This window comes from Stenotrophomonas sp. YJH_SMC_53, assembly GCF_059369995.1.
Window position 1 is genome coordinate 222,634 of sequence record NZ_JCAFTF010000001.1, and the last position, 112,687, is coordinate 335,320.

Consider the following 112,687-nt stretch of genomic DNA (forward strand, 5'->3'; position numbering starts at 1 on the left):
GAGCTGGACTCGGCGATGCTGCCGCGCGTGCTGGACCAGGTCGATCTGGCCCTGATCAACACCAACTATGCGCTGGACGCCGGCCTCAACCCGACCAAGGATGCGCTGGCGATCGAGAGCAAGGATTCGCCGTACGTGAACTTCCTGGTCGCGCGCCCGGACAACAAGGACGACGCCCGTGTGCAGAAGCTGGCCAAGGCCCTGACCAGCCCGCAGGTGAAGGCCTTCATCGAGAGCAAGTACAAGGGCGCGGTGCTGCCGGCGTTCTGATTGCGGCTGATCTGTTGATTTGAATGGTGGGTGTCGACCTTGGTCGACACTGCCTGCCCTGTAGAGCCGAGCCCACGCTCGGCTCTGCTGTTTCCGGCATTTCACCAACGGCAGCCGAGCATCGCTCGGCTCTTCCGTGTCACTCCACGTGCCGCAGCAGGGCAGGGCATTGCAGTTTCAATCGACGTGGAAGGCGAGGGTGGCGGCAACTGCCTGCTGCCATCCCGCATACAGCTTCTCGCGCCGCGACACCTCCATCTGTGGCTCGAAGCGCCGGTCCAGGCCCCACTGTGCAGCGATCTGTTCGCGGCTGGACCAGAACCCGACGGCCAGGCCGGCCAGATAGGCCGCACCGAGCGCGGTGGTTTCGGTCAACCGCGGCCGCAGCAGCGGCACTCCGAGGATGTCTGCCTGGAAGCCGGCCAGGAAGTCGTTGCCGATCGCACCGCCATCAGCGCGCAGCTCGGTCAGTGCGATGCCCGCATCGGACTGCATGGCATCGAGCACGTCGCGCGTCTGGTAGGCCATCGCTTCCAGCGCGGCGCGCACGAAATGCGCCTTGCCCGTGCCACGGGTCAAGCCAAACATCGCACCGCGCACATCACTGCGCCAATAGGGCGCACCCAGGCCGACAAACGCCGGCACCAGATAGGCGCCGCCGCTGTCGGGCACCTGCGCGGCCAGTGCCTGGCTGTCGCTGGCGCGTTCGATCATGCGCAGTCCGTCGCGCAGCCACTGCACCACCGAGCCGGCGATGAAGATCGACCCTTCCAGCGCATACTCCACGCGCCCGTCCAGGCCCCAGGCAATGGTGGTCAGCAGGCCGTTGCGCGACCGCACCGCCTGCGCACCGGTATGCATCAACATGAAGCAACCGGTGCCATAGGTGTTCTTGACCATGCCCGGCTGGAAACAGGCCTGGCCGAACAGTGCCGCCTGCTGGTCACCGGCGATGCCGGCGATCGGGATCGGGTGGTCGAAGAAGAACTGCGGCCGGGTGTGTGCGTACACCGCACTGGAGTCGCGCACCTGCGGCAGCATCGCGCGCGGGATGTCGAGCAGGGCCAGCAGATCGTCATCCCAGTCCAGCGTGTGGATGTTGAACAACAGCGTGCGCGCCGCGTTGCTGTAGTCGGTCACATGCGCCTGGCCACCGCTGAGGTTCCACACCAACCAGGTGTCGATGGTGCCAAACAGCAGCTCGCCACGTTCGGCGCGCTGCTGCGCACCTTCCACGTGGTCGAGGATCCAGCGCACCTTGGTCGCAGAGAAATAGGCATCGATCAGCAGGCCGGTCCGCTCGCGGATCAGCGCTTCATGGCCTTCGGACTTCAGTCGTTCACAGATGGCGTGGCTCTGCCGCGATTGCCAGACGATGGCGTTGTGGATCGGCTGGCCGGTGGCACGGTCCCAGACCACGGTGGTTTCGCGCTGGTTGGTGATGCCCAGTGCGGCGATATGGCGCGGGTCGATCTGCCCGCGACTGAGCAGTTCGGTCAGCGTGGCATAGACGCTGGTGAGGATCTCGCGCGGGTCATGCTCGACCCATCCGGGTTGCGGGAAGATCTGCGCGAACTCGCGCTGCGCGCTGCCGATGATGTCGCCGGCACGGTCGAACAGGATCGCGCGCGAACTGGTGGTGCCCTGGTCGATGGCCAGCACGTAGCGGGGCGTCATGCAGCGTCTCCGGTAGAGCAGTCAGGGTAACTTACCTTTCTCTGTAGAGCCGAGCCATGCTCGGCTGCATTTGCACAACGCAGCCGAGCATGGCTCGGCTCTACAGAGAGGAGTGTTCGATCCACGCCTGCAGCCGTGTCACCTGCGCAGCGTCCAGCCGCAACCCCAGCTTGCTCCTTCGCCACAGCACGTCCTCGGCAGTGCGCGCCCACTCATGCTCGCGTAGAAAGGCCACTTCCCGGGCATGCAGGCCGCCGCCAAACGCCTCGCCAAGATCGTGCAGGCCCCGTACACCCTGCAGCAGTTCCGCGCTTCGACTGCCATAGGCCCCGGCCCAGCGTCGCGCGATACCTGCGGGCAACCAGGGTGCCGATACCTGCAGATGCGCGCCCGCCTGCGCGGCGTCGCCCCAGTCGCTGCCTGGCAGCGGGTCCCCGTGTGCTGTCCACGCCGCTCCCATCTGCGGCAGGGCGGGCCGCAGCAGCTCCAGCGCTTCCTCGGCCAGCACCCGGTAGGTGGTCAGCTTGCCGCCCAGCACATGCAGCGCCGGTGCCGGGTCCACCTGCAGCTGCAGGCGGTAATCGCGGCTGAGTCTTGCCGCGCGCGGATCGGGATCAGCCAGCAGCGGGCGGACACCGGCGAACTGCCAGACCACATCTTCCGGCGCGATGGGTTCATGCAGGTAGCGGTTGGCCGCTTCGCACAGGTACGCCACCTCTGAAGGCAGCACGCTGCAGCGCGCCGGGTCGCCGCGATAGTCGGTGTCGGTGGTGCCAACCAGCAGGTGGTCGTGGGCGAAGGGCAACAGGAACACCACGCGTCCATCGGGGTGCTGCAGCAGGCACGCGCTGTCATCGGGCCAGGGCCGGCGCAGGACGATGTGGCTGCCTTGTACCAGCCGCAGCGCGGGGCCGCCACTGCGTGCCTCCATCCGTTCCAGCAGGCCGCCGGCCCACGGCCCTGCCGCATTGGCGACGGCGCGCGCGGTCACCTGCTGCTGGCCATCAGCGGATTCCAGCACCGCCTGCCACCGGCCCGGCAAGGGCTGCAGGTCGATGCAGCGGCTGCGCACACGCACCTGTGCGCCCCGCTGCGCGGCATCCAGGGCGTTGAGCAGCACCAGTCGCGCGTCATCGACCTGCGCGTCGGCGTAGCTGAAGGCCTGCCGCAGATCCGGGGAAAGCCAGGGGCCGAGCGGATCGCGCTGAAGGTCCAGGGCGCGCGAGGCGGGAAATGCCGGGCTGCGACGGCCCAGGTGGTCATACAGCCACAGTCCCGCGCGTAGCATCCAGCGTGGGCGCAGATGGGGTTCCCACGGCAGCACAAAGCGCAATGGATGGACCAGATGGGGCGCCTGCCGGCGTACCACCTCGCGTTCGCCCAGCGCCTTGCGCACCAGCCCGAGCTCGCCCTGTTCCAGGTAGCGCAGGCCGCCGTGGATCAGCTTGCTGCTGGCGCTGGAGGTATGCGCGGCAAGGTCGTGCTGCTCGCACAGCAGCACGCGCAGGCCGCGGCCGCTGGCGTCACGGGCGATGCCGGCACCGTTGATGCCGCCACCGATCACCAGCAGGTCGACGTCGTCCATCGTGTCTCCGCGTCCTGTGTCTGTAGCCGAGCCGCGCCACCATTGACTGTGGGCGCCATTGAACGTAACGCATCGCAATGCGCGCGGAGCCCGCCGCTCGACTCGGGATAGGGGGCTTGGCTCGACTCTACAAAAAGGCAGTCGAGCATGGGCCCGACTCTACAGAACGCCGGTGACGGAAACGACGACGGGCCCCGAAGGGCCCGTCGCGTTGCATCAGTGAAGCAGGTGCAGCCTGGATCAGAAGCGGGCGCCGATGCCGAAGCCGACGGTCCACGGATCCATCTTGGCTTCGCCGATCTTCTCGCCGCCAACCTTGATGTCCGGGCGGGCGCGCATGTAGCGGGCGTCAGCACGGGCGAACCAGGTGGAGTTGATGTTCATGTCGACGCCGACGGTGCCGATCACGCCCTTGGCATCCTTGAAGCGGATGTCGGTGTCAGCGCCGTTGCCCAGCTTCTCGTTGCTGAAGCTCGACTGGTAGTAGCCGACGCCCACGAACGGACGGAACACGTTGTCAGCCTGGCCGAAGTGGTACTGGCCGCTCAGCGCGACCGGCTGCTGCTCGACCGAGCCCAGGCGGGCATTGTTCGGGCCCTTGAACTTGTTGTCGAACTTGTCAGCGGCGCCCCACAGTTCAACGGCCCAGTTGTCGTTGATGTAGTAGCTGAAGCTGACGGTCGGCGCCGGGCCACCATCGGTCTTCTTCACGCCGGAGATCGGGTCGTTCTTCGGTTCCAGCAGCGAGATGCCGCCAACAACGGCAAAATGCTTGCCCGACGCGGTGTCGGTGCTGCTGCTGTCCTGGGCGAAAGCGGCCGGCGCGAAGGCGGCGGAGGTCAGCAGGGCGAGACTCAGGATACGGATGGAGCGCATGGGGGTATCTCCTAATGTTTCTTGTTTTGGGCCCCCGGTTGCGGGGCGAGCACACCGTAGTCGCCCCAACATGAATCGAATCCGACGCACGTTAAAAAATAGTTTTCCTTGTTCAGCGACGGGTACGGAACGCCTGTATTCATGGGGTTTCTGGCGCTCGGGGACATTCATGCAGTTGGAGAAGATGTGAGCACAGCAACGTTGTGCATTGGCCTGCAAGCGCAGGTGAACGTGGAGTGCAGGGTGCTGCTGCTGGGCTCGATGCCGGGCGTGGCGTCCCTGCAGGAGCAACGCTATTACGCCCATCCGCGCAACCGCTTCTGGCCGCTGATGGCCGACATCTGTGGTTTCGACGCGGATCTGGCCTACGCCGCGCGGCTGCAGGCATTGAATGCCGCGGGCATCGGTCTGTGGGATGTGATCGGTCGCTGCGAGCGCCGAGGCAGCCTGGACGCGGACATCGTGCGTGGCACGGAAGTGGCCAATGCACTGCCGGAACTGATCGCCACGTTGCCTGAGCTGAAGCTGATCGGCTGCAATGGCGCTGCATCATGGCAGGCGTTCCAGCGCTGGGTGCTGCCGCAGCTGCTGGAGGCCCCGCCACAGGTGGTTGCATTGCCCTCGACCAGCCCGGCCAATGCGGCGTGGTCGTTGCCGCGCCTGCGCCAGGCCTGGCAGCCGGTTGCAGACGCACTGGCGACATGAAGCGGACATCGTCCGGACAATACGCTACCGACTGGTCGCGGCCGGGACCCGTGGGCAACAGCCTGTCCCGGCTGCGTGCGTACTGAAAACACCTGTAACGGTTGGCGCTGGACCCCGCTGGCCGCACAATAGACGTTTCCCTACACCAGATTGCCGGAGTTATCCCCATGGCCGAAATCAAGGAAGCACTTGTCCCCGATATCGGTGACTACAGCGATATCCCGGTAATCGAGGTGCTTGTCGCCGTCGGCGACACGGTCAAGAAGGACCAGGGCCTGGTGACGCTGGAAAGCGACAAGGCGACGATGGAAGTGCCGTCCTCGGTGGCAGGCGTGGTCAAGGAACTGAAGGTCAAGGTGGGCGACAGCCTGTCCGAAGGCAAGGTCGTGGCGCTGATCGAAGTGGCCGAAGGCGAAGCCGCCGCGCTGGCCGCCGCCGCACCGGCACCGGCCAAGTCCGCTGCCCCGGCTGCCGCCACCCAGAGCGCGCCGGCCCCGGCCGCCGCTGCGGCGGCCGCTCCGGCCACTCCGGCCGCCAGCGGTGGCGCAGTGGAAGCGCTGGTGCCGGACATCGGCGACTACGCCGGCATCCCGGTCATCGAAGTGCTGGTCGCCGTCGGCGACACGGTCAAGAAGGACCAGGGCCTGGTCACGCTGGAAAGCGACAAGGCCACCATGGAAGTGCCGTCCTCGGTGGCCGGTGTGGTCAAGGAGATCAAGGTCAAGGTCGGCGACAACCTGTCGCAGGGCGATGTGGTTGCGATCATCGAGGCCGAGGGCGCTGCCGCTCCGGCACCGACCAAGGCCGCCGCTGCCGCCGCGCCTGCAGCCGCTGAGACAGCCACCAAGGTCGAGCCGGTCGCCGTTCCGGCGCAGCCGGACAAGCTGGCGGCCCGCGAGATCGCCTCGGCCGGTACCCCGTCCAGCCCGCCGGTGCAGTTCAACGCCGATGGCGTGCTGCCGGCCAAGGTGCCGTATGCCACCCCGGCGGTGCGTGTGTTCGCCCGCGAACTGGGCGTGGACCTGCTGCAGATCAACGGCACCGAGAAGGGCGGCCGCATCACCAAGGCTGACGTGCAGAAGTTCGTCAAGGCCGCACTCAGTGGTGGTGTGCCAGCAGCTGCCGGTGGCGCCGTCGCCGCCGGTGGTGGCCTGAACCTGCTGCCGTGGCCGAAGGTCGACTTCAGCAAGTTCGGCGAGACCGAAGTCCAGCCGCTGTCGCGCATCAAGAAGATCTCCGGCGCGAACCTGGCCCGCAACTGGGCGATGATCCCGCACGTCACCCAGTTCGAACAGGCCGACATCACCGACCTGGAAGGCCTGCGCGTGGCGCTGAACAAGGAAAACGAGAAGGCCGGCATCAAGCTGACCATGCTTGCCTTCCTGATCAAGGCCAGCGCCGCGGCGCTGAAGAAGTTCCCGGAATTCAACGCCTCGCTCGACGCCAGCGGTGAGAACCTGACCCTGAAGAAGTACTTCCACATCGGCTTTGCCGCCGATACGCCGAACGGCCTGGTCGTGCCGGTCATCCGCGACGTGGACAAGAAGGGCGTGGTGCAGATCGCGCAGGAAACCGGCGAACTGGCCAAGAAGGCGCGCGACGGCAAGCTGGGCCCGGCCGACATGAGCGGCGGCTGCTTCTCGATCAGCTCGCTGGGCGGCATCGGTGGCACCGCGTTCACCCCGATCGTCAATGCACCGGAAGTGGCCATCCTGGGCGTGTCCAAGTCCTCCATCCAGCCGGTCTGGAATGGCAAGGAGTTCGCGCCGAAGTTGATGCTGCCGCTGTCGCTGAGCTACGACCACCGCGTCATCGACGGCGCCCTGGCCGCACGCTTCACCACGTACCTGTCGCAGGTGCTGGCCGACATGCGCCGCGTGCTGCTGTAAGGCATCGCTTTGCCCCCACCGTGCGGCCGCTGCCCCTGGCGCGGCCGCGTGAACAGATGCAGTGACAGCCCGCCGGCCATGCCGGCCGGGCACAAGGAAAACCACCATGGCCACGATTGAAGTCAAGGTTCCCGACATCGGCGATTACAGCGATGTTCCGGTGATCGAAGTGTTGGTCGCCGTCGGCGACACGGTGAAGAAGGATCAGGGCCTGGTGACCCTGGAGTCGGACAAGGCCACCCTGGAAGTGCCGTCCTCGGCGGCCGGCGTGGTCAAGGAGATCAAGGTCAAGCTGGGCGATACCCTGTCCGAAGGCGCCGTGGTCGTGGTGCTGGACGCTGAAGGCGCCGCCGAAGCCCCGGCCAAGGTCGCTGCGCCGGCTCCGGCTCCGGCCGCTCCGGCCAGCAAGCCGCCGGTGACCCCCTCGCACCGCGCCCCGGCCGAGCCGGTGGCACCGAAGCCGGCGCTGTCCAGTGGCAAGCCGGCCGACATCGAATGCGAAATGGTCGTGCTGGGCTCCGGCCCGGGCGGCTACACCGCCGCCTTCCGCGCCGCCGACGTCGGCCTGGATACGGTGCTGGTCGAGCGCTACGCCAGCCTCGGCGGCGTCTGCCTCAACGTCGGTTGCATTCCGTCCAAGGCGCTGCTGCACGCTGCCGCGGTGATCGACGAAGTGGCCCACGCCGGCGATTTCGGCGTCGAGTTCGGCAAGCCGACCATCACCCTGGACAAGCTGCGCCAGTACAAGGAAAAGGTCGTCAACCAGCTGACCAAGGGCCTGGCCGGCATGGCCAAGCAGCGCAAGGTCCGCAACGTGCAGGGTGTCGGCAGGTTCATCTCGGCCAACGAACTGGAGATCACCGCCGCAGACGGCAGCACCCAGCTGCTGCGCTTCCAGAAGTGCATCATTGCCGCTGGTTCGCAGGCGGTGAAGCTGCCGAACTTCCCGTGGGACGACAAGCGCGTGATGGATTCCACCGACGCGCTGGAGCTGGCCGAAGTGCCGGGCTCGCTGCTGGTCGTCGGCGGCGGCATCATCGGCCTGGAAATGGCCACTGTGTACAGCGCACTGGGCAGCAAGGTCACCGTGGTCGAGTTCATGGACCAGCTGATGCCGGGCGCCGACAAGGACCTGGTCAAGCCGTTGGCCGACCGCCTGAAGAAGCAGGGCATCGAAGTGCACCTGAAGACCAAGGCCTCGGGCGTCACCGCCGATGCCAAGGGCATCACCGTGACCTTCGAGGCGGCCGAGGAAGGCCAGGCACCGGCGCTGGCACAGGGCACTTTCGACCGTGTTCTGGTGGCCGTCGGGCGTTCGCCGAACGGCAAGAAGATCGATGCCGAGAAGGCCGGTGTGCAGGTCACCGAGCGTGGCTTCATCCCGGTTGATCGCCAGATGCGCACCAACGTGCCGCACATCTTTGCCATCGGCGACATCGTCGGCAACCCGATGCTGGCCCACAAGGCCACCCACGAAGGCAAGCTGGCCGCCGAAGTGGCCGCTGGTCACAAGAAGGAGTGGGTGGCCCGCGTGATTCCGTCGGTGGCCTACACCAACCCGGAAATCGCCTGGGTGGGCGTGACCGAGACCGAAGCCAAGGCCAAGGGCCTGAAGGTCGGCGTGGCCAAGTTCCCGTGGGCCGCCAGCGGCCGCGCGATCGGCATCGGTCGCACCGAGGGCTTCACCAAGCTGATCTTCGATGAGGAGACCCGCCGCATCATCGGCGGCGCGATCGTCGGCGTGCATGCCGGTGACCTGCTGGCCGAGATCGGCCTGGCCATCGAGATGGGTGCCGAAGCCGAAGACATCGGCCACACCATCCATGCGCACCCGACGCTGAGCGAATCGGTGGCGATGGCCTCGGAAATCTACGACGGCACGATCACCGATCTGTACATGCCGAAGAAGAAGTAAGGCGCCCGCGCCGTTCCGAACGAAAAGCCCCGGCATCTGCCGGGGTTTTTTGTTGAGCTTCGATCACTCTCATTGCGAGCGTTCGGGCCGCTGCGCGGGTGGCCGGCGTCTGGACAAATGTCCCCCGTCGTCCGCCTGCGGCGGTCGCCTCCTCCTTTACTTTGTCCAGACGCCGGCCACCCACGCAGCGGCTCGGCTTGCGGGTAGTCGAGAGCCACTGCCTGGGCCGCCTGGATGCCTGACACGCGGAGGGAGCGGGGGCTGGGTGCGAAGTATAGGAGGAGGTGACGGCTGCAGGCCGGCGCCGGGGGACATTCGCAGCCAGCCCCCGCTCCCTCCAGCGCTCGACCACGCCTGCGTCTACGGCAACTGTCACCGCGAAGGTCTGGGCCGCAGCGCAGGTGGCCGGCGTCTGGACAAATGTCCCCCGTCGTCCGCCTGCGGCGGTCGCCTCCTCCTTTACTTTGTCCAAACGCCTGCCACCCGCGCTGCGGCTCGGCTTGCGGATAGTAAGAGCCAGTGCCAAAGCCGCCCGGATGCCTGACACGCGGGGGGAGAGGGGCTTGCGTGCGAAGTAAAGGAGGAGGTGACGGCCGCAGGCCGGCGCCGGGGGACATTCGCACGCAAGCCCCTCTCCCCCCGCGCTCGACCAACCCGCTTCTGCTTGACCGTGCAATCAAAAAAGCGCGGCCCCGATGTTCCGGAGGCCGCGCCAGGAGAGAGAGTGCCGTGGAAGGGGCGGGTGTCAGAACACGAAGCTGACGCCGGCCACCGGGCCCTTGAATTCCTGCTTCAGGCCGATGGTGCCGTCGCTGCCCTTCTTGTCCGCATCGAGCTTGAACCAGTCGTAGCCGGCGAACACACCGAAGTTCTTGGTGAAGCGGTAATCGACGATGGCGTTGGCGCGGCTCAGATCGCCCTTGTAGTCATCGAAGCTGCCCCAGCGCGTGTTGAGGTACTGGCCCTGCAGGGTGATCATCCACTTCTCGGACGGGGTGAAGCTCAATCGCGCACCGACCACCGGCGCCACGCCGTCGGTCTTCTCGTTGAGGAACTGGCCTTCGTACACGGTGCCGAGGTCGGCGTAGGCCTTGGTGCTGACCTTGGCGTACTCGGCACCCAGCTGCAGGCCGAGGTCGAACGTATCGGTGTCCACCACCGAGTAGTCATAGACCAGGCTGGCCACCTGGTACTTCAGTTCGCCCTTGACGAAGCTGCCGGACGGCACGTTGACGTCACCGAAGGAGATGTCCTGGCCGAGGGTCTCGCGGCGGTCCTTGTCGTACTTGAAATAGTTGAACAGCAGGCGTTGGCGGTTGCTGATGCGGAACATGCCGTCAATGCGCGGCTCCCACTCCTTGCCACCCAGCTTGAAGTCCTCGGAAAAGCCGATGTCCTGCCCGGCGACATTGGTCTTGCCGCGGAGCGTGTTGTCCGAGTCGATGTTCATCGCACCCAGGCGCAGGGCAAAGCGGTCGTCGCCTTCGGCGGCGTGGGCAGCGGTGGCGAACGAGGCGCCGGCGGCGATCAGGGAGAGAGCGAGCAGGGTGGGTACGGGGCGCATCGAAGAGTCCTTGCAGTGGTTCATCAGAATGAAGACCACTGTGCCGGACAGGCCCGTCCACCATCCGTGAACGTATGGTCCACGGCATGTGCACGGTTCAGTGCTGTCGCGACGATGCAAAAAGATGGCCCCGGAGACGGGCTTCGGGGCCATCGTGGGACCTGCGGGGTGGAGCCGACGAGGATGCTGCAGGCAGGTCGAAAGATCGGACCCGCGCATCCGGCGAAAGTTCCTCGCCTGCGACCAAAGTTCAATACTGCGGTGCAGCATCATGCGGAAGTCATTGTCCCCCGGGTGGTACGCAAAAATGTAACCGTTACCGCAACTTGCGGCTTCCCGGGATGAACAGGCAGCGGTTGTCTCGCAAATTGTCCCATTGCTATAATTTGGCGGCTCGATGAGGCCCCCCTGCTGTAGCCGCCTCAGCCTTCCACTTGCAACCACGCGGGACGTCCTGTGCTGAACTCCGTTGATGCGGGTCGGCGACTGATGCTGCGCGCCGCGGTCTACCCGCTGGCCGCGGTCGCTGTCCTGGCCCTGGCCTTCCTGCTGGTCGGTCCGAAATATGCCCTCGGCGCGCTGGCGTCCGGTGTGGCCATTTCGGCCGGTGGCTGGGTGGCGGCAAGGATGGCGCTGGGGGGTGGGGCGGTGGCCGCAGGATCGGCGATGGCTCGCCTGATCATTGCGATCGTGGCCAAGTGGGTCGTGGTTTTCGGCGTCCTGCTGGTGGGGTTCCTGGTCTTCAAGCTGCCTGCATTGGCGCTGTTGGCCGGTATCGCCGTCGGCTTGATGTTCCAGGTCCTGGCGATGGCCAGGCGTTGACAGAATTCAATTAACTGAAGGTTCCGGACACATGGCGGGCGAGGCTCTAACCCCTACCAGCTACATCCAGCATCACCTGCACAACCTGACCGCGCCGGTCGGCAAGGGTGAGGGTATGTTCTGGCATATCCACGTCGATACCTTCCTCACCGCGGTCCTGATGGGCCTGGTGATCGTTGTCGCGTTCTGGCTGGGCACCCGCAAGGCCACCGCCGGCGTGCCTGGCAAGTGGCAGGCCTTCGTCGAGATCTGCCTGGAGTTCGTCGACCGCCAGGCCAAGGACACCTACCACGGCAAGAGCAAGCTGGTCACGCCGATCGCCATCACCATCTTCTTCTGGATTCTGCTGATGAATCTGCTGAAGATGATCCCGGCCGATTTCATCGCCAAGCCGCTGGAATGGGCGGGCGTGCACTACTGGAAGCCGGTCCCGACCGCTGACGTCAATGCCACCCTGGGCATGGCCATCAGCGTGTTCTTCCTGATGCTGTTCTTCGCACTGAAGTCGAAGGGCCTGGGCGGCTTCATCAAGGAATTCCTGACGGCGCCGTTCGGCAAGTGGATGATGCCGTTCAACCTGATCCTCAACATCGTCGAGTGGCTGAGCAAGCCGATCTCGCTGGCGATGCGACTGTTCGGCAACATGTTCGGCGGCGAAATCGTGTTCCTGCTGATCTGGGTGCTGGGTGGTGCCGGTTTCTTCGGTGCCATTGCCGGTGGTGTGTTCGGCCTCGGCTGGATGCTGTTCCACCTGCTGGTGATCCCGCTGCAGGCCTTCATCTTCATGATGCTGTCGATCGTGTACCTGAGCCTGTCGGAAGACGCTCACTGAGTTTCAAGCTTCAACGCGTTTCAACCTTCATCCGTTTCATCACCCTTAGCAACTTAAGTTCCTGGAGATAACCATGTACTTCGCCGTCCTGACCAACTTCGCGCAGATTCAGAGCTCCACCGCCCTTGCCGTCGGCATCATGATCGGCCTGGCCGCGCTGGGCGCCGGTCTGGGTCTGGCCATCATGGCTGGTAAGTTCCTGGAGTCGGCCGCCCGCCAGCCGGAACTGATCCCGGTCCTGCAGGTCCGCATGTTCATCACCGCCGGCCTGATCGACGCCGCGTTCATCATCTCGGTCGCCGTTGGCCTGCTGCTGGCCTTCGCCAACCCGCTGTCGGCTGCCTTCGCTGGCGCCGTCACCAAGGCTCTGGCCGGCTGATACAGCGGTTTGAGACGACCGGGTGCTGATGCACCCGGTTTCGGATGAAGGCCGGATGTGCCGCTTCGGCGGCGCGTCCACCCCGAAACCAGCGATCGAGCTAACCATGAATATCAATTTCACCCTTCTTGCGCAGGCGCTGGCCTTCGCTGGTCTGATCTGGATCATCGCGACCAAGATCTGGCCGCCGCTGATGAACGCGATCGAAGAGCGCCAGCAGAAGATTGCTGAAGGCCTCGCTGCTGCCGACCGCAGCCAGAAAGATCTGGCCCAGGCGCAGGAGAAGGTCAACGAAGCGCTGAAGGAAGCCCGCACCAAGGCCAACGAGATCATCGATCAGGCCCATGCGCGTGCCAACCAGATCGTTGATGCTGCCCGCAACGAAGCGATCACCGAAGCCACCCGTCAGAAGGAACTGGCCCAGGCTGAAATCGACGCCGCCGCCAACCGTGCCCGTGAAGATCTGCGCAAGCAGGTGTCCGCGCTGGCCGTGACCGGTGCCGAAAAGCTGCTCAAGCGCGAAATCGACGCCAACGCCCACAAGGCGCTGCTCGACGAGCTGGCCTCGGAGATCTAAGGATGAGCCAGGCCCTCACGCTTGCCCGCCCGTACGCCCGCGCCGCGTTCGCGACCGCGCGCGACGAAGGCGCGTTCGCGCCGTGGTCGGACGCCCTGGCGTTCTCCGCCCACGTCGCCGCCGACCCGCGCGTGGCGGCCCTGCTCGCCAACCCGGAGCTGGGTCGTGACGACGCCGTCGCCCTGCTGGCGCCGGTGTCCCACGGCGAGACCTACTCGCGCTTCCTGGCCATCCTGGCCGAATCGCATCGTCTGCCGCTGCTGCCGGAAATCTCCGGCATGTTCGACGCCCTGCGCGCCGAAGCCGAGCACGTGGTCAAGGCCACCGTCACCTCGGCTGCCGAGCTGTCGGCCGGCGAGCTGGACGCGATCAAGGTCGCGCTGCGCAAGCGCTTCAACCGCGAGGTCGACGTGACCACTGCGGTCGATGCTTCGCTGATCGGCGGCGCCGTGATCGACGCCGGCGACGTGGTCATCGATGGTTCGCTGAAGGGCAAGCTGGCCCGTCTGCAGACCGCGCTCGCTAACTGAATTCATTTAACGTCCGGCCCCGCTGCCGGCACTAGGACTTGACGATGGCAACCACGCTCAACCCCTCCGAAATCAGCGAACTGATCAAGAACCGCATCGAGAAGGTCAAGCTGGCCGCGGAATCGCGCAACGAAGGCACCGTGACCAGCGTGTCCGACGGCATCGTGCGCATCTTCGGTCTGGCCGACGTGATGCAGGGCGAAATGATCGAACTGCCGAACAACACCTTCGCCCTGGCCCTGAACCTGGAGCGCGACTCGGTCGGCGCCGTGGTCCTGGGTGACTACGAGCACCTGCGCGAAGGCGACGTCGCCAAGACCACCGGCCGCATCCTGGAAGTGCCGGTCGGTCCGGAACTGCTGGGCCGCGTCGTGAACGCGCTGGGCGAGCCGATCGACGGCAAGGGCCCGCTGGGCACCGACCTGACCGCTCCGGTGGAGCGCGTTGCTCCGGGCGTGATCTGGCGCAAGTCGGTCGACCAGCCGGTGCAGACCGGTTACAAGTCGGTCGACTCGATGATCCCGATCGGCCGTGGCCAGCGCGAGCTGATCATCGGTGACCGCCAGACCGGCAAGACCGCCATGGCGATCGATGCGGTGATCAACCAGAAGGGCACCGGCATCAAGTGCGTGTACGTTGCGATCGGCCAGAAGGCGTCGACCATCGCCAACATCGTGCGCAAGCTGGAAGAGAACGGCGCGCTGGCCCACACCATCGTGGTGGCCGCGACCGCTTCCGAATCGGCTGCCATGCAGTACATCAGCGCCTACTCGGGCTGCACCATGGGTGAGTACTTCATGGACCGCGGCGAAGACGCGCTGATCGTGTACGACGATCTGTCCAAGCAGGCCGTCGCCTACCGCCAGATCTCCCTGCTGCTGAAGCGTCCGCCGGGCCGCGAAGCCTACCCGGGTGACGTGTTCTACCTGCACTCGCGCCTGCTGGAACGCGCTGCCCGCGTGTCCGAGGAATACGTCGAGAAGTTCACCGAAGGCAAGGTCACCGGCAAGACCGGCTCGCTGACCGCGCTGCCGATCATCGAAACCCAGGCCGGCGACGTGTCCGCCTTCGTTCCGACCAACGTGATCTCGATCACCGACGGCCAGATCTTCCTGGAAACCGACCTGTTCAACGCCGGCATCCGCCCGGCCGTGAACGCCGGTATCTCGGTGTCGCGCGTCGGTGGCTCGGCCCAGACCAAGATCATCAAGAAGCTGTCGGGCGGTATCCGTATCTCGCTGGCCCAGTACCGTGAGCTGGCTGCGTTCGCGCAGTTCGCCTCGGACCTGGACGAAGCGACCCGCAAGCAGCTGGAGCGTGGCCAGCGCGTCACCGAGCTGATGAAGCAGAAGCAGTACGCGCCCATGTCGATCGCCAACCAGGCGCTGTCGATCTACGCCGTCAACGAGGGCTACCTCGATGACGTGCCGGTCAACAAGCTGCTGGCGTTCGAAGAAGGCCTGCACGCCCACTTCGCCAATACCCAGGGCGAGCTGATCAGCAAGGTCAACGCTACCGGCGGTTGGGACAACGACATCGAAGGTGCCTTCAAGAAGGGCATCGCCGAGTTCAAGACCACCGGCAGCTGGTAATCGCGGTCCTGTAGAGCGGAGCCCCAGGCTCCGCTGGACCAGATGACAAACGGTTGAACAACGCGGGGCATCAGCCCCGCGCCACGGGAAACAAGAGATGGCAAGCGGACGCGAAATCAAAACCAAGATCAAGAGCGTGCAGAACACCCGCAAGGTGACGCGCGCCCTGGAAATGGTCTCGGCCTCCAAGATCCGCAAGGCGCAGGATCGGATGAAGACCTCGCGTCCGTACGCGCAGGCGATGAAGCAGGTGATCGGTCACCTGGCCCAGGCCAGCACCGACTACCAGCATCCGTTCCTGGTCGAGCGTGAGCAGGTCAAGCGGGTCGGTTTCATCGTGATCTCCTCCGATCGCGGCCTGGCCGGCGGCCTGAACAACAACCTGTTCCGCAAGATGCTGGGCGAAGCCAAGGCATGGCAGGACAAGGGTGCCGAAGTGGACCTGGTGACCATCGGCCAGAAGGCTTCGACCTTCTTCCGCCGCGTGAAGGTCAACATGGTCGGCAGCGTGACCCACATCGGCGACGTGCCGAAGCTGGAATCGCTGATCGGTGTGATCAAGGTCATGCTCGACGCCTTCACCGAAGGCAAGATCGACCGCGTGTACCTGGTCTACAACCGCTTCGTGAACACCATGGTGCAGAAGGCCAGCTTCGATCAGCTGCTGCCGCTGCCGCCAGCCGAGAAGCAGGTCGCTCACCACGACTGGGACTACCTGTACGAACCCGATGCCGCGACCGTGCTCGAGCACGTGATGACGCGTTACATCGAGTCGCTGGTGTACCAGGCACTGCTGGAAAACGTCGCCTCCGAGCATGCCGCACGCATGGTCGCGATGAAGGCGGCGAGCGACAACGCCAACAAGCTGATCGGCACCCTGCAGCTCGTCTACAACAAGGCGCGCCAGGCAGCGATCACCCAGGAAATCTCCGAAATCGTCGGCGGCGCGGCAGCAGTCTGACCGCGTTCGTTCAAAGCACACATTAGAGGATGCAGCAATGAGTCAGGGCAAGATCGTTCAGATCATCGGCGCGGTCGTCGACGTCGAATTCCCGCGTGAATCGGTGCCGAAGGTGTACGACGCACTGAAGGTCGAAAACACCGAGATCACCCTCGAAGTCCAGCAGCAGCTGGGCGACGGCGTGGTGCGTACCATCGCCCTCGGTTCCACCGACGGCCTGAAGCGCAACCTGGTTGCCGTCAACACCGGCCGCGGCATCTCGGTGCCGGTCGGCGCCGGCACCCTGGGCCGCATCATGGACGTGCTGGGCCGTCCGATCGACGAAGCCGGCCCGGTCGCTGCCAGCGACAACTGGGAAATCCACCGCGCTGCGCCGTCGTATGAAGACCAGTCCCCGGCCACCGAGCTGCTGGAAACCGGCATCAAGGTCATCGACCTGATGTGCCCGTTCGCCAAGGGCGGCAAGGTCGGCCTGTTCGGCGGCGCCGGCGTCGGCAAGACCGTCAACATGATGGAGCTGATCAACAACATCGCCAAGGCGCACAGCGGCCTGTCCGTGTTCGCCGGCGTGGGTGAGCGTACCCGTGAGGGCAACGACTTCTACCACGAAATGAAGGACTCCAACGTCCTGGACAAGGTGGCGATGGTGTACGGCCAGATGAACGAGCCGCCGGGCAACCGCCTGCGCGTCGCGCTGACCGGCCTGACCATGGCCGAGTACTTCCGCGACGAGAAGGACGAAAACGGCAAGGGCAAGGACGTCCTGTTGTTCGTCGACAACATCTACCGCTACACCCTGGCCGGTACCGAAGTGTCGGCACTGCTGGGCCGTATGCCGTCCGCGGTGGGTTACCAGCCGACCCTGGCCGAGGAAATGGGCGTCCTGCAGGAGCGCATCACCTCGACCAAGAACGGCTCGATCACCTCGATCCAGGCCGTCTACGTTCCCGCGGACGACCTGACCGACCCGTCGCCGGCGACCACCTTCGCCCACCTGGACTCGACCGTCACCCTGTCGCGTTCGATCGCCTCGCTGGGTATCTACCCGGCCGTCGATCCGCTGGACTCCACCAGCCGCCAGATGGATCCGCTGGTCATCGGCCACGAGCACTACGACACCGCCCAGCGCGTCCAGCAGACCCTGCAGAAGTACAAGGAACTGAAGGACATCATCGCGATCCTGGGCATGGACGAACTGTCCGAAGAGGACAAGCAGGCCGTGTCGCGCGCCCGTAAGATCGAGCGCTTCTTCAGCCAGCCGTTCCACGTGGCCGAAGTGTTCACCGGTTCGCCGGGCAAGTACGTGCCGCTGAAGGACACCATCCGTGGCTTCAAGGCCATCGTCGATGGCGAGTACGACCACCTGCCGGAGCAGGCGTTCTACATGGTCGGCGGCATCGAAGAAGCGGTCGAGAAGGCCAAGAAGATGGCCGAGAAGGCCTGATCCGGGACGGGCGGGAGCGATCCTGCCCGACCTGACGCCGGCGCCGGGCAACCGCCCGCGCCGGTGGACCCCCACGGTGGCATTGCGCCGCCGCGAACAGCGAAGAGATTTGCATGAGCACGATCCGTTGCGACATCGTCAGCGCCGAGCAGGAAATCTTCCGTGGCGAAGCGACCCTGGTCGTGGCCACCGGTGAGCTGGGTGAACTGGGCATCGCGCCCAAGCACGCGCCGCTGATCACCCGCCTGAAGCCGGGCAAGGTGGTGGTCACCACGCCGAACGGCGAGCAGCTGGATTTCGCCATCTCCGGCGGTATCCTGGAAGTGCAGCCGCAGGTGGTGACCGTGCTGGCCGACACCGCGATCCGCGCGCAGGACATCGACGAAGCCTCGGTCCGCAAGGCCAAGGAAGAAGCCGAACGCATCCTGGCCAACCGCGGCGAAGCGATGGAAGTGGCCGAAGCCCAGCAGAAGCTGGCTGAAGCCGTCGTCCAGCTGCAGGCACTGGAACGCCTGCGCAAGAATCTCAAGCACTGAGGTTCGCGCTGCATCCACGAGAACGCCGGCCCTGTGCCGGCGTTTTTGTTTGGGGCGGGGCAGGGCCGATTGGGTAGAGCCGACGGGGTAGAGTCGACTGTCAGTCGACTACCGCGCGCAGCGCGGGATTTTCGCGACCTCACGGAAGAGCAGTCGACTGACAGTCGACTCTACCGTTCCGGTTCCCGCCCCCAATCCGGCATCCCGATTCCCGCCTCGTCTCAGCGATACACCACGTAGCGCATCAACAGGAACGACACGCATGCGAGCCCGCCTTCCACCAGCGGCTTGGCCAGCCACGTGAATTGCAGGCCCAGCGCCTGGTCGACCAGGCTGACCAGCAGCGTGCTCGTCGCCGTCAGCAGCAGCCACAGCCCGAAGAAACGTGCAAAGCGCTTCCATCCCAGCTTGCGGGTGCCGGCCTCGGCAAAGGTGTAGCGGCCGTTGAGCCAGAAGCCCAGCAGCATGCCGGCCAGGCGACCGGCGATGTTGGCCGGCGCGACCGGCATGCCCAGCGCGGTGGCGACCACGAACACCAGCCAATCGACCAGCAGCTGCACGAGCCCGATCACGAGGTAGGTGCTTCCCTGGCGGAGCAGGCTCATCGGCGTGGTGAAGGAGGAGGGATGCCCATGTTAACGGCCCACGCTCTAGAATCACCGGCAACGAACTACGGACTGCTGCTCCCATGACCCAAGCCCTGCACGTCATCATCCTCGCCGCCGGCGCCGGCAAGCGCATGAAGTCGGTGCTGCCGAAGGTGCTGCAGCCGATCGCCGGCCAGCCGATGCTGGCGCACGTGATCGATACGGCCCGCGAGCTGCAGCCGGAGGCCATCCACGTGGTTTACGGCCATGGTGGCGAGGCGGTGCGTCAGTACTTCGCCGGCCAGCCCGACCTGCAGTGGGCCGAACAGGTCCAGCAGCTCGGTACCGGCGACGCAGTGGCGCAGGCAATGCCGCAGGTTCCCGACGCTGCGCAGGTGCTGGTGTTGTACGGCGATGTGCCGCTGATCCGCGCGCAGACCCTGCGCGACCTGCTGGCGCAGCCGGGCCGGCTGGCAGTGCTGGTGGCCGATGTCGATGACCCGAGCGGTTACGGCCGGGTGCTGCGCGATGCAGAGGGCAAGGTGGGCTCCATCGTCGAGCAGAAGGACGCCACCGACGACCAGCTGCGCGTGCGCACGATCAACACCGGCATCATCGCCGCAGAGTCGACCGCGCTGCGCCGCTGGTTGTCGCAGCTGTCCAACAGCAATGCGCAGGGCGAGTACTACCTTACCGATGTGTTCGCGTTCGCCGCGCATGAGTACACCCCGGCCGAGATGGCCCTGGTCGCCGATGCACAGGAGGCCGAGGGGGCGAATGATCCATGGCAGCTGTCGCAGCTGGAGCGCGCCTGGCAGCGCCGTGCGGTGCGTGCACTGTGCGCTCAGGGCGCGCGCGTGCGTGACCCGGCACGACTGGATATCCGTGGCACCGTCACCGTGGGCAGCGATGTACTGATCGATGTCGACGTTGTTCTTGAAGGCAACGTCGTGCTCGGTGACGGCGTTACCGTAGGCCCGTTCAACCGGCTGAAGGACGTCAACCTGGGGCCCGGCACCGAAGTGCGCGCGCATTGCGACCTGGAAGGCGTGGTGACCGAAGGTGCCGCGCAGATCGGCCCGTTCGCACGCTTGCGGCCGGGTACCGTGCTGGCCGATGGCGTACACGTCGGCAACTTCGTCGAAACCAAGAAGGTCACCCTCGGCGTCGGCAGCAAGGCCAACCATCTCACCTACCTGGGTGACGCGGTGATCGGCAGCAGGGTGAACATCGGTGCCGGAACCATCACCTGCAACTACGATGGCGTGAACAAGTCGACCACCACCATCGGCGACAACGCCTTCATCGGCTCCAACAGCTCGCTGGTGGCGCCGATCACCATCGGCGAGGGCGCGACCATCGCTGCCGGGTCGGTCATCACCCGCACCGCGCCGGACGGCAAGCTGACGCTGGCACGTGCACGACAGGAAACCATCGATGGCTGGAAGCGCCCGGTCAAGAAGTCCTGAGCCACGGGTTCCGCGCACCGATGAGCTGGGTGTGCTGCCGGCGATCGAACAACGTGCCGGCGAACTGCTGAGGGGTCACGAGGCCTATCCGGTGTTTGCCAGCCACGGCCTGGACCTGCCGACGCTGCAGGAAGGCCTTGAGCGTGGGCAGCTGTGGGTGGTGGATGGCGCCGCCGGCGGTGTTGCCGGCTACCTGCTGGCCGGCGACCTGGCAGGCGAGTTCCATGTCCTGCAGATGGATGTGGATCCAGCGCACGCGCGTCGTGGCCATGGCCGTGCATTGCTGCGGCATGCCTTGGCGCAGGCCAGGGCCACTGGCTTTGCTGCAGCGGTGCTGACCACCTTGAGCGATGTGCCGTGGAATGCAGCCTTCTACGCCAGCGAAGGGTTCGAGGTCGTGCCCGAGGCGCAGTGGAGCGAGGGCCTGCGCGCGGTGATGGCCGAAGAGGCCGCGCTGGGATTTCCAATGCATCTGCGGGTGGCGATGCGGCAGGTCTGGTAGGTGCCGACCCTGGTCGGCACATCCACGCATGGCGTGGCTCTACTGACAGACCGAGCCAAGTCGGCAACTCACCCCACCGGCAACAGGATCGACACGCACAGCCCGCCATCACCGCGGTTCTGCAGCGACACCCGCCCACCGTGTGCCTCCACGATCTCGCGGGTCAGTGCCAGTCCCAACCCGGTACCGTTGCGCTTGGTCGAATAGAACGGCATCAGCGCGTTCTGCAGCACCTGCTCGTTCATGCCCTTGCCACGGTCCAGCACATCCAGGCGCAGCCATTGCGGCAACCGCGTCAGCTGCACCTGCACGTCATCATTGGGCGGATCGGCTTCGGCACAGGCTTCATGCGCGTTCTTCAGCAGGTTCAACAGCGCCTGCCCGAACTGCGCGATGTCGATCCGGCTGCTCAGTTCCTCGTCCGGTTCACGTTCCATGCCGAACGGAATCTGCTGGCGCAGGCTGGACAGGAAGGGCGCCCAGTGCACGGTCTGCAGTTGCGGTTGCGGCAGCTTGGCGAAGCGCGCATAGCCACGGATGAAGCCTTCCAGGTGGCGCGCGCGGTCTTCGATGGTGGTGAAGATCTCCGGCAGCCGATCGAAGCGCTCGCGCTGTACCAGCACGCCGCCGGAATGGGCCAGCGAGGCGATCGGCGCCAGCGAGTTGTTGAGCTCGTGGCTGATCACCCGGATCACCTTCTTCCACGTCTGCACTTCCTGGCGGCGCAGTTCGGCGGTGAGCAGGCGTACCAGCAGCAGGTCGTGCGGGCGGCCGTTGAGCTGGAAAGATCGGCGTGAGAGGTGATAGACCTGTTCGTCGTCCTCATCGCCGTCTTCGCCTTCCGCATGTACCGCGAACAGGCTGTCGCCGCCACGGGCGATGGCATCGCGCAGCTCCACCGGCACCTGCTCCAGCACCTCTTCCAGGCGCTGACCTTCCAGCTTCCAGCCGCCATGCAGCAGCTTGCGCGCGGCCAGGTTGGAGAACACCACGCGGGCGATGCCATCGCCGCCGGAAGCAATCAGCAGCATCGCCACCGGGGTGTTCTGTACCATGGTGTCCAGCAGCAGTTCGCGCTGCACCAGGCCTTGCCGCTGCTCGCGCAGCACGTCGCCCAGTTCGCGGTGCGCCTGCACCAGGTCACCCAGTTCGTCGTTGCCTGGCCAGTACACACCGAAGTTGTACTCACCGTCGCGGTAGCTGCTGGTGGTGCCGGCCAAGGCGCGCATCAATGAACGTACCGGCGCGGTTGCACGGCGCAGGGTCCACCACATCAGCGACAGCAGGATCAGCGCCGACACCGTGGTCACCACCCAGCCATGGTCCATCCAGTAGGCCAGCAGCCACGGCAACGCGGCGGCCAGCGCCAGCACCGGCAGCAGGCGCAGGAACAGGCGGAAGGTGAACGAGCGCCGTTTCATTCGCGTGGGATGCCGTGCCGGTCCATGCGCCGGTACAGTGCCTGGCGGCTCAGGCCGAGTTCGGCGGCGGCCTGGGCGATGACGCCGTGGTTGCGCGCCAGCACATCCTCGATGCGCGCACGGTCAGGATCATTGCCGGCACTGGCTGCCGGTCGCGGTGCAGGTGCGGCACGCGGCAGGTTCAGGTCGGCCACTTCGATGCGGTTGCCGGTCGCCAGCAGCTCGGCCCGCTGGATCACGTTGCGCAGTTCGCGCACGTTGCCGGGCCAGGGGTGCCGTTGCAAGGCCGCGGTGGCGGCGCTGGAAAGTGGCTTGCCGGCGGTCAGGAAGCGCTCGGCCAGGGGCACGATGTCGCCCGGGCGCTCGGCCAATGGTGGCAGTACCAGTTCCACCGTATTGAGGCGGTAGTACAGGTCTTCGCGGAAGGTGCCGTCGCGGATCATCGCCGGCAGGTCGGCATTGGTCGCGCTGACCACACGGACTTTGACCTGGCGCTCGCGATTGGAGCCAAGACGCTCGAAGCGCCCTGTTTCCAGCACACGCAGGAGCTTCATCTGGCCGCCCAGCGACAGGTTGCCGATCTCATCCAGGAACAGCGTGCCGCCGTCGGCGGCTTCGAACTTGCCCTCGCGTGCCTTGTTGGCGCCGGTATATGCGCCGGCTTCGGCACCGAACAGTTCGGCCTCGATCAGTTCCGAGGGCAGGGCGCCGCAGTTGACCGTGATGAACGGGCCCTTGGCCACCAGCGAGTTGGCCTGGATGATCTGCGCGATCTTCTCCTTGCCGGCACCATTGGGACCGGTGATCAGCACCGGCAGGTCGGAGCGCGCGACCTGGCAGGCCAGGGCAATGACGCGCTCGCTGGCCGGATCGGCGAAGACCGCACCACACAGCTCGTACTTCTCTTCCAGCGCATTGCGCTGGCGCAGCTCACGGCTGCGGCGGCGGTCCAGCTCGCGCCGCGCCTCGGACAGCTCGAGCAGGTTGTTGACCGTGGTCAGCAGCTTGCGGTCGTCCCAGGGCTTGGCCAGGTAGTCGGCGGCACCGGCCTTGACCAGGTCCACCGCGCTGCTCAGGTGGGTCCAGGCGGTGAGCAGGATCACCGGCAGGTCCGGGTGGCGTGCGCGGATCTGTGCGAACAGGTCTTCGCCCTCTTCGCCGGAGGTGGTGTCCTCGCTGAAATTCATGTCCTGGATCACCAGGTCGACCGGCTGCGACTCGAGCAGGGCCAGCCCTTCGGCCGGGCTCTGCGCCTGCAGGGTGTCGATGTCATGCAGGGAGAACAGCACGTCCAGCGCGGTGCCCACGCTGGCGTTGTCGTCGATGATCAGGATCGAAGGCATCAAGCAGTTCTGCAGAAAGGGATGGGCGGCGCCGATGGAGCCGTGTTCGTATCCATACGCCGGGAGAGCCCGGCGCCACCCATCAAGCATAGCCAAAGCCGTGGCGACGAGGGCGGGCTGGTCTCAGCGCCGCGCTGGTGGAGGCGGTGGTGCCGGCGGTGGCGGAGCGGCCAGCGCCAGCCGCCATGAGGCGGCGTCCACCGGGACGGTGAGCTCGCGTTTGTCGCGGCGCAGCAACAGGTACGCAGTCGGGGCACTGGAATGCCGCAGTGCATCGGCAAGATGCTCGATCCGCCGCACGGCCGTATCGTCCAAGCGCAGGATGCGGTCGCCGCTGCGCACGCCGAAGCGGGCTTCCGGACGCACGGCTTCCACCCGTACCTGGCCCTCGGTCGAACGGAGCGCCAGGCGGGCATCATCCTGGCGCCATTCCAGCGTCTGCGAGCTGCCACCGCCGGCCAGCGCCGGCAGTGGCAGCAGTGCCATCAACAGCATTCGGCAGGCACGCACCTCACGCGCCCCGCGTGGCAACTGCGGGCGGGACCGCCGCCGCGCGCCGGGCCGGTCCGAACACCGCGACCTGGCCCAGCCCCCACAGCAGCAGCGCGCCCAGCGGCAGGTAGTACAGGGGCATGCGCGGCAGCTCGTACAGGTTCATCAGTGCCAGGTTGATCGCGTAGGCGGCCAGCATTCCCAGCACGATGCCCAGCGTGGCCAGCAGGAAGTTCTCGGTCTGGAAGTAGCGCAGGATCTGGCCACGGGTGGCACCGAGCGCGCGGCGGATGCCGATCTGCTTGCTGCGCTGCTGTACCCAGAAGCTGGCCAGGCCGATGATGCCCAGTGCCGTGACCACCAGCAGCGAGATGCACACGGTGATCAGCAGGCCGACCATGGCCCTGTCGTTCTTGAAGTAGTCATTGCGCTGCGCCTCATAGGTCAGCTTTTCACGCACCAGCCGGTTGGGATCGTTACGTTCAAGCGCGGCGATCGCACCCTTTAGCACTTCCTCGCGCCGATCTGGGGAGGTACGCAGGACATACGGTCCCTGGGTGAAATCAGTCCGCACCGGCAGCACGATCGACAGCGTGGTGTTGTTGTTGTAGTCGGTGGGCGTTGCCAGTGCGGCGACGATGCCGACTACGTGCAGCGGCTGCTTGCCCATGTAGAACGTCTTGCCCAGTGCATTCTCGCCCGGGTACAGCTTGTCGGCGAGGGTGCGGCTGATGATCACCGAGGACGCCGTATTGGACGAAGCGTTCTTCTGTGCGTCCTCGAAGTTGCTGTACTCGCTTGACTGGAAGTCACGGCCGGCGGTCAGCTGCAGTCCGAGCGTGGGCAGTCCACCCTCGCCGAACATGTACATGGTGACGAAGGCGGTCGGACGCTCCTGTTCCTGTTTAAGCGAAACGCTGGTGTTGGAGGAGTTCGGGCGGAACGGCAACTGGTTGACCTTGGCTGCGGCAGTCACGCCGGGCACCGCACGCAGGGCAGACAGGTCTTCCAGGGTGCGGGACTGACCGTTGGTCTGCTTGCCGATGCCGCTGACCCGGACGAACACCAGTTCGTTCTCGGCCAGGCCGCTGCTCTGGCTGATCCGTTCAACGCGCTGGGTGACCAGGAACAGGGCATTGCAGACGATGGCGCAGGTCAGGGCGACTTCCAGCACGATCAGGGCGGCGGCCGTCTTGTGCCGGCGCAGGGTGCTGAGGATGGGGCGGATGTCCATGGGAGGTCCTCGTACTCGTGCTTACTGCGACTTGAGCTGGATGGCCGGGGTAACCTGCATCGCGCGCCAGGCGGGCAGGAAACCAGCGGCGAGGCTGGCGAACAGGGTCAGGCCAATGGCCAGCAGCAGCATGCTGCCGTCCAGGTGGGCCAGGTTCGCGTAGTCCACGGGTTGCTGGCGTACCGCATACAGGCCGAGCAGGGCCAGGCCGATGCCGAGCACGCCGCCGGCAACGCCGATCGCACCGGCTTCAACCAGGCATTGCAGGAAGATCTGCCCACGACTGGCACCGAGGGCGCGGCGCACACCGATCTCGCCACTGCGGCGCAGGAACTTCGCCAGCAGCAGCCCCACGGTGTTGACCAGGCAGACGCCGAGAAAGCCCAGTGCCAGCCACATCTGCAGGCGCACGTCGCTGGGCACGGCGTTCTTGAACGTCAACCACTCCATCACCGGGCGCAGACGCACGTTGGTGGGGCGCTCGAAACGGCCCGCCGCGCGCTGCTGGTCCGAGTAGTTGACCAGGTAGTTGCGGTAGTCCTCGACCTTGGCCGGGTCCAGCTCCACCCAGTACTGGATCCAGCTGCAGGGCGCGCTGATCGAGTTGCTGCTGCCATCCGGATTCTCGCCGAAGCAGTTCATGTTGCCGTTGCTGCCGAACTCCAGGTCCATCGCAGTGGAGAACGGCACCAGCAGGTCTTCATCCTTGCCGTAGTTGCCGGTGGTCAGATCGAAGAAGTGGGGTTCGGGATTCCACTTCTTCATCACGCCGATCACCCGCAGTGAATGGCCACTCAGGCGGATCTCGCGACCGGTGCTGTCAGCACCCTGGAACAGCTTGTCGTTGATCGCTTTCGACAGCACCACCACGCGGCTGCGATTGTCATCATCGCTGCTGCTCCAGGCACGCCCGTACTGCATCGGTACGTCGAACATCGGGAAGAAATCGGCCGACGTCCAGCGCGTATCCACCGAGAATGGCTTGAGCGTGCTGAGCTCCGGTTCCACCGTGCCTCCGCCCGCACTCATCATCGCCTGGCGGATGCCGCGCTTCTCGCGCAGCAGGGTCTCGGCGTCGCGCCGTGTCATCTGTTCCTCAGGCTCCTCACCCGGGGTATAGCCGCCGCGCGGGCGCGGATCGACCTGCACATAGAACAGCCGGTCACTCTTGCCGGGAATCGGGTCACCGGACAGCACATGGAACACGGTCAAGGTGGTCATCGAGGCACCGATGCCGAGCGCGATGGCCACCACCATCAGCGCGGTCAGGACCTTGTTGCGGCGGAAGCTGCGTACCGCCAGTCGGGCGTAGTAGGCGAACATGGCCGGGCCCTCACTCGTTGACGGCGACGATGTGGCGCGGCGTGGCCAGCACCGGCTCGCGCACCAGGTCGGTGACCTGGCCGTCGACGATGTGCACGTTGCGCTGCGCACGCGCGGCCAGTTCCGGGTCGTGGGTGACCATTACGATGGTGGTGCCGGCGGCATTGATCTCCTCCAGCAGTTCCATCACGCCACGCGCCATCTGCGTATCCAGGTTGCCGGTCGGTTCGTCGGCCAGCAGCAGGCGCGGGCTGCCGGCCAGTGCACGCGCGATCGCCGCACGCTGCTGCTGACCGCCGGACAGCTCATTCGGGTAGTGCTTCATGCGCGAGCCCAGGCCGACCTGGGTCAGCGCCTTCTCGATGCGTTCGCGGCGTTCGTTGGCGCTCATCTTCCGATAGCGCAGCGGCACGTCGACGTTGTCGAACAGGTTGAGGTCGGGGATCAGGTTGAAGCCCTGGAAGATGAAGCCGATCTTCTGGTTGCGCAGGCGGCTGCGCGCATCATCGCCCAGCGTGCTCACGTCCTGGCCGTCGAGCATGTAGGTGCCGCTGGTGAAGGTTTCCAGCAGGCCGGCGATGTTGAGGAAGGTGGTCTTGCCAGAGCCGGACGGACCGGTGACGGCGACGAACTCGCCTTCCTTGACCTGCAGTTCCAGGGAGCGCAGCGCGTGGGTTTCCACCTGTTCGGTGCGGAAGACCTTGGCGACCGAACGCATTTCGAGCATGTACATGGGGTGTCCTCTCTCCAGGATTCAGGTATCAGTTGACGGAGACGCGTTCGGCGTCCTTGAACAGGTCGCTGCCGGAGACCACGATGCGGTCGCCCGGCTGCACACCCGACTTGATTTCCACTTCGCCCAGGCTGCTGACGCCCAGTTCCACCGGGCGGCGCACGGCGGTGCGGCCATCCATCACGTAGGCCATGCCGTTGCCCTGTTCGACGAACGGGCCGCGCTCGACCTTCAGCGCGTTCTTGCGGGTATCGAGCAGCACGCGCACCGACATCCGCTGGCTCTGGCGCAGGCCTTCCGGCTGCGCGCTGGCGAAGCGCACGCGGGCGTTGACCTCGCCGTTGACGACTTCCGGTGATACCGCGCTGATCTCGCCCGGGAACGGCTGGCCGTTGCCGCCGGTCAGCTGGGCCGGCATGCCGATCGCCAGGTCGCGGGCGAAGCTCTCCGGCACCTTGATCTCGACCTCGAACTTGGACAGGTCGACCACGCCCAGCACCGGCGCGTTGGCGGCCAGGTTGGTGGACTGCACCGCCTGGACCTGGCCGACCTGGCCATCGAACGGGGCGCGCAGGGTCAGTGCATCGACCTGGCGCTGCACTTCGGCCACCACGGCCTTCTGGCGGTCGGCCAGCAGGCGCTTGTTGCGGGCATCCAGGTCGGCGCCCTGGCTCTGCAGGCGCGCGTCGGTGGTGGCGTTGGCCAGGGTGATGTCGGCCTTCTTCAGCGAGTCCTTCGCCTTGGCCAGGTCGATCTGCGGCACCGCACCGCCGTCGTAGCCGCGCTGGTAGCGCTGCAGGTCGCGGTCGGCGGCCTGGCGCTCGATCGTGGCCTGGTCGGTTTCCTTGCGTGACTTGGCACGGGCCAGGGTCGCGTCCAGCGCGGCGCGGCTGGCCTCGGCTTCCAGGCCGGCCAGCGTTGCCTGTTCCTGGGCCAGCTTGCTGCGCAGTTCCGGGCTGTCGATGATCGCCAGCTCCTGGCCCTTCTTGACCACGTCACCGGCGACGACCTTCAGGTCCACGGTACCGGCCGAGATCGCGTACAGGATCGGGCTGTTGGCGGCGATCACGCGGCCGTCGGCGGCGATGTCACGGACCAGGTCGCCCCGCTTCACCTCGGCGATGCGCACGCGGCTGCTGTCGAAGGAGCGGCTGGCATTGGACCAGGCATGGACCGCCCAGCCGATGCCGGCGAGCAGCGCAATGGCGCCCAGCGCCGGCCAGCGGTAGCGATGCCAGCTTGCGCGGGTGGTGCCGGCCGGGGCGGAGGAAACGATCTGGTCCTGTGCGGAAGTGTCGCGGATCATCGGGTGCGTGCCTGACGGTGGTAGCCAATACCAAGCACGTAACGTGCCAAATTTATTTCCTTTCAGGTCAATGGGTTGGGGATTTCGGGGGAGTGTCCGGGTGTCCGCGGACACCTTTCCGGACACTTTCATTAAGCGGACAGGAGGGGGAAGCCAGGCAGGCGGGCTAGAATGCGCCGATCGTCTCCAAGGAATCGCGTGACATGTGTGGAATCGTGGGTGCAATCGCCGATCGCGATGTGGTGCCGGTACTGATCGAAGGCCTGAAGCGGCTCGAGTACCGTGGTTACGACTCCTCGGGCATCGCAGTGATCGACCACGCCGAGCGCCCCGAAGTCCGTCGCGTCCGTCGTACCGGTCGAGTGTCGGAAATGGCCACGGCGGCCGAGGCCGAGGGCTTCAATGCGGTGCTGGGCATCGGCCACACCCGCTGGGCCACCCACGGCGGTGTCACCGAGGCCAATGCACATCCGCACATCAGCCACGGTGTGGCGCTGGTGCACAACGGCATCATCGAGAACCACGAAGAGCAGCGCGAGAAGCTGCGCGCGCTGGGCTACACGTTTGAATCGCAGACCGACACCGAGGTCATCGCGCACCTGATCCACCATCATCTGAAGGGCGGCGACGACCTGCTGGTGGCGCTGCAGCACACGGTGAAGGAGCTGACCGGTGCCTACGCGCTGGCCGTGGTCAGCCGCGCCGAGCCGGAGCGCTTCGTCTGCGCGCGCATGGGCTGCCCGCTGCTGGTCGGCCTGGGCGAGGGAGAGAACTTCGTCGCCTCCGACGTCTCGGCCGTGATCTCGGCCACGCGCAAGGTGATCTTCCTGGAAGAGGGCGACACCGCCGAGATCCGTCGCGACGGCGTGCGCATTTTCGATGAGCACGACCAGCCGGTCGAGCGCGACGTGCACCTGTCCGACGTGTCGCTGGCATCGCTGGAGCTGGGCCCGTACCGCCACTTCATGCAGAAGGAAATCCACGAGCAGCCGCGCGCGCTGGGCGACACCATCGAGGCGGCGATCGATGCCGGTGGTTTCCCGGCCGGGCTGTTCGGCAAGAACGCCGAAGCGGTGCTGTCGGGCATCGAAGGCGTGCAGATCATCGCATGCGGCACCAGCTACTACTCGGGCCTGACCGCGCGCTACTGGATCGAGGCCATCGCCGGCCTGCCGTGCAGCGTGGAAATCGCCAGCGAGTACCGCTATCGCGCGGCCTACGCGAACCCCAAGCATCTGATCGTGACCATCTCGCAGTCCGGCGAAACGCTGGATACGATGGAAGCGCTGAAGTACGCCAAATCGCTGGGCCACAAGCACACGCTGTCGATCTGCAACGTGCCGGAAAGTGCGATTCCGCGCGCCAGCGAACTGGTCTGCTACACCCGCGCCGGCGCCGAGATCGGCGTGGCCTCGACCAAGGCCTTCACCACCCAGCTGGCCGCACTGTTCCAGTTGACCATGGTGCTGGGCAAGCTGCATGGCCGCATCGACGCGGCGCAGGAAGCGGACTACCTGGAACAGCTGCGCTTCCTGCCGGGCAGCGTGCAGCACGCGCTGAACATGGAGCCACAGATCGCCGCCTGGGCCGAGCGTTTCGCGCGCAAGAGCAGCGCATTGTTCCTGGGCCGCGGCCTGCATTACCCGATCGCGCTGGAGGGCGCGCTCAAGCTCAAGGAAATCTCCTACATCCACGCCGAGGCCTATCCGGCGGGCGAGCTGAAGCATGGCCCGCTGGCGCTGGTGGACGAGGACATGCCGGTGGTGGTGATCGCCCCCAACGACAGCCTGCTGGAGAAGGTGAAGTCGAACATGCAGGAAGTGCGTGCGCGTGGTGGCGAGCTGTTCGTGTTCGCCGACCAGGACAGCAACTTCAACGCGTCCGAAGGCGTGCACGTGATCCGCACGCCGCGCCATGCTGGCGTGCTCAGCCCGATCGTGCACACCATCCCGGTGCAGCTGCTGGCCTACCACACCGCGCTGGCGCGCGGCACCGACGTGGATAAGCCGCGCAACCTGGCCAAGAGCGTGACGGTGGAGTAAGGCATTCCCGGAGCTGTGGGATGCTGCATGCGAAAGGGGCCTGCGAGGCCCCTTTCGTTTGTGCCGGACGCAGTGCGAAGTGGGACAGCCGCCGGGCGTTCGGTCCGTCGTCGGCAGCAGGTAGTCATTCTTTAATGCGCGAAGCCGCCTGTATTCAGCGGCGGTTTCAGCCGCGGTGCCATTCTCTGGATCGTCAGTTGGTTCCCACGACGAACTGTCCTATCGATGCCGGTAGTGACCGAGGGTCGCAGTCGTAGAATCGATCTGGCCGAGGTTCGGGTTGAGTCGTTGAACCCGCCTCGTTCGCGTTGCAGCACGTCGTCTGCCGAGCCATTCCAAGCGGCAGCCGGGTGCGCCAGACGTGCGCTGAAAGGTCTGTTCCCGGGGAGGGGGCGTATCGGAAGAGCACACTTTTTTGACTTCAGTGACCTGCACCAGGAAACAAGAATGAACGTCCGCGAACTCCTGCAATCCAAGAAAGAAGCTGTCATCACCATCGATGCCGAAGACACGATCGGTGCCGCCGCCCACAAGATGAGCGCGAACAGGATCGCTGCGCTGGTGGTGATGAAGGACGATGCCCCGGTCGGCATCATTTCCGAGAAGGACATCGTGCGCACCCTGGCCGACGACGGCCCGCAGGCCGGCCGCCGGGTGATTTCCAGCCTGCCGTCCACCGGTCTGGAGGGCATTGCGCCGGAAGCCACGCTGAAACAGGCCATGTCGTTGATGACGTACTCGCGGCGCCGTCACCTGATGGTCACTGAAGGCACTCGCCTGGTCGGCATCCTCAGCCTGGGCGATATCGTGAAGAACCTGCTGGGCGAGCTGGAACTGGAAAAGGCGGTGCTGCAGGACATCTACATGGCCGCCCACTGAGGGCCGCAGCGCTGGAAGCAGAGAAGCCGGGCATTGCCCGGCTTCTTCGTTCACGGCACCGGTGATATCAGAAAGTGACCTTCACCGAATCGGCGCTGTAGTTCGCCGGCCCGTGATAGACCACTTCGATGTTGTTGCCATCGGGGTCGAGCACGAAGGCGCCGTAGTAGCCCGGGTGGTAGGGGCGTTCGCCTGGCGCGCCATTGTCGGTACCGCCGGCGGCGATCGCGGCAGTGTGGAAGGCATCAACGGTGGCGCTGTCGCGGGCCTGGAAGGCGAGATGGTGGCGGCCGGTCAGCTGGCCGGCGGCGGCACGGCTGCTGGCACTGGAAATGAACAGCTCGTCGGCCCAGAAGAAGTCTGGCCCTTCGCCGCCCAGTGGGATGCCGACCGTATCGAACACTGCCTGGTAGAAGCGGCGGCTGGCGGCCAGGTCACGCACCACCAGCTGGATGTGGTCGATCAGGCGGCCACGGTGCAGTTCCATCGTTTCCATACGAACCTCACAGAAAAAGGGGACGGAGTTGGTAGCGCTGGGCCGTGCCCGGCGAGCGCGCAGCGCGGCTTGCTCAAGGCCGCCGGGCATGGCCCGGCGCTACCGGAATTGTGCCCCTTTCCGGGTCAGACGTTGGCGATGATCTCGACCCAGTAGCCGTCCGGGTCCTTGATGAAGGCCAGGTTCTTCATGCGGCCGTCGGTCAGTCGCTTCTGGAAGGTTACCCCGAGGTCCTCGAAGCGCTGGCAGGCCGCCTCGATGTCCGGCACCGACACGCAGATGTGGCCGAAGCCGCGCGGGTCGCTGTTGCCGTCGTGATAGACCGCACCGTCCTGGGTTTCGGTGCCGTGGTTATGGGTCAGTTCCAGCACGCCCGGCAGGCCGGCCATCCACACGCGGCGCTGGCTGTCGTCTTCCGGTACCACCACGCCGGCAGGGACGTAGGCCAGGAAGTACAGGCTGAACTGGGCCTCCGGGAAGTCGCGCTTGTCGATCAGCTGGTAGCCGAGCACGCGGGTGTAGAAGTCCAGCGAGGCGGTGATGTCCTTCACCCGCAGCATGGTGTGGTTGAACACGAAGCCGGTGGTTTCGGCCGGGGCCTGGGCGGCGACGCCGGGGACATCGCGCAGGGCGGGAATGGTCATGGGGGAGGTCCTTCAGACAGGGCCGTTGCCGGCCGGATGGGGGCATTCTACCGGCCAGCACCTGACGGTACCGCGACGTACAATGGCCGGATCGCACCGTTCCGTCCTGACAACGATTGCCCGCCATGTCGCAGCGTGAATGGGTGGCCGCCGCCATCCGCAAGATTGAAGCCGATTTCAACCGCTCCGCCGATACCCACCTGATCCCGCTGGCGCTGCCCGGGTTCGAGGGCATCGATGTGTACCTGAAGGATGAGTCGAGCCATCCCACCGGCAGCCTCAAGCACCGGCTGGCGCGCTCGCTGTTCCTGTATGCGCTGGCCAATGGCTGGCTGCGCGAAGGGCGACCGGTGATCGAAGCGTCCAGCGGCTCGACGGCGGTGTCCGAAGCCTATTTCGCGCGCCTGCTCGGCCTGCCGTTCATTGCAGTGATCCCGGCCACCACCTCGCCTGAAAAGATCGCCGCGATCGAGTTCCAAGGCGGCCGCTGCCACCTGGTCGAACGTGCCTGCGACCTCAACTGTGATTCGGAAAAGCTGGCCCGTGAAACCGGTGGCCACTTCATGGACCAGTTCACCTACGCTGAGCGCGCGACCGACTGGCGCGCCAACAACAACATCGCCGAGTCCATCTTCAAGCAGATGGCCGAAGAGCCCAGCCCGGTCCCGGAATGGATCGTGTGCAGCCCCGGCACCGGCGGTACCGCCGCCACCCTGGGCCGCTATGTCAGCTACCGCCGCCACGATACCCGCATCCTGTGCGCGGACCCGGAAGTGTCGGTGTTCTTCGACGGCTACCGGGCCGCCGTGGCCGGTGGACAGGACTGGCGCGACCTGACCTGCAGTGGTGGTTCGCGCGTGGAGGGCATCGGCCGGCCACGGGTGGAGCCGAGCTTCATCCCGACCAGCGTCGATGCGATGGTCAAGGTACCCGACGCGCTGAGCCTGGCCGCGATGCGCCATGTCAGCCGCCAGCTCGGCCGCCGCGTCGGTGGCTCCACCGGCACCAACTTCATCGGCGTGCTGCAGGCCGCGCAATGGATGCGCGAGGCGGGCCACCAGGGCAGCATCGTCAGCATCCTTTGCGACAGCGGCGAACGCTACGCGCAGAGCTATTACGACCCGGCGTGGTACCTGCGCCAGGGCATCGATGTCGACGGCGCCGATGCACAGCTGGCCGCGGCGGTGGCCGGGCAGGGGTTGCCCGAGCTGCCGTGGTGCAGCCTGGAAGCGCTGTAGCATGGACGACGCTCTCGCCGGGCCATGCCGGCGATGCCAGGGGGCACCGCAGAGGCGTGCGTCGATTGGTAGAGTCGACTGTTAGTCGACTGCTCTACGTTCAGGTCGCGAAAACGCTGCGCGCGAAAGTCGACTGACAGTCGACTCTACCGGCCGCCGGGGCGTCTCAATATCCCGCCGCGGTGAAGGCGTCGAGCACCGCGTCGCGCAGTGCATCGGGCAACGCCTCGATGTCCATCGCACGGTCATCCAGGTGCAGGGTGGGATCCAGGATGCTGGCGCGGCCCTGGGCCAATGCCTGCAACCACAGCAGCACGCAGATCACGAACTCGCGCTCATGGCCCAGCTGCAGCTGGCTGGCGCCGCGCTCGACTACTTCGAACGGGTACCACTCCTGGCTTTCATTGAACGTGCCGCCCTGCTGGAGCACCGCCTGCAACTGCTGCAGGTGGCGCGGGGCGTCGTCGCCGGCATCGCACAGCGCGGCGATCCAGGCCAGTTCGGCCGCGCTGGCAGACAGTGCCAGCGACCGCGCCGGTGAGGCGGATGCAACTGCAGCCAGACCTTCCATGTGGGGCCTCGTTCGGTACGTGCCGCTGCGGACTCCCCCGCACCCAGAGCTTCGGGGGGCGCGCGTAAGGCCGATGTGAATGCCGTGCCCCCTTGTCAGCGATGCCTGGCAGCGCCATATCTACCGGGCTGCCCGCCTGCCGGGCCCGTACTCTGGAGACCTGCCGTGACCGTTGCCAACCCCCTGCTCGATTTTTCCGGCCTGCCGCGCTTCGAGGCGATCCGCCCCGAGCACGTGGCGCCGGCGCTGGATGTGCTGCTGGCCGAGGCCGAAGCCGCCGTCAGCGCAGCCGAGCAGGTGCAGCCGGTCACCTGGCAGACCTTCGTGACCCCGCTGGACGATGCCACCGAGCGCCTGTGGCGCGCCTGGGGCCTGGTCGGCCACCTGCAGGGCGTGGTCAACACCCCGGAGCTGCGCGAGGCCTATAACAGCAACCTGCCGCGGGTGACCCGCTTCGCCAGTGCGCTGGGGCAGAACCTGGCGCTTTACCGCCAGTACCAGGCGCTGGCCGCCAGCCCGGAGACGGCGCATTTCGATGAAGCCCAGCGCAAGGTGCTGGACAACACCCTGCGCGACTTCCGCCTGGGCGGCGCCGAGCTGGCGCCCGAGGCGCAGCAGCGTTTTGCTGCGATCAAGGAAGAACTGTCGGCGCTGTCGGCGAAGTTCTCGCAGAACGTGCTCGACGCTACCGATGCCTGGTCGCTGATCATCGAAGACGAAGCGCGGCTGAAGGGCCTGCCTGATGATGTGAAGGCCACCGCGCATGCCGCAGCACAGAAGGACGGCAAGGCCGGCTGGAAACTGACCCTGCAGATGCCGTGCTACCTGCCGGTGCAGACCTGGGGCGAGGACCGCGACCTTCGCGAGATCCTGTACCGCGCCAGCGCCCAGCGTGCGTCCGAATTCGGCGATGACGCACTGGACAACAGCGGCAACATCGACCGCATCCTTGCCCTGCGCGCCGAACTGGCTGCGTTGCTCGGCTTCGATTCGTACGGCCATTACTCGGTGGCGACCAAGATGGCGCAGGACCCGGCCGAAGTGCTCGGTTTCCTGCGTGACCTGGCCGCGCGCGCCAAGCCGTTCGCCGCCAGGGACCGCGCCGAGCTGGAGCAGTTCGCGCGCGAACAGCTCGGCATCGACAGCCTGCAGGCCTGGGACCTGGCCTTCGCCGCCGACCGCCTGAAGCAGGCGCGTTACAGCTATTCCGAGCAGGAGGTGAAGCAGTATTTCACCGAGCCGAAGGTACTGGGCGGCCTGTTCTCGGTGATCGAGCAGCTGTACGGCCTGCGCGTGCAGGAGGACAGCGCGCCGGTGTGGCACGAGGATGTGCGCTTCTTCCGGTTGGTCGATGCGCAGGGTGCGCTGGTTGGCCAGTTCTACCTGGACCTGTACGCCCGCGAGGGCAAGCGCGGCGGGGCGTGGATGGATGATTGCCGCAACCGTCGCGTGCGCACCGACGGCAGCGTGCAGACGCCGCTGGTTTACCTGGTGTGCAACTTCGGCCGCGGTGCCAACGGCAAGCCGGCCACCTTCAGCCACAACGAAGTGACCACGCTGTTCCATGAGATGGGCCACGGCCTGCACCAGCTGCTGACCCGCATCGGCGAACTGGGCGTCGCCGGCATCAACGGCGTGGAATGGGATGCGGTGGAGCTGCCCAGCCAGTTCATGGAGAACTTCTGCTGGGAATGGGATCACCTGCAGGCGATGACCGCGCACGTGGACAGCGGCGAGCCGCTGCCGCGCGCGCTGTACGAGCGCATGCTGGCCGCGCGCAACTTCCACAGCGGCATGGCCACCGTCCGCCAGCTGGAGTTCGGCCTGTTCGACATGCTGCTGCACAGCCAGTTCGAACCAGCGCAGGACAGCGTGCTGGCACTGTTGGACCGCGTGCGCGCGGAAGTGGCGGTGAACCACCCGCCGGCCTGGAATCGCTTCCCGCACCAGTTCAGCCACATCTTTGCGGGCGGTTACGCCGCGGGTTATTACAGCTACAAGTGGGCCGAGGTACTCAGCGCCGACGCCTATGCCGCTTTCGAGGAAGCGCCGCAGGCACTGGCTGAAACCGGTGCACGCTTCCGTGATGAGATCCTGTCGCGCGGTGGCAGCCGCCCGGCGGCGGACAACTTCAAGGCCTTCCGCGGCCGTGCTCCGCAGATCGATGCGCTGCTTCGCCACTCGGGCATGGCGTAATCCATGGTGGTGGGTGCCAACCTTGGTTGGCACTTCACTGCCATCCACGCATGGCGTGGATCTACCGGAATGCCGGCCAGCGGCCGGCACTACCGGTGGCGGGTCATTCGGCGTAGATCATCTTCCGGGTCATGCCGCCGTCGACGATGAAATCCTGGCCGGTGCTGAAACCGGACAGTGATGACAGCAGGTATACGGCCAACGCACCGATGTCCTCCGGCTGGCCGACGCGGCCGACCGGGTGTTGCGCATGGTCGGTGGCCGAATACTCCGGTGCGTGTCGCCGTGAGGGTGCCTGCCACTCGCAGGTGCCGATCCAGCCGGGACTGATGCTGTTCACCCGCACCGCCGGGCCGCTGCTGATCGCCAGCGCATGGGTGAAGGCCACCAGCCCGCCCTTGGCTGCGGCATAGGCTTCGCTGTGTGCTTCGGATTGCCAGGCGCGGGTCGAGGCGATGTTGATGATCGCACCGGCGGCGCTGGAGGTCAGTGCCGGCAACGCATGCTTGCTGCACAGGAACGCGCCGTGCAGCGAAGACAGCCGGCGCTGCCACTCGTCCCAGTCCATGTCCTGCAGCAGCGTGCCGTGCGGGCTGGCAATCCCCGCGTTGTTGACCAGCCCGTCGATGCGGCCGAAACGCTGCAGGGCCACGGCGATGAAGGCGCGCACGCTGGCTTCGTCGGTGATATCCAGGCGCTGGAACACGGCATCCTCACCACGCTGCCATTCCGCCAGGCACGCCTCGCCGGCCTCCATGTCGAGGTCGCCGATCAGCACGCGGCCACCGGCGCCGAGCACGGCCTGCGCGATGCCACGGCCGATGCCGTTGGCACCGCCGGTGACCAGCACCACCTTGCCCGACAGCGGCGCGGCCGGCCAAGCGGCAATCGGCGGTACCGTGCTCACGACAGGTCTTCGCCACGCAGGCGGCGATGCCAGCCGTCCACGCCGATGCGGTCCAGGGTCTGGATGTTGCGCTCGACGATCACGTCCGGGTCCGGATAGACGTCCACCGCGCGCGCCACGCTGTCTTCGCGCAGCAGGTGCAGGGTGGGGAAGGGCGCGCGGTTGGTGTAGTTGCTGGCGTCGTCGGCAGCCACGCCCTCGAACTGGTAATCCGGATGGAAGCTGGCCACCTGCAGGATGCCCTGCAGGTCCAGCGCCTCGATCGCCGCGTCGGCGTTGTCGAGGAAGTCATTGTAGTCGAGGAAATCGGTCAGCACCTGCGGATGCACGATCAGCGTGGTATCGATCTGCTCGGCCGGCGTATCACGCAGCAGGACCAGTTCCTCGGCCAGCTGCTCAACCAGGGCTTCGGTCGTGGTCGCATCGCTGAGCACGATGCGGACCTGGTCCTTCACGTAGACCGCCTTGGCGAACGGGCACAGGTTCAGGCCGATGACGATGCGTTCCAGCCACAGGCGGGTGGCGGCGATCGGGTCCTCGGTGGGCAGGTGGGAATCGGTCATGGCGGGCACGTCGGCTGGCGGGGCCGCCATTGTAGGCGCGTCGCTGGCAACGCGCCGTCGTACCTGCCGCTGGCAGCGCCGGGCCATGCCCGGCAGATGCCTCAGTCGCGGAAGTTGTTGAACTGCAGCGGCAGTTCGAACTTGCCGGCCTTGAGCACGGCGATGGCGTCCTGCAGGTCGTCGCGCTTCTTGCCCTGCACGCGCAGCTTGTCGCCATTGATCTGGCTTTCAACCTTCAGCTTGGCTTCCTTCAGCGCAGCGGCGATCTTCTTGGCGATCTTCTGCTCGATGCCCTGCTTGACGGTGATTTTCTGCCGGGCCTGGGCCAGGTTGGTCTCGATGTCGCCGAACTCCAGGCTGAGCACGTCGATGCCGCGCGCGGCCAAGCGTGCACGCAGGATGTCGTTCATCTGCTTGAGCTGGAATTCGGTCGGCGCGAACTGGTTGATCACATCGCCATCGCGTTCGAACTTGGCATCCACGCCCTTGAAATCGAAGCGGGTGGCCAGTTCGCGGTTGGCCTGGTCGATGGCGTTGGTCAGTTCGTGGGTGTCGACTTCGGACACGACGTCGAAGGAAGGCATGGGCGATGCTCCGCAGGATTCAGTGCAGCCATTCTATCGCGAGGGCCCGCTTACCCGCCCTCTGTAGAGCCGAGCCCACGCTCGGCTGCTCTTCACAACGCAGCCGAGCGTGGGCTCGGCTCTACAGAAGGCGACGACCGGGCAATAATGGGCCATGAACGTGCAACGCTCCCCCTCTCGCGCGGTGGCCTGGATGGTCGCTGCGGTCGCCTGCTTCTCGCTGATGGATGCTGGCATGAAGCAGCTGTCGGCCAGCTACCCCACTCTGGAAGTAACCTTCCTGCGCGGCGCGGCCTCGTTGCCGTTCGTGCTGGTCTGGGTGCTGGCCAGCGCCGGGCCACGTTCGCTGGTGCCGCGCCGCTGGGGGCTGCACCTGCTGCGTGGTGCGCTGGGCATGGCGATGATCGGCTGCTTCGTGTTCGCCCTGCGCGACCTGCCGTTGTCCACTGCCTACACCATCTATTTCGTTGCCCCGCTGCTGATTGCCGCATTGTCGGTGCCGCTGCTGGGCGAGCGGGTCGGGCCACGGCGCTGGGTCGCCATCGGGATTGGCCTGGTCGGCGTGCTGGTGGTGCTGCGGCCGGGCGTCGATGGCTTCATCTCGGTGCCGGGGCTGATGGTGCTGGCCGCGGCCACCGCCTATGCCATTGCGGCGATCACGGTCAGCCTGCTGACCCGCACCGATACCTCGCAGTCGATGGTGGTCTGGTTCCTGGTGATCATGGCCATCGGTGCCGGCCTGCTGGCCCTTCCCGGCTGGGTGCCGCTGCAGCTGGCACATGCGCCGCTGATCGGTGGCATGGGCCTGGCCGGGGCGTTGGGCCAGATCGCCCTGACCAGGGCCTTCCAGCTGGGCGAGGCCTCGATGATCGCGCCGTTGGAGTACAGCGGGCTGGTCTGGGTGATCGGTTGGGACCTGGCCTTCTGGGGCCAGCTGCCCGATGGCTATACCTGGGTGGGCGCGGCGATCATCGTGGCTTCGGGGCTTTACCTGCTGCACCGCGAGCGGGTCAACCGGCAGGAGCCACCGAAGCCGCTGGATCATCCCTGAACCGGTTTGGCCGGGAAGCGGGGTCAGAGCCCCTGCGGGGATCCGACCCCGGAACCCGCGCCGGAGCAGGTACGTTAGAACCAAAAGGAATAACATTCTGGCCCATGGCGCGGGCGCGCGACCGCCTGCGCTGGTAGGCTGCACGCCCCCTTCCGTCACCCAGCCGGTGAGCCACGCCCGTGATCGAGTTCCAGCGCCTGCACAAATCCTATGCCGTTGCCGGCCGCGAGATCAGCGCGCTGCAGCCGTTGGACCTGACCATCGAGGCCGGTGAGGTTTTCGGCATCATCGGCCATTCCGGCGCCGGCAAGTCGACCCTGATCCGCATGATCAACCGCCTGGAAGAACCCAGCGGTGGCCGGCTGCTGATCGGTGGTGAGGATGTCACCGCGCTGGACGCGGACGGCCTGCGCGCGCTGCGCCGGCGCATCGGCATGATCTTCCAGCACTTCAACCTGCTGTCGTCGCGCACGGTGGCGGGCAATGTCGCCTTCCCGCTGGAACTGGCCGGCACGCCGAAGACGGAAATCGACGCGCGCGTGGCCGAGCTGCTGCAGACCGTGGGCCTGGAAGCGCATGCGCAGAAGTATCCGGCGCAGCTGTCCGGTGGCCAGAAGCAGCGCGTCGGTATCGCCCGCGCGCTGGCGACCCGTCCACAGATCCTGCTGTGCGACGAGGCCACCAGTGCGCTCGATCCGCAGACCACCGCTTCTGTGCTGTCGCTGCTGTCAAAGATCAATCGCGAGCTCGGCCTGACCATTGTGCTGATCACCCACGAGATGGACGTGATCCGCCGTGTCTGCGACCGCGTTGCGGTGCTCGATGCCGGCCAGATGGTCGAAACCGGTCCGGTCACCCGGGTGTTCCTGCACCCGCAGCATCCGACCACCCGCCGTTTCGTCAGTGAGTCGGAGCATGTGGACGAGGGGGCGCTGCACCGTGATTTCGATGCCGTTGGCGGCCGTATCGTGCGCCTGACCTTCCTCGGTGGCGACACCTACGAACCCCTGCTCGGCAGTGTCGCGCGGCAGACCGGGGTCGACTACAACATCCTGTCCGGCCGCATCGACCGGATCAAGGACACCCCGTATGGCCAGCTGGTGGTCGCCCTGGTGGGCGGTGACCAGTCCGCCGCGCAGGCCGCGTTCGTGGCCGCCGGCGTGCATGTTGAGGAACTGCGTCGATGATCATCGCTACTGCCGGCGGTTTCTTCCGCCACCTGGATGCGGGCAAGTGGGCCGACATCGGCCAGGCCACCATCGACACCCTGCTGATGCTGCTCGGTTCGCTGCCGCTGACCCTGGCCATCGGCCTGCCGCTGGGTGTGCTGCTGTACCTGTTCGGCGCACCGCAGATGAAGCGCCGGCCGTTCGCCTATGGCGTGCTGGCGCTGGTGGTGAACCTGCTGCGTTCAGTGCCTTTCATCATTCTGATGATCGTGCTGATTCCGGTCACCCTGTTCCTGATGGGGACGTCGCTGGGCGTGCGTGGTGCGATCGTGCCGCTGGTTATTGGTGCCGCACCGTTCTATGCGCGCCTGGTCGAGACCGCGTTGCGCGAGGTTGACCGCGGCGTGATCGAAGCTACCCAGGCAATGGGCGCCACCACCTGGCAGCTGGTTACCCGCGTGTTGCTGCCGGAAGCGCGCCCGGGCCTGATCGCTGGTGCGACGGTGACCACCGTCGCGCTGATCGGTTTCACCGCGATGGGCGGCGCCATCGGTTCCGGCGGCCTGGGCGATCTGGCGTTCCGCGACGGCTACCAGCGTTCGCACACCGACGTGGCCCTGGTCACCGTGGTCCTGCTGCTGGTCCTGGTGCAGCTGCTGCAGATGCTCGGCGACCGCCTGGTCGCGCATTACAACCGCAAGTAACCGAGTGCCGGGCGGCGCCCGGCATCGTTCGGGTAGTGCCGGCCGCTGGCCGGCAATCCCACGACCCGGTCAACGCGCGTTCGGTACTTCGTAGCCCAGCTTGCCGACCTGTTCCGGATGCTGCGGCACGCGCTTGAGCTTGTCGGTGTTCACGCCGTACTCGTCGCGCAGGCGCTCGGCCAGCTCCTTGTACAGCGCTTTGTCCATGTCCGGCGTGCGCGAGAAGATCCAGGCCATCTCGCGGCCCGGGTAGCCGATCAGTGCCCACGAATAATCCGGGGCGACGTCCAGCACCCGGGAGTGGGTCGGCACCACGCGGTAGAACCAGGTGCGCCAGCCGTGGTTGCCGCTGTCCGGGTCGACGCTGGCGCGTGCACGGATCTCCTGCAGGGGTTCGCCGAAGCCGTCGCGGTAGCGGTAGGTGATGCCGACCTTGTGCTCGTCGCGCAACTCGTACTCGTTGACGCTGGCGACGTGCCCGCGTTCGATGAAGTTCGGCACGCGGCCGATCACGTACCAGGTGCCCATGAAGCGCTTGAGGTCGATCGGGGCATCCGGATCGGCGCGCGGGACGCTGGCACGGGGTGATGGCGGCTCACCGACCGCCATGGCGGGGCCCGCCAGGGACAGGGCCAGCAACACGGCGCAGAGCGGGCGGATCGAAGTCATGCGGGAGCGGGCTCAGGAGGGCTTTGCCTGAGCATGGTCGACTGAGCGTGCGCGATCCGTCAATGGTGTCGCAATCTGTGAGAAGGGGCTTGCCCAAGCTGTGTTGCATTGTCTACCGGAGAAGGCCCATGAACACACGTTCCGTCCGTCACCCTGCAACTGAACGCATCATCGAACGCGCCGACCCGCGCCTGCTGCGTGGCGTGCGGCAACTGGCGCTGGCCGGACTGGCGCTGGTACTGGTCTGGCCAGCGGCACGTGGCAGCAGCGCGTGGTTGGGCTGGCTGCCGATGTGGCTGATCGGCATGCCGCTCGCGGCCTGGTGGGCGCTGCTGCGCTTCCCGCTGCCGCGCCTGTCGGGGCCGGCAAAGGTGCGGCGTACCGGTGGACAGGCGCGTCGCCGGCGCGGCCCGGCGGCCACGGCCTGACCTTCGACACGGGGGAGGCCGCGGCATTCCGTGCTAGCGTTCCACGGCTTATGACTGCCTGGAGCTGCAATGTCACGACTCGCTTCCGCCTGCCTGTTGGCCGGCATGATGACCGCTGCCTCGGTGGGGACCGCCGTGGCCGCTGAGGATACCGACCGCTACGCCTGGCTGGAGGACGTCACCGGCGACAAGCCGCTGTCCTGGGTCAAGGAACAGAATGCCAAGTCCGAGGCGCGCCTGGCGCAGACCCCGGCCTTCAAGCAGATGGAGACCCGCATCCGCGAGGTGCTCGACTCCGATGCCAAGATTCCGGGCGTGCAGAAGATCGGCGACTACTACTACAACTTCTGGAAGGACCAGCAGCACGAGCGCGGCCTGTGGCGGCGCACCACCCTGGCCGAGTACCGCAAGGCGTCGCCGCAGTGGGAGACCGTGCTCGACCTGGATGCACTGAACAAGGCCGAGGGTGAGAACTGGGTCTGGCACGGCGCCGATTGCCTGCGCCCGGATTACAGCCGTTGCCTGATCGCGCTGTCGCGCGGCGGCGCCGACGCCGACGTCACCCGCGAGTTCGACCTGGCCAACAAGACCTGGATCAAGGACGGCTTCTTCCGCCCGGAGTCGAAGGGGGGCCTCAACTGGGTCGATCGCGACACCGTGTTCGTCTACACCGATTTCGGTGCCGGCACGATGACCACGTCCGGCTATCCGCGCGTGGCCAAGCTGTGGAAGCGCGGCACGCCGATGGCCTCGGCCACGACGGTGTACGAAGGCAAGCCGGAAGACATGTACATCGCGGCGATGCACGATGACACCCCGGGCTTCGAGCGCAACCTGGTCAGCCGCACGCTGGCGTTCTACAACAACGAGCTCTACCTGCGTGGCGACGACGGCACGCTGACCAAGATCGACGCGCCGAACTCGGCCGAGAAGGGCCTGCACAAGCAGTGGCTGACCCTGGAACTGCGCGATCCGTGGACCGTGGGCGGCAAGACCTATGCGTCCGGTTCGCTGCTGGCGACGAAGCTGGACGACTTCCTGGCCGGCAAGCGCGACTTCGAGGTGCTGTTCACCCCGACCGCGACCACCTCGCTGGCCAGCGCCACCTGGACCAGGAGCCACCTGGTGCTGAACGTGCTGGACGACGTCAAGAACCGCCTGTCGGTGCTGACCCCGGGCGCCAACGGCTGGCAGACGAGCCGCTTCGTCGGCGCACCTGCCTTCGGCACGCTGGGCGTGGCTGCAGTGGACAGCAATGACAGCGACGCGGTGTGGCTGACCGCCACCGACTACCTGACCCCGACCACGCTGGCGCTGGCCGAGATCGGCCAGGCCCCGGAAACACTGAAGACCATGCCGGCCTTCTTCGACGCCAAGGGCAAGGTGATCGAGCAGCACTTCGCCACCAGCAAGGACGGCACCCGCGTGCCGTACTTCGTGGTGCACGACAGGGCGATGAAGCTCGATGGCTCCAATCCGACGCTGCTGTACGGCTACGGTGGCTTCGAGATCTCGCTGACCCCGAGCTATTCCGGTGGCATGGGCCGCGCCTGGCTGGAGAAGGGCGGCGTGTACGTGGTGGCCAACATCCGTGGTGGCGGCGAGTACGGCCCGCGCTGGCACCAGGCGGCGCTGAAGCAGAACCGCCACAAGGCCTACGAAGACATGGCCGCGGTGGCGCGGGACCTGGTCAAGCGCAAGATCACCAGCGCCAAGCACCTGGGCGTGCAGGGCGGCAGCAACGGTGGCCTGCTGACCGGCAACATGCTGACCCAGTACCCGGAGCTGTTCGGTGCGGTGGTGGTGCAGGTGCCGTTGCTGGACATGAAGCGCTACAGCCACCTGTTGGCGGGTGCCTCGTGGATGGCCGAGTACGGCAACCCGGATACCAGTGACTGGGAGTTCATCAAGACCTTCTCGCCGTACCACCTGTTCAACGCGAAGAAGAACTACCCGCCGGTGCTGTTCACCACCTCGACCCGCGACGACCGCGTGCACCCGGGCCATGCCCGCAAGATGGCGGCGAAGATGATCGACGCCGGCAAGGACGTGACCTACTACGAGAACATCGAAGGGGGTCACGGCGGCGCCGCCAACAACGCGCAGGCCGCACACATGTCGGCACTGGCCTACAGCTTCCTGTGGGAGCGGTTGGGCGGCAAGTAAGCAGAACGGAAAACGCCGCCCCAGGGCGGCGTTTTCCGTTATCGGGTAGCGCCGGGCCATGCCCGGCGAGCGCGTAGCGCGGCAAGATGCCGCCGGGCATGGCCCGGCGCTACCGGAAATGCTTCAATCCGCGCGCAATCCGCGCCACCGCGTCCTGCAATCGCGGTACCTCCTGGGTATAGGCCAGGCGCACGTGCTGGTTGGCACGATGGAAGCCGAAATCCAGGCCCGGGGTGAACGCCACGTGCTCGGTTTCGAGGAAATGCGCGCAGAATGCCTGCGCGTCGTCGGTGAACGCGCTGACGTCGGCGTACAGGTAGAACGCGCCCTGTGGCTCGACTTCGATACGGAAGCCCAGCTCACGCAGTGCCGGCAGCAGGAAGTCGCGACGCTGGCGGAACGCGTCGCGGCGCTGTTCGAAGATCGCCATCGATTCCTCGCTGAAACAGGCGAGGGCGGCATGCTGGGCGATGCTCGAGGCGCTGATGTACAGGTTCTGCGCCAGCTTCTCCAGATCCGGTACTGCTGACGGCGGCGCCACCAGCCAGCCCAGCCGCCAGCCGGTCATGCCGAAATACTTGGAGAAGCTGTTCAGCACGAACGCGCTGTCATCCACCTGCAGCACGCTGGGCGCATCCAGGCCATAGGTCAGGCCGTGGTAGATCTCATCCACCACCAGGTGACCACCGCGCGCGTGCAGGGTCTTCGACAGTGCCGCCAGCTCGGCGGCGGAAAGCACGGTGCCGGTCGGGTTGGCCGGCGAGGCGACCAGCGCGCCGACGCTGTCGGCATTCCAGTGCTGTTCCACCAGCGACGGGGTCAGCTGGTAGGTGGTCTCCGGCCCGACCGGTACCAGTTGCGCACCGCCTTCCACCAGGCGCAGGAAGTGGCGGTTGCACGGATAGCCGGGGTCGGCCAGCAGCCAGTGGCGGCCGGGATCGACCAGCAGGCTGCTGGCCAGCAGCAGCGCACCGGACCCACCCGGGGTGACCAGGATGCGTTCAGGATCGATGTCCAGACCGTAGTGGCTGCGATAGAAACCGCTGATCGCCTGGCGCAGGGCCGGCAGGCCACGTGCGGCGGTGTAGCGGGTGTGGCCGGCGGCCAGTGCGGCCTGGCCGGCCCGCACGACCGGTTCGGCCGTAGTGAAGTCCGGTTCGCCGATTTCCAGGTGGATCACATCGTGGCCGGCCTGTTCCAGTGCCTGCGCGCGGGCCAGCAGGGACATCACATGGAACGGGGCGATTTCATGGCTGCGCCGGCTGTAGCCCGGCGTGTGGGGCAGGGTACTCATGTGCCCATGGTACGCCGGCCGGCACGACCCATGACGATCCGCAGGGTTGCCGCATTGCGGGGATTGGGGTCAGATCGCTTTTCGGGAAAAGGGATCTGACCCCGCCGAAGACCATTGCATTGATGCGCCAGGAACCCTACTTCATGAAGTCCACCCTCTGCCTGTTGCTCGCCAGCCTGATGACCACGACTGCTACCGCCGCCACTCCGCCCGTTCCGCCGGACGCCGCCAGGCATCCGCACGTGGTCAAGGCGCCGTTCGGCGCGACCCGCAACGATGACTATTACTGGCTGCGCGACGACAAGCGCGAGAACAAGGACATGCTGGCCTACCTGCAGGCCGAGAATGCCTACGCCGACCAGCTGCTGGCACCGCTGAAGCCACTGGAAGACACCCTGTACAAGGAGATCGTCGGCCGCATCAAGCAGGACGATTCCAGCGTGCCGGCGCGCGAGCGTGGCTACTGGTACTACAGCCGTTTCGAGACCGGCCAGGACTACCCCATCCACGCACGCCGCAAGGGCAGCATGGAGGCCGCCGAGGAAATCCTGCTGGACGTCAATACGATGGCTGCCGGCAAGGGCTACTTCAGCGTCGGCTCGATGGAGGTCAGTCAGGACAACCAGTTGCTGGCCTGGGCCGATGATGATGTCGGCCGCCGCCAGTACACGATCCGCTTCAAGGATCTGACCACCGGCAAGGTGCTGCCCGATGTGATCACCGGCAGCTCCGGCGACCTGGTCTGGGCCGACGACAACCGCACCGTGCTGTATGTCGAGAACGATCCGGAAACGCTGCTCACCGTGCGCGTGAAGAAGCACGTGCTGGGCACTCCAGCCAGCGCCGACACCGTCGTCTACGAAGAGAAGGACGACAGCTTCTACATGGGCATCGGCCGCACCCGCGACGATCGCTTCATCACCATCGGCGTGCACAGCACCGTGTCCTCGGAAGAGCGCTACGCACCGGCCAGCGATCCGACCACCTTCACCGTGCTGGCCCCGCGCCAGCGTGACGTCGAGTACGACGCCGACCACTACGACGGCCGCTGGGTGATCCGCACCAACGACGGTGCGAAGAACTTCAAGCTGGTCACCGCACCGACCGATGCCACCTCGCGTGCGCAGTGGAAGGACTGGATTGCGCATGACGATGCGGTGTTCATCGAAGGCTTCGAGCTGTTCGACAGCTACACCGCCATCGCCGAACGTTCCGAGGGCCTGGAGCGCATCCGCCTGCTGTACAAGGACGGCCGCAGCGACTACGTGAAGGCCGACGAGCCGGCGTACTCGATGGGCCTGGGCGACAACACCGAAGCCGATACGCCGTGGCTGCGCTACGTCTACACCTCGATGACCACCCCGACCACCGTGTTCGAACTGAACACCGCCACCGGCGAGCGTCGCCAGCTGAAGGTACAGCCGGTGATCGGCTATGACGCGTCGAAGTACGAAACCGACCGCGTCTGGATCACCGCGCGCGATGGCGTGAAGGTGCCGGTGTCGCTGGTCTACCGCAAGGGCTACCAGAAGGATGGAAAGGGCGCACTGTTCCAGTACGCCTATGGCAGCTACGGGATGTCGATGGACCCGTACTTCAACCAGACCGCGGTGAGCCTGCTCGACCGCGGCGTGGTGTATGCCATTGCCCATATCCGCGGTGGCCAGGAAATGGGCCGCGACTGGTACGAGAACGGCAAGCTGCTGCACAAGCAGAACACCTTCAACGACTTCATCGACGTCACCCGCGGCCTGGTCGCACAGGGCTGGGCGGCGAAGGATCGCGTCGCTGCGTCCGGCGGCAGCGCCGGTGGCCTGCTGATGGGCGCGGTGGCCAACCAGGCCCCGCAGGATTACCGGGTGATGGTGGCGCAGGTCCCGTTCGTCGACGTGGTCACCACCATGCTCGACCCGACCATTCCGCTGACCACCAACGAATACGATGAGTGGGGCAACCCGGAGCAGAAGCCGTATTACGACTACATGCTGTCCTACTCGCCCTACGACAATGTGAAGCAGCAGGCGTACCCGGCGCTGTTCGTGGGTACCGGCCTGTGGGATTCGCAGGTGCAGTACTGGGAGCCGGCCAAGTGGGTGGCCAAGCTGCGTGATCACAACACCGGCCCCTACCCGATCCTGTTCCGCACCAACATGGAAGCCGGCCACGGCGGCAAGTCGGGGCGCTTCCAGCGCTACCGCGAGCTGTCCGAGTCGTACGCGTTCGTGCTGCAGCAGCTGGGCATCGCCCAGCCGTAACGGCGAAGGGGTGCCGGGCGTTGCCGGGCACCCCGAACCGTTATCCTTGCGGCCATGAGCCTGCCCGAGCCCTCCGCATCCCGCGATACCGCCACGCCGCCGCGCGTGGTGCGTTTCCGCTGGGCGTGGTGGCTGCTGGCCTACGTCAGCCTGGGCACCGGCATCGTCGGCATCTTCGTGCCGGGCCTTCCGACCACCGTATTCATCCTGATCTCGGCGTGGGCTGCATCACGTGGGTCCGAACGCCTGCACACCTGGCTGCTGCAGCACCCGCGCTTCGGCCCGGCCATCGCCAACTGGCAGGCACACGGGGCGGTCAGCCGCTATGGCAAGTGGATGGCCACGATCACCATGGCGGTGTGCGCCGCCATCATGCTGTGGTGCGTGCCGATCGCCTGGGTAAAGTGGTTCTCGATCGGTAGCATGACCGTGGTCGCAATCTGGCTGTGGACGCGGCCGCTGCCACCAAAGCAATGATCGCCCGCCGGGCATGGCCCGGCGCTACCTGCGGCGCCCGGTTACGGTAGCGCCGGGCCATGCCCGGCGGATGCGTGGCGTGCCGCCCTGCACCAACCGCTCAGCCGCCAATGGCTATACTCGGGGCATGAAGATCCCCCATCGAAACGCCATCCTGATTCCGCTGGCAGCGGCCTCGCTGCTGCTCCTCGCCGCCTGCGGCAACAAGGGCCCGCTGGTACTGCCGCAGAAGCCGGTGCCGGTGGAAGAAGCCGTCGAACCCGCAGCCGAGCCCGCCACCGAGGCGACCCCGGCGGAGGCCCAGGGCGCCGTTGCCCCCGCCACGACCGTCGACCCGGCTGCAACGACCACCCAGCCGGCACCCGCGCCAGCGAAGAAGGCGGGCAGCGGGAATGAGTAAGGCCGGTTCCAAGGCCTTGCGCTTCAGCAAGATGCACGGCGCGGGCAATGATTTCGTAGTGATCGACCTGCGTGACGGTACTGCGCCGCCCACGCCTGAACTGGCCGCGCGCCTGGCCGACCGCCACACCGGCGTCGGCTGCGATCAGATCCTGACCATCGAGGCGCCACGTGCGGAAGGCTCGGTGGCCTCGTACCGCATCTGGAACGCCGACGGTTCCAATTCCGAGCAGTGCGGCAATGGCGCGCGCTGCATCGCGGCCTGGCTGGTGCGCGAGGGCAGCGCGCAGGGCGATGCATTCGTCATCGACAGCCCGCTGGCCAGCCATGAGGTGAAGGTGCTGGGCGAAGGGCAGTTTGCGGTGACGATGGGCGTGCCTGCCTTCGAGCCGGCCAACGTGCCGCTGATGGGCTTCGCCCACCCGCGCGAGGAATACCTGCTGCCGCTGCAGGGCGAGAGCGTCCGCTTTGCTGCGGTGTCGATGGGCAACCCGCATGCGGTGATCGAAGTGGGCTTGATCGATGCCGCTCCGGTTGAACGCGTGGGTTCGCTGCTGCAGCAGCACGCGTCGTTCCCGCGCTCGGTGAACGTGGGCTTCGCCCAGGTGATGAGCCCGGCCCACGCCCGCCTGCGCGTGTTCGAGCGCGGTGTCGGCGAGACCCTGGCCTGCGGCAGCGGCGCCTGCGCCGCCGCCGTGACCCTGATGCAGCGCGGCCGCCTGCAGCGCGATGCGCGCATCAGCCTGCCCGGTGGCGACCTGCGCATCCAGTGGCCGGGCGATGGCCAGCCGGTGGTGATGGCGGGCCCGACCGCATTCGTCTTCGAAGGGGAGTGGATGGCATGACCGAAACCGTCGACAAGCTCGGGGCCCATGAAGTCGCCGCCTGGTTGCGGCGACATCCCGGCTTCCTCAAGCAGTTCCCGGACCTGGCCCTGACCCTGGTGGTGCCGCGCGATGACGGCCCGACCGCATCGCTGGCCAGCTACCAGCTGGAAGTGCTGCGCGAGAAGAACCGCGAGCTGGCACGACGGTTGGCCGATCTGGGCGCCACCGCCCAGGTCAATGAACGCCTTGCGGTGCGCACGCACCAGCTGACCCTGGCACTGATGAAGCAGGACAACGCGGCCGATACCCTGCGCGCGATGGCCGCATCGCTGCAGGAAGACTTCGCCGGCGACCTGGTGCGGCTGGTGGTGCATGCGCCGGTGGCCGGGCTGGAACAGGCCGACTGGCTGCAGGTGATTGCTGCCGATGATCCGCAACTGGGCCCGTTCCGCGATTGCCTGAACGACGGCGAGCCGATCTGCGGACGCCTGCAGCCGGACAAGAATGCCGTCCTGTACGGCGTGCGCAGCGAGGAAGTGCAGACCACCGCGCTGCTGCCGTTGCCGGGCGTCGGCCTGATCGCAGTCGGCAGCCACGACCCGAACCGCTTCTACCCGGGCATGGGCACGCTGTTCCTGCGCATGATGGGCGACGCCCTGGCCACTGGCCTGAAGCGCTTCCACGACTAAGCAGGACCGGACGACGATGAGCGCGGTACAGGCCTTCCTGCAGCATCTGCAGGTGGAGCGGCGGATGTCGGCGCATACGCTTGACGCCTACCGCCGCGACCTGGACGCGCTGTCGGCCTGGGCCGAGCCGCGTTGCGTGGCGGTGGAGGCGCTTGATGCCGATGCCTTGCGCCAGTTCGTTGCCGATGAACATCGCCGGGGACTGTCGGCCAAGAGCCTGCAGCGCCGCTTGTCGGCCTGCCGAAGCTTCTATGCCTGGCTGCTCAAGCACGGGCGCATCGAGGTTAGCCCGGCAGCGACGCTGAAGGCGCCGCGCGCGCCGCGCCGGTTGCCACAGGTCCTCGACGCCGATGAGGCCGTGCAGCTGGTCGAGCTGGAGCCGGAAGGCGAGCTGGGCCGCCGTGACCGCGCGCTGCTGGAGCTGTTCTATTCGTCGGGCCTGCGCCTGAGCGAAGTCTGTGCGCTGACCTGGCGCGACCTGGATTTCGACAGCGGGCTGGTCAACGTGCTGGGCAAGGGCAACCGCCAGCGCCGCGTGCCGTTCGGGCGGCCGGCACGCGAAGCGCTGCAGGCGTGGCGCGCGGAAAGTGGCGGTGGACCGGCCTCGCCGGTATTTCCCGGCCGCAACGGGCCGATCAGCCAACGCGCGGTGCAGATACGCATCCGCCATCTGGCGCAGCGCCAGGGCCTGTTCAAGCAGGTGCATCCGCACATGCTGCGGCACAGTTTCGCCAGCCACATCCTGGAATCCTCCGGCGACCTGCGTGGCGTGCAGGAACTGCTCGGCCATGCCGACATCGCCACCACGCAGATCTATACCCACCTCGATTTCCAGCACCTGGCCAAGGTCTATGACGCCGCGCATCCGCGCGCGAAGCGTCGACGCAGCACCGAGGGCAGCGGAGAAAGCTGAACGTTGCCCCTGCGTCAGCCGGTCGCGGGTGGCTTGAAGGGCGCAGCGCAGTCCCCACCTCTGGTTCTGTCACCCCGGAGGCATCATGGACCCCAGTCAGAACCCCAACGTTTTCCACGCCACCACCATCGTCTGCGTCCGTCGCGGCGAGCACGTGGCCATTGCCGGCGACGGCCAGGTCACGCTGGGCCACACCGTGATGAAGGGCAACGCGCGCAAGGTGCGCCGCCTTGGCCGCGACGGCCAGGTGCTGGCCGGCTTCGCCGGTGCCGCCGCCGATGCCTTCACCTTGTTCGAGCTGTTCGAGGCCAAGCTGGAAAAGCACGGCCAGCTGCAGCGCGCCGCGGTCGAGCTGGCCAAGGATTGGCGCACCGAGCGCCGCCTGGGCAAGCTCGAAGCCCTGCTGGCAGTGGCTGACAAGGAAACCTCGCTGATCATCAGCGGCACCGGTGATGTGATCGAGCCGGAGGACGGCATCATCGCCATCGGCTCCGGTGGTTCGTACGCCCTTTCGGCTGCGCGGGCGCTGATGGCGCACACCGAGCTGGATGCACGCACCATCGCCAGTGAAGCGATCGGCATTGCCGGCGACATCTGCATCTACACCAACCGCAACGTGGTGGTCGAGGAGCTTTGACCGCTCTTCTGTAGTGCCGAGCCATGCTCGGCAGGGCTGCCCGTCAGCCGAGCATGGCTCGGCTCTACATGCATCTGAATTCGTGAGCACAACCATGCCGAAGATCGAAGTTTCCTCCGCCACCATGACCCCGCGCGAGATCGTGCAGGAACTGGACAGGCACATCGTGGGCCAGCACGACGCCAAGCGCGCCGTGGCCATCGCCCTGCGCAACCGCTGGCGTCGCATGCAGCTGCCGGCGGAGCTGCGCAATGAAGTGATGCCGAAGAACATCCTGATGATCGGCCCGACCGGTGTCGGCAAGACCGAGATCGCGCGCCGCCTGGCCACGCTGGCCAACGCACCGTTCGTGAAGGTCGAAGCCACCCGCTTCACCGAAGTGGGCTACGTCGGCAAGGACGTCGAGCAGATCATCCGTGACCTGGCCGACACCGCGGTCAAGCTCTATCGCGAACAGGCCAAGGTGCGCGTGCGTACCCAGGCCGAAGAACGCGCCGAAGACCGCATCCTCGATGCGCTGCTGCCGCGTCGTAGCGGCGGCATCGGTTTCGATCCTGAAGTCGCCCGCAACGAACCGTCGGCGCAGGACAACGAGACCCGCATCAAGTTCCGCAAGATGCTGCGCAACGGTGAGCTGGACGAGCGTGAGATCGAGCTTGACCTGGCGGCCAATGTCAGCATGGACATCATGACCCCGCCGGGCATGGAGGAAATGGGCCAGCAGCTGAAGTCGATGTTCGCCAACCTCGGCGGCGGCGCGAAGGCGCACAAGCGCACGCTTACCATCAAGGCCGCGCGCCCGCTGCTGATCGAGGAAGAAGCGGGCAAGCTGGTCAACGAGGATGACATCCGTACCGCCGCAATCGAGGCGTGCGAGCAGCACGGCATCGTCTTCATCGATGAGATCGACAAGGTCGCCAAGCGTGGTGACAACGTGGGCGGTGGCGACGTGTCCCGCGAAGGCGTGCAGCGCGACCTGCTGCCGCTGGTGGAAGGCTCCAACGTGTCCACCAAGTACGGCACGATCAAGACCGACCACATCCTGTTCATCGCGTCGGGCGCGTTCCACCTGGCCAAGCCCAGCGACCTGATTCCGGAGCTGCAGGGCCGTTTCCCGATCCGCGTGGAACTGGGTGCGCTGAGCAAGAATGACTTCGTGCGCATCCTGACCGAGCCGAAGGCCGCGCTGACCAAGCAGTACGAAGCGCTGCTGGCCACTGAAGGTGTCAAGGTCAGCTTCACCGCCGATGCCATCGACCGCCTGGCCGAGATCGCCTTCCAGGTGAACGAGCGCCAGGAGAACATCGGTGCCCGACGCCTGCATACAGTGCTGGAACGCCTGCTGGATTCGCTCAGCTACGAGGCACCGGACCGCGATGGCGAAACCCTGGCCATCGATAGCGCCTACGTCGATGCACACCTGGGCGAGCTGGTGCAGGACCCGGACCTGAGCCGCTACATCCTGTAACGCCCGATCCGGTCGGATCCCTCGCCACGGCGAGGGCCCTGACGCCATCCGCTGCAACAGAAAAGGCCGCCGAAAGGCGGCTTTTTGCGTTGGCGCTTAGCGCGATTGCCGCGTGCGGTAGGCCTGCAGCACCTGGTCGATCACCGCACTGGTGCGGGCGGCGCTGATGCCGTCCGAGGGCGAGTGCCCGTTGCCGCGCAGTTCATCCACGAGAGAGGCGATCAACGGTTGCTGGATCGACGACGGGTTGGGAATGTCGAAGGTCTGCACACCCGCTTCGTTTTCCAGCACCACCGGAACATCCTCGAAGGTCGCAAAGCGCAGCTGGCCGCGGTCGCCGGTGATCTCGACCTCATCCTGGCGGCGGAACGCGCAGAAGCTCCATTGCGCGATGCCGTGCGCGCCCGCTCCAGTGCGGAAGCACATCGAAACGCTGTCCTCGGCGGCATAAGCGCCGGTCAACGAACTGGCCAGGCCGCGCACATCGCTCAGCGGACCCAATAGATGATCGAGCAGGTCCAGGGTGTGCGAGCCCAGATCGACGAACAGCCCGCCGCCGGAGATTGCGGGATTGGTCCGCCAGAAGTCCGGCGATGCGGCATTCACCGAATGCGGCCGATGCAGGGTGGCGCGAACGCTGCGCGGTGTACCGATCGCGCCGCTGTCCAGCAGCTGCTTCACCTGCGCGAATCGGGGCAGGGCGCGGCGGTAGTAGGCGACGAACACGGGCACGCCACGGCGTGCACTGGCTTCCAGGATGCGCTCGCATTCGGCGAGGTCCAGGGCCATGGGTTTCTCGATATAGACCGGCTTGCCCGCCGCAATCGCCTGCAATGCGTACTGCATGTGCGTGGAGGGCGGTGTTGCAACGTACACCGCGTTCACGTCCGGATCGCCGATCAGCGCGTCGGCATCCGTGTACCAGCGGGGCACCGCGTGGCGCCGCGCATAGTCTTCGGCCAATGCGGCATTGCGGCGCATGACCGCCGCCACCCGTGAGCCGGGTGTGCTGGCCAGGGCGGGGCCGCTCTTCTTCTCGGTGACGCTGCCGCAGCCGATGAAGCCCCACACCACGTTGTCCAGGATCATGGGTCTGTCCTCACAGTGGGGCTGCGGTGGCGGCAGTGAACCCGCTCATGCCTCGGGCAGCGGCTCGGGCACGGTGCCGGGAACGAACACGCCGTCCTTTACGTAGGCGGCCAGGGTCATGTCCAGTGCGAGCATGCCATCGCGCTTGAGGTCCATCAGTTCCGGTTCGACCATCGCACCGTGCAGTACGCCCAGCACGGTGGCGTGCAGCATGCGTGCGGCGATCTTCGGGTCTGCACCCTCGCGCAGCTGGCCCAGGTCCTTTGCCCGGCGCAGGGCACGTTCCATCCGCTCCAGTCCATCGCGGAAACCGGCCTGCTGCAGTTCGGTCAGCACCTTGGTGTCGGCCGAGGCATCGCTGCGCAGCATGATCTCCATGGTCTTGCGCAGTCGCTCGTCCTCGGACAGTTCGATGAACGAGTGGATCATCACCGCGCGCAGGTCGTGCACCGGCGTGTCGCGCTGGTCGGTCGAGGTGCGCTCCAGCTCCTGCATGAAAGGCAGATGCACGCGTTCGACGATCGCGGCCAGCACCTCGCTCTTGTTCTTGAAGTGCCAGTAGACCGCGCCGCGGGTATAGCCGGCGCGGGCACCGATCATCTCCAGCGTGGTACGGGCCACGCCGTGTTCATGGAAGCAGGCTTCGGCGGCGTCAAGGATGCCTTCCCGGGTTGCCTGGGTGTCCTCTTTGGTCTTGCGGGCCATGGATGGGTACGAGTGCGGGTGAAACGTGGCTGAATTGTACCGGTTTACAAACAAACAAGCATGTATGTATATTTCGCTCCCATCATTCCCGTCGTGTGCGTGGCAGGCCGGTCCGGTTACCACTCCCCGCTGGTGAGCGTTGCCTGCTGGCGCTTTCGGCCTGTATCAGCGCGATTTGAGATTCCTTCCCCTAAGAGCCTTTCCGTCATGTTGCTGAGCCGAATCCGACCCTTTGCACTGTCGCTGGCGATCGCCGCGACCGTGGCTGCCTGCGGCGGCCAACCCCAGGCCCCCGAGCAGGGCCCGGGTGACGTCACTGTGGTCACGCTGAAGTCCGAGACCGTGGGCCTGACCCGCGAACTGCCGGGCCGTACCAACGCCTACCTGGTCGCCGAAGTGCGCCCGCAGGTCAATGGCATCGTTGCCAAGCGCCTGTTCACCGAAGGTGGCATGGTCAAGGCCGGCGAGCCGCTGTACCAGATCGAGGACGCCAGCTACCGCGCCCAGGCCAACAGTGCCCGCGCCCAGCTGGCCCGCGCCGAGGCCACCGCCAACGCCGCCCGGCTGAGCGCCAAGCGCATCACCGAGCTGGCCAAGGTCGATGCGGTCAGCCAGCAGGACCTGGAAAATGCCGTGGCCGCGCAGAAGCAGGCCGAGGCGGATGTCGGCGCCGCGAAGGCATCGCTGGATGCGGCCAACGTCACCCTGGGCTACGCCCGCATCACCGCGCCGATCAGCGGCCGCATCGGCAAGTCCAGCGTCACCCAGGGTGCGCTGGTCAGCGCCGGCCAGGCCAATGCACTGGCCACCGTGCAGCAGCTGGACCCGATCTATGTCGACCTGACCCAGTCTTCGGCCGAGCTGCTGCAGCTGCGCCGCGAACTGGCCGCCGGCCGCCTGCAGGACAACCAGACCCTGCCGGTCAGCATCCTGATGGAAGACGGCAGCACCTTCGAGCACAAGGGTACGCTGGAGTTCTCCGAAGTCAGCGTCGATCCGACCACCGGCAGCTTCGGCCTGCGCGTGAAGGTGGACAACCCGGACGGCCTGCTGATGCCGGGCATGTACGTGCGTGCGGTGATCGGCGGCGGCGTGCGCAGTGATGCAGTGCTGGTGCCGATGCAGGGCATCGCCCGCGATCCGAAGGGCGACACCACGGCGATGGTGGTCGGCAAGGACAACAAGGTCGAAGTGCGCCCGGTCAAGGTCAGTCGCACGGTCGGCGACAAGTGGCTGGTCGAGGACGGCCTGAAGGCCGGTGACAAGGTCATCGTCGAAGGCCTGCAGAAGATCGGCCCCGGCATGCCAGTCAAGGCCACCGAAAAGGGCGACGCACCGGCCAAGCCGGCGGCCGATGCCCAGCCTGCCGCCCCGGCCGGCGACGCGAAGTAAGCGGAGAACCCCATGGCACGCTTTTTCATCGATCGACCCATCTTCGCGTGGGTGATCGCCATCATCATCATGCTCGCCGGCGGCCTGGCCCTGTTCAAGCTGCCGGTCTCGATGTACCCCAACGTCGCACCGCCGGCGGTGGAAATCAGCGCCACTTACCCGGGTGCATCGGCCAAGGTGGTCGAAGACTCGGTGACGCAGATCATCGAGCAGAACATGAAGGGCCTTGATGGCCTGATCTACTTCTCCTCCAACAGCTCGTCCAACGGCCAGGCCACCATCACCCTGACCTTCGAGAGCGGCACCAACCCGGACATCGCCCAGGTGCAGGTGCAGAACAAGCTGCAGCTGGCCATGCCGCTGCTGCCGCAGGAAGTGCAGCGGCAGGGCATCAACGTGGCCAAGTCCAGCTCGGGCTTCCTGAACGTCATCGCGTTCGTGTCCGAGAACGGCAGCATGGACGCCAACGACATCGCCGACTACGTCGGTTCCAATGTCGTCGACCGCCTCAGCCGCGTGCCGGGCGTGGGCAACATCCAGGTATTCGGTGGCAAGTACGCCATGCGCATCTGGCTGGACCCGAACAAGCTGCATACCTATGGCCTGTCCGTCGCGGAAGTGACTGCGGCGATCAAGGCGCAGAATGCCCAGGTGGCGATCGGCCAGCTCGGCGGTGCGCCGTCGGTGAAGGGCCAGCAGCTCAACGCCACCATCAACGCGCAGTCGCGCCTGCAGACCCCGGAACAGTTCCGCAACATCATCGTGCGCGGCGCGCAGGACGGTGCCGAGCTGCGCCTGGGTGATGTCGCCCGCGTCGAACTGGGTGCCGAGTCCTACGACTTCGTCACCCGCTACAACGGCCAGCCGGCCAGCGGCCTGGCGGTCACCCTGGCCACCGGCGCCAATGCGCTGGATACCGCTGCCGGCGTGGATGCTGCGCTGGACGACATGAAGAGCTTCTTCCCGGCCGGGCTGAAGGCCGAGATCCCGTACGACACCACGCCGTTCGTGCGCGTGTCGATCAAGGGCGTGGTGCAGACCCTGCTCGAAGCGATCGTGCTGGTGTTCGTGGTGATGTACCTGTTCCTGCAGAACTTCCGTGCCACCCTGATCCCGACCATCGCCGTGCCGGTGGTGCTGCTGGGTACCTTCGGCGTGCTGGCGATGCTGGGCTTCTCGGTGAACATGCTGACCATGTTCGCGATGGTACTGGCGATCGGCCTGCTGGTGGACGATGCCATCGTGGTGGTGGAGAACGTCGAGCGCATCATGTCCGAAGAAGGACTGTCGCCGCTTGAAGCGACCCGCAAGTCGATGGGCCAGATCACCGGTGCGCTGGTGGGTATCGGCCTGGTGCTGTCGGCGGTGTTCGTGCCGATGGCCTTCATGAGCGGATCCACCGGCGTGATCTACCGGCAGTTCTCGGCCACGATTGTCTCTGCAATGGCGTTGTCGGTACTGGTGGCGATCGTGCTGACCCCGGCACTGTGCGCGACCATGCTCAAGCCGCTGAAGAAGGGCGAGCATCATGTTGCCCACCGCGGCCTGGCCGGTCGCTTCTTCAACGGTTTCAACCGTGGCTTCGACCGCACCAGCGAAAGTTACCAGCGTGGTGTGCGCGGCATCATCCATCGTCCGTGGCGCTTCATGGGCATCGTGGCGGCACTGTTCGTGCTGATGGGCGTGCTGTTCGTGCGCCTGCCCAGCTCGTTCCTGCCCAACGAAGACCAGGGCGTGCTGATGGCGCTGGTGCAGGCCCCGGTCGGCGCCACCCAGGAGCGCACGCTGGAATCGATCGCGGCATTGGAGAACCACTTCCTGCAGAACGAAAAGGATGCGGTGGATTCGGTGTTCTCCGTGCAGGGCTTCAGCTTCGCCGGCATGGGCCAGAACGCCGGCATGGCGTTCGTCAAGCTGAAGGACTGGAGCGAGCGTGACGCCAACAATGGCGTGATGCCGATCACCGGTCGTGCGATGGCAGCCCTGGGACAGATCAAGGATGCTTTCATCTTCGCCTTCCCGCCGCCGGCCATTCCGGAACTGGGTACCGCCTCGGGCTACACCTTCTTCCTCAAGGACAACAGTGGCCAGGGCCACGAGGCACTGGTGGCCGCGCGCAACCAGCTGCTCGGCCTGGCAGCCGGCAGCAAGAAGCTGGCCAACGTGCGCCCGAACGGCCAGGAAGACACGCCGCAGTTCCGCATCGACATCGACGCGGCCAAGGCGACCTCGCTGGGGCTGTCGATCGACCAGATCAACGGCACGCTGGCCGCTGCCTGGGGCAGCTCGTACATCGACGATTTCGTCGATCGTGGCCGCGTCAAGCGCGTGTTCGTGCAGGCCGACCAGCCGTTCCGCATGGTCCCGGAGGACTTCGACCTCTGGTCCGTGAAGAACGACAAGGGCGAGATGGTGCCGTTCAGCGCGTTCGCCACCAAGCACTGGGATTACGGTTCGCCGCGCCTGGAGCGCTACAACGGTGTGTCGGCGATGGAAATCCAGGGCGAACCGGCCCCGGGTGTTGCCTCCGGCGATGCCATGGCCGAGATCGAGCAACTGGCCAAGCAGCTGCCGGCGGGCTTTGGCATCGAGTGGACGGCGATGTCCTACCAGGAACGCCAGGCGGGCTCGCAGACGCCGTTGCTGTACACGCTGTCGCTGATGATCGTGTTCCTGTGCCTGGCCGCGATGTACGAAAGCTGGAGCGTGCCGACGGCGGTGTTGCTGGCGGCCCCGCTGGGTATCCTCGGCGCAGTGCTGGCCAATACCTTCAAGGGCCTGGAGCGCGACATCTATTTCCAGGTGGCGATGCTGACCACGGTAGGCCTGACCAGCAAGAACGCGATCCTGATCGTCGAGTTCGCCAAGGAAAACCTGGAGAAGGGCGCAGGCCTGATCGAGGCGATCATGCATGCCGTGCGCGACCGCCTGCGCCCGATCGTGATGACCTCGCTGGCGTTCGGCATGGGCGTGGTGCCGCTGGCGATCTCCACCGGTGCCGGTTCCGGCGCCAAGCAGGCGATCGGCACCGGCGTGCTCGGCGGCATGATCGTCGGCACCGTGCTCGGCGTGTTCTTCGTACCGCTGTTCTTCGTAGTGGTGCAGCGCGTGTTCAAGCGCAAATCCGCCGAGTGATGAAATCCGGCAGCGCCGGGCCATGCCCGGCGGATGCCTCACCGCGTAGCCGCCGGGCATGGCCCGGCGCTACCACCGTGACCCCCAAGGTGTCGCCATGAAATTCTCTTCTCTTGCTGTATCCCTGGCCGCCGCGCTCGCGCTGGCCGGCTGTTCCACTCTGGTGCCGAAGAACACCGCCGTCGCTCCGGCAATTCCGGCGCAGTGGCCGGCCGAGGCTGTACAGGGCCAGGTGGCCGATGTCGCCGCCGTCGGCTGGCGCGACTTCTTCACCGATGCGCGCCTGCAGCAGGTGATCGAGCAGTCGCTGCAGAACAACCGCGACCTGCGCGTGGCTGTGCTCAACGTTGAACGCGCGCGCGGCCAGTACCGCGTGCAGCGCGCCGACCGCGTGCCCGGCGTGGCCGTCACCGGCCAGATGCAGCGCCAAGGCACCGACGCTGGCGTCACCGAGCAGTTCACCGCCGGTGTCGGCGTGGCCGAGTTCGAGCTGGACCTGTTCGGCCGCGTGCGCAACCTGAGCGAAGCGGCACTGCAGCAGTACTTTGCCGTAGCTGCCAATCGTCGCAACGCGCAGCTGAGCCTGGTGGCCGAGACAGCGACGGCGTGGCTGACCTACGGTGCCGATGCCCAGCAGCTGAAGATTGCCGAGGCCACGCTGAGGACCTACGAGGATTCGCTGCGCCTGGCCGAGGCCCGCCACGAGCGCGGTGGCAGCTCGGCGCTGGAGCTGACCCAGACCCGCACGCTGGTGGAAACCGCGCGTACCGACGCCGCGCGCCTGCGCGGCCAGCTGGCCCAGGACCGCAACGCGCTGGCCCTGCTGGCCGGTGGCCAGCTGGACCCGGCACTGCTGCCGGACAGCATCGAACCGCAGTTGCTGGCACTGGCGCCTCCGCCGGCCGGCCTGCCCAGCGATGTGCTGCTGCAGCGCCCGGACATCATGGCCGCCGAACACCAGCTGCTGGCCGCCAATGCCAACATCGGCGCGGCACGTGCTGCGTTCTTCCCGAGCATCTCGCTGACCGGCAGCATTGGCAGTGGCTCCAGCGAATTGTCCAGCCTGTTCGACAGCGGCACTCGCGTATGGAGTTTCCTGCCGAAGATCACCCTGCCGATCTTCCAGGGCGGCAAGCTGCGCGCCAACCTGGCCGTCGCCAACGCTGATCGTGATATCGCACTGGCGCAGTACGAGAAGTCGATCCAGGTGGGCTTCCGCGAAACCGCCGATGCGCTGGCATTGAATGTCAGCCTGGATGAACAGGTCAGTTCACAGCAGCGCCTGGTGGAAGCGGCCGAACAGGCCAACCGCCTGTCGCAGGCACGTTACGATGCCGGCCTGGACAGCTTCGTGACCCTGCTGGACGCACGACGTACTGCCTACAACGCGCAGCAGACCCAGTTGCAGGCGCAGCTGGCCCAGCAGGCCAACCGCATCACCCTGTACAAGGTGCTGGGCGGCGGCTGGCACGAGCGCAGCTGAGCAGCAATTCGATACCGGTAGCGCCGGGCCGCGCCCGGCGGCTTTTCGTTCCTGCATGCCTGACGTCTGGGCGGACCGCACTTCGTGCTCGCCGGGCATGGTCGGGCGCTACCGCATTGGCCAACGGGACCATGCAAACGGATATTCATCGAGATGCAGGGTCAACCCTGCTCGGATGGGGTTGCCCAGGATGTACAACGCATGGCGCCTCAAGGCTTCCTCGCTGCGTACCGCGTGATCGAAATAGCTCGGCTGCCACAAAGGCGTCTGTATGCCGGACTGCTGCCCCAGCAACCGGCTGCTGCGGGATTTCACCGTTCCCATCATGCGCGCCAGTGATCCGTCGCGCAGCTGCATCAGCCAATGCAGATGGTCAGGCATGACGACCCAAGCAAAGGACCGACTGAGGCCCATGCGTTCAACATACCTCAATGCATCCACAAGACACGTTGCACAACGTGGATCTTCAAAGACCGGGCGCCGGTGGCGTACGACCGTGGTGAGGACGTAGTAGCCCCCGATACGGGAGTGGCGGCCACGTTCCAGGTGACGTCTGGACATGGCGCCAGTCTGCACTGATGGGATGTCCGCCGTTATCAGCCGACGGCGATGGCCCATGTGGGATTCTTCCGGGTACCGCGCTCGCCGGGCATGGCCCGGCGCTACCGTCAGATCGCTTCATCGTCGCGCCGCGCCGCATGGCAGGCGCGGACGCGCGCCAGCGCATCGCCTGCTTCGCGGGCCATCTGCTCGTACTCGGCACGGATCTCTTCCAGGCGCGCTTCGTCCAGTTCTTCCAGATCCAGCAGTTCGTTGTTGGCTTCGGCCGTCGCCCGGATCAGCTCGTCCAGCTTGATCTGCATCGCGGCAGTGTCGGCGTTCTGCGTGTGCTGGATCAGGAACACCATCAGGAAGGTGATGATGGTGGTGCCGGTATTGATCACCAGCTGCCAGGTGTCGTTGAAACCGAACACCGGGCCGGTGATGCCCCAGATCACCACAATCGCCACCGCAGCCAGGAAGGTCCACGGTGAGCCGGTGGCTGTCGCGGCCTTCTTGGCGATCGTATTGAACAGGTTGCGTGCTTTCATCTTCGTCTTCCCACTCAGGTGACGAGGATGATCGGCAGGCGCTCGTGCAGGCGCTGTGCAGCTCAGGCGCGCAGGCGCGGTGCGTCCTGCAGCCGGACCGGGCTGGTCTGGTAGACGTGCTGCCAGCAGCGGTCGACGAATTCGCGGGCCTGGGCTTCGCTCAGCCGCGGCATGATCTGCAGTGCGTACTGGGTCTGGAACATCTCGTCGCGCTGTGCATTGCTGGCGCGTGGCTGGGTGATCAGCGAATCGCAGGCGAACTTGATCCACGGCACGTACGAGCCGAACGAGTTGTGCGGCAGTGCGCCTTCGGCATGCTGGCGGCGCCAGTGGTCAAGCTCGGCGTCTACGTTGATGACCGGAGGAATGGTGGGGACTTCAGCGTGCATGACAATCCAGTTCGGTTGAGTGGAAAGGGAGTGGGGGTTCATCGGAGTGTGGCGTATGTGGCGGTGCATGCCGCGTCAGCGGGATGTGGAGCCGGCGTGGCGATTGCCGATCAATTGCGCATGCTCGACCGCACCGAGATCCTCGGCCATGTCGGCCATCGCATTGCACAGGCGCTCCTGGTCGAGCGGATGGTCGCGCACCAGTTCCAGCTGCAGGCCCTGGTAGGCGGTCCAGAACCTGGCGCCGCGCTGGTGCAGCGCGTACTGCTGCTGCAGGCGCTCGCGGATGGCATCGAGGATCGGGTCGGGCGGGGGACGTACGGCGTGCGCGCACATGGCTGGCTCCGCCGGGGAAAGGGACCCCGGCAACCCCACCCTAGGCGCCTCGGCCGGGTGGGGTGTTACCGCAGTGTATGCACGCAGCGCAGCTGACTGTGCACGGGTTCACGGCATCGGCCGCAAACGCTGCGGGCACTAGAACGTGCCCGCGCTGAAGCGTTCATTAAACGGGTTCAACGACACGTTGCACGGTGCTCATTCACCGATGTCTTCGTTCCAGATCTCCGGATGCTGCGCAATGAAGCCACCCAGCAGGTCAACGCATTCCTGGTTGTCGAGGTCGATCACGTTGACACCGTTCTCGCGCAGCCAGTCGATGCCGCCCTGGAACGTGCGCGATTCGCCCACCACCACGGTGCCGATGTTGAACTGGCGCACCAGGCCCGAGCAGTACCAGCACGGCGCCAGGGTGGTGACCATGATGGTGTCCTGGTAGCGGCGCTGGCGGCCGGCCTTGCGGAAGGCGTCGGTTTCGCCGTGCACCGATGGGTCGCCTTCCTGCACGCGGCGGTTGTGGCCGCAGCCGAGCAGGCGGCCGTCGTTGTGGTACAGCGCCGCGCCGATCGGCACGCCGCCCTCGGCCAGGCCCTGGCGGGCTTCGGCGATGGCGGTCTGCAGCAGGGCCTGGTAGTCGGGCGTGGTGATCATGCGGGGGCTCCGGTCAGTCGTGGCCCGCCATGATACGGGCAGGGGGTGCCGCTGGCCCCCGGCGGTGCGATAATCGGGGCCATGAGCGAATCCCCCTACAAAGCCGGTACCACCCATTTCGGGTTCCGCGACGTCGCCGCCAAGGACAAGCAGAAGCTGGTCGGCCAGGTGTTCACCTCGGTCGCGCGCAACTACGACCTGATGAACGACCTGATGAGCCTGGGCGTGCACCGGGCGTGGAAGCGCTACTACGTGGCGACCGCGCAGGTGAAGCCGGGCGACCGCGTGCTCGATCTGGCCGGCGGCACCGGCGACATCGCCGCCCTGCTGAAGGAACGCGTCGGCGCCGAGGGCTCGGTGGTGCTGGGCGACATCAACGCCGGCATGCTGTCGGTCGGCCGCGACCGCCTGACCAACCGCGGCCTGGTGCTTGGCCTGGACTACGTGCAGTGCAACGCCGAAGCCCTGCCGTTCCCGGACAACAGCTTCGACCTGGTCACCATTGCCTTCGGCCTGCGCAACGTGACCGACAAGGACGCCGGCCTGCGCGAGATGTACCGCGTGCTGAAGGTGGGCGGCCAGGCCCGCGTGCTGGAGTTCTCCGAAGTCACTGCCGACTGGTTCAAGCCGATCTACGACTTCCACTCGTTCAAGATCCTGCCCAGGCTGGGCAAGTTGTTCGCCAACGATTCGGACAGCTACCAGTACCTGGCCGAGAGCATCCGCAAGCATCCGCCGCAGGACGAACTGAAGGCGATGATGGGGCAGGCCGGCTTCGAGCGCTGCCACTACAAGAACCTGACCGGCGGCATCGTCTCGATCCACTCCGGCTACAAGCTGTAGAGCCCTGCTCTGGTGGGTGCCAACCTTGGTTGGTACTCGCCGGCCGCGAGCGATGAAAGATCCGTGCCAACCAAGGTTGGCACCTACCTGTGGATGCCAACCTTGGTTGGCATGCGCCGGAGGCGCAGGATCGGCCCGGCCCGCCATTACCCCGCACCGCGCAACGCCTGCCGGGCCCGAGGGAGGTACCATTGGGGTTTGATCCCCGTAACGGTCCCGATTCATGCGTAATCCGCTGATGCTCCTTCCGCTGGCCGTGGCCCTGGCCGCCGGCTGCTCCCAGGAGGCGGCCGCGCCCGCCGCCGCCCCGACTGCCGCAAAGGCCCCTGCCGCCCCCGTGAACGCCGAGAACCGCAGCCACGACGAGAGCTCGTACGCCGAGCCGGACAAGGTCGTCATCAAGGACATCGCGCTGGATCTGAAGCTGGACTTCGACCAGAAGCAGATCGGCGGTACCGCCACCTACACCCTGGAATGGAAACAGAAGGACGCCAGGCAGCTGGTGCTCGACACCCGCGAGCTGACCGTGTCCAAGGTCGAGGCCGTTGCCGCCGACGGCGCGCGCAGCCCGCTGAAGTTCGAGCTGGCCCCGGCCGACAAGGTGTTCGGCAGCAAGCTGACCATCGAGGCTGCGGAGCAGCCGGCCAAGGTGGAAGTGACCTACCACACCGCACCGACCGCCTCGGGCCTGCAGTGGCTGGCGCCGTCGATGACCGAGGGCAAGAAGCTGCCCTTCATGTTCAGCCAGTCGCAGGCCATCCATGCCCGTTCCTGGGTGCCGCTGCAGGATACCCCGAGCGTGCGCTTCACCTACAGCGCGCACGTGGTCTCGCGCCCGGACGTGATGGTGCTGATGAGCGCCGACAATGATCCGAAGGCCGCGCGTGATGGTGACTACACCTTCAAGATGCCGCAGCCGATTCCGTCCTACCTGCTGGCCATCGCCGCCGGCGACCTGGTGTTCGAGCCGATCTCCGGCCGCTCCGGCGTCTGGGCCGAGCCGACCATGGTCAACAAGGCCGCCAAGGAATTCGAAGACACCGAGAAGATGATCGGTGCCGCCGAGAAGCTGTACGGCGAATACCGCTGGGGCCGCTACGACATGCTGGTGCTGCCGCCCTCGTTCCCGTTCGGTGGAATGGAGAACCCGCGCCTGACCTTCGCCACCCCGACCGTGATCGTCGGCGACAAGTCGCTGGTCTCGCTGGTCGCCCACGAACTGGCGCACAGCTGGTCGGGCAACCTGGTGACCAACGCCAGCTGGAAGGACATCTGGCTCAATGAAGGCTTCACCACCTACGTCCAGGGCCGCATCACCGAAGCTCTGTACGGCAAGGAAATGGCCGAGATGGAGAAGCAGATCGACCAGACCGACCTGCTGGCCGAAGTGAAGGACATGAGCCCGGCCGACCAGGCGCTGGCGCTGCCGCCGCTGAACGAGCGTGATCCCGACGAGGCCCTCAGCCAGGTGGCCTACGTCAAGGGTTCGTGGTTCCTGGAGTTCCTGGAACAGCGCTTCGGCCGCGAGACCTTCGATCCGTTCCTGCGTGGCTGGTTCGACGACCATGCTTTCCAGAGCGCGAACACCGACCAGTTCGTCGACTACATGAAGAAGAACCTGCTGCCGAAGAATCCGTCGGCAGTGACCGAGGCCGAACTGAAGGCATGGCTGGACGAGCCGGGTATCCCGGCGTTCGCGGCCAAGGCGCAGTCGCGCAACTTCAGCAGCGTCGATACCGCGCGCATCGCCTTCGCCAGCGCCGGCACCGTGCCGAGCAGCCAGGTCATCGCCGACTGGAGCACGCAGGAATGGGTGCGCTTCATCGACGGCCTGGGTGCGACCCAGCCGCTGGACAAGCTGGCCACGCTGGACAGGGCCTTCCACTTCACTGGCACCCCGAATGGCGAGATCGCCATGCGCTGGTACCCGCTGGCGATCCGCAGCGGCTACGAACAGGCCAATGAAGGCGCGGCTGCATTCATCGAGCGCGTCGGCCGTCGCAAGCTGATCCTGCCGATCTACGCCGAACTGGTGAAGACCCCGAAGGGGCTGGAGCTGGCCAAGCAGGCCTTCGAAAAGGCCAAGCCGGGCTACCACCCGATCACCACCGCCTCGGTGCAGGACATGCTGGCCAAGGCTGAAGCCAAGTAAGCAGAAGCGCCGGGCATCCCCCGGCGCTTTCTTTTGTAGAGTCGAGCCATGCTCGACTGGCTTTTCAACAGCAGTCGAGCATGGCTCGACTCTACAGAAAAGCGAAAACACCAAGGACCTCCGCCATGAAACGACTGATCCTGCTCACCGCCTGCACCCTGGCGCTGGCCGCCTGCAGCAACCCCGAGGAAGAACGCAAGGCGCAGGAAGCCGCCGCAGCCGCCGTGCAGGCGCAGAAGGAGGCCAAGGCCGAAGACGTGGCCAAGCAGTACGACATGGCCGTGGCCGCGCAGGACTGGGAGCGCGCGCGCCTGCACGGCGCCTCGCTGCTGGACCAGTACAAGGACACCGCCGCCGCCGAGCGCATCGCCGCGGGCTTCGATGAGGTCAAGGCCAAGGGCGATGCCGCGCGCGACCTGCGGCGCATGCAGGCGCTGTGGCAGTACAACCAGATCCCGGTGGGCAGCAAGGGCAACCAGGTTTCGGCGCAGATCTACAGCAAGGAACGGGTGGACGTGGATGGCAGCGGCGCCAAGCCGGTGCAGCTGGTGTTCCGCGATCATCCGGAGTGGAAGCGGCATGCCTACCTGGTGCTGCAGGCCGGCGATTTCCGGTGCCCGCAGTGCACGGTGAAAGTGACCGTGGACGACGGCAAGCCGGTGTCGATGGCCGCGTGGCGCCCGAAGACCGATGAAGCCATCGCCCTGTTCATCACCGATCAGAAAGCGCTGTGGAGACTGGCGCGCAAGGGCAAGTCGATCAGCATCGAGTTCCCGGTCAAGGCCGGCGGCACCCGTACGGCGGTGTTCGAGACCGGCGGCGTCGACGCCAGCCGCATGCCGCAGTGGTGGCAGTGATGGTCGCGACGGGCAGCGCGGTGCACGCGTTGTCCGCGATCCGGCACTGGGTGTTCGACATGGACGGCACGCTGACTGTGGCCGTGCATGATTTCGCCGCGATCCGCCGCGCATTGCAGATCACGGCCGAGGAAGACATCCTCGACCATATCGCGGCGTTGCCGGATGCACCGGCGCAGGCCAAGCGTGAGTGGTTGCTGGATCACGAGCGCGCGCTGGCCGAGGACGCGCTGCCGGCGCCGGGTGCGGTGAAGCTGCTGCGCGCGCTGGCGGCGGCTGGCTGCCGGCTGGGCATCCTGACCCGCAATGACCATGCGCTGGCGAAGCTGACGCTGGAGGCGATCGGGGTCGGGGCGTTGTTCGACGATGCCGACATCATTGGTCGCGATGAAGCGGTGCCCAAGCCCTCGCCGGAGGGCCTGCAGCAGCATCTGCGGCGATGGGGCATCGGGCCTGCGCAGGCGGTGATGGTGGGTGACCACGCCTACGACCTGGAGTGCGGCCGTGCGGCCGGCACGCATACCGTGCTGGTCAACCTGCCAGAGAACCCTTGGCCGGGCCGCGCCGACTGGCATTTCGCCGATTGCCGCGCGCTGCTGGCCGCCTGGCAGGCCGCATGACCGTGTAGAGCCGAGCCCACGCTCGGCTGCCCTGCGGTCAGATCGTGCTGGCGCGCGCAAGCCGAGCATGGCTCGGCTCTACAGAGAGCAGGCCACGTGTCGGTCGGAGGTTCCGGTAGTGCCGGCCGCTGGCCGGCAGTGTCGACCAAGGTCGACACCCACCGATCAGATGTGCGGGCAGTTCGGTTACGCGCCCAGCGCGTAACCGAACTGCTGCTTGAACTGCTCGTTGAACTCATCGAAGGTGAAACGCTGGTTCTGCGTGCCCGGATGCTCGACCTTCAGTGCGCCCATCAGGTTGCCCATGCGGCCGATGGTCAGCCAGTCGTAGCCCTTCTGGATGCCGTAGATCAGGCCTGCGCGGAAGGCGTCGCCACAGCCGGTCGGGTCGACCACGCGGCGCTCGTGCGCCGGCGGGATGTCGTAGCTCTTTTCCGGAGTGTGGATGACCGCGCCCTTCGGGCCACGGGTGGTGATGTAGGCCTTGACCCGGCTGACGATCTCCTTCTCGTCCCAGCCGGTGCGCTCCTGCAGCAGGTTCGACTCGTAGTCGTTCACCACCACGTAGTCGGCCTGCTCGATGAAGGCGCGCAGTTCCGGGCCGTTGAACAGCGGCATGGCCTGACCCGGGTCGAAGATGAACGGGATGCCGTCTTCGTGGAATTCCTGCGCGTTCTGGATCATGCCTTCGCGGCCGTCCGGGCCGACCAGGCCCAGGGTGACGCCCGGCACCCCACGCACGTGGTTCTCGTAGGAACGCATCATCGCGCCCGGGTGGAAGGCGGTGATCTGGTTGTTGTCGTGGTCGGTGGTGATGAATGCCTGCGGGGTGAACAGCTCATCGATCACGCGCACGCGCGACAGGTCGATGCCCAGGCCTTCGAAGTATTCGCGGTACGGGCCGAAGTCCGAGCCCACGGTGCCCATCGGGATCGGCTGGCCGCCCAGCAGGTGCAGGTTGTAGGCGATGTTGCCTGCGCAGCCGCCGAACTCGCGGCGCATGCGCGGCACCAGGAAGGACACGTTCAGGATGTGCACCTTGTCCGGCAGGATGTGATTCTTGAACTGGTCCGGGAACACCATGATGGTGTCGAAGGCAAGAGAACCACAGATCAGAGCGGACATCGATGTAAGCCTATGCGGTGAATTTTGGGGTGGGCCGGCCCGGTTCAGCGGGCAAGCAAACGGCGCCCTTGGGCGCCCGACGGCGCAAAGGTTACCCGCTGGTGCCGCTCAGGGCCAGAACCGGGTGAGACCCGATCAGGCCGAAAGCCTGTGAAGACGCGGGTTCAGCTAGTTTTTTCCTTGCTCGGCGGCAGGCGGGTTGCTAGGCTTGTCGGCCTCGATTTCTGCCCATTTTTTCGCCATCCCGCGGCGGGCACGACACCCCTCAGGACTCCTTCCTCAGATGTTCAAGAAACTCCGTGGCATGTTCTCCAACGACCTGTCCATCGACCTGGGCACGGCCAACACCCTCATCTACGTGCGCGGGCAGGGGATCGTGCTGAACGAGCCGTCGGTCGTGGCCGTGCGCCAGGACCGTGCCATCGGTGGCACCCGCTCGGTGGCAGCCGTCGGCGCCGAAGCCAAGCAGATGCTGGGCCGTACCCCGGGCCACATCACCACCATCCGCCCGATGAAGGACGGCGTCATCGCCGACTTCACCTATACCGAGGCGATGCTCAAGCACTTCATCAAGAAGGTGCACAAGTCGCGCGTGCTGCGCCCGAGCCCGCGCGTACTGGTCTGCGTGCCGGCCGGCTCGACCCAGGTCGAGCGCCGCGCGATCAAGGAATCGGCCGAGGAAGCCGGTGCCCGTGACGTGTTCCTGATCGAAGAACCGATGGCCGCCGCGATCGGCGCCGGCATGCCGGTCACCGAAGCCCGTGGCTCGATGGTCATCGACATCGGCGGTGGCACCACCGAAGTGGCGGTCATCTCGCTCAACGGCATCGTCTATTCGGCCTCGGTCCGCATCGGCGGCGACCGCTTCGACGAGTCCATCACCAACTACGTGCGCCGCAACCACGGCATGCTGATCGGTGAAGCCACCGCCGAGCGCATCAAGGTCGAGCTGGGCTGCGCCTACCCGCAGGCGGAAGTGATCGAGATGGAAATCTCCGGCCGCAACCTCGCCGAGGGCGTGCCGAAGATGATCAAGATCAGCTCCAACGAAGTGCTCGAGGCCCTGCACGAACCGCTGTCGGGCATCGTCAGCGCGGTCAAGCTGGCGCTGGAGCAGACCCCGCCGGAACTGTGCGCCGACGTCGCCGAGCGCGGCATCGTGCTGACCGGTGGTGGCGCCCTGCTGCGCGACCTGGACCGCCTGATCTCCGAGGAAACCGGCCTGCACGTGCAGGTGGCCGACGACCCGCTGACCTGCGTGGCGCGCGGTGGCGGTCGTGCGCTGGAGCTGGTGGACATGCACGGCAACGAGTTCTTTGCGCCGGAATAAGCCGTCCCGGCCGTTCCTGCCCGCCGCGCCCTTCCGGGGTGCGGCCCGCCGTGATGGCGGGCCGGCACCGGCGGGGCGCCCGCGTGTTTCCCTTCCGCCTTCTGCCAGTTGAATCGTTGCCGTGCCGCCCTACGCCGGTCCTCCCGTCGCCTCCCGATCCGGTGATGCCGCCAGCCCCCTGCGGTTGCTGGCCTATCTCGCGTTGGCCATCACCCTGATCGTGCTCGATGACCAGGCTGGCTGGCTGGCACGCCTGCGCGAGCAGGCCAACAGCCTGGTACAGCCGGTGTGGGCACTGGCTGGCCTGCCCGGCAAGCTCGGCAACCAGGTCAAGGATTCCGCCGCCAGCCATACCCAGCTGGTCACCGAAAACCGTGAACTGCGCAACCAGCTGCTGCTGGCCAACGCGCGCCTGACTCGCCTGCAGACCGCCGCGCTGGACAACGCCCAGTTGCGCGAACTGCTGAACGTGGCCGAGCGCAGTGGCCTGGACGTGCAGCTGGCGCCGATCCTGGACATCGACCTGGACCCGGTGAAGCAGCGCCTGGTGCTCGACGCAGGCAGCCGCGAGGGCGTGCACGTCGGCCAGGCGGTGATCGACGCCGGCGGCTTGATGGGGCAGGTGATCAGCGTCACCGGTGGCACCTCCACCGTGCTGCTGCTGACCGATCCCGACCACGCGGTGCCGGTCACCGTGGCCCGCAACGGCGTGCGCCTGATCGTCTATGGCCGCGGCGACACGCTGGAACTGCGCGACATCCCGCTCAGCGCTGGCGTGGAAGTGGGCGATGAGATCGTCACCTCCGGCCTCGGCGGGCGCTTCCCGGCCGGTTTCCCGGTCGGCACCATCACCGGCCTGCGCCCGGACGACACCCACGCCTTCCTGGTCGGCGAACTGAAGCCGGCGGCCCAGCTCGACCGCGGCCGCGACGTGCTGCTGCTGCGCCCGGGCGCGGCGATCCGCATTCCGCCGGAGCTGCGCCTGCAGCTGGAAGAAACCGCCCCGGGGGGCCCGGCCACCGGCGCCAGCGTGTCTGCGGGAGCCGCGCCAGCGGCAACGACGCCAGCTCCGGTCAGCTCCCCGGTAGCGCCGGTCGCTGGCCGGCAACAGCCCTCGTCGCAGACGAGAACTGTTGCCCCCGCATCCTCCCTTACCCCCGCGCCTTCGGCGCCCCCCCCTCAACAAGAGGGGGGCTCTCCCCCAGCTGGATCCACGGTAGTGCCGGCCGCTGGCCGGCAACCGACCACGCCGGAGGCCCAGCGATGAGCCGCCTGCGCGACAACCCGTGGGTGCTGCCGGCCAGCCTGGTGGTGGCGCTGCTGCTGGGCCTGCTGCCGCTGCCGGCGCTGCTGCAGCCGCTGCGCCCGTACTGGCTGGCGCTGGTGCTGGCGTACTGGGTGATCGAAGCTCCTGAGCGCGTCGGCCTGGGCATCGCCTTTGCCAGCGGCGTGGTGGCCGACCTGCTGTACGGCGGCGTGCTGGGCGAACAGGCACTGCGGCTGGTAATGCTGGCCTTCATCCTGCAGCGCTTCCGTGCCCGCATCCGCTTCTTCCCGATGTCCCAGCAGATGCTGGCCATCGGCGGCCTGCTGTTCAACGATCGCATCGTCAGCGCGCTGGTCCACATCGTGGTGGATGAGCCGACCCTGCCCTGGTCGTACTGGTGGGCGCCTCTGCTGGGCATGGGCCTGTGGCCGCTGGTGTTCGTGCTGCTGGACGCGGTGCGCTTCGGCAAGCGCGGGCGCTGAGCCATGATCCCGCGCCGCCAGGTCAAGAACCCGCACGCCGAAGCCGAACAGTTCCGCCGCCGTGCGGCGCTGGGTTTCCTGGGCGTGCTGGTCTGCCTGCTGGGCCTGGGCGGCTGGTACTTCAAGCTGCAGGTGCTGGACCACGACGTCTACGCCACGCGCTCGGAAGCCAACCGCATCAAGCCGCGGCCGGTGGTGCCAGGGCGCGGCATGATCTACGACCGCAACGGTCGCCTGCTGGCCGAAAACGTGCCGGCCTTCCGCCTGGATGTGACTCCGGACAAGGTCAAGGACATGGATGCCACCCTGGAAGGGCTGGCGAAGATCATCAGCATCAGCCCGGAAGAGCTGGAAGCATTCAACAGGTCGCGCAAGGCGCGCCGCAAGTTCCTGCCGGTCACGCTGAAGCTGCGCATGAGCGACGAGGAGATGGCGCGCTTTGCCGTCGACCGCTGGCGTTTCCCGGGGGTCGAGCTGGAACCCTACCTGACCCGGCGCTATCCCTATGGCGATCTGTTCGCGCACATCATCGGCTACGTCGGCCGCGTTGATGACAAGGATCTGGAGATCCTCGGCGAAGGCAATGCCGCGCTGACCCACATCGGCAAGTCCGGCCTGGAACGCTATTACGAGCAGCAGCTGCGCGGCAAGGTCGGCTACGAGCAGGTCGAGACCAACGTGCAGGGCCGCGCGATCCGCACCATCGGCCGCGTCGCCGCGCAGTCCGGCGCCGACCTGCGGCTGTCGATCGACGCCGACCTGCAGCGCGCGATGGTGGCCGCGTTCGGCGACCAGGAGGGGTCGGCGGTGGCGATGGATCCGCGCACTGGCGAAGTACTGGCGATGGTCAGCCTGCCGTCCTACGACCCCAACCTGTTCGTCAACGGCATTTCCCATGCCGACTTCAAGGCCTTGAACGAAAACCCGTCGCGGCCACAGTTCAACCGCCTGGTGCTCGGTGGCGTCGCTCCCGGTTCCACGCTGAAGCCGCTGATCGGCCTGGCGGGACTGGACTCCGGCGTGCGCCGCCCGGAAGACAAGGTGCTCTCCACCGGCATGTTCTACCTGCCGGGCACCTCGCGCGGCTGGGGTGACGCCCACCGTGGCGGCCACGGCTGGACTGATCTGCGCAAGTCCATCGCCGAGTCGGTCAACACCTATTACTACAAGCTGGCGCTGGACCTGGGCATCGAGCGCTTCGACCATTACATGGAGTACTACGGCTTCGGCCAGCCGACCGGCATCGACCTCACCGGCGAGATCGGCGGCATCCTGCCGTCGCCCGCCTACAAGCGGAAGAGCCGCAAGGAAGCCTGGTATCCCGGCGATACGGTCAACATCAGCATCGGCCAGGGTGACTGGAAGGTCACCCCGCTGCAGCTGGCGCGCGGCGTCAGCGGCCTGGCCGACGGCCAGCTGCGCACCCCGCACCTGGTGATCCAGCAGCGCGAAGGCTTCGACAGCGACTGGACGGCGATGCCGCCCGGCGAGAGCAAGCCGGTCAGCCCCAATCCCAACAACGTGCAGGCCGTGCGCGAGGGCATGATGGCAACCATGCGGCCCGGCGGCAGCGGCTGGCGCGTGGCCGTCGGTGCGCCGTACGTGATGGCCGGCAAGACCGGTACCGCGCAGGTCATCAGCCGCAAGGGTACCGCCGCCGTGAATCCGAAGAGCCTGCCGATGCATCTGCGTCACCGCGCACTGTTCGTCGGCTTTGCGCCGGCGGACAACCCGGTCATCGCAATTGCGGTGGCAGTGGAAGGTGGTGGCTATGGTGGTTCGGCCGCGGCGCCGATCGCACGCAAGGTGTTCGACGCTTACCTGTTGGGCAAGATGCCCGAAGGCATGCAGCCGCTGGACAGCGAGCGCGGCACCACCGCCATCGGCGCCACCGCGTTCGACAACGAGGACGCGGGCGCGCGCCAGGCCGGTGACCTCGCCGCTGCACAGGTGGGAGAGCACCCGGTGCTGATCGGTGCACCCACGCCGGAGCCCGCGCCTGCGCCTGCGCCGCAGCCGGGTGCGCAGGCCGCCGCGCTGCCAGCCACGCCGCGCCCGGCCCCTGCGGAGCCTGCACGATGAGAGTATTCCTGCGCTGGGCCGGCGACATGCTGCGCCGCTTTTTCAGCACGCTGGACTGGGTGCTGTGCCTGGCCCTGGGCGCGCTGATGGTGATTGGCCTGGCGACCCTGAAGAGCGCTGGTGGCGACAGCCTGGTGATGGCGCAGGGCGCGCGTTTCGCGGTGGGCATGGCCGCACTGTGGGGCATCTCGCGGGTGCCGATCCTGCGCATCCGCTCGGCCACGCCGATGATCTACGCGATCTCGATGATCCCGCTGCTGGCGGTGTTCGTGCTGGGCACCGGTAAATATGGCCGGCAGTGGCTGGACCTGAAATTCTTCTACCTGCAGCCGGCCGAGCTGCTGAAGGTGAGCCTGCCGATGATGGTGGCGTGGTACCTGCACAAGATGCCGCTGCCGCCGCGCTTCAATACCGTGCTCGTGGCCTTGATCATCATCGGCGTACCCACCGGCCTGGTGATGCTGCAGCCGGACTTCGGTACTGGCGTGCTGATCGCCGCCAGCGGCGTGTTCGTGCTGCTGCTGGCGGGCCTGCCGTGGTGGTGGGTTGGGCTGGGCGTGGGCGGCGTGGCTGCGGTCGCGCCGGTGGCGTGGTTCTGGTTGCTGCGGCCGTACCAGAAGGACCGCATCATGATGTTCCTGGACCCGGAGATGGACGCGCTTGGCGCCGGCTGGAACATCATCCAGTCGAAGATCGCCATCGGTTCCGGCGGCTTCGATGGCAAGGGCTGGGGCGAAGGCTCGCAGTCGCACCTGAACTTCATTCCCGAGCAGACCACCGACTTCGCGTTCTCGGTGCTGAGCGAGGAATTCGGCTGGATCGGCGTGGCCACCGTGCTGGCGCTGTACCTGGTGGTGATCGGGCGTTGCCTGTGGATCGCCAGCCAGTCACGCGATTCCTATTCGCGCCTGCTGGCGGGTGCCACCGGCCTGGCGTTCTTCGTCTACGTGCTGGTGAATGGCGGGATGATTTCCGGCCTGCTGCCGGTGGTAGGCGTGCCGATGCCGCTGATCAGCTACGGTGGTACTTCGGCGGTGTCGCTGCTGGCCGGTTTCGGCCTGGTAATGGCGGTGCGCAGCCACAACCCGGTGCACGGCGGCTACGGTTGAGTCCGGCGTCGGGGTCAGATCCCTTTTTCCACAGGAAAAAGGGATCTGACCCCGCAGCTCGGCTACGGAGAGCAGGAGCACCCTGACAGCTTCACGCAAGCACCCGTTGCTACCGTGCCCGCGTGAAATGGAAACGACTGCTTGGCGGCTGCCGTGAGGCGCTGCGCACGATCGATCTGCCGTTGCTGGGCGCGTTGTTGATCCTGATGGGCGCCGGCTTGGCGGTGCTGCACAGCGTGTCCGGCCCGGTGGCCGGGCAGGCGGCACGCTTTGCCGGTGGGCTGTTGGCGATGTGGCTGCTGTCGCGTGTTTCGCTGCTGCGATTGCGTGCGTGGACCCCTGCGATCTACGCGCTGTCGATGCTGCCGCTGATGGCGGTGTACGTCATCGGCACCGGCAAGTACGGGCAGCGCTGGCTGAACCTCGGCGTGTTCTACCTGCAGCCGTCCGAGCTGCTCAAGCTCAGCCTGCCGCTGATGATGGCGTGGTACCTGCATCGGCAACCACTGCCGCCCTCGCCGCGCACGGTATTGACCGCCGCGCTGCTGATCGGCGTGCCGGCGGTGTTGATCCTCATGCAGCCCAACCTCGGCACCGCCACGTTGGTCACTGCCAGTGGCGTGTTCGCGTTGTTGCTGGCTGGCTTGCACTGGGGTTGGTTGGCGACCGGGGCGGCAGGGCTGGCAGTGGCTGCACCCCTGGCGTGGTTCGGCTTGCTGCGGCAATACCAGAAGGATCGTGTGCTGACCTTCCTCGACCCGGCGGCCGACCCGCTTGGTACCGGCTGGAACATCCTGCAATCGCGCATCGCGATCGGTTCCGGGGGCTGGCAAGGACGTGGCTGGGGGCAGGGCACACAGGCCACGCTCGATTTCCTGCCCGAGTACACCACCGACTTTGCGTTCTCGGTGCTGGCCGAAGAGTTTGGCTGGATCGGCGTGGCGACGCTGTTTGCGCTGTACCTGTTCGTGGTGGGGCGTTGCCTGTGGATTGCGGTGCACGCGCGCGACACGCACGCGCGATTGCTGGCCGGTAGCCTGGGGCTGGCGTTCTTCGTCTACGTGCTGGTGAACGGCGGAATGATTTCCGGTCTGCTGCCGGTAGTGGGCATTCCGATGCCGCTGATCAGTTATGGCGGGACCTCGGCGGTTTCGCTGTTGGCCGGCATCGGGCTGGTGATGGCGGTACGCGGGCATCGGCCCGTGCACGGGGGATAGCGTTTCCAGCCAACGGCGCAGGCCCTCGTGGGTGGTCGCGTAACGCGGCTCATGTGTGGGGCGGGTGCGGTGGGTTCGCGGGACACGCCGTAAACCCGTCCCTGGGGGCTCGATGGCGCCATCCATGGCGCCAACGGTCCCGCGAACCCACCGCGCCCGCCCCTGATAGTTTTCGGGCGCGTCTACCCACGGAGAAGCAAGAGAAAATCAAAAGCAAATGCAGCCTGGCGGGTCGCTTCATTGCCTTGTGTAGCGCCGAGCCGTGCTCGGCTTATGAGCAAGCGCAGCGCCGCGACCCGCTTTTGATCTTCTCTTGCTTCTCCGTGGGTAGACGCGCACGGAACCTGTCCGTGGCCGGGTAGATGGGCTGCGCAGGGGCGTGAGCCGCATGGATGCGGCGACCGAGCTTACATGGACGTACTTGCAGCGGCCCCTGCGCAGCCCATCTACCTGGCCTCACCCGTGAACTGCTTTTCGCGGCGACCCACGAGGGGCTGCGCCGTTGGCCGGAGACTTCCTGGCGCTGCGCAATGCCCGTTGTGGAAGCGTTCTCACAACAATGCGACGCAACACGCTCTCCGACCAAAGTCCGCGAAAAACGTTATCTGGTTCACATTTTTACACCGCGTTGATCTTGATCAATGGACTTGTCGTAATCGGCCTGCACAATGGCGGCCCGTTCGGCACGGCGCGCCGTCAATCGATGCAGCGCGAGGGGGCGTCGGGCGGGAGCAGTACTGATCCAACGGGTACAGGGAGCGCGGGGAACTGCCACTGGGGAGCGGCAGCCGCGCAGGTACCGACCGGATCCGGTCGCCGGTTGCGTCTGCGGGGATGGGGACGCAACCGGCCACCTCTATCTGAATGGGGAAGCTCGATCACGACGTCTTCACATTTCCCGCTGAACGCGGGCAAATCGTTGTGATTCATGGTGTTAGGGGTTTTAATTCATCCATGACCTGCTAACCTGCGACGATGATTCGACGCACTCTGGCCTGCATGCTCACCCTCGGCCTGGTCGCCTGCGCGACCCAGCCGAAGTCCCCACCGTCTTCGCCCCAGGCCAGCAGTACGCCGCGCCAGCCCGCCACCAAGGCCCACGGCCCGGCCGAAGCCGCGCCCGAAGCGGCCGCTGCTACAGCGCCGCCGGTCGATCTCACTCCGGTGCCGTTCGAGGTCGCACGGGCCCGCTTTGTTGCCGATACGGCCAAGCGCTATGGGCTGAAGCCGGAGCAGATCAGCAGCGTGCTCGATCAGGCGCAGGTGCGCCAGCCGATCATCGCCGCCATGTCGCGCCCGGCCGAACGGGTCAAACCGTGGAACGAATACCGGCCGATGTTCATCAGCAAGGCACGCATTGATGGCGGCCGCGCGTTCCTGGCCCAGCATCGTGCCGAACTGGATCGCGTGCAGCAGCGCACCGGCGTGCCGGCCGAAGTGATCGTGGCGATCATCGGCGTGGAGACCAGTTACGGGAAAAATGCCGGCAACCACCGTGTGCTCGATGCGCTGTACACGCTGGCGTTCTACTACCCGCGCAGTGGCGACCCGGCCAAGCTGGAACGCGAAGTGCGCCGCGAGCTGTTCTTCCGCGATGAGCTGGCCAAGCTGTTCGAGCTGGGCCGTGAGGAAAAGCTGGACATCACCACGCTCAAGGGCAGCTATGCCGGTGCGATGGGCATGGGCCAGTTCATGCCGTCCAGCTATCTCGATTACGCCGTGGACGGTAATGGCGATGGCCGTCGCGACCTGTTCACCAGCTACGACGATGTGTTCTCGTCCATCGCCAATTATTTCGTGAAGAAGGGCGGCTGGGTCCGTGGTGGCCAGGTGGCCGTACCGGCCACGCTGGCGCCGGGTCGCGAGGAGTTCAACCCGACCGAATGGATGCCGACCTGGTCGCTGGCCGACCTGGCGCAGCGCGGCTACCAGCCCAGCGCTGCGGTGCAGCCGGGCGCCACCGCAACGCCGATCACGCTTGAGGGCAGCACCGGCAAGCAGTACTGGCTGGGCTTCCAGAATTACTACGCGATCACCCGCTACAACCTCTCGAAGATGTACGCGATGGCCGTGTTCCAGTTGTCGCAGGCCATCGCCGGACAGGAGCTGCCCCCGGCATGAACATCAGATGGCTGGTCCCGAGCTTGATCGTCCTCGCGCTGGCTGCCTGCAGCAGTGCGCCGAAGAAGCCGGCCACGGCCGGCCACGGTGGCAAGCCCAGCGGCACGGTGGTGCAGGGTCGCGGCTCGCGCCCGGCGCATTGCCCGGAGGGCTCGCCCTATGCTGCGGCCAAGGAAGACCCGAACACGCGCGGCAACTACACCGCCGGGGGGCTGTACAAGCCAGGCGTGCGTGACAGCACCCCGGACTACATTCCCAACGTCGCCTGCATTCCCGAGCCGGAAGTGACCGCCGAAGAGCGTTCGGCCATCGGCAACAAGTCGCCGTACGTGGTGCTGGGCAAGTCGTACAAGGTGCTCGACGACACCCGCAACTATGTCGAGCGCGGTACGGCCTCGTACTACGGCGCCAAGTTCCACGGCCGCCTGACCTCCAACCGCGAGGTCTACGACATGTACCAGTTCACCGCCGCGCACAAGACGCTGCCGCTGCCCAGCTTCGCCCGCGTCACCAACCTGGACAACGGCGAGTCGGTGATCGTGCGCGTCAACGACCGTGGCCCGTTCCATGATGGCCGCGTGGTCGACCTCAGTTATGCCGCCGCGGTGCGGCTGGGCATCACCCAGCGCGGTACCGGCAACGTGGAAGTGCGTGCGCTGCAACCGGGCGAGAGCAACCTGCTGGCCCAAAAGCCGTCGCGCCGCGAGCGCCGTGCCGCCGAAACGGCTGTCGCGGCGGCCAGTACGCGCCCGGTAACGGCTGCGCGTGCCACCGCCGACAGCGACATTGATCGCCTGGTCAAGCGCCTGCCGGCCGACGCCATGCCTGCGCGTGGCCAGCCGGCCACCACCCAGGGCGTGGCCAGCGCCGTGCCGGACGTGGCGGTCAGCAGCCTGCCGCCGAGCGCACCGCCGGCGCGCAGCGCCCCTGTGGCACCGGTTGCCGTCGCCAGCGCCGCGCCGCGCGCGGTCACGCCGGCGCCGGCGCGTACGACGCCGGCCACACCGACCGCCCCCAGCCTGTCGCAGCAGGTAGTGGGCGCGGTGATGGTGCAGGTCGCCAGCTTCTCCAGCCGCGACAATGCCAACCGCGCAATGGGCCAGCTCAACGCCGCCGGCATCGTCGGCGCGACCATCAGCGACATCGCCGCCGGTGGCCGCACCCTGTTCCGCCTGCGCGTTCCCGCCAGCGACCATGCCAGTGCCGCGGAACTTGTCGGCCGCATTGCCGGTCTGGGCCTGGGTTCGCCGCAGATCGTCAAGGATTGACCCACTCGGGCCGGTGCTGCCGGCCCATGCTGCCCCGGCCTTACAATGGCCACTACGTTCCACCCTCCATTCCTGGCCGTCCCCTGGAGCCTGCTGTCCAATGAATTTCCGTTCCGCCGCCGCCGCCCTGGCCGCCACCCTGGTGGTGGGCCTGGCTTCCGCCCAGACCCCGCTGCCGACCCCGGCCACGCCGGCGCCCGCCGCCGCTGCCGCCCCGGCCACCGTTGCCACCCCGCCGGCGCCGGTGCCGAGCGTATCCAAGGCCTGGGTGCTGATGGACTACGCCACCGGCCAGGTGCTGGCCGGCGAGAACATCCACGAGCAGCTGGCCCCGGCCAGCATCACCAAGGTGATGACGTCCTACGTGATCGCCGCCGAGGTCAAGAACGGCAAGGTCCGTGCGGATGACCAGGTGATGATGAGCGAACGCGCCTGGCGCGAAGGCGGCGCGGGTACCGACGGCAGCTACAGCGGCTTCCCGGTCAACCAGACCGCACGCCTGGAAGACATGGAAAAGGGCATGGCGATCCAGTCCGGCAATGACGCCGCGATCGCCCTGGCCGAGCACGTGGCCGGCAGCGAAGAAGCCTTTGCGTCGCTGATGAACAGCTACGCCGCCAAGATCGGCATGAAGAACTCCCACTTCGTCAACGCCCACGGCCTGACCGCCGAAGGCCACCACAGCACCGCCTACGACCTGGCGCTGCTGGGCCGCGCGATGGTGCGTGATTACCCGGAAACCTACGCGTACAACAAGATCAAGGAATTCCAGGTCGGCAACATCAAGCAACCGAACCGCAACCTGCTGTTGTGGCGCGACGGCAGCGTGGACGGCATCAAGACCGGCCACACCTCCGAAGCGGGCTACTGCCTGATGAGTTCGGCGCAGCGTGGCGACCAGCGCCTGATCGCCGTGGTGTTGGGCGGTGCGTCGGAAAAGCAGCGTGCCGATGACAGCCTGGCGCTGCTGAACTGGGGCTTCCGCTTCTTCGAGACCCACCGCCTGTACGAGCCGGGCAAGGCCGTGGCCGAGCACAAGGTCTGGAAGGGCACCACCGACAAGGTGCAGCTGGGCGTGGCCCAGCCGATGCTGGTGAGCGTGCCGCGCGGCCGCTACAACGACCTGAAGCCGAGCATCGACGTGCCCAAGACCCTGGAAGCACCGTTCACCGCCGGCCAGCAGATCGGCACCGTGAAGGTCACCCTGGATGGCAAGGTCGTCGCCGAAGCGCCGCTGGTGGCCGTGGCCGCCGTTGAGCAGGCCGGCTTCTTCAAGCGCCTGTGGGACAGCTTCTGGATGTGGTGGGAATCGGAATAAGCGCCGCGGCGTCCCGCCTGCGCTGCTGAAGTGATCGAGAAACGCCGGGCTCTGCCCGGCGTTTCTTTTTCTGGTGCGAAGTGTTGATCCAGAGGCGGCAGATTCGTCGCTGTCCGATAGGTCGGCCTGCGAGCGTCGCACACCATGACTCCATCCCGCTCCGGGGTGACTGCCCGCGCCATTGCGGCAGCCCCCCATCAGCATTCCATGGAGATATTGTCATGCCGCCACGCCGTCGCGTCGTTTCCCTATATCAGCCGCCTGCGCGCGGCCTGCAACTGGCATCGGCACTGATTGTCGCTCTGTCGCTGCCGGCAGCGGGGGGCTGGGCCAACGAGCTCGCAGAGGCACTGGGATGCGGTGTCGGCGAGGTGGTGTCGGACGGCCTGCGCTGCGAAGCGGCGTCCCGTGCAGGCAAAGTCGCATCCTTTGACGACGAGAATGTCTTGCTCGGAAGGGGCACTTCCACCACAGGCCAGGCGGACATTGCCATCGGCCGGAACGCCAGCGCGGACAGCATCAATGCCAAAGGATCGGACCCCGATGACTACTCCATTGCGATCGGGCCATCTGCACAGGTCACGGGGGGCGGCTCGATTGCCCTGGGCGGAAACGCCAAGGTCATTGGCGCGACCAACAGCGTTGAAATGGATGCCGTTGCCGTAGGCATGAAGAGCGAGGTGACTGGAGAACACGGCGTGGCATTGGGCTATGCCGCCAAAGCCAAGGACCAGGGCAGCATGGCGCTGGGCTACGAGGCGGAAGGCTCGGCAGAGGGCGGCATCGCGCTGGGCTACCGGGCGCGCAGTATTCACCAGGGCAGCCTCGCGCTCGGTGCCGGATCTCAGACGGGCGCCGACAACACCGTTTCCTTCGGCAACGCCACGCTCAAGCGCCGTTTGACCAACGTCAAGGCCGGCGAGGAAGCAGATGATGCCGTGACCATGGGCCAGTTGCGCTCGGCGCTCGGGGTCGACCCGAACACCGGCACCTTGTTGAACATGTTGACCTACGATGACGCTTCGCTGGCCAGTGCCAGCCTGGGCGGCAGCGGCGGCACGGTCCTGGGGAACCTGGCGCGCGGAGCGGTGGCGCATGACAGCCAGCAGGCCATCAATGGCCAGCAGCTGTGGGAGGTCAAGGCCGATTGGGAGGCCCGTTGGCGCGATATGGATGACCGCGTGGCCGAGGTTGAACGTAGCGGTGGTGGTAGTGGAGGCGGGTCGGGTGGCGTGGTTGCACCAGGCAAGGGAGCAGGGTCGGTGGCGGTGGGCACCGGCAGTACCGCCGATGGCCGTGGTGCGGTTGCGATGGGCAGTGGCAGCCGTGCCGATGGCAATGGCGCGGTGGCGATCGGCGAAGGCGCAGCGGCCACCGGCCACAATTCGGTGGCCATCGGCGCGGGTTCCAGCGCCGACCGCGACAATGAATTCTCGGTTGGCGCGCAGGGCAATGAGCGTGTGGTCAGCAATGTCGCAGCGGGCGTGCGCGCGACCGATGCGGTGAACGTGCAGCAGATGGAGGATCGCTTCAAGGCAGAGCGTGAGTACACCGATCGCCGCTTCACCCAGTTGGACAGGCGCCTGGACCGGATGGGGGCGATCAGCGCCGCCTATGCGGGCATGGCCATCAACACCGCCGGTCTGAGCGGCGACAACCGTATTGGTGCGGGTGTGGGGGCGCAGAACGGGCGTTCGGCACTGGCCGTGGGCTACCAGCGGATACTGGGCGAGAAGAGGAACGTCTCGGTTTCCCTGGGGGGCGCGTTCAGTGGCAGTGACCAGAACCTCTCCGCAGGCGCGGGTTTCAGCTGGTAGCAAGAGAGGGGTACTGCGCCTGGTGGAAAGACAGATCGCTATGTGCGGATGGAGGGCCCCCTTCCGGAATGGCGATTGCCCCTCGATGGGCGTTGCAAGAGAGGAGCAGGGGTGGCGAGTACCATCCCAGTCGGAGCCAGCGCTTCGCCTGAAGGGGAGTGCTGGCAGAACGAGTCCTTCGTCACATTTTGAGATACTCCACTTTGAAGTTCACGGCTGCTGAATCCATCGGCGGCTACAGCTGTGCGGCCGGGGGCAGTCTGTTTCCTCTGGTAACGCGCCGCCGGGGGGGCGCGATGTTGCAGTTGCCCCTGCTGGTGGAGTTCATCAATGGCAACCGATGAGGGTCTGCAATGAACATCATGAAAAGCACGCGCTTGGCAACGATGCTGGGGGCGACCCTGCTGGGCGTTCTGCTATGCGAAGGTTCGTCTGCGGCAGACGACAACATCGTCTATGAGCGTGTTGTGCTGCTGGAGCTCATCAACGGTGCGGTAATGCAATGCGAGAGTACCGTAGAGGTCGCCCGATGCGCGCCCGGCTCGGTGCCGCAGAATCTGGTTACTCAATCGGTCCCCTTTGAATGCAAGGCGCTGGGGCTGGTATCCGTCAGCCTGAATCTGCCAAGGCAGGTGCCGACCAGCTGCGTCGCCCAATGATCTTCGTTGCTTGATCTGGAGGCTCGGGGAAACCCGGTCCTCCAGATGATTGCTGCAGTACCTCAGCGGGTTGCGCCTCCATGACGGGCCAGGTTGCAGCAATCAGTTTGGTCTTAACGGTGTGCCGACCCGCGGTCGACACACACACTACAGCGCACGACTGATGGTGAAGCTGCCGAATACCGGCGCCTCGCGCTGGCCGTTGAATTCGCGCGTGCTGTGGTAGCGCGCGGCAGCGAACTTCCAGCGGCCGTACATCACCGCCACGCCGTACCCGCCGTAGGCCACCACATGGCGCTTGTCCACGCTGTGACTGTTGCGGAAGGTGTTGCCATCCAGGGTGATATCGCGGATCACCCAGGCAGCGTCCGAGGTCGCGAACAGGTGCCAGGACCACCCACCGGGGCGGCCGCTGCGGGTCGGCGCCGTGTTCTCACCGGCCGGGCGCAACGGCGTGCTGCCGAAGTCGTCCGGCAGCTTCCAGCCAAAGCGCACTTCACCGCCGAAATTGGCCTTGGTTTCCAGGTTGCCGATCGACCCGCCGTAGTGGCTGATCGCGTCCCAGCCCCAACCGTCGGCATTGACGCTGGCATCGCCCGGCCAGCGGCGCATGCGCTCATGGGTCAGCATGAACAGTGGTTCGTTGTGCAGCTGGTTGTCCCAACCCTTGAATTTTTCGTCGCCCAGCACGTCGTGCACGGCATTCTGCACCTGCTTGCCCTGTGCCCAGGGGCCGACCACGCCCAGTGTCAGCTGGGTGGTCTGCAGGCGGTCGCCGCTGCGCGCATTGAAACCGAAGTTCGCGATCAGCACGCCGGCGTAAGGGCGGTCGTCCTCGATCAGGTCCCTGCGGGTGAAATCGGTCGGGGTGAAGATCCCCTGGCCGATGCTGAAGATCATGTTCTGCTGTTCGAACTTGCCCGGATGCAGCCCTTCCAGGTACCGGTTCACCCAGCGCGCCATGCGCGGCAGGCAGGGGTCGTCGGTGTAATCGACCAGATTGGGGGAGACCAGGGTCAACAGCGCACCGTTGGTATAGCCCTGATCCTGGTGGCGGCCGCCGAACAGGTCGTTGTCGACGCGGAAATTGACCTGCGGCGGGTGGTCGCGCATGGCGTCCGGGCCACATTGTTCGGCCGCCTGGGCGGCAAGGGGGAGGGCGGAGGCCAGCAGGCCGGCCAGCCCGAGGGCTGCGACACTACGCATGGATGGAATGCTCATGGGGAAGGGGGCGGTTTTCAGTCGTTTTCTGCAACGCTACGGTACTCGTGCCCGCGCGTCGGAACGAGCACGTCCGGATCACTTGTCTGTTCCGAAAACAACATTGTCCGGCGGGCACAATTTGTTACCCGCGCACGCGCCGCAGGCCTGGCGTGAAGGCGGTCGCAGGCCGCCCGTACGATGTTCGCGTTGGTGACGGTCAGGAGATTGCAGTCAGCTGCCGTTGGGCCTCAGGCCCGTCCCTTTGGGCCGCCTGCAACGCAGCAGACCGCCGGTGCCGTCCTGGCGTTGATGAATACTCTTGGGTTTGTTGCCCTGCGGCCCGATAATGGGGCCATGGAAATCAAGTCCGACAACCCCGACCACGGCTTCCAGTTCCCCGGCCAGTTCGAGCTCAGCGCCATGGGCCCGGCCAACCGCGGCCTGGAGCATGAGCTTCCCCGCCTGTTGCTGGCCGCCGGCATCGATGTGGTGAACGAACGCATCAGCTGGAAGCACTCCTCCAACGGCAAGTACGTGTCCGTCCGCATCGTGTTCAAGGCCGAGAGCCGCGAACAGTACGACCTGGCGCACCAGGCGCTGCGTGACCACCCGGAAGTGAAGTGGACGCTGTAGCCGACTCCTGCCCGGCCGAAGCCGCACCGGAGGACCGTGCGCCGCGTCCGGCGCTGGTCCGTGACCTCGGCCGCCAGCCGTATGAACCGGTGTGGCGCGCCATGCAGCGCTTCACCGACCAGCGCAGCGACGCCGATGCCGACGAGCTGTGGGTGGTCGAGCACGATCCGGTGTTCACCCTGGGCCAGGCCGGCAAGGACGAGCATGTGCTGGCGCCGGGCGACATCCCCGTGCTGCACGTGGACCGCGGCGGCCAGGTGACCTATCACGGCCCCGGCCAGATCGTGGTCTATCCGTTGCTGCGCCTGCCACGGCTGGGCATCGGCGTGCGCGACTACGTGTGCCGCATCGAGCAGGCGCTCATCGATACCCTGGCCGAGTGGAACATCGGCGCCGAACGCCGCGAGGGCGCCCCGGGCGTCTACGTCGGTGGTGCCAAGATCGCCGCACTCGGCATCCGCGTGCGCCGCGGATGCACCTTCCATGGGCTGGCCTTCAACGTGGCCATGGACCTGGAACCCTTCCACCGCATCAATCCCTGTGGCTATCAGGGGTTGCAGGTGACCTCGGTGCTGGACTTGGGCGGCCCCTCCGGGATGGAGGCCGTCAAGCCGGTGCTGCTGGACCACCTGGCCCGCCAGTTTGGCCTGCTGCTGCAGCACACGCCCGAACTGCCCGATCTTTCTGCGGCCGCCTGACCGCCCCCCGGAACTGCCATGACTGAAACCACCGCCCGTTCCATTCCCCTGCAGATCGTGCAGGGCGATTCTCCGTCCGCCGCGCCGTTGCAGGCCGGGGTCAAGCAGCTGGGCGGTGACAAGATCAACCGTTCGCCGGTGCAGTTCGCCGATGCGCCGGTACTGCGCAAGCCGTCCTGGATCCGCGTGCGCATTCCTTCGGGCAATGCCGTGCAGAACCTGAAGGCCAAGCTGCGCGAGAACCGCCTGGTGACGGTCTGCGAGGAAGCCAGCTGCCCGAACATCCACGAATGCTTCGGCCATGGCACCGCCACCTTCATGATCCTCGGTGAGGTCTGCACCCGGCGCTGCTCGTTCTGCGACGTGGCCCATGGCCGCCCGAAGCCGCCGGATGCCAACGAGCCGGCCAGCCTCGGCCAGACCGTGGCCGACATGGGCCTGAAGTACGTGGTGGTGACCAGCGTCGACCGCGATGACCTGCGCGACGGCGGTGCCCAGCACTTCGTCGACTGCATCACCGCGATCCGCGAAAAGTCGCCGGGTACCCGCATCGAAGTGCTGACCCCGGACTTCCGCGGCAAGGGCCGCATGGAACGTGCGCTGGAGATCCTGGCGCAGAACCCGCCGGATGTGTTCAACCACAACATCGAGACCGTGCCGGACCTGTACCGCAACGTGCGCCCGGGTGCGGACTACCAGTGGTCGCTGAACCTGCTGAAGAACTTCAAGGCGCAGCACCCGGACGTGCCGACCAAGAGCGGCATCATGCTGGGCCTGGGCGAAGACTTCGAACAGATCAAGGCCACGATGCGTGACCTGCGCGCGCACGATGTGGACATGATCACCATCGGACAGTACCTGCAGCCGACCGCGCACCATCACCCGGTGCTGAAGTACTGGACCCCCGACGACTACAAGGCACTGGAAGACTACGGTTACGAGCTGGGCTTCAGCCACGTGGCGTCCGGCCCGATGGTGCGCTCGTCGTACCACGCCGACGTTCAGGCCAAGGGTGCCGGGGTTTCCTGACACCCTCCCGGTGGGTGGGAGCTGCTTCTCCTGTAGGTGCGGACCGTTGGTCCGCACACCTCTGCCTGCGGTAGAGCCGAGCCCATGCTCGGCTGCTTGCTGTCGGCCAGCCGAGCATGGGCTCGGCTCTACATGCATTCACAATTTGCTACACCGGCCCCGCTAGGCTGGTTTTCCACCGAGCGCGGCCGGGTGACAAACCCGGCAACTTTCGGCACTGTCGGGGTGTCTGAACACCCTGCAGTCTCCCCCTTGGCAAGGCGCCTTCGAGCACGTCAATGAAATTCAAAGCCCCCGCATTCCTGATGGCCCTGGCGCTGGTCGCGCCGCTGGCGCTGGCGGCCAAGGCCGACTCGCCTGCATTGCCCGCTGCGGCAACCGCCGATCAGGTGACCACCTCCAAGCTGGTGTATGGCCTGTTGTCCGACAGTCGTTACGCCTACCGCCCGCGTGCGCTGGACGAGGCCACCTCCAAGGACGTGTTCAAGCGCTATCTGGAGACGCTGGACGGCGCCAAGCAGTACTTCACCCAGGCCGACGTGGCGCGCTTTGCGCCCTTCGAAGCCAACATCTCCTCGGCCATCCGTGGCGGCGAACTGGAGCCGGCGTTCCAGGTGTTCGCGGTCTACAAGCAGCGTGTCGGCGAACGTGTGGCCTTTGCGCGCAAGCTGCTCAAGCAGGAGCCGGACTTCACCACCGACGAGCGCTTCGAATACGACCGCAAGAAGGTGCCGTGGGCGGCCAGCAGCGCCGAGCTGGATGAGCTGTGGCGCAAGTCGGTCAAGAACGACTGGCTGCGCCTGAAGCTGGCGGGCAAGAAGCCGGACGATATCCGCAAGACGCTGGACAAGCGCTACGCGACGCTGGAGAAGTCGGTCAATGAGCTGAAGGGCGAAGACGTCTTCCAGTTCTTCATGAATTCGTACACCAGCGCGGTTGATCCGCACACCGATTACTTCACCCCGCGCACGGCCGAGAACTTCAACCAGGCGATGTCGCTGTCGCTGGAAGGCATCGGTGCGCAGCTGCAGCGCCAGGACGACGTGGTAGTGATCCGCGAGATCATCGCCGGCGGCCCGGCTGCGGTGGACGGCACGCTGAAGCCGGGTGACCGCATCGTCGGCGTTGGCCAGGGCAAGTCCGGCCAGGTCGAGGACGTGATTGGCTGGCGCATCGACGATGTCGTGGCCAAGATCCGCGGCGCCAAGGACACCCAGGTCAAGCTGGAGTTCATTCCGGCTGCCGAAGGTGCCGATGGCAAGCACCACACCCTGGTGCTGACCCGGCAGAAGGTGCGCCTGGCCGAACAGGCCGCCAAGGGCGAGACCATGACCATTCCGGCCGCCAACGGCGAGCCGGCACGGAAGATCGGCGTGATCAAGCTGCCGACCTTCTACCAGGACTTCGAAGGCCGTCGCCGCAACGCCGCCGACTATGCTTCGGCCACCCGCGACGTGGCCAAGCTGCTGGCTGGTTTCAAGAACGACAAGCTGGACGGCGTGGTGCTGGACCTGCGCAACAATGGCGGCGGTTCGCTGGATGAAGCCGTCGAACTGACCGGCCTGTTCATCGAGCAGGGCCCGGTGGTGCAGGTGCGTGAGTCTGGTGGCCGCGTCACCGTCAACAGCGACCGCAACCAGGGTGTGGCGTGGGATGGCCCGCTGGCGGTGCTGATCAACCGCGGTTCGGCCTCGGCCTCGGAGATCTTCGCCGGTGCGATCCAGGATTATGGTCGTGGCCTGGTGATCGGTGAAACCAGCTTCGGCAAGGGCACCGTGCAGAACATCGTCGACCTCGACCGTTGGCCGAGTGGCGAGACCCAGCGCTTCGGCCAGGTCAAGCTGACCATCGCCCAGTTCTTCCGCATCAGCGGCAGCAGCACCCAGCACAAGGGCGTGGTGCCGGACCTGGCCTTCCCGGCCAGCGTCGATGCCACCGAGTTCGGCGAGAGCACCTACGATAACGCCCTGCCGTGGACCCGCATCGCCGCCGTGCCGCACACCCAGTACGGCAACTTCGCGCCGCTGCTGCCGAAGCTGGAGGCCCGCCACGACGCGCGAATCGCCACCGACAAGGAATTCCAGTGGTGGAACGAGGACGTGCAGCAGTTCCGAACCGAGGCGGCGAAGAAGTACATCTCGCTCAACGAGGCCACCCGTCGCGCCGAACGCGAGCGCCAGGACGCCCAGCGCAAGGAACGCCAGCTGCAGCGCAAGGAGCTGGGCCTGGCCTTGGACCCGCTGGCCGATGACAGCAGTGATGACGGCCTGACCGGCAACGAGCGCGACATCGTGAAGGATGCCGCCCGCGAAAAGGCCGCCGAAAAGCGTCCGGACCCGCTGCTGCGCGAGTCGGCCTCGATCCTGGCCGACGCGGTGAACCTGCTGGCCAATGACCGTCCGCTGTCGGCCCAGGTGCTGCCGCAGTCCACCGGCGCGGGGCGTTGGGCGGACTGAGCCGGAGACGGCGCGCGACATTCGCAGGGGCCGGCATTGCCGGCCCCTTTCTGTTTGGCGACCTCGTTCACGGTAGCGCCGGGCCATGCCCGGCGAGCGAACTGCCACAAACGACTTAATCCCCTCCGTCCCCTTTTACGTGCATGAACCGGGAGCAACGTGGGGGGCCATATCGACCTGCCGCACACGGGGGCGGGACTACCCTTGGTGCTTCCGTTCTCGCAGGAGTACCCATGCGGGCCTCCCGTCTTTCCAGCGCTGCCGTGGCGTGCGCCAGCGCCTTGATCCTTTCGGCCTGTGGTGGCCGCGCCGCCGACAGCACCGTGCTGCGCGAGTCCTTCGATTCCGGCGATACCTTCTCGCGCACCGTTGAGGGACGCCCCGGTGAAGCCTGCGAGGCCGCGCGCCGCACGCTGCTCAGCCAAGGCTATGCCATCGCCCGTTCCGATGATGCACAGGTGGAGGGCAACAAGAACTTCCAGCCGCGCGAGGATGACCATGAGCAGCTGGTGCTGCGCATCTCGTGCGCCCCGCGCGGCAGCCAGACGCTGGTATTCGTCAGTGCAGTGCAGGACCGCTACGCGCTGAAGAAGAGCCCGACCTCGGCCAGTGTCGGTGTGGGTGCGCTGGGCTCGGTGTCGCTGCCGTTCGGCAGCAACGACGACTCGCTGGTGAAGGTGGCCAGCAGCACGGTCACGGATGCCGAGTTCTATCGTCGCTTCTTCCAGCGCCTGCAGCAGTATCTGCCGGCCGCGGCGGGCACGCCATCGCCATCGCCGGCAGCGGCGCCGGAACCCGCACCGGCGGTTACGGACCAGGGCTGAGAGTGCGCGGCAGGTGGCTGATTGCAGCCCTGCTGCTGGCGCCCGCGTGGGTCGTGGCATCGCCATCCCCGGACTGTACGCAGGGCCTGCTGCAGCGGTTGGGGTGGCGCTTCGAAGAAGCGTCCCTCACTGCGCCGCAGGTGCGCGGTGGTCCCGTATGTACGCGTGCCTCGCTGGCTGATTCACAGGCGGCCGGCGACCTGCAGGTGCGGTGGCCGGCGGCGTTGCCCGCTACTGCTCGGCACGCACTTCTGCAGCAGCTGCTGGATGATCCCGCCACCATCTGCGCCTATGCCTTCCAGCTGGGGGCGGCCACGCGGCGCGCGACTTCGGCATTGCAGGGCAATCCCACGTTCCGCTTCTCCGGCCCGCAGCTGGGATGGATCGGCTTCGGATTGCAGGGCGCACCGGCACAGGGTTGGCAGCGTACACGCAGTTTCGGTCGTGGCTTCGTGCCCCGCGCGGGCAACAGCCATGCGCTGGAGGCGTTCTACAGCGGTGCCGTGCGTGCCGAATGCGGTGTCGGCCGCCAGGTCGCACAGCTGGCCACCCAGCGCGAGCTGTATGGCGATGCTGCGTTCGACACCGGGTTCGCAGCGGAGGAACTGTCGATCGGCACCTTCCTCGCGCTGCACGACACCGACAGCATCCTGCTCGGCGCGCATGCCGGCGACTTCTTCGCCGACGGCAAGGCGGTGCGCACCTCGGCGATGGGGCGGCAGGCGTTCGTGGGCGTGCCCGGTTTCATCGAACATGTGTACGACAAAGGCACGCTGGACGACCTGAGCAACCAGGCCGAGAACTTCGTGGTGGTCGAGGTGGGCGAGGGCGCTGCGCAGGCGCTGGCACTGCACGCTGGCCTGGCCTGGTACGACCAGCGCAATGCCGAGCTCTGGAAACTGGCGCAGGACATCCCGCGCATCGGCCAGCGCTATTTCGAGCGCCTGCTGTTCGAGCGCGATCCACAGCTGCGCGCGCGCCTGGCACCGCGCTACCACGCGGCTCTGGTGCGCATGGATCAGCTGCTGGACGATCCGTTCTACCAGCAGTTCGTGATCTACGTGCATCCGCGCGGTATACGTCCTATCGGCTACCACATCGTCCGCCTGCTCGATCGCAACCCTAGAACGCCGTTTTCGATCGACCTGGCGGTGCACAATCTGCATACCACGCTCTACCGGCGTTGGCGCGAGGCGCAGCTGCGCCACTGCGCGGCTACCGGCAGGCCAGGCAGCCTGACCCTAGACCCCAACTGAAGGTGAAACAATGGATATTGCAATGATCGGCCTCGGCCGCATGGGCGCCAACATGGCCCAGCGCCTGCATCGCGGCGGCCACCGCGTGGTCGGCTACGACCCGGGCGAAAGTGCGCGCCAGCGTGCTGCAGAGGCCGGCCTGGAGGTGGTTGATTCGCTGGCCGCCGCCGTGGCCGCGCTGCCGGTGCCGCGCGTGGTGTGGCTGATGGTGCCGGCGGGTGAAACCGTCGACCAGACGCTGGGACAGCTGACCCCGCACCTGGCCGAGGGTGACATCGTCATCGACGGCGGCAACTCCAACTACCAGGACTCGATCCGTCGCGCCAAGGCGCTGGCGGAGGACGATCTGGGCTACGTCGACTGCGGCACCAGCGGCGGCGTGTGGGGCCTGCAGGAAGGCTACAGCCTGATGGTCGGTGGCGAAGCATCGGTGGTGGAGCAGATCGCACCGCTGCTGCGCACGCTGGCTCCGGCGGAGGATCGCGGCTGGGCGCGTGTTGGTCCATCCGGCGCCGGCCATTTCACCAAGATGGTCCACAACGGCATCGAGTACGGGATGATGCAGGCCTATGCCGAAGGCTTCGCGCTGATGGAGCGCAAGCAGGAAATGGAACTGGACCTGGCCCAGGTCGCCGAGGTGTGGCGCCACGGCAGCGTGGTGCGTTCGTGGCTGCTGGACCTGAGTGCCGAAGCCCTCAAGCGCAATCCGTCGCTGGATGGCATCGCACCGTACGTCGAGGATTCCGGTGAAGGCCGCTGGACCGTGGCCGAAGCCATCGCGCTGGACGTGCCGGCACCGGTGATCACGTTGTCGCTGCTGGAACGCCTGCGTTCGCGCGAATCGAATTCGTTCACCGATCGCCTGCTGTCGGCGATGCGCAATGAATTCGGCGGCCACGCCATCAAGAAGTCGTAAGCACTGCGGTGGGGTCAGAGCCCTTCGGCGTTGCCGAAGGGATCCGACCCCGGGCAGATCGGGGTCGGATCCCTTTCCGCAGGAAAGGGCTCTGACCCCATGCAGCCAGTCGAGCATGGCTCGACTCTACAAACGCCGTCTACGATCGTTGCCACGTCATCCACGCATGGCGTGGATCTACTGGTCAGTGCAACGCGATCCGCCGCCCTTCACGCGCGCTGTCCATGCCCGCCTGCAGCAGCCGCATCAACTGCAATGCCTGCATCGGGCTGACCGTCGCTTCGCCGTCGCCGTGCATCGCCGCGGCGAACTGCGCATACAACCGACGATAGTCGCCGGGCAGGTTGTCGACGGTGCTGCGCAGAACATTGTCTTCTGCATCACAGTGCACCAGTTCGCCATGCCGGGGATCGATGCCCCATCCGGGCGCACCCGGCGCTACGCCGCGGCGCAGCTGGGCCTCCTGCACATCCAGGCCGTACTTGATCCAGCTGGCCTTGCTGCCATGCACGCTGAAGTGCGGGGCAGGGGCAGCCACCAGCGAACCGGCATGCACGATGGCGCGATGCTGGGGGTAGTGCAGTACGGCGTGGAAGTAGTCGATGCCGGCGCCACCTTGGCGCTGCACGGCCAGATCCGCATCGATGGCGTCGGGCCAGCCGAACAGCACCAGCATCTGGTCCAGCAGGTGCGGGCCGAGGTCGTACCACAGGCCACTGCCTGGCCCGTCCTGTTCGCGCCAACGGTCGCGCACCTGCGGCCGGTAGCGGTCGAAATGCGCATGGCATTCGGCCACCTCGCCCAGCGTGCCTTCGGCCAGCAGCGCCTGCAGCGTGAGGAAGTCGGCATCGAAACGCCGGTTCTGGAACACGGTGGCGATGCGGCCGGCGTCGCGTGCCGTGGCCAGTACCGTTTCCGCTTCGGCCACATCCAGCGCAAAGGGTTTGTCGACCAGCACGTGCTTGCCGGCGGCCAGCGCGGCCATCGCCAGCGGCGCGTGCTGTTCGTTCGGCGTGGCGATCACCACCGCATCCACCGCTGGATCGTCGAACACGTCCTGTGGCGTTGCACGCACGTGTACGTTGCTGAACGTGCGCAGCAACGTGTCGCGCTGCGAGCTGACGATGCTGTGCAGGGCCAGGCCGGGCGTGTGCTGGATCAGCGGCGCATGGAAGACGCGGCCGGCGAGGCCGTAGCCGATCAGGGCCAGGTGCAGGTCGGGGCGCATGGCAGAGCTCCGGCAGGAGGGAAGGGCAGGGTAAACGACGGATGCGGACAACCCAAAACTGAACCGTTGCCGTTGGAAACGCTTCGATTCACGGCGGCATGACCACGACGCCACGCCTGCTCCACGTGCGCTTGTCCAGACTGGCAGCACATCCCGAAGGAGAACGACACGATGAGCAATACCACTCGCACGCTGATTGCTTCTGCCCTGACGCTGGGCCTGGCACTGTCCTCCTCGGCCGCATTCGCCAAGGACCCGGCCGCGAAGAGCCCGCCGACCACCAGCGCACATCCGGCTACCCACGCGGATCGCCATGATTCCAACGAACCGGTGACCGACAGCTGGATCACCACCAAGGTGAAGGCGGACCTGCTGACCAGCAGCAACGTCCCGGGCACCGAGATCAAGGTGGAAACGGTGAACGGCGTGGTCAGCCTGAGCGGCACCGTGGCCACCCAGGCCGAGAAGGACAAGGCGGTCACCACCGCCAAGGGCATCAAGGGCGTGACCCGCGTCGATGCCGCCGCATTGAAGGTCAGCGCTGCCGCCAAGCGCTGAACCGGTTGGGCGCCCCGCGTGGGGCGCCCGCTGACCTGTAGACCCGAGCCATGCTCGGCTGGCACTCCAAGGCAGCCGAGCATGGGCTTGGCCCTACAGGTCTGATTGCCAACCCGTTCAGCCGATTACGCTGGAAATTCCAGAGTTGTGACCGCCTGCGCTATATTGCCGGTTCCGCCGCAACCGGGCTCGGCCCGGCCAACGCGTCGCGGCAGAGCTGACGAGGAACTATGGCGCTGGTTTTCAGTGACGACATCTGGGACCGCTGGCGGCTGCCGGCCTTGGCGCTGGCCGCCGCCGCGATCATCGTGGTGCCGTGGTTGACCCTACGCAAACTGCAGCAGGACAGCGAACAAGCGATGGCCTGGGTCAATCATACCCAGGCCGTGGGCGTGGCACTGCAGCAACTGCAGGCCGATGTGCGCGATGTCGAATCGGCCGCGTTGACCCTGTCCAAGGGCGTGGATGCCCCCGGCCTGCGCGAACGCATGGCCCGGGCCGATGAAATTCCCGGGCGCCTGGCCGAACTGGGCCGGATGACCCGCGACAATCCCGACCAGCTGATCCGCATCGGTCGGATCGAATCGATGCTGGAAGGCCGCATGGCACTTGCCCGCGAGTTGGCCAGGTCCGAACCGAACAGCGACCAGCGCGAGCTGGTGCAGGACCTGAGTACGCGCTATCCCATCCGCGGGCTGGTGGAAGAACTGCAGGCCAGCGAGCAGAAGCTGCTGGCGCTGCGCGCCGAGCAGGCGGCACGCCAGCGCAAGCAGACCGAACTGGTGTCGTGGAGTTCGCTGGTGATCCAGCTGGCGCTGCTCGGCCTGGTGCTGTGGCTGCTGCAGCGGCAGATCGGCCGTCGCCTGCATGCGGAGCGGCAATCGCTGCGCTCGGCTGCACGTGCGGCGTCGGTGCTGCAGACCGTGCGCGAACCGATCGTGCTGCTCGACCGCGACCTGCGCGTGCAGCTGCACAATCCAGCATTCGCTGAGCTGTACGGCCTGCAGGATGAGCGCGCCGACGGCCTGCTGCTGGAAAACGTTGGCGACAACGCATGGCAGGACCCGGTGGTCCGGCAGCGTCTGGCCGACGTACTGTCGCGCGGTCGCGAACTGTGGGACTTCGAGCACGAGCAGCGCACCGCCGACGGCATGGTGCGCTACATGCTGCTCAACGCGCGGCGCATGCCGCTGCCCGACAGCGATGACGAGGTGGTGCTGCTGACCATCAGCGACGTCACCATGCAGCGCGCAGTGCAGCTGCGCGTCGAAGAGCTGAACCGCCAGCTTGAAGGCAAGGTTGCGCAGGTGTCCGAGGTCAACCGCGAGCTGGAGGCCTTCAGCTATTCGGTCTCGCATGACCTGCGTGCACCGCTGCGCCACGTGGCAGGATTCTCCGACAAGCTGTCGCGCCACCTCGGCGATCAGGCTGATGACAAGAGCCGCCACTATCTGGACGTGATTTCCAGTTCGGCCCGGCGCATGGCAGCGTTGATCGACGACCTGCTGGTCTACTCGCGACTTGGCCGCGCGGCGATGCGGCAGCAGGCGGTGGACATGCAGTCGCTGGTGGCCGACACCCGCGCCATGCTCGATTCCAACCTGCAGGCCGAGGCCGAGAACAGCGGCCATGCGCACCAGGTGGAGTGGAGCATCGCGCCGCTGCCGATCGTGGTGGGCGACGAAAACATGATCCGCCAGGTCTGGCTCAACCTGCTCGGCAACGCAGTGAAGTACTCGGGCAACCGCGAACCGGCGAAGATCCGCGTTGACTACCAGCAGCAGCCCGACGGCGGCCATCAGTTCACGGTCAGCGACAATGGCGCAGGCTTTGACATGGCCTACGCCGGCAAGCTGTTCGGTGTGTTCCAGCGCCTGCACAAGGCCAGTGACTACCCGGGGACCGGCATCGGCCTGGCCAGCGTGCGCCGCGTGCTGACCCGCCATGGTGGCCGTATCTGGGCCGAGGCCGAACCGGACGTCGGCGCTGCTTTCCACTTCTACCTGCCCCCCGCGACCGACGCGGACAAACAAGGTCCCTCTGCATGACGACTCTGCGCACCATTCTTCTCGCCGAAGACAGCCCGGCGGATGCCGAAATGGCGATCGACGCCCTGGAAGAAGCGCGTCTGGCCAATCCCATCGTGCACGTCGAGGACGGCGTGGAAGTGATGGACTACCTGCTGCGCCGCGGCGCCTTCGCCAACCGCGAGGAAGGCTTGCCGGCGGTGCTGCTGCTGGACATCAAGATGCCGCGCATGGATGGCCTGGAAGTGCTGCGGCAGATCCGCGAGCACGAAGAACTCAAGCGCCTGCCGGTGGTGATCCTGTCGTCTTCGCGCGAGGAAAGTGACCTGGCCCGCAGCTGGGACATGGGCGTGAACGCCTACGTGGTCAAGCCGGTGGACGTGGACCAGTTCTTCGGCGCGGTGCAGACCCTGGGCAAGTTCTGGGCATTGATCAACCAGGCACCGGAACTCGAGTGAGCCCATGCCCCTGACCGGTCCCGCCCTGGGGGCGCTGCGCATCCTGCTGGTGGAAGACTCACCGGAAGATGCCGAGCTGATGTCCGAACAGATGCTCGACGCGGGCCTGGAGGCCCGCTTCGAGCGTGTGGAGAGCGAGGCGGAACTGCGCCAGGCACTGGCTGTGTTCCAGCCGGACATCGTGCTGTCCGACCTGAGCATGCCGGGGTTCTCCGGTGACGACGCGCTGCGCATCGTGCGCGAGACCTCACCGGAGGTGCCCTTCATCTTCGTCTCCGGCACGATGGGTGAGGAGAATGCGGTAGCGGCGCTGCAGAAGGGCGCCAACGACTACATCATCAAGCACCAGCCTGCGCGCCTGCCTTCGGCGGTCGCGCGTGCGATCCGCGATGCACGCAGTGCGGTCGAGCGCGCACGCGTGGAAACCGAACTGATGCGTGCGCAGCGCCTGGAAAGCCTGTCTCTGCTTGCCGCCGGGCTCAGCCACGACCTGCGCAACATCCTGCAGCCGTTGCTGATCATGCCGGACCTGCTGAAGGCCCGCACCGAGGATCCGCAGCTGCACCACCTGGCCGACGTCATCGCCGAGTGTGGCCGCCGCGGCCATGAGATGGCCGAGTCGATGCTGTCGTTCGTGCGTGGTTCGCGAAAGCCGAGCGAGCGCATCGAGATCGACGGCCTGTTCGACGCGGTGGCGCTGCTGTTGCGCAGCAACGTGCCCGATGCCGTGCGCCTGGAACTGCAGGTGCTGGACGAAGGCCTGGTGGTCGACGCCAACTACACCGAACTGCAGCAGGTAATGCTGAACTTGGCGCTCAACGCGATCCAGGCGATGCCCAACGGTGGCCGCCTGAGCCTGACCGCCAGCCATGCCGGGCAGCGCGATGGCGTGGACTGGATGCAGATCTGCGTGTCCGATGAAGGCATCGGCATGGATGCGGACACGCTGTCGCACCTGTTCAATCCGTTCTTCACCACCAAGGCCGATGGCACCGGCCTGGGTCTGATTTCCTGCAAGCGCATCGTCGAAGGCGCCGGCGGCAGCATCCATGTCAGCAGCCAGCCGGGGCAGGGCACCTGCTTCGAGCTGCGCTTGCCGATGCACGAAGCCAGCGACGGCAGCGAGCCGATCGAGCAGCTGGTGGCCCTGGGCAGTGGCCAGTCGATCCTGGTGGTCGACGGCGAAGCTACGCGCCTGTCGCTGCTCGGCAACGCGCTGTCCAGCCAGGGGTATCAGCTGCAGCTGGCCTCCGATGGCCCGGCGGCGCTGCGCTGGATGCAGCAGGAGGCGATGCCGGCGCTGGTGATTGCAGACGCCGGCTCAAAGCTGCTGCCGGCCAGCCAGCTGCTGGGCGAGATGGCTGCGCTGGGCTATCGCGGCCCGGCGCTGGTGCTGGAGGACGCGGCGGTGGCGGTGCCTGCCGATGCCTTCCCGGCCGGCGTGGACGTCCATGTACTGCGCAAGCCGCTGCAGATGCAACAGGTGTTCCGCGCAGTGGCCGAGGCGCTGGGCTGATGCCGCTGGGGTTCTGTAGAGCCGAGCCTATGCTCGGCTGCTGTTCGCATTGACCTCGACAGCCGAGCATGGGCTCGGCTCTACAGGGCGGTTTCCCAGGGGAACCGCGGCAGGGCGTCCACCGCCTGTTCCAGGCGCCGTGACCAGTTCTGGTGGATATCGGCGTACAGCGCTGAATCCGCGCCCAGCCGCAGTTGCTGGCCGATGCGCAGTTCACCGTCGCGCAGCAGCGCCAGGTCGATCGGCAGGCCTACCGACAGATTGGAACGGATGGTGGAGTCCAACGAGACGATCGCCGTGCGGGCGGCATCCTCCAGGCGCGTGGCGGGGCTGAGGATGCGGTCGAGGATCGGCTTGCCGTACTTGGATTCACCGATCTGCAGGTAGGGCGTCTCCGGTGAGGCGGCGATGGCGTTGCCGAGCGGGTAGATCATGTACAGCCCAGGCCGCTCACCGGCAATCTGGCCGCCGAAGATCAGCGTGGCCTGGGTATTGACCCCATCGTGGCCATGTTCACTGTGGCTGCTGTGCACCTGGCTGTCCACCAGCAACTGGCCAACGTACGCGGCGGCCTCGAAAAGGTGAGTCATGTCGCGCAGGTTGGGTGAGCGCCGTTCGTCGGCATCGCGCCCCAGGCGCGACACCAGCAACTGGGTGGTGGCCAGGTTGCCAGCCGCCATCAGCACGTAGGCTGCCTGGCCGGGATATTCGAACACGTGCAGCTTGCGATGCACGCGTACATCGTCCAGCGAGGCATTGGTCCGGGTGTCGGCAGCGAAGACCAGGCCCTCGTCCACCTCGATTCCAACGCAATAGGTCATGTCGGTGCCCTATCATGTGCGTCCCGGATTGTAGGCAGGCCGCCGTGACGACGGCATGTCCACGCCCCCATCGCTGCCACCTGAACCGCATGACGACCGTGCTCCTGAGCCTGGGCAGCAATGTCCAGCCCCGCCGCTACCTCCACGCCGCGGTGGCGGCCCTGCGCGAGCGCTTCGGCGCGCTGCAGGTCTCGCCGGCCTACCGTACCGCCGCGGTCGGCTTCGACGGCCCGGCCTTCCTCAACAACGCGGTGGCGATCGAGACTGACTTGCCGCTGCAGGAACTGGACGACTGGCTGCATGCGCTGGAAGACGCGCACGGCCGCGACCGCAGCGGGCCGCGCTTCTCCGACCGGACCCTGGATATCGACGTGGTGTTCTACGGCGACCTGGTGGTGGAAGGTCCCGGCCACCTGCGCATTCCCCGTCCCGAACTGAAGCATGCCTTCGTGCTGAAGCCGCTGGCCGACATCGCGCCAGACTTCATCGATCCGGTCAGCGGGCTGGACCTGGCCACGCTGTGGCGCGCGCACGCGCAGTTTGGCGAGGCGTTCGAGGTGGTTGACCTGGAGTGATGGGGTCAGATCCCTTTTCCCGGCGGGAAAAGGGATCTGACCCTGTTGTGGATCCCGGCAGCGCCTCAACTTACCGTGCGCCCGCCATCCACGCGCAATGTGTGGCCGGTGACGAAGCTGGCTTCGGCCACCAGCCAGTACACCGCTTCGGCAATCTCCTCGACCGTACCGATCCGCGCCAAAGGCGTGCGCGCCAGCAGCGCCTCGCGGGCGAAATCGTCCTTGCCCTGTTCGGGCCACAGGATCGCGCCGGGCGCCACCGCATTGACCCGCACTTTCGGCGCCAGCTCCAGCGCCAACGAACGGGTGGCCATCTCCAGCGCGGCCTTGGCCATCGTGTAGGCGATGTGGTCGCGCATCGGATCGGTGCCGTGCAGGTCGGTCAGGTTGACGATGCAGCCCTGCTGGCGGCGCAGGTAGGGCGCGGCGGCCTGTGACAGCAGCAGCGGCGCGCGCGCGTTGACCGCGTACAGCTCGTCCATTGCCTCGGCGGTGACCTGGCCGAGCGGGGTGGCATAGAAGTTGGAGGCGTTGTTGACCAGCGCGTCCAGGCGGCCGAAGTGGGTAACGGCCTGTTCCACCAGGTCGGGCAGGGCGTCGGCGTCACGCAGGTCGGCCTGCAGCGCAAGCACGCTGCCCGGCCGCACATTGTCGAAATCGAACGCGGCCTGCTGCAGTTCGGCGCTGGAGGTGTTGGCATGCAGTACCACCGACCAGCCACAGGCGTGGAACTGGCGGGCGATGGCCGCACCGATCCGGCGCGCGCTGCCGGTGATCAGGACCACGGGGTGGGTATCGCTCATCGAGGGTCCTCCAAGGCTCGGCTATCCTGTGCACCATTGTCACCGCATTCGAAGACGCCATGCAGCCCACCTTCCCCCTGCCCGAAGCCGATGCCCTGGCCCACAGCGACCAGCTGGCGGCCGCCCTGCGTGCCGAAATCCTTGCGCAGGGCGGGGCGATGCCGTTCTCGCGCTTCATGGAGCTGTGCCTGTACACCCCCGGCTGGGGCTACTACAGCGCCGGCGCCAGCAAGTTCGGTGGCAGCGGCGACTTCACCACCGCACCCGAGCTCGGCAGCCTGTTCGCCGGCAGCGTGGCCAATGCGCTGGCGCCGGTGTTCGCGCAGCTGGGCGCGCAGGCCCGCATGCTGGAACTGGGGGGCGGTACCGGCGCCTTCGCCGAGGCCGTGCTGCTGCGCCTGGCCGAACTGGACGCGCTGCCGTCGCGCTACGCCATCCTCGAACCCAGCGCCGACCTGCGCGAGCGCCAGCAGCAGCGCCTGCAGCAGAACCTGCCGGCCGAGTTGGCCGCGCGCGTGGACTGGATCGACCGCCCGTTCGAGGAGGACTGGGAGGGCGTGGTGTTCGCCAACGAGGTGATCGACGCGCTGCCGACCCCGCGCTTCCTGATCCGGGACGGCGAGGTCTACGAGGAAACCGTCGAGCTTGATGGCGAAGGCAACTTCATCCGTGGCGCGCAGCCCGCTGACATCCTGCTCAACGGTGCGGTGCGCCACATCGAGCGTTACCTGGAAAAGCCCTTTGCCGACGGTTACCGCTCCGAGGTGCTGCCGCAGCTGCCGTACTGGCTGCAGGCAGTGGCTGGCGGCCTGCAGCGTGGTGCGATGCTGTTCGTCGATTACGGTTACAGCCGCAGCGAGTTCTACCAGCACGACCGCGACGATGGTACGGTCCGCGCGTTCTACCGCCACCACGTGCACAACGACGTGCATCGTTGGCCGGGCCTGCAGGACATCACCGCGTCGGTGGATTTCACTGCGATGGCCGAGGCGGGCATGCACGGTGGTTTCGAACTGGCGGGGTACTGCAGCCAGGCCAGTTTCCTGCTCGGCAACGGCCTGGACCAGGTGCTGCTGCTGGCCGAAGAGCGCACGGATGAGGTCGGCCGCATCCAGCTGCGTGACCAGGTGAAGAAGCTGACCCTGCCGACCGAGATGGGTGAGCGCTTCCAGGCCATCGGCCTGCAGCGTGGTATCGATTTCGAGCCGGCGTTCGAACTGGGCGACCTGAGCTGGCGCCTGTGAGCAGTGCGTTGCCGCTGATCAAGCCGCTGCGGCGGCCGCGGCTGTGGACTGTGCTGTGGGTGCTGGCGGTACTGCTGGTGGTCGTGGTCTGCCTGATCCCGCCACCGCCGATTCCGCTGCCGGAAAACAGCGACAAGGGCGAGCACTTCCTCGCCTACTTCATCCTGGCCGGCAGCGCAGTGCAGCTGTTCCGGCCGGGGCACCCGCTGCTATGGGTGGGCGTGGGGCTGGTGCTGATGGGCGTCGGCATCGAGTTCGCGCAGGGTGCGCTGACCAGCAACCGCACTGCCGATCCGATGGACGCCATTGCCAACACGATCGGCGTGCTGGCGGGCATGGCCACGGCACTGACCCCGTTGCGCGATCTGCTGATGCGCTGGCGGGGGTAAGGTTTCCTGTAGAGCCGAGCCCATGCTCGGCTGCCTACCGAAAGGCAGCCGAGCATGGGCTCGGCTCTACAGTAGATCCACGCCATGCGTGGATCCGGCCGCAAAGCGCCGACCAAGGTTGGCACCTACCTGAGCGTGACCTCATCCAGCACCCACATCGCCGGGCGCGTATCGCCGGTGAAGTTGATGCACAGGTCACCGGTGCCCTGCGTACCCCTCGGCAGCGCCGCACGCAGCGTCACGAAGCCATCGGCATCGGGTGAGGCCGGCAGCGGTACTTCTGCCAGTACCTTGCCGCTGCAATCGCCGCGCCGCACCTGCATCTCGCCATGCGCGCGCCTGGCTTTTTCGAAGCGACGCTTGGGCTCGTCGTGGGCCAGCTGGAAGTAGTACGGAATACGCCCCGCGCGGACCTCCACACTGCCGATGCCGTCCAGCTGTGCCTGCGGCCAGCGCCAGCACGGCTGGAAGATGTCGACGTTGAACACCGCACGCGCTCCCTCGCGCGGGCCATCGTCTTCCAGGCGCAGCACCAGCCCCTTCTTGCCCACACAGCTGAGCAGCGCATCGCTGCGACGGCTGAGCAGCGACTGCGTGGTGAACGCGGCGACGGTCGGCTTCGCGGCCAGCATCTGGCCCTGGTAGAACGCGGCGGCCTGCACGGTGGTCGGCAGCGTCCCGGTCAGCGGCTGCTGGTACAGCGGCGACTGCGCGGTCACCGGCTGGCCATCGGTGCTGTAGCGCACTTCATAACCCAGCGGATTGGCCAGCGATAGGGTCACGGAGTTTTTCGCGCGATCATCGGTGTAGTCCACGCCCACTTCGAACGGGGTCTGCGCGTAGGCCAGGCCCCAGGCACGGTAGCGCTGCAGCTGCGCGGGCAGGCGCGCGAGGAAATCGCGGAAGTCGCGATGTTCCGGCGTACTCCAGCCGGTCTCGGCCACGGCGGCCAGGCGCGGGAACAGGTTGTGCTGCAGGCGCGCGTAGGTGCGCGTGTGCTCGGTGAACATATTGGCCTGCAGGCCGAGAATGTGCCCACGCTTATCAGCTGCCAGCTCGGCCGGCACCGGCTCGAAGTTGTACAACTTGCCGAGGTTGACCTGGGTCGGACGGCCCGGCGGTTCATTCGGCGAGGCCGTCTGCAGGTAGTCCAGATAGAGGTAGCCGACCGGCGACATGACCACGTCATGGCCGGCACTGGCGGCGGCCAGGCCGCCTTCGGTGCCCTGCCACGACATCACCGTGGCCTGCGGCGGCAACCCACCTTCGAGGATTTCATCCCAGCCGATCAGGCGCCGGTCGTGTTCCTCCAGGAACGTCTCCAGGCGCTTGATGATGTGGCTCTGCATCGCCATCTCATCCTTGATGCCCAGCGCACGCATGCGCTGCTGCACCTGCTTGGAGGCTTTCCACTGGTCTTTCACTGCCTCGTCGCCACCGACGTGCACGTACTTCGCCGGGAACAGCGCGATCACTTCTTCCAGCACGTTCTCGAGGAAGGTGACGGTGCTGTCTTCGGTGTTGAACAGGTTCGGGAACACGCCCCATTCGCTGATTGGCTTCAGCGGGGTGTTGATCGAACCCAGTTCCGGGTACGCGGCGATCGCCGCGGTGGCATGGCCGGGCACATCGATTTCTGGAATCACCTGGATATGCAGCTTGGCGGCATAGGCGATCACTTCGCGGATCTGCTCCTGCGTGTAGAAGCCGCAGTACGGATGCTGCTGGCCACTGGCCGGGTCGATGCCGCCGTCGCCGGCCGGCAGGCGGCAGCTGCCCACCTCGGTCAGCTTCGGGTAGCGCTTGATCTCCATGCGCCAGCCTTGGTCATCGGTGAGGTGCCAATGGAAGGTATTGAGCTTGTGCGCGGCCATCGCATCGAGCACGCGCTTGATCTCATCCAGGCTCTGGAAGTGCCGCGCCGAGTCGAGCATGAAGCCGCGCCAGCTGAAGCGCGGCGCGTCCTGGATCTGCACCGCCGGCAGCACGCCGTTGCTGCCACCCGTGGCCAGCTGGGCAAGCGTGGTTGCGCCGTAGAACAGGCCGGCTTCGTTGCCGGCCTGCACCAGCACGCCCTGCGCGGTGCTTTCCAGCGTGTAGCTCTCACCGCTGTCGCGGAAGGTCGGGACGATCTGGAAGCGGATGCTGCCCGACGTGCCTGCCGCCTTGCCCATGGCCGGCGCAAGCCGCGGCCCGCCGCTGCGGGCCAGCAGGTCGGCGAACTGGGAGGCGACCCGTTGCGCGGCTTCGCCTTCGGCCTGCAGCGCGGTATCGGCGCGTACGGTGATGCCGCTACCCTGGCCGGGCTGCACCGTGGCCGGGGCGGGAATCAGCATCAGGCTACCGGCACGCAGCTGCGGACCCGGTGCTTCAGCGGCCGGCGTGGGATCAGCGGCGAGTGCGGGCAGTGCCGGCAACAGGGCGAGCAGGCTGCCCAGCAGCACTGCGCTGCGCATCCGGGCGCGGGAAGGCTTGACCATCGGAACGACTCCTTGGAACGGTGCGATGAACGCTATACATGAAAAACGCCGGGCCCGGAATGACCCAGGCCCGGCGTGCGTGCACGACTCGGCGATGTTGCCGCCGCTGGATCAGTACTTGAAGCGGAAGTTGAGGTAGTACTGGCGACCGTTGCTGTAGAACGAGGTCGGGATGGCCGCGGTCTGGTAGTACTTGTAGGTCGGGTTGTTGAGGTTCAGGCCATCCAGGCTGATGCTCAGCCAATCGGTGGCCTTGTAGCTCAGCGATGCCGACAGCGTGCCGAAGTCATCCTGGTAGTACGGGTTGGTGCCCGACAGGCTGATCAGGAACGAGGAACGGCGGGTGTAGCTGACCCGGGCGCCAAAGCGCTCGTTCTCGAAGTAGGCACCCACGTTGTAGGTGTTCTTCGAAGTACCCAGCAGGTTGTGCGAACCATCCGACCAGGTGTGCGAGGTGGTGCCGTTGGCGTAGGTGTAGTTGGCATTGATGCCGAAGTACTCGCCGATCGGCTGCTCGTAGGCCACTTCCACGCCGGTGACCTTGCCGTCGGCATTGATCGGAGTGGAGATCTGGTAGGTCTCAAGCTGGTTGGTCAGTTCGCTGTACAGCTGGCGCGAGACCACGTCGAAGGCGATGTAGTCCTTCAGCTTCATGTGGTACGCGCCCACCGACAGCAGGCCACGCGGCATGAAGTACCACTCCAGGTTGGCATCCAGGTTGGTCGACAGGGTCGGCTTGAGGTTTGGATTGCCGCCACCGCCGGTGCGGTTCAGGTCCGAGCCGTACGAGGAGGCACCCAGCGCCGAGTAGTCCGGCAGGGTCTGGGTCTGCGAGGCGGCGACACGCAGCACCAGCGAGTCGTCCAGGTCGAACTTGATGTTGGCGCTGGGCAGGACGCGGTTGCGCTTGTTCTGGAAGGCCAGGCGCTCCCACATGCCGAACAGGCTGCTGACATCGGCATCGGCGGCCTTGCTGACGGCGTTGTAGGTGTCGATGTCCTGCTTGATGTTGACGTAGCGCAGGCCGACGTTGCCGCTCCACCAGTCGCCGCGGAAATTGGCCTGCACGTAGCCGGCGAAGTTCTTTTCCTTCACCTTCCACTCGGCGCCATAGTTGTGGCGACCGGTCGGGCCATCATTGCCGGCCAGCCAGGTGGAATTGTTGGTCACCGCGTCCTTCAGCGCGCCCGGGGTGAAGTACCAGAGGTTGCGCGGGAAGGTGCCGCCGATGTCGCCGGCAAAGCCGCTGGGATAGTTGGCCGTGGCACCGTTCTTCAGCGCGCTCCAGATGTCACCCGGGGTTGCACCTTCCGGCGACAGCGCTTCGCGCTTGTGGTCGGCGAAACGCAGGCCGAAGTCGATCGAGCTCAGTACGCCGCCATCGTTGAAGTACTGGTTGAAGTCGAGCGTGGCCCACTTCTCCTTGTCTTCGGCGGTGACCTGCTGGTTGCCCCAGGTGCCGAAGCTGGTCACGCCGTTGGGCGAGAGGTCGCCGCCGACGTTCCAGTCGATCGGCGAGCCATTGCCGTGGGTGGCCCAGCTGGCGCCGCCGCCGTTGGCCAGGGTGACCTCGGCGATGTACTGGCGCGGCGTCTCACCGGTGCCCTTGGTGCTGCCGGCCTGGAACTTGGCGGTCAGGCTGTCGCTGATCTGCCAGTCGGCATCGAAGGTGACATAGCTCGACTTGGCCTTCGACTCGCGGTAGATCATGTCGTACACCGCATAGTCGGTGCCCGGCACGCCCCTGTAGCTGGCGTTGGTCAGCACGCCGTCCTTGACCACATAGCCCGGATCCGGCGCCTGCGACTTGGCGAAGCTGTTGCCGAACATCATGAAGTTGCGGTTGTAGTTGTTGGCCTTCAGCTCGGAGCTGAAACCATTCAGGCCCAGGGTGAGGCTGTCGCTCGGCTTGAACTGCAACGAGACCAGGCCGCCCTTGCGCTCGCGGGTCTGCTCAAACAGGGTCGAACCCAGCAGGCCCGGCACATTGACGCCGATCAGGTCCGGATTGGTCTTGGCGACCGGATCGCCGGCGCCGATCTTGAAGAAGCCGCCCGGGATTTCCTGTGCTTCACGGCGCAGTTCGCGCTTCTGGCTGAAGCCCTGCACCATCACGCCGAAGGTGCCTTCCTCGTTCTTGTAGTTGAACAGTGCCGAGTACTGCGGGTCGTTCGACTTGGCCTGGTCCGAGCGCACCATGCCGATCGAGCCTTCCGCGGTGAACGGCTTGGAGAACTCCAGCGGCTTGCGGGTGATGATGTTGACGGTACCGGTGGTACCGCCGTCCTGCAGCTTGGCCTGCGAGGACTTGTTCACTTCCACCGAGCTGACCAGTTCCGACGGCAGCAGCGAGTAGCTGACGCTGCGGCCGACGTTGTTGCCCTGGCTGAGCACGAACCAGTCGGCCGAGCCGACGGTGTGGCCGTTGATCAGGGTCTGGGTCAGGCTCGGGCTGGTGCCGCGCAGGCTGACACGGTCGGCTTCATCGAAGCCACCTTCGTCGGCGCTGGACGAGCTGATGTTCACGCCGGGCAGGCGCTGCAGGGTATCGGCAACGTTGTGCGCGGGCAGCTTGCCCACGTCTTCGGCGGTGACCACTTCCACGCGCGCATTGGCTTCGCGCTTGGTGTCCAGCGACTTCTCCATCGAGCCACGGATGCCGGTAACGGTCACGGTGTCCAGATCGGTGGCGGTCGGGGCCGCCTGCTGCGCGTGCGCACTGAAGGCGATGCAGCTGACGATGGCGGCCGAAAGCAGGGTCTTGCGGGTGTTCATGATGTCTCTCCTCATCACTCAATTGGGTGCCGGCGGCGGTGTTCGGTTACGGTTGCGATGACATGCGCGGGGCGGCGGCGAAGTCCCGTGCGTTGGCGTGCCACGTACTGCGTGCTGCGATTGCGTTGAAGCCTGTTGCGGTGTCAGGCGGCCGACTGCTGCAGGTACCAGCTGGCAGCGCCAACCACGCCCAGCTGGCCGTGCTCGACGACCTTTACCGGGATGCGTGCCAGCGCTTCGCCCATCGGCCCCTTCTGCAGATAGCGTTCGACGAAGGTGCTGGCGTGCAGGTATTCGCGGATCTGCGGCAGGATGCCGCCGGCCAGGTAGACGCCACCGTGGGCGCCGTAGAACAGCGCCATGTCGCCGATGGTGCTGCCGAGCAGGCCACAGAACACATCCAGCGCCTGGCGCGCATGCGCATCGGTATCGGCCATGGCCGCAGCGGTGACTGCGTCGGGGCTTGCCAGGGTCGGCGCCTGCCCCTGCAGTGCACACACCGCACGGTACAGGTTCATCAGGCCGGGGCCGGAGATCGCATGCTCGATCGACACGTGCGCGCGGTCGCGCTGCATGTGGCGGACGATGGCCATTTCCAGTTCGGTGCTGGCCGCCAGGGTCGGCTGGCCGGCTTCGGTGGGCAGGACCACCGGGCCGTGCGCGGTGGGGATCCACAGCGCTGCACCGAGGCCGGTGCCGGGGCCGACCACCAGGGTCGGGCCACGCGCGGCGGTCTCCGGCCCGCACAGGTGCAGCACGCCACTGGCGTCCACCTGCGCGGCGGCGTAGGCCACCGCTTCGAAATCGTTGACGATGTAGACCCGCTGCAGGCCGACCTCGGCTTCCACCTGGCGCGCCGACAGCGGCCACGGCAGGTTGGCGGTGATCACCGTGCCGTCTTCGCGGGCATAGCCGGCGCTGGCGACCACGCAATGCGTGGGCCGCGGGCCTTCGCCCAGGAAGTCGGACAGGATCGCGCTGAGGCCGGCATGGTCGGCATTGCGGTACTTGCGGTACTCCAGCACCTGCACCGGATGAGCGGCGTCACCGCTGGCCTGGACCCGGGCCACGCGCACATGGGTGCCACCGACGTCGGCGGCCAGGAACGAGGGCGCGACGCGGGACAGGACATGCGACGGGGCGGGGTGGCTGGCGGTCACGCGGGCTCCTGCTGCAGGTGGGCCGGCCCGGGGATCGGGGGCGGCGATTGGGGCGGAGTCTGTAACCGTGTTGACAACGATGTCAACGAGTTCGTGACACTTTCGTTGCTGCGTCGCAACGAATGCGGCGCGCAGTAAACGTTTACACGGTGTGAGTGCGGATTTCACGTGGGAGCCATTGGTGCACGGGGCTCTAGGCCTGCCGCGCATTCAGCGGGGCGTACCGCGGCGGACTTGCGCAGTGCAGCACGAGGTTCAGGCAGGCGTGCATGGAAGTTGACAAACCGCCGTTGTCCATCGAAAGAATGTGACAACGTTGTTCCCAGCCACTCTCCGACGCCGCGTTCTGCGGCCGTCGCCGCAGGAGCCCTCCTGATGTCCGCCGTCCCCGCTGCAAGCGCGCGCCCGAACGTGGCCACCTCCATCGCCATCGTTGGCGTGTTGTTCTTCCTGATCGGCTTCTTCACCTGGCTCAACGGCCCGCTGATCACCTTCGTCAAGTTGGCCTTCGAACTCAGCGAGGTCGGTGCCTTCCTGGTGCTGATGGTGTTCTACCTGTCCTATTTCTTCCTGGCCCTGCCGGCGTCCTGGATCCTGCGCCGCACCGGCATGAAGAAGGGCCTGAGCCTGAGCCTGCTGGTGATGGCCGGGGGGGCCGCGCTGTTCGGTGAGTTCGCGACCCAGCGCTGGTACCCGGGCGCGCTCGGCGGTCTGTTCGTGATCGGCAGCGGCCTCGCCCTGCTGCAGACCGCGATCAACCCCTACATCTCGATCCTCGGCCCGATTGAAACGGCGGCACGCCGCATCGCGCTGATGGGTATCTGCAACAAGATCGCCGGCATGCTGGCGCCGGTGCTGATCGGCACCCTGGTGCTGCACGGCATCGGCGATCTGGACAAGCAGGTGCAGGCCGCCGACGCGGTCACCAAGGTCGCGCTGCTCAACGAATTCGCCGCCAAGATCCATGCGCCGTACCTGGCGATGGCCGCGCTGCTGGTGGTGCTGGCGGTGGCCGTGCTGTTCTCGCCTCTGCCGGAGATCAAGTCCTCCGAAGCCAATGCAACGCCGTCAGGTGCACCGGGAACGGCCGAGCGCCGCAGCATCTTCCAGTTCCCGCATCTGTGGCTGGGCGTGCTGTGCCTGTTCGTGTACGTAGGCGTGGAAGTCATGGCCGGTGATGCGATCGGAACCTACGGTCACGGTTTCGGCTTGCCGCTGGACCAGACCAAGATGTTCACCTCGCTGACGCTGGGTGCGATGTTGGCCGGCTACGTGGTCGGCCTGCTGGCGATCCCCGGCCTGGTCTCGCAGTCGCGCTACCTGACCATTTCGGCAGTGATGGGCGTGGTGTTCTGCCTGGGCGCCTGGGCTACGCACGGCTACGTCTCGGTGGCCTTCGTGGCGCTGCTGGGCTTTGCCAACGCCATGATGTGGCCGGCCATCTTCCCGTTGGCGATCCGCGGCCTGGGCCGCTTCACCGAGACCGGCTCGGCCCTGCTGGTGATGGGCATCGCCGGCGGCGCGATCATTCCGCAGCTGTTCGCCGTGCTCAAGCAGCACATCGACTTCCAGTTGGTGTTCGTGCTGCTGATGGTGCCGTGCTACCTGTACATCCTGTTCTACTCGGTGATCGGCCATCGTGCCGGCCTGCCGCAGGACAAGGCCTGATCGGCGATGATGGACGGCAGCCAACCCCAGGGAAAACCCATGCGCAGAGCGACCATCAAGGACGTTGCGGAGAAGGCCAAGGTCTCGCTGAAGACGGTCTCGCGGGTGATCAACAATGAGCCCTCGGTGATGCAGGCCACCCGTGCGCGGGTGCTGCGTGCCATCGCCGAGCTCGACTACGAGCCCGATCCGTCCGCGCGCAACCTGCGCAGCGGCACTACCTTCGTGATCGGGCTGGTCTACGACAACCCGAACCCGTACCACATCATCGGCGTGCAGAACGGCGTGCTGGCCGCGTGCCGCGAGACCGGTTTCGGCCTGCAGATCCATCCCTGTGATTCGAGCTCGCCGTTGCTGGCCGATGAACTGGCCGACTGGGTGCAGCGCTCGCGGCTGGCCGGGCTGGTGCTGACCGCACCGATGTCCGAGCGCCGAGACCTGATCCAGGCGCTGACCGCGCGTGGCATCAAGCTGGTGCGCATCATCGCCGCCACTGAAGACCCGGCCGACGGCGCCTGCGTGTTCGTCGACGACCGCGAGGCCGCCTACGAGATCACCGAGCACCTGATCCAGCTCGGTCACCAGCGCATCGGTTTCCTCTGGGGCGGCAGCTCGCACCGCTCCTCGGGCGAACGCTATGCCGGCTACGAAGCGGCGCTGAAGGACTACGGCATGACCGTGGACAAGCACCTGGTGGTGCAGGGCGATTACACCTTCGACGATGGTTTCCGTGGTGCGCGCCGCCTGCTGGCGCTGCGCGAGCCACCTACCGCCATCTTCGGTTCCAACGATGAAATCGCTGCCGGCGTGCTGGCCGCTGCCAAGTCGGCCGGCATGAACGTGCCCTACGACCTGTCCATCGCCGGCTTTGAGGACAGCCCGTTCTCGCGCCAGTCGTGGCCGCCGCTGACCACCGCCAAGCAGGCCACCGAAGACATCGCCCGCCACGCCGCGCGCCTGCTGATCGCACAACTGCGCAGCGACGCCTACGACGATGCGCCGGCACCGCTGCACAACCAGGGCTTCGTGCCGCAGCTGGTGGTGCGCGGCTCGACCGCGCCGATGCGCCCGGCCGGCGCACGCCCCCTTCCTTCCGATCCTGCCTGAGCCCGCCATGTCGCTGTCAGACCCCACGTCCACCCTGATGTTCGCCGAGGCCGCCGAAGCGGCCGACGTGGTTGCCCGCCAGTTCTCGCGCAACCACGCCACCCTGGAAACCCTGGCCGCCAGCCTGCGCGCGGCGCCGCCGCCGTTCGTGGTCACCTGTGCACGCGGCAGCTCCGACCATGCCGCCACCTACGGCAAGTACCTGCTGGAAACCCAGCTGGGCCTGGTGGTTGCGTCGGCCTCGCCGTCGGTGGGGTCGGTCTATGCCGCACCGCTGCAGCTGCGCGGTGCGCTGTTCATCGTCATTTCGCAGTCGGGCAAGAGCCCGGACCTGCTGCGCAACGCCGAGGCGGCCAAGGCCGCTGGCGCACGCGTGATCGCGCTGGTCAACGTCGAGGATTCGCCGCTGGCGCAGCTGGCCGACACGGTCATTCCGCTGCATGCCGGTGCCGAAAAGAGCGTGGCGGCGACCAAGAGCTACCTGGCCTCGCTGGC

General features: G+C 66.5%; 102 protein-coding genes (2 of these 102 running past the window's edge). 67 read left to right on the forward strand and 35 right to left on the reverse strand.

Annotated elements, in window-relative coordinates; all coding sequences use genetic code 11:
- Positions 1-270, forward strand: partial view of a MetQ/NlpA family ABC transporter substrate-binding protein gene (locus AC5P7X_RS01060; protein ID WP_053500668.1) — the 3' portion only. It extends 525 nt beyond the left edge of the window; the window shows 270 of its 795 coding nt (coding positions 526-795); the start codon falls outside the window, past its left edge; its stop codon occupies positions 268-270.
- 177 nt (positions 271-447) lie between these two features.
- On the opposite strand, the gene glpK is transcribed toward AC5P7X_RS01060, so the two are convergent.
- The 3 genes from glpK to AC5P7X_RS01075 form a co-directional block, all read right to left on the reverse strand.
- Entirely contained in the window at positions 448-1,947 is a 1,500-nt protein-coding gene (gene glpK / locus AC5P7X_RS01065) for a glycerol kinase GlpK (RefSeq protein ID WP_171958247.1), read from the reverse strand.
- A gap of 100 nt (positions 1,948-2,047) precedes the next feature.
- Positions 2,048-3,532, reverse strand: a complete 1,485-nt coding sequence (gene glpD / locus AC5P7X_RS01070; protein ID WP_495214337.1) for a glycerol-3-phosphate dehydrogenase — start codon at positions 3,530-3,532, stop codon at positions 2,048-2,050.
- A 240-nt stretch (positions 3,533-3,772) separates the two neighbouring features.
- On the reverse strand, positions 3,773-4,408 hold the full coding sequence (locus AC5P7X_RS01075) for an OmpW/AlkL family protein (RefSeq protein WP_005419535.1): 636 nt from the start codon (positions 4,406-4,408) through the stop codon (positions 3,773-3,775).
- A gap of 186 nt (positions 4,409-4,594) precedes the next feature.
- Between AC5P7X_RS01075 and AC5P7X_RS01080 the strand changes: the two genes are divergently transcribed.
- The 3 genes from AC5P7X_RS01080 (at position 4,595) to lpdA (ending at position 8,917) form a co-directional block, all read left to right on the forward strand.
- Positions 4,595-5,113, forward strand: a complete 519-nt coding sequence (locus AC5P7X_RS01080) for a DNA-deoxyinosine glycosylase (protein WP_346607534.1) — start codon at positions 4,595-4,597, stop codon at positions 5,111-5,113.
- 167 nt (positions 5,114-5,280) lie between these two features.
- Positions 5,281-7,002 (forward strand): dihydrolipoyllysine-residue acetyltransferase, encoded by a 1,722-nt coding sequence (gene aceF / locus AC5P7X_RS01085; RefSeq protein ID WP_495214338.1) that lies wholly within the window; start codon positions 5,281-5,283, stop codon positions 7,000-7,002.
- A gap of 106 nt (positions 7,003-7,108) precedes the next feature.
- Positions 7,109-8,917, forward strand: coding sequence for a dihydrolipoyl dehydrogenase (gene lpdA, locus AC5P7X_RS01090; protein ID WP_495214339.1), 1,809 nt, complete (start codon positions 7,109-7,111; stop codon positions 8,915-8,917).
- Between the two features lie 745 nt (positions 8,918-9,662).
- On the opposite strand, the gene AC5P7X_RS01095 is transcribed toward lpdA, so the two are convergent.
- Positions 9,663-10,481, reverse strand: coding sequence for a hypothetical protein (locus tag AC5P7X_RS01095; protein ID WP_046984971.1), 819 nt, complete (start codon positions 10,479-10,481; stop codon positions 9,663-9,665).
- Positions 10,482-10,937: 456 nt separating this feature from the next.
- Between AC5P7X_RS01095 and AC5P7X_RS01100 the strand changes: the two genes are divergently transcribed.
- The 9 genes from AC5P7X_RS01100 (at position 10,938) to AC5P7X_RS01140 (ending at position 18,154) form a co-directional block, all read left to right on the forward strand.
- Positions 10,938-11,303 carry a hypothetical protein gene (locus AC5P7X_RS01100; RefSeq protein ID WP_014648497.1) on the forward strand — a complete coding sequence of 122 codons (366 nt, stop codon included), beginning with the start codon at positions 10,938-10,940 and terminating at the stop codon, positions 11,301-11,303.
- A 31-nt stretch (positions 11,304-11,334) separates the two neighbouring features.
- Positions 11,335-12,135, forward strand: coding sequence for a F0F1 ATP synthase subunit A (gene atpB, locus AC5P7X_RS01105; RefSeq protein WP_005411134.1), 801 nt, complete (start codon positions 11,335-11,337; stop codon positions 12,133-12,135).
- A gap of 73 nt (positions 12,136-12,208) precedes the next feature.
- Complete coding sequence (atpE, locus tag AC5P7X_RS01110) at positions 12,209-12,514, forward strand: F0F1 ATP synthase subunit C (protein WP_005411133.1); 306 nt, start codon at positions 12,209-12,211, stop codon at positions 12,512-12,514.
- A gap of 106 nt (positions 12,515-12,620) precedes the next feature.
- Complete coding sequence (locus AC5P7X_RS01115) at positions 12,621-13,091, forward strand: F0F1 ATP synthase subunit B (RefSeq protein ID WP_005419512.1); 471 nt, start codon at positions 12,621-12,623, stop codon at positions 13,089-13,091.
- 2 nt (positions 13,092-13,093) lie between these two features.
- Positions 13,094-13,621, forward strand: a complete 528-nt coding sequence (locus AC5P7X_RS01120; protein ID WP_005411131.1) for a F0F1 ATP synthase subunit delta — start codon at positions 13,094-13,096, stop codon at positions 13,619-13,621.
- A 44-nt stretch (positions 13,622-13,665) separates the two neighbouring features.
- Positions 13,666-15,213, forward strand: a complete 1,548-nt coding sequence (atpA, locus tag AC5P7X_RS01125; RefSeq protein ID WP_005419511.1) for a F0F1 ATP synthase subunit alpha — start codon at positions 13,666-13,668, stop codon at positions 15,211-15,213.
- A 97-nt stretch (positions 15,214-15,310) separates the two neighbouring features.
- The gene (gene atpG, locus AC5P7X_RS01130; protein ID WP_005411129.1) at positions 15,311-16,174 is read left to right on the forward strand and encodes a F0F1 ATP synthase subunit gamma; all 864 of its coding nucleotides are present in this window, start codon (positions 15,311-15,313) and stop codon (positions 16,172-16,174) included.
- A gap of 37 nt (positions 16,175-16,211) precedes the next feature.
- Positions 16,212-17,618, forward strand: a complete 1,407-nt coding sequence (atpD, locus tag AC5P7X_RS01135; RefSeq protein WP_005419510.1) for a F0F1 ATP synthase subunit beta — start codon at positions 16,212-16,214, stop codon at positions 17,616-17,618.
- A 113-nt stretch (positions 17,619-17,731) separates the two neighbouring features.
- Positions 17,732-18,154, forward strand: a complete 423-nt coding sequence (locus AC5P7X_RS01140; protein WP_005419509.1) for a F0F1 ATP synthase subunit epsilon — start codon at positions 17,732-17,734, stop codon at positions 18,152-18,154.
- 221 nt (positions 18,155-18,375) lie between these two features.
- Here the strand turns inward: AC5P7X_RS01140 and AC5P7X_RS01145 are convergent, their stop codons facing one another.
- Positions 18,376-18,759: a GtrA family protein gene (locus AC5P7X_RS01145; protein WP_005419508.1), complete on the reverse strand. Its 384-nt coding sequence runs from the start codon at positions 18,757-18,759 to the stop codon at positions 18,376-18,378.
- An 83-nt stretch (positions 18,760-18,842) separates the two neighbouring features.
- Between AC5P7X_RS01145 and glmU the strand changes: the two genes are divergently transcribed.
- Positions 18,843-20,210 (forward strand): bifunctional UDP-N-acetylglucosamine diphosphorylase/glucosamine-1-phosphate N-acetyltransferase GlmU, encoded by a 1,368-nt coding sequence (gene glmU / locus AC5P7X_RS01150; RefSeq protein ID WP_495214340.1) that lies wholly within the window; start codon positions 18,843-18,845, stop codon positions 20,208-20,210.
- Positions 20,179-20,712 carry a GNAT family N-acetyltransferase gene (locus tag AC5P7X_RS01155; protein WP_053497585.1) on the forward strand — a complete coding sequence of 178 codons (534 nt, stop codon included), beginning with the start codon at positions 20,179-20,181 and terminating at the stop codon, positions 20,710-20,712. The genes glmU and AC5P7X_RS01155 overlap by 32 nt, the downstream gene beginning before the upstream one ends.
- Positions 20,713-20,780: 68 nt before the next feature.
- Here the strand turns inward: AC5P7X_RS01155 and AC5P7X_RS01160 are convergent, their stop codons facing one another.
- The 7 genes from AC5P7X_RS01160 to AC5P7X_RS01190 all read right to left on the reverse strand — a co-directional run bounded on the left by AC5P7X_RS01160 (position 20,781) and on the right by AC5P7X_RS01190 (position 28,564).
- The gene (locus tag AC5P7X_RS01160; protein WP_053497583.1) at positions 20,781-22,133 is read right to left on the reverse strand and encodes a sensor histidine kinase; all 1,353 of its coding nucleotides are present in this window, start codon (positions 22,131-22,133) and stop codon (positions 20,781-20,783) included.
- The gene (locus AC5P7X_RS01165; protein ID WP_134955876.1) at positions 22,130-23,476 is read right to left on the reverse strand and encodes a sigma-54-dependent transcriptional regulator; all 1,347 of its coding nucleotides are present in this window, start codon (positions 23,474-23,476) and stop codon (positions 22,130-22,132) included. Before AC5P7X_RS01165 ends, AC5P7X_RS01160 begins: the two co-directional genes overlap by 4 nt.
- Before the next feature lie 123 nt (positions 23,477-23,599).
- Positions 23,600-23,971 carry a PDZ domain-containing protein gene (locus AC5P7X_RS01170; RefSeq protein ID WP_053497579.1) on the reverse strand — a complete coding sequence of 124 codons (372 nt, stop codon included), beginning with the start codon at positions 23,969-23,971 and terminating at the stop codon, positions 23,600-23,602.
- 16 nt (positions 23,972-23,987) lie between these two features.
- The gene (locus AC5P7X_RS01175; RefSeq protein WP_495214341.1) at positions 23,988-25,202 is read right to left on the reverse strand and encodes an ABC transporter permease; all 1,215 of its coding nucleotides are present in this window, start codon (positions 25,200-25,202) and stop codon (positions 23,988-23,990) included.
- Positions 25,203-25,223: 21 nt separating this feature from the next.
- Complete coding sequence (locus AC5P7X_RS01180) at positions 25,224-26,525, reverse strand: ABC transporter permease (RefSeq protein WP_053497575.1); 1,302 nt, start codon at positions 26,523-26,525, stop codon at positions 25,224-25,226.
- 10 nt (positions 26,526-26,535) lie between these two features.
- Positions 26,536-27,258, reverse strand: a complete 723-nt coding sequence (locus AC5P7X_RS01185; RefSeq protein ID WP_005419487.1) for an ABC transporter ATP-binding protein — start codon at positions 27,256-27,258, stop codon at positions 26,536-26,538.
- A 28-nt stretch (positions 27,259-27,286) separates the two neighbouring features.
- Positions 27,287-28,564, reverse strand: a complete 1,278-nt coding sequence (locus AC5P7X_RS01190; RefSeq protein ID WP_495214343.1) for an efflux RND transporter periplasmic adaptor subunit — start codon at positions 28,562-28,564, stop codon at positions 27,287-27,289.
- Positions 28,565-28,767: 203 nt separating this feature from the next.
- On the opposite strand from AC5P7X_RS01190, the gene glmS reads away from it, so the two are divergent.
- Positions 28,768-30,606, forward strand: a complete 1,839-nt coding sequence (glmS, locus tag AC5P7X_RS01195; protein WP_053497571.1) for a glutamine--fructose-6-phosphate transaminase (isomerizing) — start codon at positions 28,768-28,770, stop codon at positions 30,604-30,606.
- 447 nt (positions 30,607-31,053) lie between these two features.
- Positions 31,054-31,485, forward strand: coding sequence for a CBS domain-containing protein (locus AC5P7X_RS01200; RefSeq protein ID WP_005411115.1), 432 nt, complete (start codon positions 31,054-31,056; stop codon positions 31,483-31,485).
- Between the two features lie 67 nt (positions 31,486-31,552).
- Here AC5P7X_RS01200 and AC5P7X_RS01205 read toward each other — a convergent pair whose 3' ends face one another.
- Entirely contained in the window at positions 31,553-31,981 is a 429-nt protein-coding gene (locus tag AC5P7X_RS01205; RefSeq protein WP_005419481.1) for a VOC family protein, read from the reverse strand.
- A 125-nt stretch (positions 31,982-32,106) separates the two neighbouring features.
- Complete coding sequence (gene gloA / locus AC5P7X_RS01210) at positions 32,107-32,625, reverse strand: lactoylglutathione lyase (RefSeq protein ID WP_134955650.1); 519 nt, start codon at positions 32,623-32,625, stop codon at positions 32,107-32,109.
- Between the two features lie 125 nt (positions 32,626-32,750).
- Between gloA and AC5P7X_RS01215 the strand changes: the two genes are divergently transcribed.
- Complete coding sequence (locus AC5P7X_RS01215) at positions 32,751-33,863, forward strand: PLP-dependent cysteine synthase family protein (protein ID WP_005419477.1); 1,113 nt, start codon at positions 32,751-32,753, stop codon at positions 33,861-33,863.
- Positions 33,864-34,029: 166 nt separating this feature from the next.
- Here AC5P7X_RS01215 and AC5P7X_RS01220 read toward each other — a convergent pair whose 3' ends face one another.
- Positions 34,030-34,434 carry a hypothetical protein gene (locus AC5P7X_RS01220; RefSeq protein WP_005419475.1) on the reverse strand — a complete coding sequence of 135 codons (405 nt, stop codon included), beginning with the start codon at positions 34,432-34,434 and terminating at the stop codon, positions 34,030-34,032.
- A 165-nt stretch (positions 34,435-34,599) separates the two neighbouring features.
- On the opposite strand from AC5P7X_RS01220, the gene AC5P7X_RS01225 reads away from it, so the two are divergent.
- Positions 34,600-36,630: a M3 family metallopeptidase gene (locus AC5P7X_RS01225; RefSeq protein ID WP_495214345.1), complete on the forward strand. Its 2,031-nt coding sequence runs from the start codon at positions 34,600-34,602 to the stop codon at positions 36,628-36,630.
- Positions 36,631-36,733: 103 nt separating this feature from the next.
- Here AC5P7X_RS01225 and AC5P7X_RS01230 read toward each other — a convergent pair whose 3' ends face one another.
- From AC5P7X_RS01230 to AC5P7X_RS01240, 3 genes are all read right to left on the reverse strand, one after another.
- On the reverse strand, positions 36,734-37,537 hold the full coding sequence (locus AC5P7X_RS01230; protein ID WP_188247784.1) for an SDR family oxidoreductase: 804 nt from the start codon (positions 37,535-37,537) through the stop codon (positions 36,734-36,736).
- Positions 37,534-38,100: a DUF1415 domain-containing protein gene (locus AC5P7X_RS01235; RefSeq protein WP_188247783.1), complete on the reverse strand. Its 567-nt coding sequence runs from the start codon at positions 38,098-38,100 to the stop codon at positions 37,534-37,536. The genes AC5P7X_RS01230 and AC5P7X_RS01235 overlap by 4 nt, the downstream gene beginning before the upstream one ends.
- 101 nt (positions 38,101-38,201) lie before the next feature.
- On the reverse strand, positions 38,202-38,684 hold the full coding sequence (locus tag AC5P7X_RS01240; protein ID WP_005419468.1) for a YajQ family cyclic di-GMP-binding protein: 483 nt from the start codon (positions 38,682-38,684) through the stop codon (positions 38,202-38,204).
- Positions 38,685-38,838: 154 nt separating this feature from the next.
- On the opposite strand from AC5P7X_RS01240, the gene AC5P7X_RS01245 reads away from it, so the two are divergent.
- The 3 genes from AC5P7X_RS01245 (at position 38,839) to AC5P7X_RS01255 (ending at position 41,608) form a co-directional block, all read left to right on the forward strand.
- Complete coding sequence (locus AC5P7X_RS01245; RefSeq protein ID WP_005419466.1) at positions 38,839-39,735, forward strand: DMT family transporter; 897 nt, start codon at positions 38,839-38,841, stop codon at positions 39,733-39,735.
- Positions 39,736-39,914: 179 nt separating this feature from the next.
- Positions 39,915-40,922, forward strand: coding sequence for a methionine ABC transporter ATP-binding protein (locus AC5P7X_RS01250; RefSeq protein ID WP_033834529.1), 1,008 nt, complete (start codon positions 39,915-39,917; stop codon positions 40,920-40,922).
- Positions 40,919-41,608, forward strand: coding sequence for a methionine ABC transporter permease (locus AC5P7X_RS01255; protein ID WP_346607531.1), 690 nt, complete (start codon positions 40,919-40,921; stop codon positions 41,606-41,608). The genes AC5P7X_RS01250 and AC5P7X_RS01255 overlap by 4 nt, the downstream gene beginning before the upstream one ends.
- Positions 41,609-41,677: 69 nt before the next feature.
- Here the strand turns inward: AC5P7X_RS01255 and AC5P7X_RS01260 are convergent, their stop codons facing one another.
- Entirely contained in the window at positions 41,678-42,277 is a 600-nt protein-coding gene (locus AC5P7X_RS01260) for a lipocalin family protein (RefSeq protein ID WP_005419460.1), read from the reverse strand.
- A 128-nt stretch (positions 42,278-42,405) separates the two neighbouring features.
- Between AC5P7X_RS01260 and AC5P7X_RS01265 the strand changes: the two genes are divergently transcribed.
- Positions 42,406-42,705 (forward strand): hypothetical protein, encoded by a 300-nt coding sequence (locus AC5P7X_RS01265; RefSeq protein WP_095378272.1) that lies wholly within the window; start codon positions 42,406-42,408, stop codon positions 42,703-42,705.
- 69 nt (positions 42,706-42,774) lie between these two features.
- On the forward strand, positions 42,775-44,871 hold the full coding sequence (locus tag AC5P7X_RS01270; protein ID WP_005419457.1) for a prolyl oligopeptidase family serine peptidase: 2,097 nt from the start codon (positions 42,775-42,777) through the stop codon (positions 44,869-44,871).
- A 109-nt stretch (positions 44,872-44,980) separates the two neighbouring features.
- Here the strand turns inward: AC5P7X_RS01270 and AC5P7X_RS01275 are convergent, their stop codons facing one another.
- Positions 44,981-46,165 carry a pyridoxal phosphate-dependent aminotransferase gene (locus AC5P7X_RS01275; RefSeq protein ID WP_346607530.1) on the reverse strand — a complete coding sequence of 395 codons (1,185 nt, stop codon included), beginning with the start codon at positions 46,163-46,165 and terminating at the stop codon, positions 44,981-44,983.
- A gap of 143 nt (positions 46,166-46,308) precedes the next feature.
- Here AC5P7X_RS01275 and AC5P7X_RS01280 point away from each other — a divergent pair, with 143 nt between their 5' ends.
- From AC5P7X_RS01280 to hslU, 8 genes are all read left to right on the forward strand, one after another.
- A complete protein-coding gene (locus AC5P7X_RS01280) occupies positions 46,309-48,420 on the forward strand; it encodes a S9 family peptidase (protein ID WP_053497587.1) in 2,112 nt (703 codons plus the stop codon).
- Between the two features lie 54 nt (positions 48,421-48,474).
- On the forward strand, positions 48,475-48,897 hold the full coding sequence (locus AC5P7X_RS01285) for a YbaN family protein (protein ID WP_053497554.1): 423 nt from the start codon (positions 48,475-48,477) through the stop codon (positions 48,895-48,897).
- A gap of 127 nt (positions 48,898-49,024) precedes the next feature.
- Positions 49,025-49,297 carry an LPS translocon maturation chaperone LptM gene (gene lptM / locus AC5P7X_RS01290; protein ID WP_329843230.1) on the forward strand — a complete coding sequence of 91 codons (273 nt, stop codon included), beginning with the start codon at positions 49,025-49,027 and terminating at the stop codon, positions 49,295-49,297.
- Positions 49,290-50,141 (forward strand): diaminopimelate epimerase, encoded by an 852-nt coding sequence (dapF, locus tag AC5P7X_RS01295; RefSeq protein ID WP_053497550.1) that lies wholly within the window; start codon positions 49,290-49,292, stop codon positions 50,139-50,141. The genes lptM and dapF overlap by 8 nt, the downstream gene beginning before the upstream one ends.
- Positions 50,138-50,812: a DUF484 family protein gene (locus AC5P7X_RS01300; RefSeq protein ID WP_495204784.1), complete on the forward strand. Its 675-nt coding sequence runs from the start codon at positions 50,138-50,140 to the stop codon at positions 50,810-50,812. Before dapF ends, AC5P7X_RS01300 begins: the two co-directional genes overlap by 4 nt.
- Positions 50,813-50,828: 16 nt before the next feature.
- Positions 50,829-51,725, forward strand: coding sequence for a tyrosine recombinase XerC (xerC, locus tag AC5P7X_RS01305; RefSeq protein ID WP_495204785.1), 897 nt, complete (start codon positions 50,829-50,831; stop codon positions 51,723-51,725).
- 85 nt (positions 51,726-51,810) lie between these two features.
- On the forward strand, positions 51,811-52,362 hold the full coding sequence (hslV, locus tag AC5P7X_RS01310; RefSeq protein ID WP_005411093.1) for an ATP-dependent protease subunit HslV: 552 nt from the start codon (positions 51,811-51,813) through the stop codon (positions 52,360-52,362).
- 94 nt (positions 52,363-52,456) lie between these two features.
- The gene (gene hslU / locus AC5P7X_RS01315) at positions 52,457-53,830 is read left to right on the forward strand and encodes an ATP-dependent protease ATPase subunit HslU (RefSeq protein WP_138952425.1); all 1,374 of its coding nucleotides are present in this window, start codon (positions 52,457-52,459) and stop codon (positions 53,828-53,830) included.
- Positions 53,831-53,926: 96 nt separating this feature from the next.
- Here the strand turns inward: hslU and AC5P7X_RS01320 are convergent, their stop codons facing one another.
- Both AC5P7X_RS01320 and smeT read right to left on the reverse strand, forming a co-directional pair.
- Positions 53,927-54,919 carry a Gfo/Idh/MocA family protein gene (locus AC5P7X_RS01320; RefSeq protein WP_111176528.1) on the reverse strand — a complete coding sequence of 331 codons (993 nt, stop codon included), beginning with the start codon at positions 54,917-54,919 and terminating at the stop codon, positions 53,927-53,929.
- A 45-nt stretch (positions 54,920-54,964) separates the two neighbouring features.
- Positions 54,965-55,624: an efflux transporter SmeDEF transcriptional repressor SmeT gene (gene smeT / locus AC5P7X_RS01325; RefSeq protein WP_049454998.1), complete on the reverse strand. Its 660-nt coding sequence runs from the start codon at positions 55,622-55,624 to the stop codon at positions 54,965-54,967.
- Between the two features lie 207 nt (positions 55,625-55,831).
- Here smeT and smeD point away from each other — a divergent pair, with 207 nt between their 5' ends.
- From smeD to smeF, 3 genes are all read left to right on the forward strand, one after another.
- Complete coding sequence (smeD, locus tag AC5P7X_RS01330; protein WP_005419428.1) at positions 55,832-57,016, forward strand: multidrug efflux RND transporter periplasmic adaptor subunit SmeD; 1,185 nt, start codon at positions 55,832-55,834, stop codon at positions 57,014-57,016.
- 12 nt (positions 57,017-57,028) lie between these two features.
- On the forward strand, positions 57,029-60,151 hold the full coding sequence (gene smeE / locus AC5P7X_RS01335) for a multidrug efflux RND transporter permease subunit SmeE (protein WP_005419426.1): 3,123 nt from the start codon (positions 57,029-57,031) through the stop codon (positions 60,149-60,151).
- 97 nt (positions 60,152-60,248) lie between these two features.
- The gene (gene smeF, locus AC5P7X_RS01340; protein ID WP_053497542.1) at positions 60,249-61,634 is read left to right on the forward strand and encodes a multidrug efflux RND transporter outer membrane subunit SmeF; all 1,386 of its coding nucleotides are present in this window, start codon (positions 60,249-60,251) and stop codon (positions 61,632-61,634) included.
- 108 nt (positions 61,635-61,742) lie between these two features.
- Here smeF and AC5P7X_RS01345 read toward each other — a convergent pair whose 3' ends face one another.
- The 5 genes from AC5P7X_RS01345 to AC5P7X_RS01365 form a co-directional block, all read right to left on the reverse strand.
- The gene (locus tag AC5P7X_RS01345) at positions 61,743-62,195 is read right to left on the reverse strand and encodes an REP-associated tyrosine transposase (RefSeq protein ID WP_495214387.1); all 453 of its coding nucleotides are present in this window, start codon (positions 62,193-62,195) and stop codon (positions 61,743-61,745) included.
- Between the two features lie 107 nt (positions 62,196-62,302).
- Positions 62,303-62,725 (reverse strand): low affinity iron permease family protein, encoded by a 423-nt coding sequence (locus AC5P7X_RS01350; RefSeq protein ID WP_053497539.1) that lies wholly within the window; start codon positions 62,723-62,725, stop codon positions 62,303-62,305.
- Between the two features lie 62 nt (positions 62,726-62,787).
- Positions 62,788-63,114 carry a hypothetical protein gene (locus AC5P7X_RS01355; RefSeq protein ID WP_053497537.1) on the reverse strand — a complete coding sequence of 109 codons (327 nt, stop codon included), beginning with the start codon at positions 63,112-63,114 and terminating at the stop codon, positions 62,788-62,790.
- A gap of 75 nt (positions 63,115-63,189) precedes the next feature.
- Positions 63,190-63,450 carry a hypothetical protein gene (locus tag AC5P7X_RS01360; protein WP_053497535.1) on the reverse strand — a complete coding sequence of 87 codons (261 nt, stop codon included), beginning with the start codon at positions 63,448-63,450 and terminating at the stop codon, positions 63,190-63,192.
- Between the two features lie 198 nt (positions 63,451-63,648).
- The gene (locus tag AC5P7X_RS01365; RefSeq protein ID WP_049399252.1) at positions 63,649-64,101 is read right to left on the reverse strand and encodes a nucleoside deaminase; all 453 of its coding nucleotides are present in this window, start codon (positions 64,099-64,101) and stop codon (positions 63,649-63,651) included.
- An 81-nt stretch (positions 64,102-64,182) separates the two neighbouring features.
- Between AC5P7X_RS01365 and ubiE the strand changes: the two genes are divergently transcribed.
- The 4 genes from ubiE to AC5P7X_RS01385 all read left to right on the forward strand — a co-directional run bounded on the left by ubiE (position 64,183) and on the right by AC5P7X_RS01385 (position 68,573).
- Entirely contained in the window at positions 64,183-64,944 is a 762-nt protein-coding gene (ubiE, locus tag AC5P7X_RS01370; RefSeq protein WP_005419407.1) for a bifunctional demethylmenaquinone methyltransferase/2-methoxy-6-polyprenyl-1,4-benzoquinol methylase UbiE, read from the forward strand.
- Positions 64,945-65,167: 223 nt separating this feature from the next.
- Complete coding sequence (locus AC5P7X_RS01375; protein ID WP_070489732.1) at positions 65,168-67,096, forward strand: M1 family metallopeptidase; 1,929 nt, start codon at positions 65,168-65,170, stop codon at positions 67,094-67,096.
- Between the two features lie 125 nt (positions 67,097-67,221).
- The gene (locus AC5P7X_RS01380; protein ID WP_053497531.1) at positions 67,222-67,953 is read left to right on the forward strand and encodes a hypothetical protein; all 732 of its coding nucleotides are present in this window, start codon (positions 67,222-67,224) and stop codon (positions 67,951-67,953) included.
- Entirely contained in the window at positions 67,953-68,573 is a 621-nt protein-coding gene (locus AC5P7X_RS01385) for an HAD family hydrolase (protein ID WP_053497586.1), read from the forward strand. The genes AC5P7X_RS01380 and AC5P7X_RS01385 overlap by 1 nt, the downstream gene beginning before the upstream one ends.
- A gap of 186 nt (positions 68,574-68,759) precedes the next feature.
- Here AC5P7X_RS01385 and AC5P7X_RS01390 read toward each other — a convergent pair whose 3' ends face one another.
- Positions 68,760-69,698 carry a carbohydrate kinase family protein gene (locus tag AC5P7X_RS01390; RefSeq protein WP_005419403.1) on the reverse strand — a complete coding sequence of 313 codons (939 nt, stop codon included), beginning with the start codon at positions 69,696-69,698 and terminating at the stop codon, positions 68,760-68,762.
- 283 nt (positions 69,699-69,981) lie between these two features.
- Here AC5P7X_RS01390 and AC5P7X_RS01395 point away from each other — a divergent pair, with 283 nt between their 5' ends.
- The 11 genes from AC5P7X_RS01395 (at position 69,982) to AC5P7X_RS01445 (ending at position 84,368) form a co-directional block, all read left to right on the forward strand.
- The gene (locus tag AC5P7X_RS01395; RefSeq protein WP_005419402.1) at positions 69,982-71,028 is read left to right on the forward strand and encodes a rod shape-determining protein; all 1,047 of its coding nucleotides are present in this window, start codon (positions 69,982-69,984) and stop codon (positions 71,026-71,028) included.
- A 121-nt stretch (positions 71,029-71,149) separates the two neighbouring features.
- Entirely contained in the window at positions 71,150-72,295 is a 1,146-nt protein-coding gene (gene mreC / locus AC5P7X_RS01400) for a rod shape-determining protein MreC (protein WP_053501141.1), read from the forward strand.
- Positions 72,292-72,777, forward strand: a complete 486-nt coding sequence (mreD, locus tag AC5P7X_RS01405; protein ID WP_005419400.1) for a rod shape-determining protein MreD — start codon at positions 72,292-72,294, stop codon at positions 72,775-72,777. The genes mreC and mreD overlap by 4 nt, the downstream gene beginning before the upstream one ends.
- Positions 72,778-72,780: 3 nt before the next feature.
- On the forward strand, positions 72,781-74,859 hold the full coding sequence (gene mrdA / locus AC5P7X_RS01410; RefSeq protein ID WP_053501144.1) for a penicillin-binding protein 2: 2,079 nt from the start codon (positions 72,781-72,783) through the stop codon (positions 74,857-74,859).
- A complete protein-coding gene (gene rodA, locus AC5P7X_RS01415; RefSeq protein ID WP_005419392.1) occupies positions 74,856-75,968 on the forward strand; it encodes a rod shape-determining protein RodA in 1,113 nt (370 codons plus the stop codon). The genes mrdA and rodA (AC5P7X_RS01415) overlap by 4 nt, the downstream gene beginning before the upstream one ends.
- A 122-nt stretch (positions 75,969-76,090) precedes the next feature.
- A complete protein-coding gene (gene rodA, locus AC5P7X_RS01420; protein WP_053501146.1) occupies positions 76,091-77,185 on the forward strand; it encodes a rod shape-determining protein RodA in 1,095 nt (364 codons plus the stop codon).
- A gap of 975 nt (positions 77,186-78,160) precedes the next feature.
- On the forward strand, positions 78,161-79,306 hold the full coding sequence (gene mltB, locus AC5P7X_RS01425; RefSeq protein ID WP_005419390.1) for a lytic murein transglycosylase B: 1,146 nt from the start codon (positions 78,161-78,163) through the stop codon (positions 79,304-79,306).
- On the forward strand, positions 79,303-80,574 hold the full coding sequence (locus AC5P7X_RS01430; protein ID WP_053498246.1) for a septal ring lytic transglycosylase RlpA family protein: 1,272 nt from the start codon (positions 79,303-79,305) through the stop codon (positions 80,572-80,574). The genes mltB and AC5P7X_RS01430 overlap by 4 nt, the downstream gene beginning before the upstream one ends.
- 100 nt (positions 80,575-80,674) lie before the next feature.
- On the forward strand, positions 80,675-81,892 hold the full coding sequence (locus AC5P7X_RS01435; RefSeq protein ID WP_495214347.1) for a D-alanyl-D-alanine carboxypeptidase family protein: 1,218 nt from the start codon (positions 80,675-80,677) through the stop codon (positions 81,890-81,892).
- Positions 81,893-81,972: 80 nt separating this feature from the next.
- On the forward strand, positions 81,973-83,709 hold the full coding sequence (locus tag AC5P7X_RS01440; RefSeq protein WP_346608167.1) for a YadA family autotransporter adhesin: 1,737 nt from the start codon (positions 81,973-81,975) through the stop codon (positions 83,707-83,709).
- Positions 83,710-84,062: 353 nt separating this feature from the next.
- A complete protein-coding gene (locus AC5P7X_RS01445) occupies positions 84,063-84,368 on the forward strand; it encodes a hypothetical protein (RefSeq protein ID WP_206620916.1) in 306 nt (101 codons plus the stop codon).
- Positions 84,369-84,515: 147 nt separating this feature from the next.
- Here AC5P7X_RS01445 and AC5P7X_RS01450 read toward each other — a convergent pair whose 3' ends face one another.
- Positions 84,516-85,574, reverse strand: a complete 1,059-nt coding sequence (locus AC5P7X_RS01450) for a lipid A deacylase LpxR family protein (protein ID WP_080375075.1) — start codon at positions 85,572-85,574, stop codon at positions 84,516-84,518.
- Between the two features lie 351 nt (positions 85,575-85,925).
- Between AC5P7X_RS01450 and AC5P7X_RS01455 the strand changes: the two genes are divergently transcribed.
- The 7 genes from AC5P7X_RS01455 (at position 85,926) to gnd (ending at position 93,383) form a co-directional block, all read left to right on the forward strand.
- Entirely contained in the window at positions 85,926-86,204 is a 279-nt protein-coding gene (locus AC5P7X_RS01455; protein ID WP_005411067.1) for a YbeD family protein, read from the forward strand.
- Positions 86,192-86,902, forward strand: coding sequence for a lipoyl(octanoyl) transferase LipB (gene lipB / locus AC5P7X_RS01460; RefSeq protein ID WP_053498236.1), 711 nt, complete (start codon positions 86,192-86,194; stop codon positions 86,900-86,902). The genes AC5P7X_RS01455 and lipB overlap by 13 nt, the downstream gene beginning before the upstream one ends.
- Positions 86,903-86,920: 18 nt before the next feature.
- A complete protein-coding gene (gene lipA / locus AC5P7X_RS01465; protein ID WP_053498233.1) occupies positions 86,921-87,931 on the forward strand; it encodes a lipoyl synthase in 1,011 nt (336 codons plus the stop codon).
- A gap of 278 nt (positions 87,932-88,209) precedes the next feature.
- Complete coding sequence (locus tag AC5P7X_RS01470) at positions 88,210-90,387, forward strand: carboxy terminal-processing peptidase (protein WP_495214349.1); 2,178 nt, start codon at positions 88,210-88,212, stop codon at positions 90,385-90,387.
- 233 nt (positions 90,388-90,620) lie between these two features.
- Positions 90,621-91,211 (forward strand): DUF2242 domain-containing protein, encoded by a 591-nt coding sequence (locus tag AC5P7X_RS01475; protein ID WP_005419366.1) that lies wholly within the window; start codon positions 90,621-90,623, stop codon positions 91,209-91,211.
- A gap of 17 nt (positions 91,212-91,228) precedes the next feature.
- A complete protein-coding gene (locus AC5P7X_RS01480) occupies positions 91,229-92,467 on the forward strand; it encodes a hypothetical protein (protein ID WP_329843249.1) in 1,239 nt (412 codons plus the stop codon).
- A 10-nt stretch (positions 92,468-92,477) separates the two neighbouring features.
- The gene (gnd, locus tag AC5P7X_RS01485; protein WP_188247769.1) at positions 92,478-93,383 is read left to right on the forward strand and encodes a phosphogluconate dehydrogenase (NAD(+)-dependent, decarboxylating); all 906 of its coding nucleotides are present in this window, start codon (positions 92,478-92,480) and stop codon (positions 93,381-93,383) included.
- 184 nt (positions 93,384-93,567) lie between these two features.
- Here the strand turns inward: gnd and AC5P7X_RS01490 are convergent, their stop codons facing one another.
- A complete protein-coding gene (locus tag AC5P7X_RS01490; RefSeq protein ID WP_495214350.1) occupies positions 93,568-94,611 on the reverse strand; it encodes an oxidoreductase in 1,044 nt (347 codons plus the stop codon).
- Between the two features lie 171 nt (positions 94,612-94,782).
- On the opposite strand from AC5P7X_RS01490, the gene AC5P7X_RS01495 reads away from it, so the two are divergent.
- The 4 genes from AC5P7X_RS01495 (at position 94,783) to AC5P7X_RS01510 (ending at position 99,170) form a co-directional block, all read left to right on the forward strand.
- Positions 94,783-95,169, forward strand: a complete 387-nt coding sequence (locus AC5P7X_RS01495) for a BON domain-containing protein (RefSeq protein ID WP_053498227.1) — start codon at positions 94,783-94,785, stop codon at positions 95,167-95,169.
- Between the two features lie 230 nt (positions 95,170-95,399).
- The gene (locus AC5P7X_RS01500) at positions 95,400-97,217 is read left to right on the forward strand and encodes a sensor histidine kinase (protein WP_005419357.1); all 1,818 of its coding nucleotides are present in this window, start codon (positions 95,400-95,402) and stop codon (positions 97,215-97,217) included.
- Positions 97,214-97,654: a response regulator gene (locus tag AC5P7X_RS01505; protein WP_005411057.1), complete on the forward strand. Its 441-nt coding sequence runs from the start codon at positions 97,214-97,216 to the stop codon at positions 97,652-97,654. Before AC5P7X_RS01500 ends, AC5P7X_RS01505 begins: the two co-directional genes overlap by 4 nt.
- Positions 97,655-97,658: 4 nt before the next feature.
- Complete coding sequence (locus AC5P7X_RS01510; RefSeq protein ID WP_005419354.1) at positions 97,659-99,170, forward strand: ATP-binding response regulator; 1,512 nt, start codon at positions 97,659-97,661, stop codon at positions 99,168-99,170.
- Positions 99,171-99,250: 80 nt separating this feature from the next.
- Here AC5P7X_RS01510 and AC5P7X_RS01515 read toward each other — a convergent pair whose 3' ends face one another.
- Positions 99,251-99,991: a proteasome-type protease gene (locus tag AC5P7X_RS01515; protein WP_053498223.1), complete on the reverse strand. Its 741-nt coding sequence runs from the start codon at positions 99,989-99,991 to the stop codon at positions 99,251-99,253.
- Between the two features lie 89 nt (positions 99,992-100,080).
- Between AC5P7X_RS01515 and folK the strand changes: the two genes are divergently transcribed.
- Positions 100,081-100,566: a 2-amino-4-hydroxy-6-hydroxymethyldihydropteridine diphosphokinase gene (folK, locus tag AC5P7X_RS01520; protein ID WP_005419350.1), complete on the forward strand. Its 486-nt coding sequence runs from the start codon at positions 100,081-100,083 to the stop codon at positions 100,564-100,566.
- A 65-nt stretch (positions 100,567-100,631) separates the two neighbouring features.
- Here folK and AC5P7X_RS01525 read toward each other — a convergent pair whose 3' ends face one another.
- Complete coding sequence (locus AC5P7X_RS01525) at positions 100,632-101,369, reverse strand: pteridine reductase (protein WP_005419347.1); 738 nt, start codon at positions 101,367-101,369, stop codon at positions 100,632-100,634.
- Positions 101,370-101,428: 59 nt separating this feature from the next.
- Between AC5P7X_RS01525 and AC5P7X_RS01530 the strand changes: the two genes are divergently transcribed.
- Together AC5P7X_RS01530 and AC5P7X_RS01535 are read left to right on the forward strand one after the other, a co-directional pair.
- Positions 101,429-102,613, forward strand: coding sequence for a class I SAM-dependent methyltransferase (locus AC5P7X_RS01530; protein WP_053498216.1), 1,185 nt, complete (start codon positions 101,429-101,431; stop codon positions 102,611-102,613).
- Positions 102,610-103,002 (forward strand): VanZ family protein, encoded by a 393-nt coding sequence (locus tag AC5P7X_RS01535; protein ID WP_206620910.1) that lies wholly within the window; start codon positions 102,610-102,612, stop codon positions 103,000-103,002. The genes AC5P7X_RS01530 and AC5P7X_RS01535 overlap by 4 nt, the downstream gene beginning before the upstream one ends.
- 125 nt (positions 103,003-103,127) lie before the next feature.
- Here AC5P7X_RS01535 and AC5P7X_RS01540 read toward each other — a convergent pair whose 3' ends face one another.
- The 3 genes from AC5P7X_RS01540 to AC5P7X_RS01550 all read right to left on the reverse strand — a co-directional run bounded on the left by AC5P7X_RS01540 (position 103,128) and on the right by AC5P7X_RS01550 (position 109,417).
- Entirely contained in the window at positions 103,128-105,482 is a 2,355-nt protein-coding gene (locus AC5P7X_RS01540; RefSeq protein ID WP_329843297.1) for a beta-N-acetylhexosaminidase, read from the reverse strand.
- 111 nt (positions 105,483-105,593) lie between these two features.
- A complete protein-coding gene (locus AC5P7X_RS01545) occupies positions 105,594-108,257 on the reverse strand; it encodes a TonB-dependent receptor (RefSeq protein WP_053498210.1) in 2,664 nt (887 codons plus the stop codon).
- 143 nt (positions 108,258-108,400) lie between these two features.
- Positions 108,401-109,417, reverse strand: a complete 1,017-nt coding sequence (locus tag AC5P7X_RS01550; RefSeq protein ID WP_005419334.1) for a glucokinase family protein — start codon at positions 109,415-109,417, stop codon at positions 108,401-108,403.
- 375 nt (positions 109,418-109,792) lie between these two features.
- Here AC5P7X_RS01550 and AC5P7X_RS01555 point away from each other — a divergent pair, with 375 nt between their 5' ends.
- The 3 genes in view from AC5P7X_RS01555 to AC5P7X_RS01565 are tightly spaced (at most 39 nt apart) and all read left to right on the forward strand, a layout consistent with a single transcriptional unit that may run on beyond the window.
- Positions 109,793-111,085, forward strand: coding sequence for a sugar MFS transporter (locus tag AC5P7X_RS01555; protein ID WP_005419333.1), 1,293 nt, complete (start codon positions 109,793-109,795; stop codon positions 111,083-111,085).
- A gap of 39 nt (positions 111,086-111,124) precedes the next feature.
- Positions 111,125-112,192, forward strand: coding sequence for a LacI family DNA-binding transcriptional regulator (locus AC5P7X_RS01560; RefSeq protein WP_005411045.1), 1,068 nt, complete (start codon positions 111,125-111,127; stop codon positions 112,190-112,192).
- A gap of 7 nt (positions 112,193-112,199) precedes the next feature.
- Positions 112,200-112,687: the beginning of an SIS domain-containing protein gene (locus AC5P7X_RS01565; protein ID WP_053498208.1), read on the forward strand. 541 nt of this gene lie beyond the right edge of the window; 488 of the gene's 1,029 nt are visible here — the first part of the coding sequence; its start codon is at positions 112,200-112,202; its stop codon lies off the right edge, out of view.

What these genes read in the sequence shown, in the direction of transcription:
- AC5P7X_RS01390 (WP_005419403.1), bottom strand. Translation starts at nt 69,698, where the DNA reads ATGTCCGCTCTGATCTGTGGTTCTCTTGCCTTCGACACCATCATGGTG.
- AC5P7X_RS01560 (WP_005411045.1), top strand. Translation starts at nt 111,125, where the DNA reads ATGCGCAGAGCGACCATCAAGGACGTTGCGGAGAAGGCCAAGGTCTCG.
- AC5P7X_RS01140 (WP_005419509.1), top strand. Translation starts at nt 17,732, where the DNA reads ATGAGCACGATCCGTTGCGACATCGTCAGCGCCGAGCAGGAAATCTTC.
- gloA (WP_134955650.1), bottom strand. Translation starts at nt 32,625, where the DNA reads ATGACCATTCCCGCCCTGCGCGATGTCCCCGGCGTCGCCGCCCAGGCC.
- AC5P7X_RS01430 (WP_053498246.1), top strand. Translation starts at nt 79,303, where the DNA reads ATGAACATCAGATGGCTGGTCCCGAGCTTGATCGTCCTCGCGCTGGCT.
- xerC (WP_495204785.1), top strand. Translation starts at nt 50,829, where the DNA reads ATGAGCGCGGTACAGGCCTTCCTGCAGCATCTGCAGGTGGAGCGGCGG.
- glpK (WP_171958247.1), bottom strand. Translation starts at nt 1,947, where the DNA reads ATGACGCCCCGCTACGTGCTGGCCATCGACCAGGGCACCACCAGTTCG.
- lpdA (WP_495214339.1), top strand. Translation starts at nt 7,109, where the DNA reads ATGGCCACGATTGAAGTCAAGGTTCCCGACATCGGCGATTACAGCGAT.
- AC5P7X_RS01220 (WP_005419475.1), bottom strand. Translation starts at nt 34,434, where the DNA reads ATGGAAGGTCTGGCTGCAGTTGCATCCGCCTCACCGGCGCGGTCGCTG.
- lipA (WP_053498233.1), top strand. Translation starts at nt 86,921, where the DNA reads ATGACTGAAACCACCGCCCGTTCCATTCCCCTGCAGATCGTGCAGGGC.
- AC5P7X_RS01200 (WP_005411115.1), top strand. Translation starts at nt 31,054, where the DNA reads ATGAACGTCCGCGAACTCCTGCAATCCAAGAAAGAAGCTGTCATCACC.
- mrdA (WP_053501144.1), top strand. Translation starts at nt 72,781, where the DNA reads ATGATCCCGCGCCGCCAGGTCAAGAACCCGCACGCCGAAGCCGAACAG.
- AC5P7X_RS01450 (WP_080375075.1), bottom strand. Translation starts at nt 85,574, where the DNA reads ATGCGTAGTGTCGCAGCCCTCGGGCTGGCCGGCCTGCTGGCCTCCGCC.
- AC5P7X_RS01255 (WP_346607531.1), top strand. Translation starts at nt 40,919, where the DNA reads ATGATCATCGCTACTGCCGGCGGTTTCTTCCGCCACCTGGATGCGGGC.
- atpG (WP_005411129.1), top strand. Translation starts at nt 15,311, where the DNA reads ATGGCAAGCGGACGCGAAATCAAAACCAAGATCAAGAGCGTGCAGAAC.
- AC5P7X_RS01475 (WP_005419366.1), top strand. Translation starts at nt 90,621, where the DNA reads ATGCGGGCCTCCCGTCTTTCCAGCGCTGCCGTGGCGTGCGCCAGCGCC.
- AC5P7X_RS01345 (WP_495214387.1), bottom strand. Translation starts at nt 62,195, where the DNA reads ATGTCCAGACGTCACCTGGAACGTGGCCGCCACTCCCGTATCGGGGGC.
- AC5P7X_RS01470 (WP_495214349.1), top strand. Translation starts at nt 88,210, where the DNA reads ATGAAATTCAAAGCCCCCGCATTCCTGATGGCCCTGGCGCTGGTCGCG.
- AC5P7X_RS01435 (WP_495214347.1), top strand. Translation starts at nt 80,675, where the DNA reads ATGAATTTCCGTTCCGCCGCCGCCGCCCTGGCCGCCACCCTGGTGGTG.
- AC5P7X_RS01235 (WP_188247783.1), bottom strand. Translation starts at nt 38,100, where the DNA reads ATGACCGATTCCCACCTGCCCACCGAGGACCCGATCGCCGCCACCCGC.
- AC5P7X_RS01145 (WP_005419508.1), bottom strand. Translation starts at nt 18,759, where the DNA reads ATGAGCCTGCTCCGCCAGGGAAGCACCTACCTCGTGATCGGGCTCGTG.
- AC5P7X_RS01495 (WP_053498227.1), top strand. Translation starts at nt 94,783, where the DNA reads ATGAGCAATACCACTCGCACGCTGATTGCTTCTGCCCTGACGCTGGGC.
- folK (WP_005419350.1), top strand. Translation starts at nt 100,081, where the DNA reads ATGACGACCGTGCTCCTGAGCCTGGGCAGCAATGTCCAGCCCCGCCGC.
- AC5P7X_RS01320 (WP_111176528.1), bottom strand. Translation starts at nt 54,919, where the DNA reads ATGATCCTGGACAACGTGGTGTGGGGCTTCATCGGCTGCGGCAGCGTC.
- AC5P7X_RS01115 (WP_005419512.1), top strand. Translation starts at nt 12,621, where the DNA reads ATGAATATCAATTTCACCCTTCTTGCGCAGGCGCTGGCCTTCGCTGGT.
- AC5P7X_RS01155 (WP_053497585.1), top strand. Translation starts at nt 20,179, where the DNA reads ATGGCTGGAAGCGCCCGGTCAAGAAGTCCTGAGCCACGGGTTCCGCGC.
- gnd (WP_188247769.1), top strand. Translation starts at nt 92,478, where the DNA reads ATGGATATTGCAATGATCGGCCTCGGCCGCATGGGCGCCAACATGGCC.
- AC5P7X_RS01275 (WP_346607530.1), bottom strand. Translation starts at nt 46,165, where the DNA reads ATGAGTACCCTGCCCCACACGCCGGGCTACAGCCGGCGCAGCCATGAA.
- smeD (WP_005419428.1), top strand. Translation starts at nt 55,832, where the DNA reads ATGTTGCTGAGCCGAATCCGACCCTTTGCACTGTCGCTGGCGATCGCC.
- AC5P7X_RS01515 (WP_053498223.1), bottom strand. Translation starts at nt 99,991, where the DNA reads ATGACCTATTGCGTTGGAATCGAGGTGGACGAGGGCCTGGTCTTCGCT.
- atpA (WP_005419511.1), top strand. Translation starts at nt 13,666, where the DNA reads ATGGCAACCACGCTCAACCCCTCCGAAATCAGCGAACTGATCAAGAAC.
- aceF (WP_495214338.1), top strand. Translation starts at nt 5,281, where the DNA reads ATGGCCGAAATCAAGGAAGCACTTGTCCCCGATATCGGTGACTACAGC.
- AC5P7X_RS01270 (WP_005419457.1), top strand. Translation starts at nt 42,775, where the DNA reads ATGTCACGACTCGCTTCCGCCTGCCTGTTGGCCGGCATGATGACCGCT.
- AC5P7X_RS01075 (WP_005419535.1), bottom strand. Translation starts at nt 4,408, where the DNA reads ATGCGCTCCATCCGTATCCTGAGTCTCGCCCTGCTGACCTCCGCCGCC.
- AC5P7X_RS01180 (WP_053497575.1), bottom strand. Translation starts at nt 26,525, where the DNA reads ATGTTCGCCTACTACGCCCGACTGGCGGTACGCAGCTTCCGCCGCAAC.
- lptM (WP_329843230.1), top strand. Translation starts at nt 49,025, where the DNA reads ATGAAGATCCCCCATCGAAACGCCATCCTGATTCCGCTGGCAGCGGCC.
- AC5P7X_RS01380 (WP_053497531.1), top strand. Translation starts at nt 67,222, where the DNA reads ATGAAACGACTGATCCTGCTCACCGCCTGCACCCTGGCGCTGGCCGCC.
- atpE (WP_005411133.1), top strand. Translation starts at nt 12,209, where the DNA reads ATGTACTTCGCCGTCCTGACCAACTTCGCGCAGATTCAGAGCTCCACC.
- AC5P7X_RS01190 (WP_495214343.1), bottom strand. Translation starts at nt 28,564, where the DNA reads ATGATCCGCGACACTTCCGCACAGGACCAGATCGTTTCCTCCGCCCCG.
- glmU (WP_495214340.1), top strand. Translation starts at nt 18,843, where the DNA reads ATGACCCAAGCCCTGCACGTCATCATCCTCGCCGCCGGCGCCGGCAAG.
- mreD (WP_005419400.1), top strand. Translation starts at nt 72,292, where the DNA reads ATGAGCCGCCTGCGCGACAACCCGTGGGTGCTGCCGGCCAGCCTGGTG.
- AC5P7X_RS01395 (WP_005419402.1), top strand. Translation starts at nt 69,982, where the DNA reads ATGTTCAAGAAACTCCGTGGCATGTTCTCCAACGACCTGTCCATCGAC.
- AC5P7X_RS01490 (WP_495214350.1), bottom strand. Translation starts at nt 94,611, where the DNA reads ATGCGCCCCGACCTGCACCTGGCCCTGATCGGCTACGGCCTCGCCGGC.
- AC5P7X_RS01555 (WP_005419333.1), top strand. Translation starts at nt 109,793, where the DNA reads ATGTCCGCCGTCCCCGCTGCAAGCGCGCGCCCGAACGTGGCCACCTCC.
- smeT (WP_049454998.1), bottom strand. Translation starts at nt 55,624, where the DNA reads ATGGCCCGCAAGACCAAAGAGGACACCCAGGCAACCCGGGAAGGCATC.
- AC5P7X_RS01385 (WP_053497586.1), top strand. Translation starts at nt 67,953, where the DNA reads ATGGTCGCGACGGGCAGCGCGGTGCACGCGTTGTCCGCGATCCGGCAC.
- AC5P7X_RS01510 (WP_005419354.1), top strand. Translation starts at nt 97,659, where the DNA reads ATGCCCCTGACCGGTCCCGCCCTGGGGGCGCTGCGCATCCTGCTGGTG.
- AC5P7X_RS01185 (WP_005419487.1), bottom strand. Translation starts at nt 27,258, where the DNA reads ATGTACATGCTCGAAATGCGTTCGGTCGCCAAGGTCTTCCGCACCGAA.
- AC5P7X_RS01375 (WP_070489732.1), top strand. Translation starts at nt 65,168, where the DNA reads ATGCGTAATCCGCTGATGCTCCTTCCGCTGGCCGTGGCCCTGGCCGCC.
- glmS (WP_053497571.1), top strand. Translation starts at nt 28,768, where the DNA reads ATGTGTGGAATCGTGGGTGCAATCGCCGATCGCGATGTGGTGCCGGTA.
- AC5P7X_RS01505 (WP_005411057.1), top strand. Translation starts at nt 97,214, where the DNA reads ATGACGACTCTGCGCACCATTCTTCTCGCCGAAGACAGCCCGGCGGAT.
- AC5P7X_RS01500 (WP_005419357.1), top strand. Translation starts at nt 95,400, where the DNA reads ATGGCGCTGGTTTTCAGTGACGACATCTGGGACCGCTGGCGGCTGCCG.
- smeE (WP_005419426.1), top strand. Translation starts at nt 57,029, where the DNA reads ATGGCACGCTTTTTCATCGATCGACCCATCTTCGCGTGGGTGATCGCC.
- AC5P7X_RS01530 (WP_053498216.1), top strand. Translation starts at nt 101,429, where the DNA reads ATGCAGCCCACCTTCCCCCTGCCCGAAGCCGATGCCCTGGCCCACAGC.
- AC5P7X_RS01260 (WP_005419460.1), bottom strand. Translation starts at nt 42,277, where the DNA reads ATGACTTCGATCCGCCCGCTCTGCGCCGTGTTGCTGGCCCTGTCCCTG.
- AC5P7X_RS01525 (WP_005419347.1), bottom strand. Translation starts at nt 101,369, where the DNA reads ATGAGCGATACCCACCCCGTGGTCCTGATCACCGGCAGCGCGCGCCGG.
- AC5P7X_RS01445 (WP_206620916.1), top strand. Translation starts at nt 84,063, where the DNA reads ATGAACATCATGAAAAGCACGCGCTTGGCAACGATGCTGGGGGCGACC.
- AC5P7X_RS01175 (WP_495214341.1), bottom strand. Translation starts at nt 25,202, where the DNA reads ATGGACATCCGCCCCATCCTCAGCACCCTGCGCCGGCACAAGACGGCC.
- AC5P7X_RS01160 (WP_053497583.1), bottom strand. Translation starts at nt 22,133, where the DNA reads ATGAAACGGCGCTCGTTCACCTTCCGCCTGTTCCTGCGCCTGCTGCCG.
- AC5P7X_RS01095 (WP_046984971.1), bottom strand. Translation starts at nt 10,481, where the DNA reads ATGCGCCCCGTACCCACCCTGCTCGCTCTCTCCCTGATCGCCGCCGGC.
- AC5P7X_RS01355 (WP_053497537.1), bottom strand. Translation starts at nt 63,114, where the DNA reads ATGCACGCTGAAGTCCCCACCATTCCTCCGGTCATCAACGTAGACGCC.
- atpD (WP_005419510.1), top strand. Translation starts at nt 16,212, where the DNA reads ATGAGTCAGGGCAAGATCGTTCAGATCATCGGCGCGGTCGTCGACGTC.
- AC5P7X_RS01360 (WP_053497535.1), bottom strand. Translation starts at nt 63,450, where the DNA reads ATGTGCGCGCACGCCGTACGTCCCCCGCCCGACCCGATCCTCGATGCC.
- hslV (WP_005411093.1), top strand. Translation starts at nt 51,811, where the DNA reads ATGGACCCCAGTCAGAACCCCAACGTTTTCCACGCCACCACCATCGTC.
- hslU (WP_138952425.1), top strand. Translation starts at nt 52,457, where the DNA reads ATGCCGAAGATCGAAGTTTCCTCCGCCACCATGACCCCGCGCGAGATC.
- AC5P7X_RS01545 (WP_053498210.1), bottom strand. Translation starts at nt 108,257, where the DNA reads ATGAACACCCGCAAGACCCTGCTTTCGGCCGCCATCGTCAGCTGCATC.
- AC5P7X_RS01205 (WP_005419481.1), bottom strand. Translation starts at nt 31,981, where the DNA reads ATGGAAACGATGGAACTGCACCGTGGCCGCCTGATCGACCACATCCAG.
- AC5P7X_RS01280 (WP_053497587.1), top strand. Translation starts at nt 46,309, where the DNA reads ATGAAGTCCACCCTCTGCCTGTTGCTCGCCAGCCTGATGACCACGACT.
- smeF (WP_053497542.1), top strand. Translation starts at nt 60,249, where the DNA reads ATGAAATTCTCTTCTCTTGCTGTATCCCTGGCCGCCGCGCTCGCGCTG.
- ubiE (WP_005419407.1), top strand. Translation starts at nt 64,183, where the DNA reads ATGAGCGAATCCCCCTACAAAGCCGGTACCACCCATTTCGGGTTCCGC.
- AC5P7X_RS01215 (WP_005419477.1), top strand. Translation starts at nt 32,751, where the DNA reads ATGTCGCAGCGTGAATGGGTGGCCGCCGCCATCCGCAAGATTGAAGCC.
- AC5P7X_RS01245 (WP_005419466.1), top strand. Translation starts at nt 38,839, where the DNA reads ATGAACGTGCAACGCTCCCCCTCTCGCGCGGTGGCCTGGATGGTCGCT.
- mltB (WP_005419390.1), top strand. Translation starts at nt 78,161, where the DNA reads ATGATTCGACGCACTCTGGCCTGCATGCTCACCCTCGGCCTGGTCGCC.
- AC5P7X_RS01455 (WP_005411067.1), top strand. Translation starts at nt 85,926, where the DNA reads ATGGAAATCAAGTCCGACAACCCCGACCACGGCTTCCAGTTCCCCGGC.
- AC5P7X_RS01240 (WP_005419468.1), bottom strand. Translation starts at nt 38,684, where the DNA reads ATGCCTTCCTTCGACGTCGTGTCCGAAGTCGACACCCACGAACTGACC.
- AC5P7X_RS01350 (WP_053497539.1), bottom strand. Translation starts at nt 62,725, where the DNA reads ATGAAAGCACGCAACCTGTTCAATACGATCGCCAAGAAGGCCGCGACA.
- AC5P7X_RS01285 (WP_053497554.1), top strand. Translation starts at nt 48,475, where the DNA reads ATGAGCCTGCCCGAGCCCTCCGCATCCCGCGATACCGCCACGCCGCCG.
- AC5P7X_RS01300 (WP_495204784.1), top strand. Translation starts at nt 50,138, where the DNA reads ATGACCGAAACCGTCGACAAGCTCGGGGCCCATGAAGTCGCCGCCTGG.
- atpB (WP_005411134.1), top strand. Translation starts at nt 11,335, where the DNA reads ATGGCGGGCGAGGCTCTAACCCCTACCAGCTACATCCAGCATCACCTG.
- dapF (WP_053497550.1), top strand. Translation starts at nt 49,290, where the DNA reads ATGAGTAAGGCCGGTTCCAAGGCCTTGCGCTTCAGCAAGATGCACGGC.
- AC5P7X_RS01165 (WP_134955876.1), bottom strand. Translation starts at nt 23,476, where the DNA reads ATGCCTTCGATCCTGATCATCGACGACAACGCCAGCGTGGGCACCGCG.
- AC5P7X_RS01265 (WP_095378272.1), top strand. Translation starts at nt 42,406, where the DNA reads ATGAACACACGTTCCGTCCGTCACCCTGCAACTGAACGCATCATCGAA.
- AC5P7X_RS01365 (WP_049399252.1), bottom strand. Translation starts at nt 64,101, where the DNA reads ATGATCACCACGCCCGACTACCAGGCCCTGCTGCAGACCGCCATCGCC.
- rodA (WP_005419392.1), top strand. Translation starts at nt 74,856, where the DNA reads ATGAGAGTATTCCTGCGCTGGGCCGGCGACATGCTGCGCCGCTTTTTC.
- glpD (WP_495214337.1), bottom strand. Translation starts at nt 3,532, where the DNA reads ATGGACGACGTCGACCTGCTGGTGATCGGTGGCGGCATCAACGGTGCC.
- AC5P7X_RS01540 (WP_329843297.1), bottom strand. Translation starts at nt 105,482, where the DNA reads ATGGTCAAGCCTTCCCGCGCCCGGATGCGCAGCGCAGTGCTGCTGGGC.
- AC5P7X_RS01120 (WP_005411131.1), top strand. Translation starts at nt 13,094, where the DNA reads ATGAGCCAGGCCCTCACGCTTGCCCGCCCGTACGCCCGCGCCGCGTTC.
- AC5P7X_RS01170 (WP_053497579.1), bottom strand. Translation starts at nt 23,971, where the DNA reads ATGCTGTTGATGGCACTGCTGCCACTGCCGGCGCTGGCCGGCGGTGGC.